Origin of the sequence: Microbacterium sp. M3 (assembly GCF_033548675.1) — a bacterium.
GTDB lineage: Bacteria > Actinomycetota > Actinomycetes > Actinomycetales > Microbacteriaceae > Microbacterium > Microbacterium arthrosphaerae.
This window is the reverse complement of the sequence record NZ_JAWTZT010000004.1, coordinates 399,604-511,874: the sequence shown is the minus strand read 5'-3', so window position 1 is coordinate 511,874 and position 112,271 is coordinate 399,604. Positions and strand designations below refer to the sequence as shown.

The window sequence follows — 112,271 nt, the reverse complement described above, 5'->3', positions numbered from 1 at the left end:
GCGGCATCCATTCCTCCGCGAGGAACGGATGCCGGAGTCAGTGGTTGTCGCCGGAAACGTCGATGAGCACCTTGCCCACCGCGCCCTGCTCGACCGCGTCGTGCGCCGCCGCCGCCGCGTCGAGCGCGAACCATGTCAGCGGCAGACCAGCCGCCTCACCCACCGGCAGGGCGCCATCGCGCAGCGCGGCCGTGATGTCTTCGACAGCCGCCGACAGCGCCGCCTCGCCCACCGTATAGAGAAGCAGTCCCTGGATCCGCACGTTCTTCGCGAACGTCGGCCGCACCGGGATCGTCGCCTCGTCGCCGCCGTTGTCGGCGTAGTAGGCGATCGAGCCGTGATTGGCGATCACCTGCCCGTCGAGGGCGGCGTTCTGCGCGATCGACACCTCGACGATGTGGTCGACGCCGCTGGGCGCCAGCGCCGCGATCTGCGCGGCGGCATCCTCGTCACGGTAGTTCACGATGTGATGCACACCCGCGGCACGCGCGAGCGCGGCCTTCTCGTCGCTCGAGATCGTGGCGATGACGGTCGCACCCGCCCACACACTCAACTGGATCGCCGCATGCCCGACGGCACCCGCTCCGCCGGCGACCAGCACGACACGTCCGTCGAGCGAACCCGGGGTCAGACGCGTCGGCCCGAACTCGTGCACGGTGAGCGCGCGATGCGCCGTCATCGCGGGCACCCCGAGGCTCGCAGCCACGTCGAAGCCGATACCGTCGGGCAGCTTCACCGCCCGCTCGGCGGGAACCACGGTGTACTCCTGCGCCGTGCCGGTCGGACGCTGGTGCTGCGAGAGATACGTCCACACGCGATCGCCCACCGAGAGATCCGTCACACCTTCGCCGACGGCATCCACCGTTCCGGCGCCGTCCTGATTCGGCACGACCTCGTCGAACGCGAGGCTCACACCGCTGCCGGCGCGCGACTTCCAGTCGGTCGGGTTCACGCCCGAAACGGCGACCTTCACGCGCACCTCCCCTGGTCCGGGATGCGCGGGCTCGCGCTCCGCGAGCGAGAGGACGGACGAACTGCCGGTCTGTGAGTACACGATCGATCGCATGCGAGGGGCAACGCGCGAGGCCGGTGCGGCATTTCCGCACGAGCTGGTGCGGGTGCCGGTGCGGAAGACTGAGGTGATGGTCACCGTCCGCGCCGTCCACGGCGACATCACGCAGCAGCGCGTCGACGCGATCGTCAACGCCGCCAACCGGGCCATGCGCGGTGGCGGCGGCGTCGACGGCGCGATCCACCGGGCCGGCGGACCCGCCATCCTCGACGACTGCATCGCCCGCTTCCCCCACGGCCTGCAGACAGGCGACGCCGGATGGACGACAGCCGGCAGCCTCACCGCGCAGTGGGTCGTCCACACGGTCGGCCCGAACCACGCGGCCGGCGAGCGAGACCGCGCACTGCTCGAATCCTGCTACCGCCGCGCACTGGAGGTCGCCGACGAACTCGGCGCCCGCAGCGTCGCCTTCCCCCTGATCAGCGCGGGCATCTACGCCTGGCCGCTCAACGACGCCATCGATGCCGCGGTCACCACCATCGCCCGCACTCCCACGCGCGTCGACGAGGTGAGGCTCGTCTCGTTCAGCCCCGACACCCACCGGCGCGTGCAGGCGCAGACGCTCCGGCTGTTCCCCCCTGCCACCGCCCCCGATTCCGTGGGTCGACTGTTCGAGGCGGACCCGACGCCATGGGGACTCCGCGGCGACACCTACCTGTGGCTCGTGCTCCGCGCCGAGTTCGCCACGACGCCGCGCCCCGGCGACGCGCGAGAGCTCGAGGCGATGATCCGCGCCGTGGCCGACGCCATCGTCGGCCACTCGCTCGCGCACGCCGACGATGCCCTCTACGTCGTCGAGTTCGACCCCGGCCATGGCATGTCCGCCGGCAGCGTGCTGCCGTCGTGGTGGAACGACCGCGGCATCCCCTTCCTCATCGACCGGTTCCACGAAGCGCGCGCGACCTGAGCCGAAGACGGGACGGATGCCGCGACCCCGTCGACCACGAAAACACACACCACCGACACCGCAGGAGAGGCAACCTGATGCCCGCACCCCTCGCCGTTCCCGGCATCCCCTTCGAGCTGACTCCCTCCGAGGGGTCGGAGTGGGCCGTCACCGACGACCGGGTCGAGGTCTTGGCCCCGCCCCACAGCGACATCTTCGTCGACCCGAGCGGCGAGAGCGGGACGGCCGCCGAGACGCTGCTCAACGCCGTCACGCTGCTGGGCGCACCCGGCGAAGGCGACTTCGTGTTCGCCGCGCGCGTCGGCGCCGACTTCCGCGCGACCTTCGACGCCGCGGTCCTGCTGCTCTGGGCGGACGAGCGGCACTGGGCCAAGCTGTGCTTCGAGCGCTCTCCGGCCGGCTCGCTCATGGTGGTGTCGGTCGTAACGCGCGGGGTCTCGGACGACGCCAACTCGTTCACCGTGGACGGCGACGAGGTGTGGCTGCGCATCTCGCGCGTCGGGCGCGTGTTCGCGCTGCACGCCTCGACCGACGGCGACTGGTGGCACTTCGTCCGCGCGTTCGCGCTGGGCGACGACCTCGGCGAGGTGCGCCTCGGCTTCGAGGGCCAGAGCCCTACCGGAGACGGCTGCGCTGTCCGGTTCGACCGCGCGAGCTTCGCCCGCACGACGCTCGGCGATCTGCGCAACGGCAGCTGAGCACGTCCCGCGGTTCGCGCGCCGGATGCGCCCCGACCGGATCAGGTCACGCCGCGCACCGCGGCACGGGACGGAGCGACGGCAGCTGAACACGTCCCGCGGTTCAACCGGCGAACTCGGCCCCCCACCGGATCGGGCTCATGCAACTCCCCCCGATCACCGGGCGTCATCAGCGGACACGGCAACGGCGGCCGCCCGGATCGGGCGACCGCCGTCGTTGCCGCTGCGGTCAGTCGTCGCTGTCGGTGCCGGTCGAGACCACCGCGAACTCCGCATCGAGGTCGAGCTCGATGAACTCGCCGGCCTGGGTCAGCACCTTCACGTCCCAGGGGGACGTGCTGTCGTCGTCGGCCTCGATCTCGACGATGCGGCCGTCGGCCTCGGCGAGCGCCGCGTCGACGATGGCCGCGATCGCGTCGGCGTCGAGGACGTACTGCGGCGCCGCGTCGTCGGCGTCGGCCTCCTCGGTGGAGATGACGGATGCCTCGCCCCCGGCATCGACACGCACCTCGGTCTCTGCGCCATCCTGCGCCTCGAGCGTCACCTGGGCGCTGCCGTCACGTTCGAAGTCGACCGAGACGGGCTCACCGTCGCCGGCGGCGGCAGCAGCTTCGACCATGGCGACGATGTCGTCGGCGGAGGCGGTGCCCAGGTTCGACAGGTCACCGGTCGCGCTGTCATCGCTCGAGCCGTCGTCGTCGGTGTCGGCGTCACGCGCGTCATCGTCGGTGTCGGCGCCGCCGGAGTCGTCGCCGGAGTCCGACACCGACGAGGACGAGCTGTCGTCATCGTCGACCGCGTCGGCGATCTCGGCGCCGACGGCGATGCCGCCACCGGCGAGAAGCGCGGCAGCCAGCACCGCACCGCCGCCGATCAGCAGGCCGCGGGTGCGGCGGCGCTTGCGGTCGGGCGTCGCGCTGGCGGGAGCCGGGGCCGCTGTGGCGGGTGCCGGGGCCGCGGCGGGAGCGGCGGCCGGGGTCGCGGCGAACGCCTCGGTCTGACCGGTCGTGCCGTGCGCGAGGGGGGTCGGCGTGCCCTCCGCGGAAGTCGGGGTGCTCGCGGCCGCGGCGCTCGGGCCGGACACGGGGGCTCCCTCGGTCCGGCTCACGTCGTGCGGCTCGCCGGCGGGGGAGGTCTCGGGGGTGCTGTTCTTGTCGTCCATGCTCCGATGGTGCCGAGCGACCGCTGAAGCAGACCTGAAGCGCCCTGAAGCGACGTTCAGGAAGCGGCCGGCAGCGCGACCGAGAACCGCGCCCCACTGAGCGGCGAATCCTCGATCCACACAGCGCCGCCCTCGGCTTCAGCGATCGCGCGGACGATCGCGAGCCCCAGTCCGCTCCCGCCGGCGTCCCGCGCACGGCCCTCGTCGAGCCGCACGAAGCGCTCGAAGACCCGCTCCCGCTCTCCCGGCGGAATGCCATCGCCGTCGTCGTCGACGGTCAGCAGCACCCGGCCCTCGCGTTCGACCACCCCGATGGCGACAGCCTCGCGCGCGTGGCGGACCGCGTTGTCAGCGAGGTTGCGCACGAGCTGGCCCAGCAGACGGGGGTCCCCCTGCACCCGCGCGGCGTGGATGCCCGACCCGTCGACGACGGCACCCCCGGCGCGCAGCCGCGCGACCTCCGCGAGCGCCACATCGTCCAGGTCGACGGACTCGCGGCGCAGCATCGGCTGCTCGTCGAGGCGCGTCAGCAGCAGCAGCGCATCCACGAGCTCCTGCATCCGCAGCCCCTCGTCGTGCACCACCTCGGCAAGGTCGCCGACCGACGTCGCCTCCGGGTGCAGCTGCGCGAGCTCGGCGTGCTGTCGGATGGTCGCGAGCGGCGATCGAAGCTCGTGCGAGGCATCCGACACGAACCGGCGCTGCGCGGTGGCCGCGGCATCCAACCGATCCAGCATGCGGTTCATCGTGCCGGCGAGCGCGGCGATCTCATCGCCCGACCGAGGCACGGCGACGCGCCGATCGAGACGGTCCGCGGTGATGTCGTCGACCTCGGCGCGGATGTGGGCCACCGGGCGCAGCGCCCGCCCCACGACCCACCACGTGATCGCGGCCACGAGCGCGACGACGCCGGCGACCGCGACCGCGAGCAGCCCCGCCACCGTGGCGAGCGTGCTCTGGTCGTCTTCGACCGAGACCCCGAGGAGGAGCGTGCCGTCGTCGAGGTCTTCTCGCACCACGAGCATCGGCTCGTCGTCATAGGTGATGAGCCCCTCGGTGTTCGGCAGGTCGCCGGACTCGGCCTCGTCGGAGCGCGCCACGACGGCGCCCGTGTCGTCGAGCACCTGCACGACGTCGTCGTCGAGCTCGGCCACCGCGGCGGGCCCCTCGGCGTCGACACGGGTGGCGAGCTGCTCCGCCCGCGTCTCGGCTGCGCGCACGGCGGCATCGCGGACGCTGACCGACAGGATGCCCCAGAACGCCAGCGCCCCGAACACCAGCGCGACGGCGACGACCAGCGTCGCGGCCGCGGTGATGCGCGTGCGCAGCGAACGGCGTCTCTTCTCAGCCACCGTCGGCCGCCAGACGATAGCCGGCGCCGCGGATCGTCTCGATCGCCGCACGCCCGAACGGCCGGTCGACCTTGCGCCGGAGGTGCCCCACGTACACCTCGACGATGTTCGGGTCGCCCTCGAAGTCGTCGTTCCACACACCGGCGATGAGATCGCGCTTCGACTGCACCTGCCCGCGATGGCGCATCAGGTGCTCCAGCACCGAGAACTCCCGCGACGTGAGGTCGATCTCGGCCTCGCCGCGCCACGCCCGGCGGGCGCCCGGATCGAGCCGCAGATCGCCCGCCTCGAGCACCGTCGGCCGCTCCACCCCGCCGCGGCGGATCAGCGCGCGCAGCCGCGCCACGAGCACCGCGAACGAGAAGGGCTTCGTGACATAGTCGTCGGCGCCGGTCTCGAGCGCCTCGACCTGGTCCCACTCGCCGTCCTTGGCGGTGAGCATGAGCACCGGCGTCCAATTCTCCTCCGCGCGCAGCGCTTCGCAGACCTTCCAGCCGCTCATGCCGGGCATCATGAGGTCGAGCACGATCGCGTCGTACGCCGTCTCACGCGCCCGCCACAGCCCGTCGACGCCGTTGTGCGCGACATCGACGCCGAAGCCCTCGGCCTCGAGACCGCGACGGATGCCGTCGGCAAGGCGCACCTCGTCATCCACCACCAGAATCCGCATCGGCACCAGTCTGGACCGCGCGGGCTGAATCCCGCCTGAAGCGCGGCCCGACGTCGCTGCCCGCTCCGACCTCACGCCGTGCTCGCCGCGCCCCGGACGCGTTTCGTCTCGGTCGCTGCGCTCCCTCGCTCAACGACCGCGGGGACTACTGCCTCTCTGCGGGCGGGCGGAAGATCCCGGCGATCACGGTCTCGAGGATCGGACGCGGATCGCTGAAATCGTGCCGTGCGATCCGGTGGAGCACCAGACCCTCCATGCAGGCCGCGAGAGTGCGGGCTGCGGCATCCGGATCTGACGCGCCCATGGCCGCCAGGGCCGAGACGACACCGCCCACCAGGGCGTCGCGCCCGCGCTGGAGAACCGCGCGAAGGCCGGCGTCGTGGCTCGCCTCCATGAACAGCACCAGACGCGCCGTCGTGAGCTTGCGGTTGGTGATCGTGATGACATCGAGGAGCGCGCACAGCCCGAAGACGAGCTCGTCGGGCGAGCGGGGCGCCATCGCGGGTCGGAGCGAGGCGAGTTCCTGCGCGACGATCCAGTCCGAGACACCCGCGACGAGCGCCGCGCGCGTGCGGAAGTAGTTCGACGTCGATCCCTTCGGCAGACCCGCGCGCTCGTCGACGCGCGTATGGGTGAGGGCACGCAGCCCGCCGGTGCCGAGGAGGTCGACCGCGGCCTCGAGCACGCGCTCCCGATGAGACGTCACGTCCCACTATAAACACAGTGGATCTAGCACTAGAAACGTAGTATTCTCGCGCCATGGGCGCAATGAAGCCCCCTGGGGGCAACGGTCGAAACAACACCGCAGACACCGACACCCGAGTCGAGTCCCTGCCGGACGCCGAGGGCGTGCGCCACCGGTTCGTCGATCTGCCGGGTCTGCGCATGCACGTGGCGGAGGCCGGCGACGGGCCGCCGCTGCTGATGCTGCACGGGTTTCCGCAGCACTGGTGGGCGTGGCGCAAGGTCATCCCCGAGCTGGCCGCGCACTACCGGGTGATCTGCCCCGACCTCCGCGGCGCCGGCTGGACGGATGCGCCGCCCGACGGCTACCACTCGGAGCAGCTCGTCGACGACATCGTGGCGCTTCTCGATGCGCTGCAGATCGACCGGGTCGACCTGATGGGATACGACTCGGGCGGCATCGTGGGCTATCGCCTGTGCCTGCGGCATCCGGAACGCGTCCGGCGGTACGTGAACTTCGCCACACCGCACCCGTACGCGGCATTTCACGCGCGGGTCCTGCTCAACATGTGGCGGCTCTGGCCGATGTTCGCGATCGCCGCACGCGGCGTCGGACCCCGGTTGCTCGGACGCGGTCGTCAGCGGCTGCCGCGCTGGCAGATGACGAGCGACACCAGCGACCCCTCGGTCTTCCCTCCCGACGCCGTCGAGCAGTACGTGGCGCGCTTCCGCGATCCCGCACGGGCGCGGGCCGGGTCGCGCCTGTACCGCGACCTGATGTTCGCCGAGGGCCGGCGGTCGATGTCGGGCGAGTACAACAGCATGCGCCTGCGGACGCCGACGCTGACCATGTACGGAGCCGTGCTCTACGACAACGACCTCCCCGACGGGCAGCACCCCGAGGTGCTCGACGGGTACCAGGACCACGCCGACGACCTCACGGTCGAGCGCGTGCGGGGCTTCGGCTACTACCTGGCCGAGGAGAAGCCCGAGTTCCTCGTCGGCAGAGCGCGCGAGTTCCTCCAGACCGCGAGCTGACGGATGCCGCGGGCCCCGGTGGTCGCCGGGTCGGGGGCGTTTCGTCTCGGTCGTTGCGCTCCCTCGCTCAACGACCGCGGGCCTTGACCTCCCCGGTCGTTGAGCGCCCTTCGATACGCTCCTTCGTCGCTACTCAGGAACCGCTCCGCGAGACGAAACGCGTCGCGCACGGGGCACCGCGGCGTGAGGTCGGCCGGTGGTACGGTCGCGACGTGGCCTCCGCGAACCAGTCCGACGACGATCCCCGCCTGGGACTCACTCTCAGCGGCGGGGGCGCGTTCGGCGCAGCGCACGTCGGCGTGCTGCAGGTGCTCGAGGAACGAGGCATCCGTCCCGGCATCGTGACGGGAACCAGCTCCGGAGCGCTCGTCGGATCCGCCTATGCCGCGGGGCTCACCGGCGAGCAGGTCGAGCAGATCGCGCTGCGGTTCCGCTGGAACCGGATCGCGCGCTGGAGCTTCCAGCCGCGCTGGGGCCTGCTCGACACACGCGTCGTCACCGACGCCATCCACCGCCTGCTCGGCGAGGACCCGCGCATCGAAGACCTGCCTCGGCGGTTCGGCGCGGTCGCGACCGATCTGCGCACACGTCAAGCGGTGACGCTCGCCATCGGGCCGCTGAGCGCGGCGCTGCGCGCGACGATCGCCGTGCCGGGGGTCCTGCCTCCGGTCCGGCTCGGCGGACGACTGCTGGCTGACGGCGGCATGGTCGACAACGTGCCGCACGCGGCGGCCCGCGAGCTGGGCGCCGAACGCGTCATCGTCGTGCACCTGCACGCCAAGTGGGAGAACGTGCGGATGATGCGCACGACCACGAAGATCGCCGAACTCGTCGCCGACCCGACGGTCGTCTTGATCCAGCCCGAGATGCAGCGCATGGCGCAGTGGACGATGCGTGACGTTCCGCGGCTCATCGCCGAGGGCCGCCGCGCCGCGACCGCAGCCCTCGACGAGGCGCACGGCGCGCCCGTGCTCGACCACCGCTGACCGCGCAGCCCGCGCTCGACCACCGCTGACCGCGCAGCCCGCGCGACCACCGCTGACCACGCGGGACTGTGCTCGGCCAGCGCGCCGGCCGCACCCCGAGCGCGCGCGATCGCCGCACCCCCGAGCGCGCGATCGCCGCCGGCTCAGGCTCCGGTGAAGCTCGGCCGCCTCTTCTCCTGGAAGGCCGCGAAGCCTTCCCGGTAGTCCTCGGTGTCGCAGAGCGCCGCCTGCGCCGCGTTCTCCTCCGACACCGAGGCCCAGAGCCCCAGCCGCTCGTCTCGCAGGCGGGCGATGAGCGCCTTGCTGGCCCGGAAGGCGGCCGTGGCTCCGGTGGCGGCGCGGGTGGCGGCATCCGTCACCGCGTTTTGGAGCTCGGCAGCCGGCATGGCCTGCGAGAACAGCCCCGACGCGACCGCCTCTGCGCCGGTCATGAGGCGTCCGGTGTAGATGAGGTCGAGGGTCTTGTGGGCGCCGAGGCGCTCGTAGAAGAGGGCGTGACCGCCCGAGTCGAGGGTCGCACCCAGGGCCGCGAACGGCGAGCCGATCTTGGCGTCGTCGGCGACGTAGACCACGTCGGTGGCGATCAGCAGCCCGAGCCCGACACCGAGGCACGCGCCGTGCGCGGCCGCGAACGTGGGTGCCGGAAAGGCCGACATGCGCCGCAGCACCGGCGTCACGAGCCCGTCGAGGTAGCCCATGACGTCGTCGTCGGCCGGGTCGACGCCGGAGATGTCGCGCCCGGCGCAGAACGCCCGGCCGTTGCCGCGCAGCACGAGCGCGCGCACCCCGGCGCCCTCGGCCTCGGCGTACGCGTCCCCGAGGTCACGCACCGCCTGCTCGTCGAGGGCGTTGAGCTTGCCGGGGTTGTCGAGGGTGATGTGCGCGACGGCGTCGTCGATGCGCAGGTCGATCATGGGCTCTCCTAGACGTCGTAGTCGACGGTGACGGACTCCGAGGTGGGATGGGACTGGCAGGTGAGCACGTAGCCGCGCTCGAGCTCGTCGGGTTCGAGCGCGTAGTTCTCGGTCATCGTGACCGAGCCGGCGACCAGGCGCGCGCGGCAGGTGCCGCACACTCCCCCGGCGCACGCGAACGGCACGTCGGGGCGCACGCGCAGCGCCGCGTTCAGGATCGACTCGTGCGCGGCGACAGGGCTCTCGACCGACTGCGACTGCCCGTCGAGCGTGAACTCGATACGGCGCACCGGCTCGTCGGCCGCGACCACGACGGGGCGCCCGGCGGCGGGCTCGGCGCGCTCGCCCTCGCCGGTGGTGAAGAGCTCGTACCGCACGTGCTCGGGCTCGACCCCGATGTCGGCGAGGGTGTCGCGACAGAGCTGCACGAGCTCGAACGGGCCGCACAGGAACCACTCGTCCACCGTGTCGGGCAGCACGAGCTCGTCGAGGATGCGGCGCAGCCGCGGCTCGTCGATGCGGCCCGACAGCAGGGGCGCGGTGCGCTGCTCGCGCGAGAGCACGTGGTGCAGCGCCAGGCGGGTCGGGTAGCGGTCCTTGAGGTCGGAGAGCTCGTCGAGGAACATCACGTCGAGGCTCGACCGGTTCGTGTAGACGAGCGTGAACCGCGACGTCGCCGACCGCGCCAGCACCGTGGCGGCGAGCGCCATGAGCGGCGTGATGCCCGACCCCGCCGCGATGCCCGCCACGTGCGCGCCGTCGAGATCGTCGAGCCGCGACGTGAAGGTGCCCTGCGGACTCATCACGTCGATGCGGTCGCCGACCTTCAGCTCGGTCTGCGCCCACGTCGAGAACCGTCCGCCCTCGTCGCGCTTGATCGCCACGCTGATCGTGCGGGGCCCGTCTCCGCCGCCGCCCGAGTCCTCGGCGCGGCAGAGCGAGTACGAGCGCCGCAGCTCGCGGCCGTCGAGCTCTTTGCGCAGCGCGACGTGCTGCCCGGCGAGGTAGCCGAACTCGTCGCGCACCTCCTCGGGGATCGCGAACGTCACCTCGACCGCGGCATCGGTCAGCGGGCGTACGGCCGCGACCCGCAGCGAGTGGAACCGCGCCCGGTGCTTGCGCTCGCGCGGTCCGCCGACGGCCGTCGTGAGAAGCGCCTCGGCGATCCGCTCCCGTTCGGCGTCGCCGGGTTCCTGGCTCCGTCGTGCGGCGTCGTTCGTCATCAGTGCACCTTGAAGTGATCGAAGGGCTCGAGGCACGCCCGGCACTCGTACAGCGCCTTGCACGACGTCGACCCGAACCGCGCGAGCTCGCGCGTGTCGAGCGACCCGCAGCGCGGGCACCGGACCGACAGCGCCAGCCGGATCGGACCGCCTGTCGCCGAGCCGGGATGGACCGCGCGGCCCGTGGGCGGGGCGATCCCGTAGTCGACGAGCTTCTGCTTGCCGGCATCCGTCATCCAGTCCGTCGTCCACGCGGGCGCCAGCACGAGCCGCACGACGACGTCGTCGAACCCGTCCGACCTGAGGGCCAGCACGACGTCATCGCGGATGGCGTCCATCGCCGGGCACCCCGAATACGTCGGCGTGATGGTCACCGTCACCCGGCCGCCCTCGACCACGATGTCGCGCAGCACGCCGAGATCCTCGATCGTGAGCACCGGCACCTCGGGATCGGGAACCGATGCCGCCACCGCCCACGCCCGCCGCCGCCGGCCCGCGGGGTCGGCGTCGGGGGCTTCGACGGGGGCCGGCCGGGGTGCGGGGCGTTCGCAACTCAGGATGGATCCCGTTCCCTCAGGCGTTTCGGCGGCCATCCGGTGCGTTGATCCTGAATTACGCGCCGCGCCGGTCGCGAGGGCGCCGCCGGATGCTGTCGCCGCCCCCGCGCGGCCGCTCGATTCCGCGGCGTCGGCAGCGGATGCCGTGATCGGCGCCGGACGTTCGCAACTCAGGATGAAACCCGTCCCGGCGGGCGTTTCGGGGGCGATTCTGTCCGTCCATCCTGAGTTATGAGCCGTACCGGTCACCATGTCGCCCCCGGATGCTGCCGCGCGAGCACCTGCATCTCGGCGAGCAGGTAGCCGAGCGTCGAGAAGTGCGCACCGCGCCGGCCGCCCCCCGACGAGACCGGACCCGCCGGCACCTCGAGCTCGGCCTCGGCGAAGACGGCCGCGATGACGGCGTCGAACGCCGGCCGCAGCGCCGACGGGCGCACGGCCACCCCGTCAAGGCGGTCGATGAGAGGCTCGTCGCGGAACAGCTCGCCCACGTACGGCCACACGTCGCCGATCGCCCGGACCAGGCGCGACCGCGATTCGTCGGTGCCGCCGGCGAGCCGCAGCGTCCACTGCACGGCATGATCGCGGTGGTACTCGACCTCCTTCACGGCCTTGGCGGCGATCGCCGCGAGCGTCTCGTCGGATGACCCCTGCAGCGCCGTGTAGAGCTCGAAAAGATGGACGGATGCCGCCAACTGGCGCGCGATCGTCTGCGCGAAGTCGCCGTTGGGCTGCTCGAAGAGCCAGGCGCACCGGAACTCCGGCTCGTCCCGCCAGTACGCCAGATCGTCCTCGGTGCGGCCGTCGAAGGTGCCGGCGTAGCGGAGGAACGACCGCGCGTGCCCGAGCAGATCGAGGGCGATGTTCGCCAGGGCGACGTCCTCCTCGAGCTCGGGGGCGCGCGCGATCCACATCCCCAGCTGCTGCGCGAGGATGAGCGCGTCGTCGCCGAGCCACAGCGCGTACTCGGCGACGTCGGCCGTCGCCGCGCGGCCTTCGGCGCCGGCGAGCTCGGCCGACAGCTCGACCTGCTCGACGGTGACATGCCCGTGCGGGTCACCGGGGCGTTTCGTCTCGGTCGCTGCGCTCCCTCGCTCAACGACCGGAGGCACCGCAACAGCCCCGGTCGCTGCCGGCCCAACGACCGGAGGCACCGCAACCGCAACGGCCCCGGTCGTTGAGCGAGCGGCGGTCGTTGAGCGAGCGGAGCGAGTCGAGACGCCCCGATGTTCCGGGTCCACGTGAGTCACAGGTGCGGCACCCCCTCGGACGCCGTGTAGTACGTCGCGTGGCGGTAGTTCTTGCCCGCGGGGCTCTCGAAGAACGCGCCCTTCGAGTCGGGATCGCTCGTCGTGATCGCATCCGCCGGCACCACCCAGATCGAGGTGCCCTCGCCACGGCGCGTGTAGAGGTCGCGCGCGTTGCGCAGCGCGAGCTCGGCGTCGGGGGCGTGCAGCGATCCGGCGTGCACGTGCGACAGGCCCCGCCCGGCCCGCACGAACACCTCCCACAGCGGCCACGACTCGCGTGAGGAAGCACCGGGCGTCGTCATGAGGGAACCTCCGTCGTCTCGGGGCGTTTCGTCTCGTCGCTGCGCTCCTCGCTCGACGAGCGTCGCTCGCCCGACGACCGGGTACGCGCCTGCTGCTTGCGGGCGTACTCGGCGGCGGCCTCGCGCACCCAGGCGCCCTCGTCGTGCGCGTTGCGGCGGTTGCGGATGCGCTCGGCGTTCATCGCCCCGCGACCCGCGATCACCTCCTGCAGCTCCGACCAGTCGATCTCGCTCGTGTGCCAGCGCTCCGCCGACGCGTCCCAGCGCAGTTCGGGGTCGGGCAGCGTCACGCCGAGCACCTCGGCCTGCGGCACCAGCATCCCGATGAACCGCTGGCGCAGCTCGTCGTTCGAGAACCGCTTGATCTTCCATGCCATCGACTGGGCCGAGTTGGGCGAGGCGTCATCGGGCGGCCCGAACATCATGAGCGAGGGCCAGTACCAGCGGTTCACGGCATCCTGCGCCATCTTCCGCTGCGCGGGCGTGCCCTGCATGAGCGACAGCAGGATCTCGAACCCCTGCCGCTGGTGGAACGACTCCTCTTTGCAGATGCGCACCATCGCGCGGCCGTACGGGCCGTACGACGCGCGGCACAGCGGCACCTGGTTGCAGATCGCGGCGCCGTCGACGAGCCAGCCGATCGCGCCCATGTCGGCCCACGTCGGGGTGGGGTAGTTGAAGATCGACGAGTACTTGGCGCGACCTTCGATGAGATGCTCGGTCATCTCGTCGCGCGTGATCCCGAGCGTCTGCGCGGCGGAGTAGAGATACAGGCCGTGCCCCGCTTCGTCCTGCACCTTCGCCATCAGGATGGCCTTGCGCTTGAGGCTCGGCGCCCGCGTGATCCAGTTGCCCTCGGGCTGCATGCCGATGATCTCGGAGTGCGCGTGCTGCGAGATCTGCCGGATGAGGGTCTTGCGATAGGCCTCCGGCATCCAATCGCGCGGCTCGATGCGCTGGTCGGCCTCGATGAGCGCGTCGAACTCGGCCTGACGCTCCCGCTGTGCGAGGTCGATCGTGGCCGCCTCGGGTGGTGTCGTCATGTCGACTCCTTATTACAGACCGATCGTTCAGTTATGATAATCGCCCCGTCTGCGACCGACAAGGCCCTCACGGCTCGATCCGGCGGTCGGTGACGAGCGAGCGGCCACGGAACTCTGCGACCACTTCGCCCGTCTCATCGGTGATCGTGACGTCGTAGAGACCGGCGCGCCCGCTGACGACGCGACGCGCCGCGCGGGCGGTCAGCGTCTGCCCGCCGTGGGTCGCCTTGAGGAACGAGATGTCGGCGCCCGCGGCGACGGTGATGCGGTCGTCCTCGTTGCACGCGATCGCGAAGGCGGTGTCGGCGAGCGCGAAGACGAAGCCGCCGTGGGTGATGTCGAACCCGTTCAGCATGTCGTCGCGCACGACCATGCTGACCACCGCCTCGCCCGGCTCGTCGCGCTCCACGCGCATGCCGAGCGCCGCCGACGCGCGGTCGCGCTGCATCATCGGGCGGAGGGTCACGCCGGCACCGCCGACGCGAGCGATCCCGACGGCGCCGGGGCCGCGGCATCCTTCGCCACCAGCGTCAGCACGTCGTACTGCGCCACGATCTCGTCGCGCTGGTTGTGGATGACGGCATCCCACCGCACCTCGCCGTACTCGTCGGTCTCGCGCGGCGTGATCTGCTTCGCCGTGAGCGTCACGCGGATGCGGTCGCCCGGCGACACCGGCGTGACGAAGCGCAGGTTCTCGAGCCCGTAGTTGGCGAGCACCGGCCCGGGAGCGGGGTCGACGAAGAGGCCCGCCGCCCACGAGACGAGCAGGTAGCCGTGCGCGACGCGACCCGGGAAGAAGGGATTGGCGGATGCCGCGTCCTCGTCCATGTGCGCGTAGAACGTGTCGCCGGTGAACCGCGCGAAGGTCTCGATGTCGTCGAGGCTCACCTCGCGGTCGGCGGAGCGCACCTGGTCGCCGATGCGGAGTTCGGCGAGCGACTTGCGGAACGGATGCGTGCCCTCGTCGACGGATGCCGCGCCCTGATGCCAGACGCCGGTGATGGCCGTGAGCATGTCGGGCGATCCCTGGATCGCGGTGCGCTGCATGTGGTGCAGCACGGCGCGGATTCCGCCGAGCTCCTCTCCCCCGCCGGCGCGACCCGGACCGCCGTGCACGAGGTGCGGCACGGGCGCGCCGTGCCCGGTCGACGTGCGCGCGTTCTCGCGGCTGAGGAACAGCACCCGGCCGTTGTAGGCGCCGATGCGGCTCAGCAGCTCGACGGCGACGTCGGTGTCATGGGTGGCGACCGACGTCACGAGCGACCCGCCGCCGCGGCCCACGAGGTCGGCCGCCTCTTCGAGCGTGTCGTACGTCAGCACGCTCGCGACCGGCCCGAAGGCCTCGACGTCGTGCACCGCGCCGACGCGCGCATCGTCGAAGCCGACGAGGAGCGGGGCCATGAACGCCCCCTCGGGGGCCGGGCCCGTCGAGCCGTCGGGGTGCACGACGTCCGGCGCGGTCGTCGACCCCAGCAGGATCCGTCCGCCGGCGTCCTCGAGCTCGGCCACCCGGGCCAGCACCTCGTCGCGCTGCTGCGTCGAGACGAGCGGGCCCATGGTGACGCCGTCCGCGTGCGGGTCGCCGATCACGATGCGACGTGCGATCTTCTCGCCGATCGCGTCGACGAGCGCCTGCGCGGTGCCCGACGGGACGATCGCGCGGCGGATCGCCGTGCACTTCTGCCCGGCCTTGGTGGTGAGCTCGACCATGAGCTGACCGACGTAGGCGTCGAACTCGGGAGTGCCGGGGGTGGCGTCGGGCCCGAGCACCGAGGCGTTGATCGAGTCGGTCTCGGTGGTGAAGCGCACACCCTCGGGCGTCTGCGCGCGCAGGCGCTCGGCGGTCGACGCGCTGCCGGTGAAGGCGACGAGGTCGCCGAGCCGCAGCAGCTCGAACACGCCCGGCAGGGCGCCCGACACCAGCTGCAGCGAGCCGTCGGGAAGCAGGCCCGACTCGACGAGGATCCGCACCCAGGCCTCGGCGATGTAGGCGCTCGGGGTCGCGGGCTTGACGACGGTGGGCACGCCGGCGAGGAACGCCGGCGCGAACTTCTCGAGCGCCCCCCACATCGGGAAGTTGAAGGCGTTGATCTGCAGCGCGACACCCGGCAGGCGCGTGTACACGTGCTGACCCAGGAACGAGCCGTCCTTCGACAGCGGCTCGGGGCTGCCGTCGACGTACACGCGGCTGTTCGGCAGCTCGCGCCGGCCCTTCGAGGAGTAGGTGAACAGCACGCCGATGCCGCCGTCGACGTCGCTGAGCGAGTCGCGCACGGTCGACCCCGCCCGCTTCGACAGCTCGTACAGCTCCTCCTTGCGCTCGGTCAGCGCCATCGCGAACTGCTTGAGCAGCACCGCCCGCTGGTGGAACGTCAGCTCGCCGAGGCTCCGCTGCCCCACCGTGCGCGCGTGCTCGAGCGCGCCGGCCAGGTCGATGCCGCGCGTGCTCACCCGCGTGACGACCTCGCCGGTCGAGGCGTCGCGCACGACCGCCGCGTCGGTGTCGTCGGCCGGGATCCACCACTGGTCCGCGACGTAGCTCGCGAGCATGCCGGTCATGTCTGGCTCCATTCGTAGAATCCGCGGCCGCTCTTGCGGCCCAGGTGTCCGTCGGCGACCATGCGCCGCAGCAGCTGCGGCGGCTCGAACCGCGCGCCGAGCGTGCGGTGCAGCTCTTCGGCGATCCCCAGCCGCACGTCGAGGCCCACGATGTCGGTGGTGCGCAGCGGACCGAGCGGATGCCGGTACCCCTGCTCCATCGCCGCGTCGATGTCGGCGGGGCTCGCTACCTGCTCCTCCACCATGCGGATCGCCTCCAGGGCGAGGGCGACGCCCAGCCGGCTGGACGCGAACCCGGGCGAGTCGCGCACGACGATCGGCGTCTTGCCGAGCGCGGCGACCCAGTCGCGGGCGCGGGCCTCGAGCTCGGGCTCGGTCGCCGCGCCGATCACGATCTCGACCAGCGACGACGCGGGCACCGGGTTGAAGAAGTGCAGGCCGAGGAAGCGGCCGGGGCGCCGCAGCCTCGCGGCGAGCGCGTCGATGGAGATCGACGACGTGTTGCTGGCGAGCACCGCCTCCGGCGCGAGCACGGCCTCCACGTCGAGGAGTGCCTGCGTCTTGACGGCACGGTCTTCGAAGACCGCCTCGACGACCAGCTCGCAGTCCGCGAAGAGGCCGAAGTCGACGCCCGTGCGCACAGCCGCGGCGAGGGCGTCGGCCGAGAGCGACGGGTGGAGCTCGACGGCCCGCGCGAGGCTGCGCCGCATCCGCTCGCGGGCGGCCTCGGCCGCCTCGGCGTCGCGCTCGACCACGACGACTCGCGCGCCCGCCACGGCGAAGGCGTGGGCGATGCCGGCGCCCATGCGGCCGCCGCCGAGCACGCCCACCGTGGCGGGGGCGCTCATGGCCGCTTCCTCTCGAGGAACGCGGTCATCCGCCGGTGCTTCTCGGGGCTCTCGAAGAGCTCGGCCTGCAGCTCGAGCTCGATGCCGGGGTGCGCCTCGGCGGGCGCGCGGAGCGCCGTCTTGGTGTGGCGCGTCGCCAGCGGGTCGTTGGCGGCGATGCGGTCGGCGATGAGGTGAGCCGCGGCCATCAGCTGGTCGGCGGGATGGATCGCCGAGATCAGCCCCCACCGCACCGCCTCGTCGGCGTCGACGATGCGCCCGGTCAGCAGCAGCTCGGCCGCACGCGCCTCGCCGACGATTTCGGGCAGCCGCCAGGTGGCGCCCGCCGCCGCGATGATGCCGAGCCCGGGCTCGGGGTTGCCCATGCGCAGCGTCGGCGTGCCGATGCGGATGTCGGCGGCATAGGCCAGCTCGGCCCCGCCCCCGAGCGCGTAGCCGTCGACGGCGGCGATGACCGGCATCGGCAGCGCCCGGATGCGGCGGAAGGCCATGGTGTTGATGCCCGCGCGCGCATCGGCCGCACGCCGGTCGCGCAGCTGCGCGATGTCGGCGCCGGATGCGAAGACGCCGCCGGACCCGGTGAGGATGAGGATGCGGGGCACCGACTCGAGCTCGGCGCACACCTCGTGCAGCGCATCGATCGTGCGCCGGTCGATGGCGTTGCGCGTCTCGGGCCGGCCGAGCGTCACGACGACCCGATCGGACTGCCGTTCGATCTCGATCGGCGGAGCCGCGCCGTGCTCGGACATCGTCATCCTTCGTTCCGCCGCGTTGCGGGAAGACATCGACCGGAAGTTTCCCAACCGATCGTTCAGTAATATGCCATGCAGCGGAGGACTTCGCAAACACGACTGGGGCAGACTGAGCGATGGTCGCCGATCGCCCGCGACCGTGGCGCACCGAGACGCAGGAGGCACCCGATGGACGTCGCCCCGCCGACCGATGAGCTCGTGCCGCGCGCCCGGCGCGGGCGCCCGGGCTATGACCGCGATCAGGTGCTCGGCATCGCCGTGAGCCTCTTCAACGAGAAGGGCTACGACGCGACCTCGGTGTCGGACCTCGCCGAGCGGCTGGGGCTGACGAAGTCGGCGCTGTACCACCACTTCGCCTCGAAGGAGCATGTGCTCGACCTGGCGCTCGACGACGCGCTGACGAGCCTCGAGCGGGTGCTCGAGCATCCCGAGGCGCAGCACGGGCCGGCCGATGCGCGACTGGCCCACGTCATCCGGGGCGCCGTGCGGGTGCTCATCGAGAAGCTGCCGTCGGTCACCCTGCTGCTGCGCGTGCGGGGCAACAGCCCCGTCGAGCTGTCGGCGCTCGAACGGCGGCGCGTGTTCGACCACCGCGTCACCGAGGTGGTCCGTCGCGCGCAGGACGAGGGGCACCTCCGGGCCGACGTCGACCCGGCCGTGGCCACCCGGCTCGTCTTCGGCATGGTGAACTCTCTCACCGAGTGGTACCGCCCCGGCGGCGCACTGGACGCGGAGCAGCTGAGCACCGTCGTGCTCTCGACGGCGCTCGACGGACTGCGCACGCCGCCCGACCCGCGCTGAGGGACGCCGACGGATCCTTCCACCCGGCTCCCGGGTTCAGGGCGCGTCGGCGGGATCCTCGATCGGCTGAACGGTGGGCGGCGCGTGTTCGACCACCGCGTCACCGAGGTGGTCCGTCGCGCGCAGGACGAGGGGCACCTCCGGGCCGACGTCGACCCGGCCGTGGCCACCCGGCTCGTCTTCGGCATGGTGAACTCTCTCACCGAGTGGTACCGCCCCGGCGGCGCACTGGACGCGGAGCAGCTGAGCACCGTCGTGCTCTCGACGGCGCTCGACGGACTGCGCACGCCGCCCGACCCGCGCTGAGGGACGCCGACGGATCCTTCCACCCGGCTCCCGGGTTCAGGGCGCGTCGGCGGGATCCTCGATCGGCTGAACGGTGGGTGGCGCGAGGATGAGCCGGGTGCGCTCCTGCATGTAGCCGATCGCCTCGTCGTTGTCGGGGCCTTCCGCCGACGTGTTCGCCGTCTGCATCACGAGCTCGGTGCTCGCGTTGAGGAGGAACGTGGACTCGACCTCGTTCCCGTCCATGCCGATCCCGCGCAGCGTCACGGAATCGGTCATGTGAGCCCCGCCCAGCGCCCGCGCGTACTCCATGAGCCAGTCGGCGGCCTCGTCGTCGATGAGAAGGGCCTTGTCCGCGTACGTCACGTGCTTCATGCCGACCACAGTGGGTGCCGGCCGCCGTCCAGCCCATGCCATTGACACCCGAGGTGAGGCGTGCATCCCTGCGGGGGACGGATGCCGCGTCCCTGTCGCGTGTCGGAGGCCCGTGGTTTGCTGGGCACATGCGCACCACGACCTCCGCCGACGGAACCCCGATCGCCTACGACGAGACCGGCGACGGTCCCGTCGTCGTCATCGTGAACGGCGCGATGTCGAGGGCCGCCGACGCCGCAGGACTCGCGTCGGCGCTCACCGATGCCGGCTTCCGGGCGGTGACGTGGGACCGACGCGCCCGGGGCGCGAGCGGTGACGCGACGGGGTCGACGCCCGAGCGCGAGGTCGAGGATCTCGCGGCCGTGATCGCCGCGACCGGTGGCGAGGCCGCGGTCCTGGGGCACTCGTCCGGGGCGGTGCTGGCCCTGCTGGCGGCGTCGCGCGGCGTGCCCGTGAGCGCCCTGTTCCTCTCCGAGCCGCCGATGCGGTTCGGAGAGGACGAGCCCGCCGACGACCTCGCCGACCGGCTGCAGGCCTTCGTCGATGAGGGCCTGCTCGACGAGGCGATCGTGACCTTCCAGCTCGAGGGCGTAGGACTGCCCCGCGAGATGGTCGAGGGCATCCGCGCGAGCGATCAGTTCGCCGCACTGCTGCCGCTGGCGCAGTCCACGGTGTACGACACCAACCTGGTGCGTGTCTCGTCCACGCCCAGCCCCGAGATGCTGGCCGTCGACGCACCCGTGACGATCCTCCGCGGCGAGCAGACGTTCCCGCTGCTGCTGACGGCTGCCGACCGTCTCGCCGAGGCCATGGACGGCGCAGAGCTGGTCGTGGTGCCCGAGTCGGTGATGCACCGCCCCGACCCCGTCGCGACCGCCCGCGTGATCCGCGCCCGGCTCGCCTGAACCGGCCACGCCGCGGTTCGGGCGGGCGCCCGGGCGTCAGGCGATGCGCGTGCCCGAGGGCAGGCGACCCGCGGGAGTCCGGGTACGGGCCCAGGCCCACCAGAGCAGCCCGGCCGCCAGCAGCGCCTGCAAGGCCATGCCGATGAACCAGCTCGGCATCGACTGGTCGATCCGCTCGCGCGCCGTCGGCTGGTCGACCGCCGGCCCCGGCGCGCACTCGTCCCAGCGGTACTCGAGTTCAGGCGGCTCCTGCGCGGAGCGCACGCCGAGCTTGATCTGGCCGAAGAGATCTCGCGGGTACCCGCCCGGATCGAACTGCGTGGGCGTCGCGTCGGCGAGGATCACGAACGGGTTGGCCGCGAGCAGCCACCAGACGTGGTCGAAGCGCGGCACGTCGTAGGTCGACGTCTGCCATTGGCCGCACCGCAGCTCCGCGTCCTCATCGCAGGGGTACTCCTCGCTGGACTCCTCGCCGGGGAAGCAGGGGAAGGTGTCGCCCGTGTACGCGTCGTACTCGAAGCTGCGGGTGGTGCTGGTCACCTCGGAGCGCAGGGTGAAGCCCACGAGCGCGAACGCGATCAGCGTCCCGATCACGAGCGCCGCGACGACGAGGTACGTGGTCGCCACCGAGAACAGCGGGCGCGACAGGATGCCGCTGAGCGCCACGCCGATGGCCGAGATGACTCCGACCTCGAACACCAGCACGACCAGCGACACGGCGATCGTCGCGGGAGCGCCGCCGCCGGCGAGAGTGGCGAGCACGAGGAACGGCACCGACACGGCCACGAACGCAAGCCCCGTCACCCAGGCGGCGAGCGCCTTGCCGAACAGGATCTCGGCGGTCGTCGCCAGCGTGACCTGCACGGGGGCCAGGGTCGCGGCATCCCGGTCTCCGTTGATCGCGTTGCCGCTCAGCGTCGGCGAGACCAGCACCACGAGCAGCAGGGTGATGTAGACGATCGTCGAGTAGATGGCGCCGCCCGGTTCGGGGCTGCCACCCCACGCGAGGAACGACAGCGCCGTCACGATCACGAGCAGCACCGCGAAGACGCCGAGCAGCACGTACCAGGCGACGCTCCGGGTGCGCTGCGTCAGCTCCAGGCCGATGATGGTGCCCAGCCGCTGGCCGTTCACGAGATCGCCTCGCCTTCGTCGGTCGCACCGGCAGTGGTTCCGGATGCCGCGTCCCCCGGTCGCGCCGAATGCCCAGAGTCCGTCGGCGGCGGCGCGGGGCTGCCCGGAGCGGCAGGCGCGGCGGGCACCGCCGAGGGAGCGACCGGTCCGGGAGCGGACGGCGCCTGCGGCGGCCGTCCGTCGCCGAGGTCGAGGAACGTGCGCTCGAGCGCGCCCTGCGCCGCCGCGAACTCCACCACGTCGAGTCCCGCCCCGACGAGGTCGCGCAGCGCGGCGGCTGCGGCATCCTCCGACTCGAACGACACCATGACGTCGCGCCGGTCGATGCCCACGCTCTCGGGCGGCACGCGCAGCGCGGCGGCGACCGCGGCGAGCGACTCCGCCGCCTCGCCCCGCGCCAGGCGAACCCGCCAGGGCCGGGCGCGCCGGGCAGCCGCCTCGACGCGGGCCGGGTCGACCGTCGTGCCGGCCATGAGGAAGACGGCATCGTCGACGACTTCTTCGAGCTCGGAGAGGATGTGGCTCGACACCAGCACGGTGCGTCCTTCGGCGGCGAATCGGCGCAGCAGCATCCGGAGGTCGATGCGCGCCTGCGGGTCGAGGCCCGACGCCGGCTCGTCGAGCAGCAGCACGCGCGGGTCGTGCACGAGGGCGCGCGCGAGCCCGAGTCGCTGCTTCTGACCGCGCGACAGCACGCGGGCAGGGGCGTCGGCGAGGTCGACCAGCCCGACCTCGGCGAGGAGCACGTCGGCGCGCGCGGCGGCCACCGGCTTCGGCATCCCGTACAGCCGCGCGGTCACGGCGAGGGTCTCGCGCGAGGTGAGCGCGTTCCACGCGCCGAGCGCGTCGGGCATCCAGCCGAGCACGGCGCGGGCCGCCTGCGGATCTGCGACGGGGTCGACGCCCTCGATGCGAATGGTGCCGGCGTCGGGGGCGAGCAGCGAGGCGAGCATCAGCAGCAGCGTCGTCTTGCCCGAGCCGTTGGGACCGACCAGACCGGTCACGCGGCCGGCACGGGCGTGCAGCGTCACGGTGCGCACGGCCTGCACCTCGCCGAACGCGCGACGCACGCCGCTCACGACGATGCCCGGCTCGGCGGGAATGGATGGCGTGGCGGCGGCGAGGGAGCTCACGGGCTTCACCCTAGCGACGCGGGCGCCGCGCGCCGGGAATTCGTCGCCCGAGCGTTATGGACGGAAGAACGCGACGCCGAGATCGGGGTGGTCGACGAACACGCCGTCAAGGCCGGTGTCGCGGATGAGGGCCCACTCGTCCTCCCAGTCGCCGAACGCCGCAGCACCGCCCCGCATGCGGAACTGGCCGATGAGGAACTGGTTCTCGGGCCGGCACGTCCACGTGAACACGCGCAGCCCGCGCTCGTGCGCGTCGGCCACGACCGACGACGGGCCTGCGCTGCGCCCGAACCTGTCGGGCGCGAGGATCATGCGCTTGTCGACGCTGATCCCGTCCACCAGCCCGGCGAGCGCGTCCAGGCCGGCCGGCGCCGCGGTCTGCGGATAGGTCGGCGCCGCCCTGCCGTGGGCGGCGAGCAGGTCGAAGGGCCGACCCGACGCCTCGAGCAGGTAGACGTAGGCCGCGGCGATGCCCCGCTCCTTCACGCCGAAGAGCACCGTCGACTCGAACGACTCGACGGTCAGCGGCAGCTCGCCGTGCGCCCAGCCGGCTTCTCGCAGCTCGGCGTCGACGAGGGCCGCCACATCCCATCCCTGTGCACCGAAGTAGGTCGCGTGCTTGATCTCGAGCACGACGCCGATCTCGCGTCCGTACTCGAGGGCGGCCTCGCGCACCATGTCGAGCACGTCGCGCAGCCGCAGCACCGGCTGCTCGTCGTCGAAGGTGGCGCTCGCGGGCCGCAGCTGCGGGATGCGCTCGCGGCAGCGCAGCGTCGAAAGCTCGTCCCAGGTGAAGTCCTCCGTGAACCAGCCGCTCAGCTCGGCGCCGTCGACCGTCTTCGTCGTGCGGCGATCGGCGAACTCGGGGTGGTCGGCGACGTCGGTCGTGCCCGAGATCTCGTTCTCGTGCCGGACGACGAGCACCCCGTCGCGCGAGACGACGACGTCGGGCTCGACGGCGTCCACGCCCATCGCGAAGGCCAGCGCGTACGAGGAGCGCGAGTGCTCCGGCCGGTACCCGGGCGCCCCGCGGTGCCCGATGACGAGCGGAGGACGGCGCGGCACCGTCCCACCTTAACCCGGCCCTCGTGCCGCGGACGGCGCGAGGACGCGGCATCCGTTCATAGCCCTCTCCCAGCACGCGGCAGTGCTCCGCGCGCCCCCGTCGGATAGTGTGGATTCACAGCACCGTGCTGGGATTTCCTTGACATTGGAGTGTGAGAGAGCAGTGGCCCTCAACAACCCCGCGTTCAACAACCCGGCCTTCCAGGACCCGAAGGCCGTTCAGACCTACCCCGGTGGTCCGCAGGCGGCGAACCTGGGCGGGCCGACGCAGTTCGCGACCGCGCAGCACGCCGGAACGGATGCCGCCACCCAGGCGCAGCTCGAGGGCATGTACGCCGCTCCGGCGGCGGGCGCCCGCGAGACCGACCGCATGACGGTCGAGGACACCGTCTGGAAGACGGTCGGCCTCTTCGCCATCCTCCTCGTCACGGCCGCCGTCGGCTGGGTGTGGACCCTCGGCGGACTCGACGCCCGCCAGGTCACGCAGCCCTCGATCCTCCCCTGGATGATCGGTGCGCTCGGCGGCTTCGTCATGGCGATGGTCGTCATCTTCGGCTCGCGCAAGAAGGTCCGCCCGCCGCTGATCTTCGCGTACGCGGCGTTCGAGGGTCTCTTCGTCGGCGGCATCTCGGCCTTCTTCGAGGTCATGTGGCCGGGCATCGTCGTCCAGGCGACGCTCGCGACCTTCACCGTGGTCGGCGTCACGCTGGCTCTCTTCGCGAGCGGAAAGGTCCGCGCGTCCAAGCGCGCCACGAAGATCTTCCTCATCGCCATGGTCGGCTACCTGATCTTCGGCCTCATCAACGTCGGCCTCATGCTGTTCGGCGTGACGGACGGCGCCTTCGGCCTGTACAGCGAGAAGATCATGGGCATCCCGCTCGGCCTCATCATCGGCCTGCTCGTGGTGATCATGGCCGCCTACTCGCTGGTGCTCGACTTCGACCAGGTGCAGCAGGGTGTGCGCAACGGCGCTCCCCGCCAGTTCGCCTGGCTCGGCGCCTTCGGCATCATGGTGACGGTCGTCTGGCTCTACGTCGAGATCCTCCGCATCATCGCGATCGTCCGCGGCAGCAACTGACGCACGACGCTCACGAACGGCCGCCCGGTTCTCCGGGCGGCCGTTCTGCTGTCTACGGCGGCATGCCGGGGCTCGAGGCGTTTCGTCTCGCTCCGCTCGCTCAGCGACCCGGGGGCAGCGGGTTCGCTGAAGGGACCCGGTCGTTGAGCGAGGGAGCGCAGCGACCGAGACGAAACGCCCCCGACCCGGCGCACAACCCACCGCCCCGGCGCGAACGTCACCGCCACGCAGAGCCGCGACCGGCCGCCTAGGCTGACACCCGTCCCACGAGCCGCACAACGAGACGCCGGGGCACCGACGCGACCATGCTGCGGCTCTGCCTCACCGCGTGTCGAGGAGACCCATGACCGAGCCCACGCCGCCCGATCCGACGACGGGCCAGATCGCTCCCAGCGGCGAACCCGCCGCGGTCCTGCCCGCACGCTGGGACGCGCTCGTCGCGGATCTCGTCGCGCGCGGCGTCGCCGGCAGGCCCCTGCTCGTCTCGGCCCGGGCCGTCACCTGGAACGACGGCGCCCTCGGCTGCCCCGAGCCGGGTGTCTCCTACCTGCAGGCGCTCATCGACGGCTTGCAGGTCGTCGTGACCGTCGACGGCACCACCTACGACTACCGCTTCGGCACGACCGACACCCCTCGACTCTGTATCCGTTGACGCAGAGCGGATGCCGCGGCCCCGGGCTGCGGCATCCGCTTCTCATCTGCGCACGACGAGACGGCCGTTCTGCTCAGAGCGGAACGCCCTGGGCGCGGAGGACGTCGCGGCCTATCGTGAGCGCATGGCCGAGATCATCCCGCTGCCGAGACCCGTGGCCCTCCCCGCTCGCGAGCCGGAGCCGCTCTGGCGCGACGCGCTCGGCGATCGCCTGCGTCGCCTGCGGCACGAGCGCGGCGAGCGTCTCACCGACACCGCCGACCGCGCCGGGGTCTCGCCGCAGTACCTCTCCGAGATCGAGCGCGGACTCAAGGAGCCGTCGAGCGAGATGATCGCGGCGGTCGCCGGCGCCCTCGACGTGACGCTGATCGAGCTCACCGCCGGAGTGGTCGACGACTTGCGCGCGCGGGCGGCGTCGCCCGCGGCCGTAGGCTGCCGGGCCTCCCTGGCCCTCGCGGCCTGACCGACCTGTCGCCGGCACCGTCCTCCGGCGACTCTCCCCACCGTTCGAATCGCGCACTTTGCAGTTTTCGGCGGTCTCGTACTGCAAAGTGCGCGATTCGAAAGCCGCGGAGGCGCAACCCCTGGCCGAGAGACCCGGGGCGCGGCTAGCGTGAGCCGGATGAGCCCCTCGAAAGCGGAAGCCGAGATCCTCGACGTCGACGGGCACGAGGTGCGCATCTCGAGCCCGACGAAGATGGTGTTCCCCGAGCCGGGCCTCACCAAGCTCGACGTCGTGAAGTACTACCTCGCCGTCGCCGAGGGCGCCCTGCGCGGCGCCGGCGGCCGGCCGATGGTGCTCAAGCGCTTCCCGAAGGGCATCGACGCCGAGCCGTTCTTCCAGAAGCGCGTGCCCGAGAACCACCCCGGCTTCGTCGACACCGCCACCCTGCACTACGCCCGGGGCACGTCCGCGGAGGAGGCGGTGATCCGGGATGCCGCGGGCCTCGCGTGGGTGGTCAACCTCGGGTGCCTCGACCTCAACCCGCACCCGGTGCGCGCGGAGGACCTCGATCATCCCGACGAGCTGCGCATCGACCTGGACCCGATGCCGGGCGTGGACTGGTCGCAGATCGTCGACGTCGCGTTCGTCGCCCGCGAGGTGCTCGACGACGTCGGGCTCGTGGGCTGGCCCAAGACCAGCGGTTCGCGCGGCATGCACATCCTGGTGCGCATCGCGCCGCAGTGGGACTACAAGCAGGTGCGGCTCGCCGCCGAGACGCTCGCCCGCGAGATCGAGAACCGTGCCCCGGGCCTCGCCACCGCCCGGTGGTGGAAGGAGGAGCGCGGCGAGAGCGTGTTCGTCGACTTCAACCAGAACGCCCAGGACCGCACGGTCGCCTCGGCGTACTCGATCCGCCCGCTGGCCGACGCGCGGGTCTCCACCCCGCTCGACTGGGACGAGGTGCGCGAGCGGCGGCCCGAGGAGTTCACGGTGCTGACCGTTCCGGCCCGTTTCGCCGAGCGCGGCGACCCGCACGCCGGCATCGATGACGCCGTGGGCACGCTCGACGGGCTGCTGCGCCTGGCCGACGAGCTCGGCCCTGCCGAGAAGCCGCCGCGGGGCGCCGGCCCCGACGGGCGCCGCCAGTCGCTCATGCCGCTCATCGAGGTGGCCCGCACCAAGACCAAGCCCGAAGCGCTCGAGGCGCTCGAGACGTGGCGGTCGCGGCATCCCTCCGTCGCCGAACAGCTGCACCCCGCCGACGTGCTGGTCGACGGCATGCGCGGGTCGAGCTCGCTCTGGTACCGCGTGCGGGTCAACCTGCAGCACGTGCCCGAGGGCGAGCGTCCGCCCCAGGAGGAGCTGATCGCCGACTACGACCCCTGGGCCGGCAAGGTCTGGCCCGGCGCCCCGGACTCCGCGCCCGGTCGCTGAGCCGCTGCGTTTCGTCTCGCTCCGCTCGCTCAACGACCGGAACCAAGGACCGGTCGTTGAGCGAGGAGCGGAGCGACGAGACGAAACGCCCGCACCCCGACGCGTTCCGACTCGGCTGCCCCTCACCGAGCGGCCACCGGTGCGCGGTCGAGCACGTGATCCGCGAGGCCGTAGGCCACGGCGTCGGCAGCGGTGAAGACGCGGTCACGGTCGGTGTCGGACCGGAGCTTGGCGGCATCCTGTCCGGTGTGCCGCGCGAGGATCTCCTCGACCTCGCCGCGCACGCGCACCAGCTCGTCGGCCTGCAGGATGAGATCCGGAATCGCACCCCTCCCCTGCCCCGCCGGCTGGTGCAGCACCACGCGGGCGTGCGGCAGCACCGAGCGCTTGCCCGCCGCGCCCGCCGCCAGCATCACGGCGCCGACGCCGATCGCCTGCCCGACCACCGTCGTGGCGACCTCGGGCCGCACGTGCTGCATCGTGTCGTACACCGCGAGCATGGCCGACGGATCGCCGCCCTCGCAGTTGATGTAGAGCTGGATGTCGCGCTCGGGGCTGTCGGCGTCCAGGTGCAGCAGCTGCGCGATGAGCGCGTTGGCGACGCCGGCGTCGATGCCGGTGCCCAGGTAGACGACGCGCTCGGCGAGCAGGTGCGAGTAGACGTCCATGACGCGGTCGCCGCGCGGATGCTGCGCCACGACGTTCGGGATCGTGTAGGAGCTCATGCCGCCACCTCCGCCGGTCCGAGACCGAGCCCGGCCGGGCGCCGCCGCCGCGGCACGACCTGGGCGAAGTCGTCGACGATGCCGTCGATGAAGCCGTAGGAGAGCGCTTCTGCGGCGGTGTACCAGCGGTCGTGCAGCGAGTCCTCGAAGACGCGCTCGATGCTTTGCCCCGTGTCGTCGGCGATGAGGCCGAGCACCGTGTCGCGCGTGTGCCGCAGGTCGTCGGCCTGCACCTCGACGTCGACGGCGGACCCGCCGATCCCCGACGACCCCTGGTGCATGAGGATGCGCGCGTGCGGCAGGGCGCGCCGCTTGCCGCGGGTGCCGGCTGACAGCAGGAACTGCCCCGCACTGCACGCCAGGCCGAGCGCGAGCGTCGCGACGTCATTGGGAATGAGGCGCATGACGTCGCGGATCGCCAGCATCGAGGGCACCGACCCACCGGGCGAGTGGATCCACAGGGCGATGTCGGATGCCTCGTCCTCCGCCGCGAGCGCCAGCAGCTGCGTCGCGATCAGGGTGCCGTTGTCGTCGTCGAGCGGCCCGTCGAGCACGAGCACGCGCTGGTGGAACAGCTCGCGGCGCGCCTCCGCGCCGAACAGGGGGATCTTGCCGTCGTCTGTCATGCGCCCAGCCTGCGCGCCGCGGCGGATCGCCGCATCCGTTTCCGCCCTCGGCGGTTCTGCTGCGGGCGGATGCGTGCGCTTGCCACAGGAGGCGTTTCGTCTCGTCGCTGCGCTCCTCGCTCAACGACCAGGGCCGGGGTACCGGTCGTTGAGCGAGCGGAGCGAGACGAAACGCCCCCGGTCAGCGAGGGGCGCGGCGCGAGGGATTCTCGACCGCCGCGCGCAGCGCGGCGACCAGAGCCGGCCGGATGGCGTCGGGGGCGAACGCCGCGGCGGCCGCCCGCGCGCGCGACGACAGGTCAGCGCGGCGGCGGTCGTCCTGCAACAAGCCGATGAGCGCGTCGGCGAAGGCCTCCACATCCCGGGGCGGCACGACGACGCCGGCGTCGGCGATCGCCTCACGCGGGCCGTAGCGCGCGTCGAACGAGACGACGGGCAGCCCGCGGGCGAGCGCCTCGGCGATCGACAGGCCCTGTCCCTCGAACGCGGTAGAAGTCGCGAACACCGCCGCGCGGTCGAAGATCGCGTCGCGGTCTCCGGTCGCGCCGTGCAGGGTGACGGATGCCGCGAGCCCGAGCTCGTCGACGAGCTCCTGCAGCTCGTCCCGCAACGGACCGTCGCCGTAGATGTCGAGGCGCGCCTCGGGCACCTCGGCCACCACGCGTGCCCAGGCCCGGAGCGCGAGGTCCACGCGCTTCTGTGGCGCGAGGCGGTTCAGCATCACGACTGATCGCGGATCGCGGGATGCCGCGGACGGCGGCTCGGAACCGAGGTCGATCGGATTCGGCACGACGTGGAACGTCCCGGGGTCGCCGAAGCGCGCGGCCACCTCGTCGCGCTGCGCCCGCGTGGGCCAGAGCACCGCGTCGTAGCGATCGACCGTCGCGAGCCAGCGTTGCCACATGCCCGTGACGGGGGCGTCGGGATCATCGTGGGGCGCGGGAAGGTGGGAGTTGTGCACGGTGTGCACCAGCCGTACGCGCGGGTCGTCCCAGTCGGCCATCGCCTCGCCGATCTGCCGCGACTCGAACATCACCACGAGTAGGCGATCGGGGTCGCCCACCGCGCGCCGGCGCGCGTCGGCGATATGCGTGAGCCAGGCGCCGTAGAGGCCACGGAAGCCCCGCAGCACCCGATCCCCGCCGGGCGCGTGCACGACGACCGGCGCGTCCGAGAGGTGCCACGTCGGGTCGTCGCGCAGCACCGGCAGCGACACGATCGGCCGGTCCGCGGCATCCGTCACCACGCGGTACTCGCCCGCCCAGGGCGCCGTGCCCGCGGCCGGCTCTCCCGCGGCGAAGAGCCACGACGGGTCGGCGACGACCTCGTCGAAGAGGTTGCGGATGCGCGACGCGTCGGCCACGTGACCGCCGTCGACGAACGCCCGGCGCTGTGCGGCGTGCGCCTCGGGCGTCTGCCCGTCGACGCTCAGCATCAGCGGCTCGGGAGCACCGGCCTCCTCGAGCAGGCGCAGGCGCGCCGGCACGGCGACGGCGAACCCGCCGTCGAGGCCGAGCGCGATGCGGCTGCCGACGAGCACGTAGTCCGCGTCGGGCAGGGCGTCGTCGGTCGCGTTCGTCACCCGTCCATCCTCCCGCACGGCCCGATGGCGGCGAGGCGGCATGGGCCGTGGAAACGACGGATGCCGCGGACAGAGGTCCGCGGCATCCGTCACGGGATGATCTTCTCTTCACCCCACCCCGATCCGGGGTCACTCCCACTCGATGGTCCCCGGGGGCTTGGACGTCACGTCGAGCACCACGCGGTTGACCTCGCGCACCTCGTTGGTGATGCGGTTCGAGATCTTCGAGAGCACGTCGTAGGGCAGGCGCGTCCAGTCCGCGGTCATCGCGTCTTCGCTCGAGACCGGGCGCAGCACGATGGGGTGGCCGTAGGTGCGGCCGTCGCCCTGCACGCCCACCGAGCGCACGTCGGCGAGCAGCACGACCGGGCACTGCCAGATCTCGCCGTCGAGGCCCGCCTTCGTCAGCTCCTCGCGCGCGATGGCGTCGGCGTCACGCAGAATCTCGAGGCGGTCAGCGGTGACCTCACCGACGATCCGGATGCCGAGGCCGGGGCCCGGAAAGGGCTGGCGCGCCACGATCGCCTCGGGGAGGCCGAGCTCGCGGCCGATGGCGCGGACCTCGTCCTTGAAGAGGGTGCGCAGCGGCTCGACGAGCTCGAACTGCAGGTCTTCCGGGAGGCCGCCGACGTTGTGGTGCGACTTGATGTTCGCGGTGCCCGTGCCGCCGCCCGACTCGACGACATCGGGGTAGAGGGTGCCCTGCACGAGGAACCGGATCGGCTCGCCGTCGGCGGCGGCCTCGGCGACGAGGTCGCGCTCGGCGGCCTCGAACGCACGGATGAACTCGCGGCCGATGATCTTGCGCTTCTGCTCGGGGTCGCTCACGCCCTCGAGGGCCGACAGGAACTGCTCACGAGCATCGATCGTGACCAGGCGCACGCCGGTGGAGGCGACGTAGTCGTTCTCGACCTGCTCGCGCTCGCCCTTTCGCAGCAGGCCGTGGTCGACGAAGATCGCGGTCAGCTGGTCGCCGACGGCCTCGTGGACGAGCGCTGTCGAGACGGCGGAGTCGACGCCGCCCGACAGCGCGGAGATCACCCGGCCCGAGCCGATCTGCGCGCGGATGCGCTCGACCTGCTCGGCGATGACGTTGCCGCTGTTCCAGTCGGCCGGGAGCCCCGCGGCCTTGTGGAGGAAGTTCTCGATGACCTGCTGGCCGTGGTCGGAGTGCTTGACCTCCGGGTGCCACTGCACGCCGTAGAACCGGCGCTCGTCGCTGCCGAACGCCGCGACGGGGGTGGCGGTGGTCGAGGCGAGCACATCGAAGCCCTCGGGCGCCCGCGAGACCTGGTCGCCGTGGCTCATCCACACGTTCTGCGCGACCGGCTGACCGCCCAGCAGCACGCCGCCGTCGCCTGTGACCGCGGCATCCGTCGCCCCGTACTCACGGAGTCCGGTGTTGGCGACCTCGCCGCCGAGAGCCTGCGCCATGACCTGGAATCCGTAGCAGATGCCGAGGGTCGGCACCCCGAGGTCGAAGACGCCGGTGTCGAGCGAGGGTGCGCCCGCCTCGTAGACCGACGAGGGTCCGCCCGAGAGGATGATGCCGACGGGGTTCTTGGCGGCGATGTCGTCGGCGGTCGCGGTGTGCGGCACGATCTCGCTGTAGACGCCCGCCTCGCGGACGCGCCGGGCGATCAGCTGCGCGTACTGCGCGCCGAAGTCGACGACGAGGACGGGACGCTGGGAGGTCTCGGTCTGCTGAGTCAACGCTGGTTCTCCGTGGGGATCGCGTGTGTGAGAGAGGAGTGCGCGGCGCGGGAGTGAAGCTCCGCGTCCTCGCGGGACTGGAGGTACGCACGCACTTCGCGAGCGACACGGGCCTCCATGAAGAACGACAGGAACGGCACGATGCCGCCGAGGGCGAGCAGGATGAAGCGCCCGAACGGCCACCGCATGAGGCTCCACACGCGGAAGCACGAGAAGAGGTACACGACGTAGAACCAGCCGTGGGCGACCAGGATGCCGAGCGAGAGGTTGAAGCCGTCGCCGGTCGAGATCATCTCGCACTCGTTGGTCATCGGCGCGAACAGCGACCACCACTGGCAGTCGGGGCCCGCGATGACGGGTGCGAACCAGAGGAAGCCGCCGGATCCGCCGAGGAACAGCTCGAGGTGGATGGGCGTGTACTTCAGGATCATCTCCGCCAGGAGCAGCAGCAGCATGGTGCCGGTGATGATCGAGCAGATCTGGTAGAACTTCAGGGCTCCGCGGATCGCCGGAAACGACGCGAGCTTGGGGGCGCGGGGCATGACCCCCAGTCTACCCGCGGGATTCCGCGGCGTTTCCCGCGGCATCCGCCCGTCGCCCCTGCCAGGTCGCTGCGTCCCGCCTGACGCCGACGACCGCCCTCCCCTGAGTGCGGGGAGGGCGGCCGTCGGGCTGGGTCACTCCGCGGTCGGCAGCTGGGAGGATCGCCCGCGCAGCGACGGGATTTCTGGCCTCGGTTCAGGATGCGGCCGCCCGCGCGCCGTCCTCGGCACCTCCGTCGCCGGGGCCGGGATGCTCGTCCTCGAAGTCCTCGAGCTCCTTCTCCCAGGCGTCCTTCGCCAGCCGGTACCAGAGGTAGAAAGCGAAGCCTGCGAAGACGGCCCACTCGGCGGCGTAGAAGATGTTGAGCCAGTTGACGCCCGACCCCTCCGCGGGTGCCGGCGACGAGATGTCGACGAGGCCGGCGGCGGCCGACTCGGAGGCGAGGTAGGGCCGGTAGACGTTGAGCTCTTCCGTGTCGTGCCACTGCCCGAGGAGGGCCGCCGGCGACATGCGGGTGAGGGTCTGCGGAGGCTCGTCGCTGCGCGGCGGGAACGGCCCCTCGTCGGAGATGAGGCGGCCGGTGACCGTGATCGGTTCGTCGGGGGCATCCGGTGCCGAGGCGTCGGCCTCGAGCTGCGAGATCGCCGCCTCGGCGTCTGCGCGGGTCGGCGCCCAGCCGATGGCGACGGCGATCGACGTCGGCTCGTCGGCACCCTCGAGTCGCAGCTGTCCGGTCACCCAGTAGCCCTCGGCACCGTCGTTGTAGCGCGACTCGACGATGAGGAAGTCACCGGGCACCCACGTGCCGCTGGTCTCCACGCGCTGGCCGACCAGCGGCTCGGGAAGGTACTCACCCGGCGCGGTGACGTCGGCGAGCGGCCGCACCTCTTCGGTGACGCCGGCAGGCAGCGGGTCGGTGTCGATGGCCCGCGCCAGCTGCCACTGGCCGAGCCAGGCGAAGACGCCCGCGACGACCAGGCACAGCAGCAGCACGCCGAGCCACTGCGGACGCACCATGACCTCGCGCAGCGTGGGCGGGAACGCGTCAGCGACCTCGGCGTCCGCCGGCCCGGGCTCGCCGGCAGTGCCGCCGGGTTCACCGGCGGCCCCAGGCTTGCCCGCGGCGTCGCCGGGTTCACCGGCCCCGCGCTCGTCCACCGCCCCGGGCTCGTCCCCCGGCCCGGCCGCGTGCGGCTCGACCGGCGGTCGCGCGTCGTCGGGGTCGGTCATCCCGCGGCGTAGGGCGCGACGACGACCTCGACGCGCTGGAACTCCTTGAGGTCGGAGTATCCGGTCGTGGCCATCGACTTGCGCAGCGCTCCGATGAGGTTCGCGGTGCCGTCGGCGACCGGAGCCGGACCGTAGAGCACCTCCTCGAGCGAGGCGACCTGGTCGACCTTGACGCGCTTGCCCCGCGGCAGCTTGGCGTGATGCGCCTCGGGGCCCCAGTGGAAGCCCTTGCCCGGGGCATCCGTCGCCCGCGCCAGCGCCACGCCGAGCATGACGGCGTCCGCGCCCATCGCGATGGCCTTGACGATGTCGCCCGAGGTGCCCACGCCGCCGTCCGCGATGACGTGGACGTAGCGCCCGCCCGACTCGTCGAGGTAGTCGCGGCGCGCGCCTGCGACGTCGGCGACGGCGGTGGCCATGGGGGCGTGGAGGCCCAGCGTGGCGCGCGTGGTCGACGCCGCTCCCCCACCGAAGCCGACGAGCACGCCGGCCGCGCCCGTGCGCATGAGATGCAGGGCCGCGGTGTAGGTCGAGGCGCCGCCCACGATGACGGGCACGTCGAGGTCGTAGATGAACTTCTTGAGGTTGAGCGGCTGGTCGACGCTCGAGACGTGCTCGGCCGAGACCGTGGTCCCGCGGATCACGAACAGGTCGACACCGGCGGCGACGACGGTCTCGTACAGCTCCTGGGTGCGCTGCGGAGTGAGCGCTCCGGCGACCGTGACACCGGCGGCGCGGATCTCGCCGAGCCGGTCGCGCACGAGCTCGGGCTTGATGGGCTCGGCGTAGAGCTCCTGCATGCGCCGGGTCGCGGCGGCCTTCTCGAGGCCCGAGATCTCGGCGAGGAGCGGTTCGGGGTCGTCGTAGCGCGTCCAGAGGCCCTCGAGGTCGAGCACGCCGAGGCCGCCGAGCTGACCCAGCATGATCGCGGTGCGCGGGCTCACGACCGAGTCCATGGGAGCGCCGAGCACCGGGATGTCGAAGCTGAACGCGTCGATCGTCCACGTGGTCGAGACGTCCTCCGGGTTGCGCGTGCGGCGCGACGGCACGACCGCGATGTCGTCGAACGTGTACGCGCGACGTGCGCGCTTGGCGCGGCCGAGTTCGATGTCCATGCTCACGCCCCCAGCCTACCCGCCGGGCCCCACGCGCCCGATCCGGCTCCTCACCTGTCGTTCCCCGGTTTCGAATCGCGCACTTTGCACGTCGAACGGGCGATCTTCCGCCAAGTGCGCGATTCGAAACCGGAGATGACGGATGCCTCGGGCCGCGGCATCCGTCATCTCCTCAGCGCGCCCGCGCGACGCGGGTCTCGTCCCAGACGGGCTCGTCGGACTCGAAGACCCGGCCGTCCGCGCCGAAGACGACGAAGCGGTCGAACGACCTCGCGAGCCACCGGTCGTGGGTCACGGCGAGGACGGTGCCCTCGAAGCGGGCGAGCGCATCCTGCAGGGCCTCGGCCGAGACGAGGTCGAGGTTGTCGGTCGGCTCGTCGAGCAGCAGCAGCGTCGCCCCCGACAGTTCGAGCAGCAGGATCTGGAACCGCGCCTGCTGACCACCCGACAGGCTGTCGAACGTCTGCTCGGCCTGGGCGACGAGCCCGTACCGGTCGAGAGCGCTGCTCGCGGCCTCGCGCGGGAGCCCGGCGCGGGCGTCCTCGCCGCGGTGCAGGATGTCGAGCAGCGTGCGGCCGTCGAACTCGGGGTGGCGGTGGGTCTGTGCGAACCAACCCGGCACGACGCGCGCGCCGAGGATACCGCGCCCGGTGTGCGCGACCGGATCGAGCCCCGAGCCGGTCGTGGTGACGTGACCGAGCCGCCCGTCGGGGTCGGTGCCGCCACGGGCGAGCAGCCGCAGGAAGTGCGACTTGCCCGAGCCGTTCGACCCCAGCACCGCGACGCGGTCGCCGAACCAGACCTCCAGGTCGAAGGGTTTCATCAGCCCCGTCAGTTCGAGCTGTTCGGCGACGACGGCGCGGCGGCCGGTGCGCGCGCCGCGGAGCCGCACGTCGAGGTCCTGCTCGCGCGGACGCTCCTGCGGCGGCCCGGCGTCTTCGAACTTGCGCAGCCGCGTCTGGGCCGCACGATAGCGCGACGCGAAGCCGTCGTTGGCGGCGGCCTTCACCTTGAGGTCGGCGACCAGCGCCTTCAGCTTCGCGTGCTGCTCGTCCCAGCGCCGTCGCAGCTCGTCGAGCCGTTCCATCCGGTCCTCCCGGGCCCGGTGGTACGTTCCAAAGCCGCCGCCGTGCACCCACGCCGTGCTGCCCGCGCCTCCCGCCTCGAGGGTCACGATGCGATCGGCGGCGCGCGCCAGCAGCTCGCGGTCGTGCGACACCAGCAGCACCGTCTTCGGCGTCTCGCGCAGCCGCTCCTCGAGCCAGCGCTTGCCGGGCACATCGAGATAGTTGTCGGGCTCGTCGAGCAGCAGCACCTGGTCGGGCCCGCGCAGCAGCGCCTCGAGCGCGAGCCGCTTCTGCTCGCCGCCCGAGAGCGTGGTGAGCTCGCGGAACCGCGCACGCGGGAACGGGATGCCGAGGGCCGCGGTCGTGCACGTGTCCCACACGGTCTCGTACTCGTAGCCGCCGGCCTCGGCGTAGTCGGCGAGCGCGCCGGCGTACCGCATCTGGGTGTCGAGGTCGTCGTGCTCGATGATCGCCGCCTCGGCGTCCTCGAGCTCGCGCGCCGCGCGGCGCACGCGGTCGGGCGCCACGCGGATGAGGAGATCGTGGACCGTCTGGCCCGGCTCGCCGTGCCCGACGAACTGGTCCATGACGCCGAGACCGCCGTCGATCTGGACGACGCCCGAGAGCGGCGCGATCTCGTCGCGGATGATGCGCAGCAGCGTCGTCTTGCCGGCGCCGTTCGGCCCGATGAGCGCGGTCGTCGAGCCCTCGCCGACACGGAACGACACCTCGTCGAGGAGTGGCCGGCCGTCCGGCAGCGCGTACGAGACGGCGGCGATGTCGATGTAGCCCACGGTGATTCCCCTCCGCTCCGCGGGACCGTCCGTCCGAGGGGAGCCGACCAGACTACCCCACGTCGGGTCGAGGCGCGGAGAGAGCCGTCGACAGCGGGTACGCCCGGTGGGAGGATCGGCGTGAGGGGACGCGATGTCGGTTCGAGGCTTCTTCCGTCGCGCGGGCGGCGCGATCGGCGTGTGGCTGTACCGCCGCACCGACGGCCGCGCCGTGCCGGGGCCGGGCGCCTCGCGCGTGCTGCTGCTGACGACGCGGGGGCGCCGGTCGGGAGAGCCCCGCTCGACCTGCGTCGGCGCGCTGCCCGTCGACGACGGCTTCATCGTCTGGGGCACCGGCAGCGGCGCGCCGCGCGATCCCCACTGGTTCCGCAATCTCCGGGCCGCCGGGCGCACGGACGTGCAGGCGGGCTCGAGGAGGTTCGCCGCTGACGTGCGCGAGCTGCACGGCGCCGAACGGGACGCCGCGTGGCAGGAGGTGATCGAGCGGGTGCCCGGTGTCGAGCGCTACGAGCGCAGGTCGGGCCGGACGATCCCCGTCGCGCGGCTCACGCCGGTCGCGGCCGAAGCGCCCGGCGTCAGGCCGCCGGCGCGGCGTATCGGCCCGACTTGATCGCGCGTTCGCGCGCCTTCGCGGCCTCGACCTCGCGGTTCTTCGGCGGCGCGCTGGCAACGAGGTCGTCGAGCAGATGCTGGGTGACGTGCGCGATGTCGTGGACGGCGCGGTCGAACGCCTCCTGATTCGCCTTCGAGGGCTTCGTCGTGCCCGCGATCTTGCGCACGTACTGGAGTGCCGCGGCGTGCACCTCGTCCGACGTCGCGGCGGGCTCGAAGTTGTGGAGCGTGTGGATGTTCCGGCACATGCCCCCGACCCTACGCCGCGCCCCCGACGGCGGCCAGGCCGCGGCATCCCTCACCGCCCTCCCGCCGCTCGGCGCGGCTACCAGCGGTCGGTGCCGCGCGGCAGGGCGTCGAGCACGTGGGGCAGCTCGGTCGGGAAGCACGACCGGAAGAGCTCGGTGATCTGCGGGTCGGAGCCGTAGTCGTCGACGATGCGCAGCCCGATCATCGTGCTGATGAGCATGCCCTCGGCCATGAAGGCGCGGGCCTCATCGACATCGAGGCCCATCTCGTCACGGAAGAAGCGCCAGACCTCCGCGAAGCCGCGCCGGGCAGCCGCGCCGATCACGGGGTGGCTGCCGAGCAGGTACGCGTGGGCGAGCGTCTGGTGCAGGCCCCGCACCGCGAGGAGGTCGACGTATGCCTGGCCGATCCGCTGGGCGGCCGCCTTCTCCGCGGTGATCCCGGGTTCGCGCTCCTCGTCCGCCTGGTGCGCGGCCAGCGCCGCGCGGAAGGCCACCAGCATGCGACCCAGTGCGTCCTCGATGGCCGCGAGGAACAGGTTCTCCTTCGAGCCGAACAGGCGCACCACGTACGGCTGGCTCACCCCGGCGGCGCGCGCCACCTCGTCCGTGGTCGCGCCCTCGTATCCGCGCGCCCCGAAGACGGCGATCGCCGCCTGCAGGATCTGCCGGCGGCGCTCGTCGGACGACAGCCGACGGCCGGTGTCGACAGCGTCGTCCAGGGTCGCGGCCGCACTGCCGTCAGATGCCGAAGAGCTCATGCCGAAAGGTTATCAGCGAATGACTTGACTTTGTAATCAGTGGATTACTACATTGCTCCTCGTAGGTAATCATCCAATTACAACCGGAGCTTCCCGTGACCGAAATCTCCATGGCAGCCGGCTCGCGCCGCGCCCGCCCCTTCGCCCTCGTGCTGGCCGCGGCATCCCTCCCGATGTTCATGGCCACGCTCGACAACCTCGTCATGACGAACGCCCTCCCGGTGCTGCATCGCGACATGGGCGCGAGCGTCGAAGAGCTGCAGTGGTTCGTCAACGCGTACACACTGGCCTTCGCCGGGGCGATCCTCGTCGCCTCGGCGCTCGGCGACCGGTTCGGCCGCCGCACCGTCTTCGCCATCGGCATCGCCGTGTTCGGCGCGGGGTCGGTCTTCGCCGCGCTGAGCGGCGACCCGGGCCAACTCATCGCCGCCCGCGCACTCCAGGGACTCGGAGCGGCCGGGGTCATGCCGCTGTCGCTCGCCCTGCTGAGCGGCGCGGTCCCACCCGCCCGGCGACCGCTTGCCATCGGCATCTGGGGCGGCGTGTCAGGTCTCGGCGTCGCGGTCGGCCCGCTCGTCGGCGGGGCGATCATGGAGGGCTGGAACTGGCAGGCGATCTTCTGGATCAACGTGCCGGTCGCGATCGTGGCCATCCCGCTCGCACTGGTGGTGCTCAACAACGACTTCGGCGCCCGCGCGCGCATCGACGTGCCGGGTGCCGTGCTGGCCGCGGCCGGCGTCCTGGCCCTCGTCCACGCGATCGTGCGCGGCAACGACGACGGCTGGGACTCGGTGAGCGTCATCGCCGAGATCGCGCTGGGCGCGGTGCTCATCGCCGCGTTCCTCTTCTGGCAGACCCGGGCCAAGGCGCCGCTCATGCCGCTGCGCCTCTTCCGCGACCGCTCCTTCTCGATCACGAACGTCGTCGGCTTCGCCTTCAGCTTCGGCACGTTCGGCGCGGTGTTCCTCCTCATCCAGTATTTGCAGGTCGTAGGCGGCTCGTCGCCCCTCGAGGCCGCCGTGCAGACCACGCCGTGGACGCTCGCCCCGATGTTCGTCGCACCGATCGCGGGCCTGCTCGCACCCCGTGTCGGCACGCGGCTGCTCCTCGTGCTGGGGCTCGCCCTGCAGGGTGTCGCCCTCACCTGGATCGCCGCCGTCATGTCGACCGACGTGGACTATCCCGCGCTCATCGCCCCGTTCGTCATGGCCGGCGTGGGCATGGCGCTCGTCTTCGCGCCGTCCGCCACCGCGCTGCTGGCGACCCTCGGCCTCGTCAACCACGCCAAGGCGTCGGGAGTGAACTCCACCGTCCGCGAGCTGGGCGTCGCGCTGGGCACGGCCGTGATGACCGCGATCTTCGTCGGCGCCGGCGGCGAGCTCATGCCCGACCTGTACGTCGACGCCGCGCGGCCCGCCGTGTTCACGGGCGCCGCCGTGCTCTTCGCCGCGACGATCGTGGCGCTGTGGCTCCCCGCCGGAAAGACCGTGACGGATGCCGCGGCCGAGGCATCCGTCACCGCCGGCGCCGCGTCCCCCGAGCCCGAGCCCGAGCTCGCCGCTCGCTGATCACGGAGCAGGGCGGCGGACCCGTCGCCCGGCAGCCTCGGAAAACCTGGTCGGTGACCGGACACGCCGCGGACGGATGCCTCATCCCGGCGCGTCGGGGTCACCGGCCAGGTTTCGCGCAGCCGCGTCCGCGTGCCACGTCCGCCGCCGTCAGCCTCCCTTGCCGCGCAGCGCGCGCGTGAGGAGCCCGTCGAAGAAGAACAGCAGGAACGCCGCCGAGCCGACCCACGGGGCCAGGAGCACGACCGCGGCCGAGATGAGCAGGGCGCTGAGCGACCCGCGGCCGTAGGCCACGGCATCCGCTCGGCTCATGTCGGGGAGCATGATGTCGCGGCGGCGCACCGCCCATGCCCACTGGAGCCAGCTGAAGAGGATCGCGAGGAAGAACGCCACCGGCATCGCGAGGCGGCCGGCGAGCCACTCGGAGTACTCGGTCGTGAGGTTGGTCGCGAACGGGACGAGCACGATGAACAGCAGCCGCGCGTTGTTGAGCCACACCATCGTGGCGTCGACCCGCGCGATGTGCTCGAACTGCTGCACGTGCACCATCCACATGAGGCACAGGAGCACGAAGCTGAGCACGAAGTTCACGAACAGCTCGCTCATGCCCCCGAGCGCCTGCCACATCGCAGCGTCCGACTCGGCCTCGCCGAGCGAGTGCTGCGTGAGATCGAGCACCAGCAGGGTGGCCGCGATCGCGAAGACGCCGTCGGTGAACGCCTCGAGCCGTGTGGTGCGCTGCGTCGCCGCGGGGTGCCGCCGCTGCCTGATCATGCCGCCAGGGTAGCCACACCCGCGACGCGGCGTCACACTCCGTCGCATCACCCGGCGCCGCGGCCGGGGCTGGGCGAGGATGGAAGGCGGAGACGGATGCCGCGACCCGCGCCCTGCGGCCCGCTCCCGTTCGCGCCGCCTCACTGCGGCGCACCGGCTCGCAGGAGGATCCGTGACCCCGCACACCCCGTACCTCGTCGTCGGAGCCGGCGCGATGGGTCTCGCCACGACGTGGCAGCTGGCCCGGCGGGGCCACCCCGTCATCGCGGTGGAGCGCTTCGAGCGCGGCCACGTGCGGGGCGCGTCGCACGGCGCGACGCGCAACTTCAACAACGCCTACGGCACGGAGCACTACCTCGACCTGCTCGCGCTCGCGCGGACCGAGTGGGACGCGCTCGCGCGGGCCACCGGCGAGCCCCTCCTGCGGCTGCACGGCCTCGTCAGCCACGGCGACCAGCGGCTGATCGTCGACGTCGAGGCCGCGCTGTCGGCCCGCGGCGAGCGCGCCGAGGTGCTGAGCGCCGGCCAGGCCGCCCGACGCTGGAGCGGCATGCGGTTCGACGGCGACGCGCTGTTCACACCGGACGCCGGCGTGGTGCGCGCCGCGGCCGCCCTGGAGGCGCTCGAGGCCGCCGCCCGCGCGCGTGGAGCCGACGTCCGGTTCGGTCACGCGGTCACCGTCCTGGACGAGCGGGCTGACGGGGTGCGCGTGGCGATCGAGGCGGGCGGTGAGCGCTACGAGCTCGTCGCCGAGACTCTGGTGGTGACGGCCGGGGCGTGGAGCCGCGGCATCCTTCCGCCCTCCTTCCCTCTCCCCCGGCTCACCGTCACCGAAGAGAGCCCTGCCCACTTCTCGCCACGGGCCGCAGAGACCGGCTGGCCGTCGTTCAACCACTTCGTCGACCCCGAGCGCGGCCCGATCGCCAACGTCTACGGCATGCCGACGCCGGGCGAGGCGTCAAGGTGGGCCTGCACCACGTGGGACCGGTGGTCGACCCCGATGCGCGCACCTTCCGCCCCGTGCCCGAGCTCGCCGCGCAGCTGCGCGACTACGTGCGCGAATGGATGCCGGGTCTCGACCCCGACACGGCCGTCCCGATCAGCTGCACCTACACGTCGACCGACTCGCAGGACTTCGTGCTCGACCGCCGCGGCCGCATCGTCGTCGGGGCCGGCTTCTCGGGCCACGGCTTCAAGTTCACCCCGGCGGTCGGAGCGGTGCTCGCCGACCTGGCGATCGACGACACCGCCCGGGCGGCCGAGGTCTTCCGGCTCCCCTGACGCCGGTCCGCACCCGGCGCATGTCGCACAACTCGCGCCCCGCAACCGCCGGTGCCCGCGCGGAGTGTGACACCCCCGATACAACGACGGATGCCCCGGCCCGGCGCAGTGCGCGGGGCCGAGGCATCCGTCTCACGAAGCGGTCAGCGCTTGTAGTTCGGCGCCTCGACGACGATCTGCACGTCGTGCGGGTGCGACTCCTTGAGACCGGCCGCCGTGATGCGGACGAACTTGCCCTTGGCCTTGAGCTCTTCGACGGTGCGCGCACCGACGTAGAACATCGACTGGCGGAGGCCGCCGACGAGCTGATACGCCACGGCCGAGACGGGCCCGCGGTACGCGACCTGGCCCTCGATGCCCTCGGGGATGAGCTTGTCGTCGCTCGGGACGTCGGCCTGGAAGTAGCGGTCCTTCGAGTACGAGGTCTTCTTGCCGCGCGTCTGCAGGGCGCCCAGCGACCCCATGCCGCGGTACTGCTTGAACTGCTTGCCGCCCTGGAAGACGATCTCACCCGGCGACTCGTCGGTGCCGGCGAGGAGCGAGCCGAGCATGACCGTGTCGGCGCCGGCGACGAGGGCCTTGGCGATGTCGCCGGAGTACTGCAGTCCGCCGTCGGCGATCACCGGGACACCCGCCTCGCGCGCGGCGAGGGACGCCTCGTAGATGGCCGTCACCTGCGGCACGCCCACACCCGCGACGACGCGCGTGGTGCAGATCGAGCCCGGGCCGACGCCCACCTTGACGGCGTCCACGCCCGCGTCGATGAGCGCCTGGGCGCCCTCGCGGGTGGCCACGTTGCCGCCGATGATGTCGATGTGGGCGAACGACTCGTCGCCCTTGATCCGGCGGACCATGTCGATGACGCCGGCGGACTGGCCGTTGGCGGTGTCGACGACGATGACGTCCACCCCCGCGTCGCGGAGAGCCTCGGCGCGCTCCCACGCATCGCCGAAGAAGCCGATCGCGGCGCCGACCCGCAGGCGGCCCTGCTCGTCCTTGGTGGCGAGCGGGTACTTCTCGCTCTTGTCGAAGTCCTTGATGGTGATGAGACCCGCCAGCGTGCCGTCCTCGTCGATGAGCGGCAGCTTCTCGACCCGGTGCTGGGCGAAGAGCGCGATGACCTCGCCGGCGCTGATCCCGACGCGGCCGGTGACGAGCCCCTCGGTCGTCATGACGTCGCGCACCTTTGTCGTCTGGCGCTCGAAGCCCGAGACGAAGCGCATGTCGCGATTGGTGACGATGCCGACCAGGTGGTTGCTCTCGTCGACGACGGGGAGGCCCGAGATGCGGTACTGGGCGCAGAGCGCGTCGACCTCTTCGATCGTGGCGTCGGGCGTGGTCGTGATGGGGTCGGTGATCATGCCCGACTCGCTGCGCTTCACGCGATCGACCATCGACGCCTGGTCCTCGATGGAGAGGTTGCGGTGGATGATGCCGATGCCGCCCTCGCGCGCGATGGCGATGGCCAGCCGGGCCTCGGTCACAGTGTCCATGGCGGCCGACAGCAGCGGCGTCGCGACGGTGATGCGCCGCGTCACTCGCGACGACGTGTCGGCCTCGCTCGGGATCACGTCGGTGTGGCCGGGCAGCAGCAGCACGTCGTCGTAGGTCAGTCCGACGAATCCGAAGGGGTCGTTGTGCTCCATGGGGTCTCCTCGCGCGCGGCGCGTTCTGTTCGGGTGTGGACGACGACGGCCGGTGCGCTCGTGACGCTCCGTACTCGATTCTAAGCGCCGGGCGGCATCGTTTTGTTCCCGCCAATACGGCACGCGCGAGCGCGCGCGAGGGTGGGCTGCGGGTGCGCCACCGCGTCGAAACACCAGGTGCGGGTTGCGATCGGATCACGTATCCACAGCGTGTCGTAGGCGAAACAAGCGCGACACATTACGCTCGTACCGTCGTTCATCACGGCCGATGCGACCCGGGCTTCGGTGTGCGCGTGGTGCCGAACTGGAGGTTCTGTGGGGACTGTGACCACGAGACGCATCGACCGAGCACGCATACTCGCTGTGCTGTTCGGCCTGGTGCTCGTCGCGATCGGATTGTTCGCGACATCCACACCCGCGCTGGCGGCGGAGGATGACCCCTACCGCATCAGTGGCAACGTGCAGCTCGACGGCGAGCCGCTCGAGGGTGTGGTGCTGACCATCGACGGCCCTGGCGGAGAGCAGGAGGTCGAGACCGACGCCGACGGCCAGTGGCATGTCAACGTCCCCGAGCGGGGTGAGACCTACGTCGTCACGCTCGACGAGGACACGCTGCCCGAAGGCATCGCGGTCGTCGACCCCGAGGACGACTCGCCCAACGTCAAGGAAGTCGAGATGGGCCAGGGCGGCCGCGTCTCGGTGAACTTCTTCATCGGCGAGGGCGAGCGCAACGTCACGAGCTTCTTCGACCAGCTCATGCAGCGGATCGTGCAGGGCGTCAGCTTCGGCCTCATGCTCGCGCTCGCGGCCATCGGCTTGACGCTCGTCTACGGCACCACCGGCATCTCCAACTTCGCCCACGGCGAGATGGTGACGTTCGGCGCGATCGCGGCGTACTTCCTCGTGGTGCCGGCGACGCTCGGGCTCCCGTGGTGGATCGCCTATCCCGCCGCCGTCATCCTCAGCGCCGGTCTCGGGCTCGTGCTCGACATGATCCTGTGGAGACCGCTGCGACGGCGACGCGTCGGCGTCGTGCAGCTGATGATCGTCAGCATCGGCCTCTCGCTCGCGCTGCGCTACACGTACCAGCTCTTCATCGGCGGCGGCACGCTTCAGCTGCCGGGCTCGGCCAACGCGCAGATCCCGCTCTTCGGCGCCGTGCAGATGAGCCTCCTCGACATGATCTCGCTGGGCATCTCGATCGTCGTGATCGTCGCGTTCGCGCTGTGGCTCACCCGGTCCCGCATCGGCAAGGCGACGCGTGCGATCTCCGACAACCCCTCGCTCGCGGCCGCGTCGGGCATCGACGTCGACGCCGTCGTGCGGGTGGTCTGGATCGTCGCCGGCGCTCTCGCCGGCCTCGCGGGCATCCTCTACGCCTACTACCGTCCGGGGATCAAGTGGGACATGGGTGCGCAGATCCTTCTGCTCATGTTCGCGGCGGTCATCCTCGGCGGCCTCGGCACCGCGTACGGCGCACTGGTCGGTGCGCTCATCGTCGGCGTCCTGGTGGAGGTGTCGAGCCTGTGGATCCCGGCCGACCTCAAGTACGCCAGCGCACTGTTCATCCTCATCGTGATCCTGCTCTTCCGACCACAGGGCATCCTCGGACGACGCGAGCGGATCGGTTAGGGGCACACTCATGGACTGGCTTCAGATTCTCTCCAACACCGCCTCGTCGATCCTGAGCCCCGCCACGATCGCCTACGCGCTCGCGGCCCTCGGCCTCGCGGTGCACTTCGGCTACGCCGGCCTCATCAACATGGGCATCGCGGGCTTCATGGCCATCGGCGCCTACGGCTACGCCATCTCGATCCTGACGTTCGGCTTCCCGTGGTGGGCGGGCGCACTGGTCGGCCTCGCCGGCGCAGCGGTCTTCGCCCTGATCCTCGGCATCCCGACCCTCCGGCTCCGCGGCGACTACCTCGCGATCGTGACCATCGCGGCCGCCGAGGTCGTGCGCCTGCTGTTCCTCACCACCGCGTTCGACGACGTCACCGGCTCGGCCGACGGCCTCAGCGGCTATCACGCGAGCTTCCGGGCGTCGAACCCGATCCCGCCCGGCGAGTACGGCTTCGGCCCGTGGGTGTACAACGAGACGCAGTGGTGGGTGCGCATCATGGGCCTCATCACACTCGGCATCGCCGTGCTGGTGGTGTGGATGCTGACCCGCAGCCCGTGGGGCCGCACCCTCAAGGGCATCCGCGAGGATGAGGATGCCGTGCGCTCGCTCGGAAAGAACGTCTTCTCCTACAAGATGCAGGCTCTCGTGCTGGGCGGCGTGCTCGCCGCCGCCGGCGGCGTCGTCTACGCGCTCCCCTCGGCGGTGAACCCGGGCGTCTACGTCACGTCGCTGACGTTCTTCGTGTGGACCGCGCTCCTCCTCGGCGGCGCCGCGACCGTGTTCGGCCCCATCCTCGGGTCGATCATCTTCTGGGTGCTGCAGACGTTCCTCTCGAACATCCTCCCGGCTATGGCTCAGGCGGGATGGCTGTTCGGCCTGAGCTCCACCCAGGCCGGAACGCTCCGCTTCATCCTCGTGGGCGTCGCACTCATGCTGCTCGTCATCTTCATGCCGCAGGGACTCCTGGGCAACAAGAAGGAGCTGACCTTTGTCAAGTAACGGCGCCGCACCCGACGGCAACATCAGCAACGACACCACGGCCGGGACCGCGCCGGCCACCGGCTCCGCGCCCGCCACCGGCTCGGCGCCGGTCACCGGCTCGGCGCCGGTCGCCCGCCCGAAGACCACCGGGCTCCACGTCGGAGATCCCGCGCCCGGCGTGGCCAAGGTCGACCCGATCATCGTGGCCGACGGCGTGCACCGCGCCTTCGGCGGTGTGACCGCCGTCGACGTCGCGCACCTCGAGATCCCACGCGGCGCGATCACGGCACTCATCGGACCGAACGGCGCAGGCAAGACGACGCTGTTCAACCTCCTGACCGGCTTCGACAAGCCCGATCACGGCACGTGGACGTTCGACGGCACGTCGCTGTCGGGGGTCCCCGCCTACAAGGTCTCGCGCATGGGCCTGGTCCGCACGTTCCAGCTCACCAAGGCGCTGGGGCTGCTCACCGTCATGGAGAACATGAAGCTCGGCGCGAAGAACCAGCGCGGCGAGAAGTTCTGGGCGAGCCTCATCCCGGCGCTGTGGCGCTCGCAGGATGCCGAGCTCGAAGACCGCGCGATGGTGCTGCTGCGCAAGTTCAAGCTCGACGCGAAGTCCGACGACTTCGCCGCGAGCCTCTCAGGCGGCCAGCGCAAGCTGCTCGAGATGGCCCGGTCGCTCATGACGGAGCCCACGCTGGTCATGCTCGACGAGCCCATGGCCGGCGTGAACCCGGCACTCACGCAGTCGCTCCTGGATCACATCCTCGACCTCAAGGAAGAGGGCATGACCGTGCTCTTCGTCGAGCACGACATGCACATGGTGCGCCACATCGCCGACTGGGTCGTGGTGATGGCCGAGGGCAAGATCGTCGCCGAGGGCGACCCCGACACGGTGATGAAGAACCCGGCCGTGATCGACGCCTACCTCGGCGCCCACCAGGAGCTCGACCTCGGTGTGGTCACCGGCCGCATCGACGTGATCGAAGCGGATCCGACGACGGATGCCGCGGCATCCACCACGGTCAGCGCCGACGCCCTCGTCGACCAGGGCCTGGCCGAGGAAGAGAAGGAGGACGGCAAGTGACCGCTCCCACCGCAACCGGAACCCCCGTCGTCGTCGTCGATGACGTGCACGCGGGCTACCTGCCGGGCGTGAACATCCTCAACGGCTGCAGCCTCACCGCGCACGAGGGTGAGCTCATCGGCATCATCGGGCCGAACGGCGCCGGCAAGTCGACCCTCCTGAAGGCGATCTTCGGTCAGGTCAACGTGCGCAGCGGCACCATCTCGCTCGAGGGCGACGACATCACCGGCCTCAAGGCCAACAAGCTGGTCGCGCGCGGCGTCGGGTTCATCCCGCAGACGAACAACGTCTTCCCGAGCCTGACGATCGCCGAGAACCTCCAGATGGGGCTCTACCAGCGCCCCGGTGTCTACAAGGAGCGCCTCGAGTTCGTCACCGGCATCTTCTCCGAGCTCGGCAAGCGACTCAAGCAGCGCGCCGGCTCTCTGTCGGGCGGTGAGCGCCAGATGGTCGCGATGAGCCGTGCGCTCATGATGGACCCGAAGGTGCTGCTGCTCGACGAGCCGTCGGCCGGCCTCTCCCCCGTCCGTCAGGACGAGGCGTTCATCCGCGTCTCCGAGATCAACAAGGCCGGCGTCACCTGCATCATGGTCGAGCAGAACGCGCGCCGCTGCCTGCAGATCTGCGACCGCGGGTACGTCCTCGACCAGGGCCGAGACGCCTACACCGGCACCGGCCGCGACCTGCTCAACGACCCGAAGGTCACCGAGCTGTACCTCGGAACGCTGGGCAAGTAGCAGCGCAGACGAGCTGAAGAGCGGGGACGGATGCCGGCGGCATCCGTCCCCGCTCTCATTCGCCCGTGCCGGCTCCCTGCCGGCCACTCGCGGCCGGGTGCTCTCTGCCAGGCGACCCCGCCCCACGCGCTGCCACCGCGGCTTGCTGCCGGGCGCCTCGGCACAGCCCTGCCGGCACTCGCAGCCGGGCAATCCTGCACACGCGCTGCCCCCACGGCTCCCTGCGGGGCGCCTCCCACAGCCCTGCCGGGCGCCTCCGGCCCACGCGAAGCGCCCCCGGGTCCGAAGACCCGGGGGCGCGATGCGGAGAGGGGATCAGCCCTCGTACGGCACGTACTTGTTGTCGGCGCCGTACTGGTAGATGTTGATGAAGCCCTCGGTCGGGTCGCCGACCTCGTTGAACGTCACCGGGCTGGAGACACCGTCGTAGTCCGCGACGCCACCCGCGAGGATGATGTCGGCGCACTCGGCGAAGCTCTCGCACTTCTCGCCGTCGCCCGAGCCGCCCGAGACCTCGATGAGCTTCTCAGCGATGGCGGCCGAGTCGGTCGATCCGGCGGCGAGCGCGGCCAGCGCGAGCAGGTTCACGGCGTCGAACGACTCGGGCGCGTAGGTGTAGTCCTTGAGCGCCTCGTCACCCGACTCCTCGACGAAGCCGTTGAGGCCGTCGATGAAGTCCTGCACCTGCGCCGGGGTCGGGCCCGGGTAGGTTCCCTTGGCGCCCTCGAGCAGGCCCGCCGGGAAGTCCTCGTCGTAGGCGGCCATGTTGCCGTCCACGAGGTAGAGGTTGTTCGGGTCGAAGCCGCGGTCGATGAGCGCCGGGAGGATCGTCTTGGCCTCGTCGAAGCTGATCACGGTGATCGCGTCGGGGTCGGCCGCGAGCACCTCGGAGATCTGCGCGTCGAACGACGTGTCGCCCTGGTTGAAGGTGGGGGCTGCGACGACCTCGCCGCCGGCACCCTCGAAGGCCTCGGTGATGTACTGCGCGAGACCGGTGCCGTACGCGTCGTTCAGGACGATCAGACCGAGCGTCTGGTGACCCTCTTCGGCGACGAAGTTGCCGTGGACCTCGCCCTGCAGCACGTCGGACGGCGCGGTGCGGAAGTACAGGCCGTTGTCGTCGTAGTTCGTGAACTGGTCGGACGTGTTGGCGGGCGAGAACTGGATGACGCCTTCGCCGATGACCTGGTCGATGAACTGCAGCGACACACCCGACGACGCGGCGCCGATGATGGCGGCCGGGTCTTCGGCCAGGATGCGCGGGATCTCGGTCTCGTACGCCTTGTTGTCGAGGTCGCCCGAGTCGCCCCAGGTCACGTCGACGTCGAGGCCGGTCGTCTCGGCGTACTCGTTGATCAGCGACTGCGCATACGCGACGCCGGCCTCCTCGGGCGGTCCGAGGAACGCCAGCGTTCCGGTCTGCGGCAGCGCCGTGCCGATCTTGAGGGTCATGTCCTCGACGGGCCCTGCGCTCTCGCTGGGTTCGTCGGTTCCGCCGGTGCCGCCGCCGGCACAGCCGGCGAGGACGAGGGCGCTGGCGCCGATGAGCGCGAGGCCGCCGAGCACGGTGGACTTGCGCGAGCGGGTGAAGACGCTCATGTTGCTCCTTGCTGTGTGATTACCACGGGAACGGCTCGGGCGCCGACCCAGTGCACTAAACCTAATCGCCGTCGAGGCTCGCCAATGTTGCCTTTCGTTAACGATCTGTAACAGCTTGAAAAGCGTGGTCGGCGGGCAATTCCATCGCCGCACGACGGCGTGCCGCTGTGGATAAGTCGCCGGCAGTGCCACCGCACGGGCCCGCGCCGTGCGTCAGGACGCTGCGACGCGCGAACGGCGCGCGTGCACCACCGAGTCCACGGTGAGGATGATCAGCGCGACCCACACCAGGCCGAACCCGATCCAGCGCTCGAGCGGCATGGGCTCTTGCAGCACCCACACCCCGATGATGAACTGCAGGATCGGCGCGACGAACTGCAGCAGCCCGATGGTCGTGAGCGAGACCCGGCGCGCGCCGGCCGCGAAGAGCAGCAGCGGGATCGCGGTCACGATGCCGGCGAGACTGAGCAGCACCGCGTGCTCCCAGCCGTCCGCCCCCATGGTCAGGCCCTGGGTGGCGCCGACGACGATGAGCACGACGACGGCGATCGGCGTCAGCCACATGGTCTCGAGCGTCAGGCCGCTCACCGCGTCGACCGACGGGCCGACCTTCTTCTTGACCAGGCCGTACAGACCGAACGACGCCGCGAGCGTGAGCGCGATCCACGGGAAGGCGCCGTACCCGATCATGATGACGAGCACGGCGCAGGCGGCGACGCCGATCGCCACCCACTGCGTGGCGCGCAGCCGCTCGCGCAGCACGAGCACGGCGAGGAGAACGGTGGCGATCGGGTTGATGAAGTAGCCGAGGCTCGTCTCGATGACGTGGCCGCTCAGCGCCCCGTAGATGAAGACCTGCCAGTTGACGTAGATCAGAAGACCCGCGATGACGGTCAGGCCCAGCACCTTCGGCTGCCGGAAGATCGCCGCCAGCCGCGGCCACGTGCGCGTCACGGTGAGCAGCAGGGCGCAGAACGCCAGCGACAGGAGGATGCGCCACGCCACCAGCTCCCACGGCCCCGTGGGGTCGAGCAGCAGGAAGTACAGCGGCAGGAAGCCCCACAGCAGGTACGCCGAGAAGGTGTAGATGCCGCCGAGCGTGCGTTCGCGCGCTTCGGCGGCGGCGAGACGGATGCCGCGGCTCCCGGTCGTGGTGACGCCCAGGTCGAGGGCGGTCGAGTCGTCGAGCCCGTCCACCGTGCCGCGTTCGGGGGAAGGGGACTGCTCGGGACTCACCGGGTCAGCCTACGCCCGGCGACGGCGGCGGCGGTCCGAGCGCCCGGACATGACGAGAGGGCCGGATGCCGAGGCATCCGACCCTCTCGGTCACGCGGTGCGCAGAACTCAGCGGACGACGACCGCCAGGACGTCGCGAGCCGACAGGACGAGGAACTCGTCGCCGCCGAACTTGACCTCGGTGCCGCCGTACTTGCTGTAGATCACGCGGTCGCCGACGGCGACGTCGAGCGGGATGCGGTTGCCGTTGTCGTCGATGCGGCCGGGGCCCACCGCCACGACCTCGCCCTCCTGGGGCTTCTCCTTGGCGGTGTCGGGGATGACCAGACCGCTGGACGTGGTCTGCTCGGCCTCGACCTGCTTGATGACGATGCGGTCCTCGAGCGGCTTGATGGAAACCGACACGGTCTACCTCTTCTTTCTTGAGACTGAAGACTCGTTAGCACTCTGACATTGAGAGTGCTTACGCCAGTCTAGGCAACGGGCTGGCACTCACGCAACGTGAGTGCCAGCCCGTTGCGCCGGGAGTCGAATCGAGGCCGCGGCGTCGCGCGCGCCTCGCTGGCCGGGGCGGGCGACGGCTTCGCAGGAGCCGCCTAGGCTGGCGGGATGGAGATCGCCGAGCTCACCGCGCTCCTGACGCCCGAAGGCCTCCGGCTGCTCGACGCGATGCCTCCGGTGGAGTCGTCCGACGACGTCGCGCGCGCGGTGACGCGGCTGCGCCGAGACGGCCACTCCCCCGACCTCGTCTCGGCGGTGGTCGGACAGGCGCGGCTGCGCACGCGGGCGCGCACCAAGTTCGGCGACCTCGCCGAGCGCATGCTGTTCACGCGCGCCGGGCTCGAACAGGCGACCCGGCTTCCGATCGCGGCACGGCACGCGGCGCGGTTCCGCGACGCGGGCCTCACACACGTCGCCGATCTCGGCTGCGGCATCGGCGGGGACGCCCTCGGACTCGCGGGCCTCGGCGTGCGCGTCACGGCCGTCGATGCCGACGAGGTGACCGCCGGCATCGCCGCCTTCAATCTCGCGCCCTTCGGCGCCGACGTCGAGGTGCGCCACGGCACCGCGGAAGACACCGACCTCCGGGGCGTCGACGCCGTCTGGCTCGACCCTGCACGCCGCACCGCGGGGCACGGCGAGACCACCCGCACGCGCCCCGGCGACTGGTCGCCGTCGCTGGACTGGGTGTTCGACCTCGCCCGCCGCATGCCGGTGGGCGTGAAGCTCGGGCCCGGCCTCGACCGCGACCTCATCCCCGACGACGTCGAGGCGCAGTGGGTGAGCGCCGACGGATCGACGGTCGAACTCGTGCTGTGGTCGGGCGCGCTGGCGCGTGCGGGCGTGCGCCGGGCCGCGCTGGTCATCCGCGGCGACGGGGCCGCGGCGCGCGCTCACGAGATCACCGCCGAGACGGATGCCGCGGACGAGCCGGTGCGCGACCTCGGCGCCTACCTGCACGAGCCCGACGGTGCGGTGATCCGCGCGCGGCTCATCGGCGACGTGGCGCGCTCGCTGGAGGCCGGCATGCTCGACGAGCACATCGCCTACCTCACGTCGGACGCCGCGCTCACCTCGCCGTTCGTCCAGACGTTCCGCGTGCGCGAGACGCTGCCCGCTGATGAGAAGGCTCTCGGCAAGGCGCTCCGCGAGCGCGACATCGGGCGGCTGGAGATCAAGAAGCGCGGTGTCGACGTCGACCCGGCGACGCTGCGCACGCGCCTGAAGCTGCGGGGACCGGAGACCGCGACCCTGATCCTCACGCGGATCGGAACGCGGCGGACGGCGATCCTCGCCGAGCGCGTCTGACGGTCAGCCGAAGAGGTTCGCGCGGTAGGCCGCGAACAGCAGCCAGCCCGCGCTGTACAGGATCGAGACGGTGCCCAGCACGATCGCCCACACGGCGACCGCGCGGCTCTCCTGCGGCCGGCGCAGGGCGATGATCGCCGTCACGATGGCCACGAGGCCGATCGGGAAGCCCCATCCGACGAACAGCGACACGAGCAGCCCGATGATCGCGAACGCGAGCGCCCATCCCCCGAGGCCGCGCGAGAAGTCCGAGTCCGAGTCGTCCCACGAGGTCGCGTCGGGCGTGAACTCGCCGCCGGGCTCGGACGGGGCCGACTCCACGGTGACAGCGACGGGCGCGGTGGGCAGCCGCTGGAACCCGCCGCGATGCGCGCCGGGCAGCGGCGAGGCGTCCTGCGCGAGGTCGACGTCCGGCGACGCCGCTTCGACCCGCGGACCTGCCGCCGGCGCGGGCGGGACCGGCTGTGCGAGGGCGGGCGGGACCGGCGGCGCGGCAGCCGCGGCCGGCCGTGGACCTGCTTCACCGCCGGGTGTGGTCGCGGCAGCAGCCCGGTCGTCGGCGTCGTCCGGCCGCACCGGCTCGGCGGTCGGCGAATCGGCGGGCTGCGGCATCCGCTCGTCCGTCATGCCGACCCCGCCACCTGGATCTCGGTGACCGGCAGCGTCGAGTCGGCGCCGAAGCCGAGCGTCGACGGCGGGCGGCCCGACATGATGAGCTCCGACGCGAGGGCGGCGATCATGGCGCCGTTGTCGGTGCACAGCGACAACGGCGGGATGCGCACCGTCACACCCTCGGCGGCGGCGCGCTCGAGGGCCACGTCGCGCAGGCGGCGGTTGGCGATGACGCCGCCGCCGAGCAGCAGGCGCGGCACCCCGTGGTCGCGGCAGGCGGCGAGCGCCTTCGTCACGAGCACGTCGACGACGGCCTCGCGGAAGCCGGCGGCGACGTCGGCGACGGGCACGTCCTCACCGGCGGCCTGGCGCTGCTCGACCCAGCGTGCGACGGCGGTCTTGAGGCCCGAGAACGAGAAGTCGTAGCGGTGCTTCGCCATGTCGCTGGCGCGCGACAGCCCGCGCGGGAAGGCGATCGCCTTCGGGTCGCCGGATGCCGCGGCCCGGTCGATCTCGGGCCCGCCGGGGTACGGCAGCCCGAGCAGGCGCGCGACCTTGTCGAAGGCCTCCCCCGCGGCGTCGTCCATGGTCTCGCCGAGGAGCTCGACGTCGGTCGTCAGGTCGCGGACGAGGAGCAGCGACGTGTGCCCCCCGCTCACCAGCAGCGCGACGGTGGGGTACTCCAGCGGCGGCGCGTCATCATCGAGGATGTCGGCCGCGATGTGCCCGACGAGGTGGTTCACGGCGTACAGCGGCTTCTCCAGCGACACCGCGAGCGCCTTCGCGGCGCCCACGCCCACCATGAGCGCGCCCGCGAGACCCGGTCCGCTCGTCACCGCGACGGCGTCGAGGTCGGCGAGCGCGACGCCGGACTCGGCCAGCGCCGCCTCGATCGACGGCTGCAGCGCCTCGAGGTGGGCGCGCGCGGCGACCTCGGGCACGACGCCGCCGTAGCGGGCGTGCTCGTCCATGGAGCTGGCGATGGTGTTGGAGAGCAGCGTGCGGCCACGGACGATCCCGATGCCGGTCTCGTCGCAGCTCGTCTCGATGCCGAGCACCAGCGGTTCGGCGCGGTTCACGTGCACACCCCTCCCGCAGAACTCCACGGATCCGAGCCGGATCGGGCCCCGGCATCCGTCTCGCCGGCGCTCGCGGCCGAATTCTGTGGAGTTTCGCCGACGCCGTTGCCGCGACCGGCCGTCCAGCCGCGCAGGTCGAGCTTCATCACCACGGCGTCGACGTCGTCGGGCTGGTAGTACCGCGGCTTGCGGCCGATCTCGGCGAACCCCTCCGACACGTAGAGCGCCTGCGCGACGGGGTTGTCGGCGCGCACCTCCAGGAAGACGTCCGACACGCGGCGGCGCGCGGCCTCGGCCAGCAGCGCCCGAAGGAGCGCTCGCCCGCGGCCCCGGCCGCGCGACAGCTCGCTGATCGTGATGGTCTGGACGTCGGCATCCCGCGCCCCGGCGACCGCGCGCAGGCCCGCATAGCCGACCAGGCGGCCCGACTCGTCGTCGACGACGTACCAGCCGTGCGGCGACGCGAGCTCTTCGCGCATCATCGCCTCGGACCAGGCATCGGTGGGGAACGAGGCCCGCTCAAGCTTCATGATGGCGGCGAGATCGGCGCCCACCGCCGCGCGGATGGTCACGAGTTCACCCGCTTCGGCGCGTGCGGCAGCGTCACGTCGGGCGAGCGCAGGTACAGGGCGTCGGCCCCGGCGATCGCGCGGCCGGCGGCGATGGCGCGCGCCGCGGCGAGCGCGAGCATGGCCGCGGGGATGCGCTCGGCGTCGCGACGCACGGCGCCGGCCTCGCCGAGGATCGCGTCGAGGTCGTCGCGCGGCGCGAGGGCCGGGTCGGCGAGCCGGACGGGCAGCCCGTCGTCGTCGAGGCCGCGGTACAGCGAGTACGCGAACTCGCGCCGGCGGGCGTCGGTCACGACGGCGAACGTCTCGTCGTCGCCGTCGGGCGCGCCCCAGTCCGACGTCAGCGCCGTGTGCAGCAGGAGCTCGAGCGCGACCGCGTCGTGGCTCGCGACAGGGACGACGGGGATCCCGCGTCCGAGCGCGAACGTCCGCGCGGCGGCGATGCCGACCCGCAGGCCGGTGAAGGGTCCGGGGCCCATCCCCGCGGCGACCTGCGTGATGGCGGCGGGGGTGACGGATGCCTCGGCCAGCGCCCGCTCGATCAGCGAGCCGATCACCTCGGCGTGGCCGCGCGGGTCGGCGCTGTCGACCTGCGAGCGGATGACACCGTCGGGCTCGACGACCGCCACTGCGGAGCCGAGCGACGTGTCGATGCCGAGGATCACCCCTCCAGGGTAGTCGGCGCCCCGCACCCGGTCGGCGCCCCGCACCCGGTCGGCGCCACGCCCGCCCCGGTCGCCCGGCGTCCCTGTTCGCCGGGCGCCGCCAAGCTCGGTCGTGCGCCGCCGCGACCGTTTCGACTCGGTCGCCGGCGCTCCCTCGCTCAACGACCGGAGACAGGCGCAAGGCTCGAGCCCCGGTCGTCGAGCGAGCGAAGCGAGACTAAACACCCGCACCCAGCCCCGGTCATTGAGCGAGGGAAGCGAACGAAACGCCCCCACCCAGCCCCGGTCGTCGAGCGAGCGAAGCGAGACGAAACGCCCGCACCGAGTCCGGTCGACCGGCACGAACGCGGGAGGGCTACGGGTGTCGGGTGATCTTCACCAGGCGCGGAGTGTCGGCGTCGAGCTCGGCCTCGTGGCCGATCGTGCCGCAGGCGTTGTCGACGCCGCGGCCGTGCCACTCGCGCTCGAGCTCGACCTCCCACCAGTGGTCGCGGAGGCCGTCGACGAGGCCACGGCCCCACTCGACGATGACCACCGAGGCATCGAAGTCGATGTCGAGGTCGTCGAGCTCCGCCGCCGAGCCCAGGCGGTACGCATCGACGTGCACGAGCGGAGCACCGCCGACGAGCGACGGGTGGGTGCGGGCGAGCACGAACGTCGGGCTCTGGATCGGTCCGCGCACGTCCAGCCCGCGGCCGATGCCGCGAGTGAGCGTGGTCTTGCCCGCGCCCAGCGGACCGGTGAGCACCACCATGTCGCCGGGGCGCAGCATCCGTCCCATCTCCTCGCCGAGCGCCTCCATGTCGTCGGGCGAGGTGATCTCGCGAGTGCCCACGAGCGCGTCGATGCCGGTCATCGCCCCTCCCCCCTGCCGGATTCAGTCTGCGCGTTTCGTCTGCTCCGGGCGGACCGCGGAATTCCGCGGCGCGCCTCCCCGACCGCGACGGCCGCGACTGAATCCGGAACGCGCGAGGCGGCGCACCGATTCCTCACTCCGCGACCTCCCGCCGCGGCACCCGCGCCCCGACGCGCGTCACGATCTCGTAGTTGATGGTGCCCGCGGCATCCGCCCATTCCGTCGCCCCCGGCACACCGAGGGTCGGGTCGCCGAACAGCACCGCCTCGTCGCCGACGGCGACCTGCGCGTCGCCGACATCGACGACGAACTGGTCCATGGCGATGCGCCCGGCGACCGTGAACCGGCGGTTGCCGATCACGACGGGCCCGAGTCCCGACGCCTGCCGGGGAACCCCGTCGGCGTATCCGAGGGGCACGAGCGCGAGCGTCGTCTCGCGGTCGGTGCGGTAGTCGTACCCGTACGACACGCCCTGCCCCGCCGGCACGCGGCGCACCGCGGCCACCGCCCCGTGCAGGGTCATCGCCGGGCGCAGCCCGAGATCCGCCGCCGAGCGGTCGTCGAAGGGCGAGAGACCGTAGATGCCGATGCCGATCCGCACGCACCCGAGTCGCGACTCGGGCAGGTCGATCGCGGCGTGCGTGGCCGCGATGTGCCGCAGCGGCGGGGCGAGCCCGAGCGAGGCCGCCTCGCCGACGGCATCCTCGAACGTGCGCAGTGCGGCGCGGTCGTCGTCGGCCGACGCGTTGGAGAGGTGGCTGAACAGCGCGATCACGCGCACCCGGCCGATGCGCTCGAGGCGCGCGGCCTCGGCGAACACGATCCGGTAGTCCGCCGGCGCGATGCCGTTGCGCGACAGCCCGGTCTCGAGCTTCAGGTGCACTCCGACGGGACGGTCGGCGGATGCCGCGGCCGCTGCCTTCTGCAGCTGCTCGAGGTTCGAGATGCCGAGCTCGATGCCGCGTGCGGCGGCCTCCGAGAAGTCGGCGCCCGGGGCGTGCAGCCATGCCACGATCGGCGCGTCGATGCCCCCGCGGCGGAGGGCCAGCGCCTCGGAGATGTCGGAGACGCCCAGGCGCGTGGCGCCGCCGGCGAGGGCCGCGCGCGCGGAGCGCACGGCGCCGTGGCCGTAGCCATCGGCCTTCACGACGGCGATGACCTCGGAGCCGGTGAGGCGGCGGAGATGCCGGACGTTGTCTTCGATGGCCCCGACGTCGATGATCGCCTCGCGCAGCACGCCGGCCGGCGGGCGGCTCATGCGCTGGCCTCCGAGCTCGCGCCGCCGGCGCCGGCGCCCGCGGCGTCGCCCGCCCCGCCGCTGCCCGTCGCGGCCCGGCCGTCCCGGCCGTGCTCGCGAGACAAGGGGTCTGCGTCGAGACCGGGGACGACGCCCCCGGTTTCGGCCGGAATGCCCTGTTTCGGCGTCCCGGGCGCGGCCGCGGGCGCCGCCGCGGGCGCGGCCCCGGGCGCCGCGGGCGCGGCCTCCGGGCGAGCGCCGTCGCGGGCCTCGGCGATGACGTATGCGGTCGCCAGGCCCGCGTCGTGCGACAACGACAGGTGAAGGCCGGTGATGCCGCGCGCGGCCACGACGGCGGCGGTGGATCCGGTCAGCGAGAACACCGGTCGCCCGGAGTCCTCGGACGTGATCTCGATCTCCGTCCAATGCACGCCGTCCGAGCCGCCGAGCGCCTTGATGAAGGCCTCCTTCGCGGCGTACCGCGCGGCCAGCGAGTGCGGCTTGAGGCTGCGCTCCCCGCCCGAGAACAGCCGCTCGAGCAGCCGCGGGGTGCGGGCGAGGGTCCGCTCGAAGCGCGGGATGTCGACGAGGTCGACGCCGATGCCGACGATCACGGAAACCTCCTGCCGAGCCGCGTCCGCGGCATCCGTCAGACTATCGCGCCGCCCCGCTCCCCCGGCCCGTCGCCGCATCCCCCGCCCGTCGCCCCGCATCCTTTCCCTCGTCGAGATAGCAGTACCTCGGCGAGACAGCACGTCACCGGCGCCGACGACGTGCTGTCTCGCCGAGATGGCACGATCTCGACGGGGAGGGGAAGAGGGAGAAGAAGGGGGCGGATGCCGTCACTCGACGGTGACGGACTTCGCGAGGTTGCGGGGCTGGTCGACGTCGAGGCCCTTGGCGGTGGCGAGGCCCATCGCGAAGATGTGCAGCGGCACCACGGCGAGGAGCGGCTCGAAGAGCGGGCCCGCCATCGGGATGCGCAGCACCTCGTCGGACTTGGGCAGCACGGCGGCGTCGCCCTCTTCGGCGATCGAGATGACGCGGGCGCCGCGCGCGCGGATCTCCTCGATGCTCGACACCACCTTCTTGTGCATCTCGGGCGACTGGCTCGGCGAGGGCACGACGACGAAGACCGGCTGGCCCGGCTCGATCAGCGCGATCGGGCCGTGCTTGAGCTCGCCCGCGGCGAAGCCCTCCGCGTGGATGTACGCCAGCTCCTTGAGCTTGAGCGCCCCCTCGAGGGCGATCGGGAAGCCGACGTGACGACCCAGGAACAGCACCGAGCGGGTGTCGGCCATCCAGCCGGCGAACTGCTCGATGCGCGGCTGCTCGCGCTCGAGGATCAGCGCGATCTTGCCGGGAACGGCCTCGAGCTCGGCGATGTGCGCGGCGGCGCTCTCGTGGTCGATCGCTCCGCGCACGCGGGCGATGTGGAGCCCCATCAGGTACAGCGCGGTGATCTGGGCGACGAAGGCCTTCGTCGAGGCGACGGCGACCTCGGGGCCTGCGTGCGTGTAGACGATCGCGTCGGACTCGCGAGGAATGGTGGCACCCTGCGTGTTGCAGATCGACAGCGTCCGCGCGCCGTGCTCGCGCGCGTACTTGACAGCCATGAGGGTGTCCATGGTCTCGCCCGACTGGCTGATCGACACGACCAGCGTGTCGGGGCCGATCACCGGGTCGCGGTAGCGGAACTCGTGGGCGAGCTCGACGTCGACGGGAATGCGCGTCCACTGCTCGATCGCGTACTTGCCGACCTGCCCGGCGTAGGCAGCGGTACCGCACGCGATCACGATGATGCGCGAGATGCCCTGGAACAGCTCGTCGAGGCCGTCGAGCTCCGGGATCACGACCTCGCCGCCGCGGATGCGGCCGCGCAGCGTGTTGGCGACGGCTTCGGGCTCTTCCGAGACCTCCTTCGCCATGAACGACGACCAGCCGCCCTTGTCGGCGGCCGAGGCATCCCACGTCACCTCGAACGGCTCGACCTCGACCGGGTTGCCCTCGAAGTCGGTGACCTCGACGCCCGACGGCGTGATCGCGACGATCTGGTCCTGACCGATCGCGAGGGCGTTGCGGGTGTGCTCGACGAACGCAGCGACGTCCGAGCCGAGGAAGTTCTCGCCCTCGCCGAGCCCGATCACGAGCGGCGAGTTGCGGCGGGCGCCGACGACGAGCCCGGGCTGGTCCTCGTGCATCGCAAGGAGCGTGAAGGCCCCCTCGAGGCGCGACACGACGTTGCGGAACGCGCTGACGAGGTCCCCCGTCGCACGGTACTCGCGGCCGATCATGACGGCGGCGACCTCGGTGTCGGTCTCGCTGCGGAAGGTGAAGCCCTCGGCCAGCAGCTCGTCCTTCAGCTCGGAGAAGTTCTCGATGATGCCGTTGTGGATGACGGCAAGCCGGTCGTCGTCGGCCAGGTGCGGGTGGGCGTTGTCGTCGGTCGGGCCGCCGTGGGTCGCCCAGCGGGTGTGGCCGATGCCGGTGGTGCCGTCGCTCATCGGGTGCGACGAGAGGTCGTCGCGCAGCACCTTGAGCTTGCCCGCGCGCTTGCGCATTCCCAGGTCGCCGTCACCGTCGATGACCGCGATGCCCGCGGAGTCGTAGCCGCGGTACTCCAGGCGCGAGAGCCCCGAGATCAGAATGGCCTGGCTCTGCCGCGGGCCCACGTATCCGACGATTCCACACATGCCGACAATGGTAGGCGGGGGGGTTTTGCAAGGAATCTGAACGAATCCCGCGGGGGACGGATGCCGCGGCCCGCCGCCTGCGCTGTGCCCGGCGCGTTTCGTCTCGCTCGTTCCTCGCTCGCTCAACGACCGGTGGCTCGCGCACGGCCGTTGAGCGAGTACGGCGAGACGAAACGCCCCCGGTCTCCGGTCGTTGAGCGAGCGGAGCGAGACGAAACGCCCGCCGGCGTCACAGTTTGCGCAGGAGCACCGTCTCGACGGTGTGGTCGGCGGCCTTCTGCAGCACCAGGTTCGCGCGATGGCGCGTGGGGAGCACGTTCTCCTCGAGGTTGGGGAGGTTGATCGTGTTCCAGAACTCCAGTGCGCGGCTCACCGCGTCCTCGTCGCTCAGCTCGGCGAACACCCGGAAGAACGAGTTCGGGTTGCTGAACGCGCCCCGGCGGAGGGCGAGGAAGCGGTCGACGTACCACTGCTCGATGTGCGCGGCATCCGCATCCACATAGATCGAGAAGTCGAACAGCTCGCTCACCGCGACGTCGTTGGGCGACGGCGGCGGCTGCAGCACGTTGAGACCTTCTACGATGACGATGTCGGGCCGGCGCACGGTGACCACGGCGTCGGGCACGATGTCGTAGCGCATGTGCGAGTAGAACGGAGCGCGCACCTCGGGAGCGCCGCTCTTCACCTCGGTGAGGAACGACACCAGCGCGCGCCGGTCGTACGACTCGGGGAAGCCCTTGCGCTGCATGAGACCCCGGCGCTCGAGTTCGGCGTTGGGGTACAGGAACCCGTCGGTCGTGACGAGCTCGACGCGGGGGGTGCCGGGCCAGCGACTGGTCAGCTCGCGCAGAAGCCGCGCGATCGTGGACTTGCCGACGGCCACCGAGCCCGCCACACCGACGATGAACGGGGTGGTCGAGTCGCTCTCCCCGAGAAAGGCCGACTCCTCCGCACCCAGTCGCTTGGTCGACTCCGCGTAGAGCGAGAGCAGGCGCGACAGCGGCACGTACACCTGCGCGACCTCGGCCATGTCGAGCCGGTCGCCGAGCCCCCGGATCTGCACGATCTCGGTCTCGGTGAGCGGCTGCGTCAGCCCCGCCGACAGGCGCGCCCAGTCGGCGCGGTCGATCTCGCGGTACAGCGAGAGTGCGGGGGTGACCGTGGTCGCTTCGTCGGCGGACATCGCGCCCATCGTAGTCGCTGGCAGCCCGGGCACGGTTCAGGCGCAGACCCCCTGCGGAACTCCACGGATCCGGGCGGGATCGGGCCGCGGCATCCGTTTCGCCGGCGCTCAATGCCGGATTCTGTGGAGTTTCGCCGACGTCGCCGCCCCACAGTCGGCGTGTATCTCCGCCGGGCTCCGCCGCTCCTTCCCCGTGTGCGGCGCGTGCCGCGCGCACGGGGGAGCCCGAACGAAGGAGAACATCATGACCCGGCACGGCTCGTATCCGGCGGACGTCGTCCCGCCGCGCTCCAAGTACTACGACGCGGGGCGCTTCGGCCGCATGTTCGGCGAGCTGCCACCGTTCGCGGCCGACACCCCGGAGGTGCGGGCGGCGCTCCTGGACATCGGCAAGGCGGGCGGCATCATGGACGCCGGCGACGACCTGTCGGCCGGACCCGTGCAGCTCATCGTCGACCCGGCGCTCTCGCACCAGAACCGCAACAGCACGACGCACGTCGCCGGCGACACGTTCCTCGGGCAGTTCATCGACCACGACATCACGTTCGATCCGACCTCGAGCCTCGAGCGGCAGGTCGACCCGGAGTTCATCTCGAACTTCCGCACGCCGGGACTCGGGCTCGACAACGTCTACGGATCCGGTCCGAACGCGTCGCCGTACCTCTACGACCAGAAGGCGGGGCACGGCATCACGATGCTCGTCGAGGAATGCGGGACGCCCGGCCGGTCGGATCTCCCCCGCAACGCCCAGGGCGTCGCGCTCATCGGGGATCCGCGCAACGACGAGAACCTCATCGTGTCGCAGCTGCAGACCGCGATGCTGCGGTTCCACAACGCGGCCGTCGAGCACGTGAAGACCAAGCTCGGGCTCACGAGCCCCGGCGAGGTCTTCGCCGAGGCGCAGCGGCTCGTGCGCTGGCACTACCAGTGGATCGTCGTGCACCACTTCACGCGCACGCTGTGCGGCTCGGCGGTCGTCGACGACATCCTGCAGAAGGGCCGCAAGCACTACCAGTGGCACAACGAGCCGTTCATCCCGGTGGAGTTCTCGGTGGCGGCCTACCGGTTCGGGCACAGCCAGATCCGGCCCTCGTACCGCGCCAACTTCACCGGCAACGCCGACGGCGGCCCGTTCTTCGGCATGATCTTCACCCCCGAGGGCACGCCGGCCGGCGACCCCGACGACCTCTCGGGCGGATGCCGCGCCCCGCGCCGCTTCGTGGATTGGCCGACCTTCTTCGACTTCGGCGACGGCAGCGTCCGCCCGAACAAGAAGATCGACACGACGCTGTCGACGGCGCTGTTCGCGCTGCCGGGATCGGTCGTCGCCCGTCCGGATGCCGCCGCCAACCCGGCGTCGCTGGCGCAGCGCAACCTGCTGCGCCACCTGACCTTCTCGCTGCCGTCGGGGCAGCGGGTCGCGCGGGCGATGAACCTCCCCGAGCTCGCGCGGCACGATCTCGACGACCTGCAGCAGTACGGCATGGACGACCGCACGCCGCTGTGGTTCTACATCCTGCGCGAGGCCGACGTGGTCGAGGACGGCGACCGCCTCGGACCTGTCGGAGCGCGGATCGTCGCCGAGGTGCTCATCGGACTCCTGCAGGGCGACCGGTCGTCGTACCTGGCGCAGGACCCCGACTGGCAGCCGTCGCTGCCGACCCTCGACCCCGCGCGTCAGGGAGACGACTTCCGCATGGTCGATCTGCTGCACTTCGCCGGCGTCGCATAAGAGCGAGCGGATGCCTCGGCCCGAGGCATCCGCTCACACGACGTGCCCGCCCTCCTGACGAGGGCGGGCACGCTCCGTGCTGTCGAGAGATCAGTCCGCGACGGGGTCGTGGTCGTGGCCGTGCAGACCGCCGCCACCGCCGGCCCACGTGCCCTCGGCACCGGCGGGCGCGGGCAGCGTGAGGCCGCCCGGCACGTCGACGCCGGGCACGCCGTTCACCGACTGGGTGGAGTAGGCGTAGGCGAGCACCGCGAGCGCGATGGCGTCGGAGTTGGTCTCGAGCGCGTCGAGGCTGAGGTTGTCGATGTCGTCGCAGGCCTGGTGGTAGCACGGGTCGAGCCACTCGCCCGCCGTGCCGCCCCAGATCTCCGCCTGCTCGGGCGTCTTCTCGTCCTCGGCGCCCGTGAAGAGACCACCGGCCGGGATGCCGTTGAGGATGAACGCCTCGTAGTCGCTGCGTCCGCTGAACTCGGCGTCGTCGTAGGGCACGCCCACGCTCGTGAAGTAGCTCTCGAAGAGATCCTCGATCTGCACCGAGCCCTCCGGCACCACGACCGGGGCCTCCCACGTGGACTCGTCCCCGTCGTACACCATGAAGATGTAGTTGGGCGACGCGACCATGTCGAAGTTGAGGTAGAGCGCGATGCGGTCCTTCTCGGCGTCGTTCAGTCCGTCGACGTAGGCCGCCGATCCGAGCAGACCCTCCTCCTCGGCAGCCCACCACGCCAGGCGCACGGTGTTCTGCGGCTTGACCTTCTGCATGCTCTGGGCGAGCTCGAGCAGCGCGGCCGAGCCGGAGCCGTTGTCGTTGATCCCCGGACCCGCGGGCACCGAGTCGAGGTGCGCTCCCGCCATGACGACGTTGCCGGGGTTGCGGCCGGGCAGCTCGGCGATGACGTTCTTCTGCGGGTGGTTCTCGATCGCGAGCGTCACCGTGGCCGTGGAGCCCGGCTGGGCCAGCGAGACGCCGCCCTGGAACGACGTCGACACCACGGGGATCTCGAGCGGCGTCGGGTTGGCCCCGATCAGCGTCACGTTGGTGAGCGCGTCCATGCGGTCGGGGGCGTTGCCCTGGTTCATGATGACGACGGCCTCGGCCCCCGCGTTGTAGGCGTTGCGCGCCTTGATGCCGAACTCGCACGCCCCGCGCTGGATGAGCGCGATGTCGGTGGTGCCGAGGAAGTTCAGTCCGGCGAAGTCGGCCGCCTCGCACCCGCTCGTGCTGGTGGCGGGGTTCGCGATCGCCAGATCGACCGGGATGACGGTGCCCGTCACCGAACCCGCCGCCGTGTCACCGGTGGAGAAGTAGCCCGCCGGCTGCGCGACGTTCACGGGAGTCAGCTGCTGCACGGAGGGGATCGACAGGAAGTAGTCGAACTCGTCGATCGACACCTTCCAGCCCGCCGCTTCGAGGGTCTCGACGACGTAGTCGACGCTCGCCTCGTACCCGGGGGTGGCGGCCGCCCGGTTCCCGCCGTTGGCGTTCGCGATGTCCTGGAACGCCTGCAGGTGTTCCAGCGCACCCTCGGCGCTGACGCATTCCAGCAGCTTCGCGACCGTGTTGTTGTTGCGCTTGTCGCACGATCCGCCGGGGGCGGCCGCGGCGGCGGTGACCGGCATGATCGCCAGGGCCAGGGCGGTGGCCCCGGCAGCAGAGAGCGCCACCGCGCGGCGCGCGGAGGTGCGGGATCGATTCATCGTGTTCTCCTCGTTCTGCGGCGGCAGTTGTCGGCCGCCGTGCGCGGGCCTCGCCTTCGAGGCTCGTCTGCGGGAACGAGTGCCAGGTCGGCACCCTGGCGCCGACGTTAGACCGCGCATCCGCTGACGCATAGATGCGGCATCCCGTTTCTCATCTCCGCCTCATCTCCGGCTCGCCGTCCGGCGCCCGCTACTCTGAGGGCGTGCGCCTGGGAGTCCTCGACATCGGCTCGAACACCGTCCATCTGCTCGTCGCCGACGTCCGCCCCGGCGGGCGCCCGCTCGCCCAGACGAGTCAGCGCACCGTGCTGCGCCTGATGCGGTATCTCGACCCGGACGGGGCGATCAGCCCGCAGGGCGTGACCGCCCTGGTCGATGCCGTCACAGAGGCGCGGCGCATCGCGGCGGCCGAGAAGGTGGACGAGCTGCTCGCGACGGCGACCTCCGCCGTGCGGGAGGCCACGAACGGCGCGGAGGTCATCGCCCTCATCGAGGAAGCGCTCGGCCAGCCGCTGCAGGTGCTGGGCGGCGAGACCGAGGCGCGGTTCACGTTCCTCGCCGTCCGCCGCTGGTTCGGGTGGGCCGCAGGCCAGATCCTGCTGTTCGACATCGGCGGCGGCTCGCTCGAGGTCGCGGCCGGTGCCGACGAGCTGCCGGAGCAGGCGGCATCTGTCCCCCTCGGCGCGGGGCGCATGACCGTGCAGTTCCTCCCCGACGATCCGCCCGGCGAGGCCGCCGTCGAGCAGCTGCGCGAGCACGCCCGCGCCACGCTCGCTCCCGTCGCCGAGTCGTTCGGGAGCCTCGCGCGTCCCGACCACGTGGTCGGCTCATCGAAGGCGATCCGCTCGCTCGCCAAGCTCGTGGGCTATCCGGTTCCCGGCTGGTCGGGGATCGAGCGGATGCTGCTCCCTCGCGCCTCGCTGAGCTCGTGGATCCCGCGCCTCGCCCGGATCCCGGCATCCGCCCGTCAAGAGCTGCCCGGCATCACCGCCGATCGCACCTTCCAGATCGTCGCGGGGGCGGTCGTGCTGCACGAGGCGATGCGGCTGCTGGACGTCGACGAGCTCGAGGTCTCGCCGTGGGCTCTGCGGGAGGGCGTGCTGCTGCGCTACATCGAGTCGCTCAGCTGGAGCGCGCCGAGCGCCTGAGCCCGCCGCGGTTTCCCCCGAATCGCGCGATGCCGTCCGCACGGGTCACGGTCTACCGTGACGTGGCGGCCTGCTCGGCCGCCGGCGAGGAGGAGCCCGATGCACCCGATGGATCTCACGTTCGGCACATGGTCATTGACGGGCGGAGGAACCGCCGTCGACCTGATCGCGGCGACGACAAACGCCCTGAACGGCGCACTGCTCGCTCGCCGTCCCGATCACTACCGCAACTACACGTTCGTGGGCATCATCCTCATGGCGATCATCGGCGGCATCGCCGGCGGCGTCACGCGCGACGTCATCCTCGGCAATCCGCCGTCGGCCTTCATGAACCCGGCCTACATCACGTTCTGCGTGGTCGCGGGTGTCATCGGCTACTTCATCGCGTACGCGAGCGGTCAGCTCTTCCGCGAGGGCCTGTTCCAATTCATGACCTCGTTCTCCCTCCCCTGGTACGCGATCATCGGCGCGCAGAAGGCGAACGAGGCGGGCTACCCCATCCTCGGTGCGCTGGCGATCGCGGTCATCGCACCGACGGCCGGGCGCTTCCTGATCGACGTCACGAGCGGCGTCACCCCCAAGCAGTTCGTGCGGGGCGAATGGTTCGTCGCGACCGCCATCGGCACCGGCCTGGTGTGGATCGTCCTCGACGAGATGGGCGTGCCGTACTGGATCAGCGTGGCGATCGCCTTCCTCATCGGCTTCACGTTCCGCGTGCTCGCGCTGTACCGCGGCTGGGAGGAACCGCTCGCGCGCGAGCCGAAGGGCCTCAAGATGCACGCCGACAAGCGCCCGCTGCTCGGCCGCAAGCTCGCCGGAAAGTCGCAGGAAGAGCTGCGGATGCTGGGACTCACGGTCGACGACGTCCACTGAGCGGGCGCAGCGCCTGATACACCCGGGTCGCCGCGGTCCTCGAGGAGCGGCGCCGTCGGGATCGACGCGCTCAGTCGCTGAGGACGACGTGGTCGACCATCAGATGGCCCCAGGCACCGGTGGCATCGTCGAGGATCTGGAATTGCGCGACCCGTCCAGCGAGGTCGCGCAGATCCCACTGGACGTGGCGCAACTCCGCCGACCCCGTCCCGGTCGCCGACCGGACGGGCTGCCCATCAATGAGCAGCTGCACAGAGGTGGCAGGCTCCACGCCGAGCGGGTGATCGCCGCCGCCGACGAGGAAGTGCAGGAAGCTCCTGTCGATCGCGAAGGGTGGCGAGGTGATCGTTCCCGTGGCGGGGTCACCCCCGCCCACGAACGTGTCGGCGAGCCGAGCTCCTACCTGTCCGCGGAGGTCGGCCGCGCTGGGTCCTGCGCCGACGAAGCTGCCCGTCGCCGTCCATCCTTGGTCCCACGTCTCGTCCTCGAAGTCGGCGATCAGCCGGGCCGGCCGCTGCACGACGCTGCCGAACTCGGTGATGGTCAGATCGTGGAAGACGGCCGCGCCGCCGGACGTGTACAGGGCGATTCCGTCGTCTCCGGGTGGCGCGAAGACCTGGCTCGAGTGGGCGTATCTGCCGTCATCGACGAAGACCTCGATCGTGGTGCGGTCCACGAGGATGCGCAGATGCACGCTGTCGGCGTCGCTGGGGAAAGGCGTGCGGCTCTCTGTCTTCCAGGTTCCGACCGGGTAGCCGGTCTGGCCGCGATTCAGGTAGGCGTAGGTGTCGGTCACGCCGACATCGGCGTGACGCGTGCCGTCGGCGGAGCGCCTCAGCTGCAAGCCGATGTTGGTGGCGGTCTCCCACGTCACGTCCGCCTCGATCTGGTACGCGTCGCCTTCGTACGCAAGAGGCAAGAACCCGTCCACCGTCACGTCGCCGAGCTCCGTTCGCGCCGTGGTGATGTCAGCGAGCGCCGCCACCGGCTGCGACACCAGGCTGAACGTCGAGCCGTACCTCTTGAGCCGGATCTCGCGGGTGATCGAGTCGGTGCCGTTGAACCCGTCGGCGGCCCACGTCGGGGTCGAGTGCGCGTAGTCCCAGTTGTTCATCCAGCCCACCGCGTAGCGACGGTCCATCGGCGCGGCGGGATCTTCCCACGTCACCGCGCCGTACCAGTCGAATCCATGGTCGAGCCATTGCGGGGAGCTCTGGTCGAACGTGAAGGACGTGCCGTCGAACGATCCCGTCCAATATGCGAAGGTCGCGGGCTCCCCTGTGGCGTAGCCGTTCGCGCTGACGCCGAACACCCACTTCACGCTGCCGTCGTCAGCGCGGATCGGGAACAGGTCCGGGCACTCGATCGTGCCGATGCCGGGGTTCACGTACTCCCACGTGCGGGACCACGTCTTCAGGTCCGGTGACGTGTAGAAGCTCACCCGGTCGCGCTCGGCGATCAGCGCCACCCAGCGGCCGCGCTCGGCATCCCACACGACCTTCGGGTCGCGGAAGTCCGCCCGTCCGCCGTTGGCGATGACCGGCTCATCGCCGTAGGGGCGGAAGTTGCGGCCGCCATCCGTCGAGTACCAGAGGAACTGCGCCTGGGGTCCGGACGCGTTCGTCTGCTGCGCCGGAGTGGGATGGTCCATCTGGGTGACGAGCATGACCACAGCACCGGCGCCGAATCCGGCCGTGTTCGCTTCGTCGAGGACGGTCGATCCCGACCAGAGGTCGTAGTTGGCGTTGGTCTTCTTGGGCGCAGCAACGCCCTGGTCGGCGAACACGACGCCGTCGTACGAGGTCGCGAGCCGCCATTCAGTGCCAAAGTTCGCGGTGGGATCCGCGTTGTATTCGCTGTTGTAGAGGTAGTAGTAGTGGAACTTGCCGTCCACGAAGACCGGCCGCTGCGGGTCGTTCTTCCAGTGGTCAGGCACGGTGAAGTGGTACTGCGCGCGGTAGTCGTCGGAGGGTTCGGCGGCTGCGGCTGCGGCTGGGGCATCGCCGGCGCCAGCCGCGACACCACCGCTGACCCCCACCGCGATCGCGACCAGCGCCCCCGCAGTCAGACGCACGGAGCGTCGCTTCGAAACTGACATCATCGTCATCCTTCTGTCGCACGGACGCGGCACCCCGAAGCGGGAGGGGGCCGAGGCTCGTCCGCGAAGCCCCGGCCCCGACGGATCAGACGGAGGCGCCCACCGCTTCTCGGCGGACGAGCCGGCCGCCGTCCCACTGCACCGGCATCGGGTCCGTGACACCGCCGACGAACCGCCCGTCATCGCCGATGTTGCGGAAGGCGAACAGCAGCCACTCACCGTCGGACCGGCGCTGCAGCAGGCGCCCGACGTAGAGCCGCTCGTCTGTCAGCGGGTAGGCAGCGTCGATGTCGAAGGACCCGAGCAGGCTCTCCGCCGGCACTGCCCACGTGCCGCCGGCCGCGGCGCGACGGGACGCGGTGCTCTGCTCCTTGAGGCAGGAGAAGAGCACTACCGGCCGCCCGTCGACGACCTCCGCCTGCAGCACCTCGAGCTGCCCGAATCCGTCGACGCTGGGCGCGCTGAGCGGCTCGCGCAGCTCCCACGTCCGCAGGTCGGCCGACCAGGCGTGCCCGATGACGCCCCGCCCGTCGACGGGGCCCTCGGCTGCCCGGGCGGTGATGAGCATGTGCCAGCCGTCCCCGTCCGGGTCGGCGAACACCCACGGGTCGCGGAAGGCCTCGTCATGCCACGCGCCGCTCGAGAGCGTCTCATACCAGGGCGCCGTCGCCTCGAGTACCGGTGCACCGGCCTTCGTCCAGGTGAACAGGTCCGGCGAGGTCGCGAAGCCGATTCGCTGCACGTTCTTCCCGTTCGGTGCGAGGGTCGCCCCCGTGTAGAACATGAACCACGTTCCGTCGGGGTGCCTCACCACCGATCCCGTCCACGTGGCGAGCTCGTCGAAGGCGGGCGCATCGCTGCGCACCAGCGCATCGGCGACCTGCGTCCACTCGACGAGGTCTACAGAGACCGCGTGCCCGATCGAAGCGCGATAGTGGCGCGCTTCGGGGTCGTGGAGCGCGCGCGAGGCGTAGAGGAAGAAGAGGTGGTAGCGCTCGCCGTCGTCGGCGAACCAGTAGTCCCATACCCAGGAGTCGGGGAGGTCGAACACGAGAGTTCCTTCGAGAGTCGTGCGCGGTGGATCGCGCGATGGTGTGCCCCTCCGCCCGGCGGGCGGGGAGTGCGAGTGCGAGCTGCCGCGGCTTACCGCGCTGCCGCCGGCGTCGCCGGCGCGGCGAGTTCGGCCCGGCGGGGCGGGTCGGCGCCCGGTCGCGACACGGTGATCGCCGCCGCGTCGGCTGATCGCCGAAGCAGGGATTCGACGACCGACGAACGGATGCTGCCACCCGCCGTCTGGAGCGACGCTCGCAGGTCGTCGCTGCCGACGATGCTGTCGATGAGCACACCCATGAACGTGTCGCCGGCGCCGACGGTGTCGACCACGTCGGTCACCACGGCGGGCGCGGCGATCTCGCCGTCGGCGGTCACGCCGATCGCACCGTCCGACCCGAGCGTGACCACGACGAGCCGCGGGCCGCGAGCGACCCACTCACGCGCGACCTCGACGAGGTCGCGTCCGGGGTGCAGCCACCGGAGGTCTTCGTCGCTCGCCTTCACGACGTCGGCGAGCTGCACCAGTCCGGCGACACGCTCCCGGACGCAGTCGGGATCGTCGACGAGCGACGGCCTGATGTTGGGGTCGTACGTCACGATCGCCCGCCCTCGCACCGATCGCACGAGTGCCGCGACCTGGCCGGCACCGGGTTCGAGCACCGCGGCCACAGAGCCGACGTGCACGAGGTCGGCGGTGCTCGCGATTTCCTCGAGGCGGTCGGCGTTCGCCCCGAGATCCCACTCGAGATCGAACTCGTAGGTGGCGGCACCGCTCGCGTCCAGGCGGGCGGCGGCCGTCGACGTGCGCGGCGACGCGACGGCCACCACCTGGACATCGGACCCCTCGAGCCAGGCCCTCACGCGGCGGCCGCGATCGTCGTCGCCGAGGCGGGTGAGCAGCGTCGGGCGTCGTCCCAGCCTTCCGAGCGCCAGCGCCGTGTTCGCGGGGCTGCCGCCGGGCGCCTCCTCGACGCTGCCGTCCGCGCGCTGGACGATGTCGACCAGGGCCTCGCCGACGACCAAGAGGCGCAGCATCCGTTCGCTCATCCCTTCACCCCGCTCGCGGCGATGCTGCTGACGAACGCGCGCTGGAACACCAGGAAGACGATGAGCACCGGGATCGTGATGAGGGAGGTGTAGGCCATCACCTCGCCCCACGCGGTGTTGAGCTGGAAGAAGTACTGCATGCCGACCATGACCGGCCGCAGCTCCTCTTTCTGCACCACCATGAGGGGCCAGAGGTACTGGTTCCAGGCGGGGAGGAACGTGAGGATCGCCACTGTCGCGAAGGCCGGGCCCGACAGGGGCACGAGGATGCGCCGGTAGATGGTGAACCAGCTGGCGCCGTCGATGCGCGCCGCCTCGTCCAGCGACTTCGGGATCGTGGAGAAGTACTGCGTGAACAGGAAGATCGAGAACGCGTTCGCGATGAACGGCACGATCTGCACCTCGTAGGTGTTGAGCCAGCCGAAATCGTACTTGAGCACGCCGCCCTCGATGACGAGGGTCGGCAGTTGCGCAACCCAGTAGACCATCGGCACCGCGATCGTTTCGAACGGCACGATCAGCGTCGCGATGATCAGCGCGAGGACGACGATCCGCCCCTTCCACGCCAGCCGGGAGAGCGCGAAGCCTGCCATCGAGTTAACGATGAGTCCGAGTCCCACCGTCAGCACCGTCACGAGTACGGAGTTGAACAGGAACTGCGCGACGGGCACGCGATCGAACACCCCGAAGTAGTTGTCGAGGCTGATGTCGCCGACCGGCAGGAAGGCGGCGGGTGAGTCGATGTCCTGCAGGATCTGACTGTCGGGCTTGAGGCTCGACACGAACATGAAGACCAGCGGGAACAGGAAGATGATCCCGAACAGCGACAGGGCGACGTACAGGAACACCTTGCCCCTGACGCGCTGAGACTTCTCGCTGCGCGCGGGCGCAGGGCGGGTGGAGCGGCGCGACGATCCCGCGGGAGCCGTCGTCAAAGTCTGGGTAGCGGTCACGTCAATCCTTCTCTCGCGTGATCCGGCGCTGGATGAGCGCGATGGCGAGGACCGCGACGAAGAAGATCAACGAGATCGCCGCGGCGTACCCGATCTCCTGCTGCTCGTAGCCCTTGCGCACGGCATGGAAGACGATGGTCGACGTCGAGTTCACGGGCCCACCCTGGGTCATGACGTCGATCTGCACGAACAGGCCGAGGGCGGCGATGGTGATCGTCACGAGGACGAAGACCATGGTGGGCCTGAGGCCCGGCCACGTGACGTTCGTGAACTGCCGCCACGGGCTCGCGCCATCCATCTTGGCGGCCTCGTAGAGCTCCTCGGGGATCGTCTGAAGTCCCGCGAGCCAGATGATCATGTGGAATCCGACAGCCTGCCAGATCGAGAGCACGATGATGGCTCCGAGGGCGGTGTTGGGGTCGTTCAGCCAGTCGACGTTCGACCACGCCCCGAAGGTGAGGGCATCGAACATCGCGTTGATGAGGCCGTCCTTCTGGTACATGAACTTCCACAGGATCGACACCACGACGATCGAGGTCACGACGGGGATGAAGAAGATCACGCGGAAGGCGGTGACGCCGCGCATGCGCCGATTCACCAGCACCGCGAGGAGCAGCCCGAGCGCGGCCTGCACCGGCACGACCACGAGAGCGAACACCGCGGTGTTGCCCACCGACTGCACGAACACGGGGTCGGCCGTGAACGCGCGGATGAAGTTGTCGAACCCGACGAACCGGGGCGGGTTCGGTGAGACGAGACGCGCGTTCGTGAACGACAGCGCGAACGCGAGGATGACCGGGACGACGAGGAACAGCACCAGGAGGATGCCCGCGGGGGCGATCATCCCCAGTCCTGCCCAGGTCTCGCGACCCTTGATGGACCGGAAGCGACGGTAGGCGCGCCGAGGCTCTTCGGCGGCGACCGTCGGAGGAGTGACAGTCATGACAGATCTCGCGGAGAGTGCGCCGGCGAGGGCCGCGTGGCCCTCGCCGGCACGGTGGATCACTGGAAGCCGTAGCCGTCGTTCGACTCGATGTTGGCGTCGATCTCAGCGACCGCCCGGTTGAGCGTCTCCTGGACGTCGGCGCCGTTCATGATGTCTTTGGCCGCCGTCTCGAACGTCGCCGAGATGACCGCGTACGCGGGCGTCTCCGGTCGCAGCACCGCATACTGCTCAGAGAACTCGACGAACGGGCGCAGGGCACCGTCGTCGCCGAAGTACTGCGACGCCTGAGCGGCAGCATCCGTCGCCGGGATCACGACCTGCTGGTCGGCGAACTCGGTGATGTACTTGTCCTGGAAGCTGAACTCCAGGTATGCACGTGCACCGTCGGCGTCATCGCACGCGGACGAGATCGCCCACTGCCATGAACCGCCGCCGATCTTGGGCCCGTTGCCGAGGTCCGGCGGGGGCAGGATCAGCAGGTCGTCACCGACCGCGTCGAGCGCGGCCACCGCGTTCCACACGCCGGTGTAGCTGAGTGCCACCTCATCGTCGATGAACTCCTGGTTGCCCACGGTGCCGCTGTTTCCCGCATACCCGTCGGCGAAGAGGCCGGCGAACCAGTCACCCCAGGCCAGCGCCTCGGATCCATTGAGGGCACCGTCGGCCGAGAGCATGGTGTTGCGGTCGATGAGGTCGCCGCCGAAGCTCTGCAGGAACGGCGAGTAGGCGTAGGGCCACCATTCGCCGGTGTCTTCTGCTCCGATGTCGATGGGGGTCTCGTAGCCGGCGTCCTTGAGGGTGGCGAGCGCCGCGTCGAACTCGTCGGTGGTCCACGGCTCCTCGACGGTCGGGATGCGGATGCCGTTGCCCTCGAGCACCGACTTGCGCGCGAAGATGCCGAGCGCGGCATCCCAGTAGCCGGCCGAGTAGATCTCGTCGTCCCACACGCCGACGGCGGTGGGCAGCAGTGAGTCGGTGATCTCGGTGGGGAGGCCGAGCGGCTGCAGGTACCCCGCCCACGCCCAGTTCGGCATGATCGGTCCGTCGAGGTCGAGCAGGCAGGGCAGATCGCCGGATGCCGCGGCCGCCACGATCGCGTCGTTGTAGGCGCCCTGCGGGAACGACTCGTGCACGACCTGGTACTCGTCCTGCGATTCGTTGAAGTCGGAGATGATCTGCTCGTAGACCTCGAGCTCGGCCGGGTTGCCGGCCGAGTGGGTCCACATCGTCAACTCGGTGCGGCCGTCCGCGGTGGTGGCATCACCTTGGCCGGCTTGCCCGCAGCCGGTCAGGGCGATCGCCGTGACCAGGCCCGCGGACACGAGGATCGGGGTCCTTGTGCGCATTGTTGTGGTTTCCTTTTCTTGGTGACTCACGCCCGCGTGGGTCACCGATCGGGGGCCGCCAGTGGCGGCCGCTCGGTGTGTGAAGCCCGTCGCCGGTTCGGTTTGGCGACTTGCGCCGGCGGCGGGCCTACGGAGTCTCGTCGGATGACGGGACACTCCATCAGGTGCGTGGCGTCCTCATCCCCTTCCGCGCGGACGCCGAGCGCGACCTCCATCGCCCAGCGGCCCATGGCGTAATGGGGCAGGGCGACGGTGGTGAGTGGGGGATCCTGTTCCGCGGCGATCAACTGCTGGTCGTCGTAGCCGACGACCGACAGATCGCGCGGGATGTCGAGGCCGCGGCGGTGTGCGGCGATGTAGACGCCGGCCGCCATGCGGTCGTTGAAGCAGAAGATGCCGGTAGGGCGCTCGTCGTCGGGGAGATCGAGCAGGACCTCTGCCGCCGCGCGACCACCGTGGGCCGAGGTGTCGCCGGTGATGTGAAGCGCCGGGTCGGCCGGGATGCCGGCCTCTGCGAGCGCCTCGAGATAGCCCTCGTGGCGCAGTCGCGAGGCGATGGGACCGTCATCGGTGTCGATATAGGCGATCCGCCGGTGACCCGCGGCGACGAGCTCGCGCACCGCGGCTGTTCCTCCGGCGCGGTCGTCGGGGACGACGCTGCGGTAGCCGCCCTTCACCGGTCGGCAGTCGAGCAGCACGGTCTTCGCGGAGACGCCCTGGGGCACGTCGACGATGCGGTGCCACATGCACGCGTAGATCATCGCGTCGACCTGCTGCGCGGTCAGCGCGTCGATCGCCTCGCGCTCGATCTCAGCGTCGCCGCCGGTGTCGATCAGATAGACGAGGTAGCCGTTGTCTCGGGCGGCGTCCTGTGCGCCGGCGAGCATGCGCCCTGCGAAGGGGGTAGTCGCGATCTGGTCGGAGATGAGTCCGACCGTGCGCGTCCGCTGCGTGCGGAGCCCCCGGGCGACGGAGTTCGGGGCGTACCCGACCGCACGCGCCGCCTCGCGCACGCGCTGGCGGGTCTCGTCCGAGATGCGGGACTCCACGTCGTTCATGACGAGCGAGACCGTGGTCACCGAAACGCCGGCTGCCGCCGCAACGTCTGAGATCCGGGCCCTCGCCATTAGAGACACTCCCTTGTGCTAAATCGATTTATCGGGCGGGTTTGATTATGGACCGATTGGCAATGCGACGTCAAGTGCCGGGTTGCGCGAACTTCATGCAGCTGGATCCACATGTGCGCGATCGCGTCGCACATGCGACTATGTGTACGCGATGCAAATCGATTTGCATTGCTGAGAATCCAAGGAGCGAACCAGAAATGCACACTCCCCCGAAGAAGGTCAGGCGCGCCCTGGCCGGTGGCCTCACGGCCGCCGCGGTCGCAGCAGCCGTGCTCGTCGGACTGCCGGCGGCAGCCACTGCGGCACCCGTTGCGACGACGGTCCCCGACCTGCAGGACGGTCCTCAGCCGACCGAGCACACGCAGCAGGCCTACGCCCCCGAGGACGACTTCACCGCGAAGTGGACCCGCGCCGACGCCCGGCAGCTCAAGCGGCTTTCGGATCCGACCGCGGGCTCGAAGCAGAACTCGATGCCCGCCGAGCTCACCATGCCCGCGGTTCCGCAGGACTTCCCCGACATGAGCAACGAGCAGGTGTGGGTGTGGGACTCGTGGCCGCTGACCGATGAGGACGCCAATCAGTACAGCGTCAACGGCCAGGAGATCATCTTCTCGCTCGTCGCCGACCGCAGTCTCGTGTTCGACGAGCGCCACGTGTTCGCGAAGATCGGCTACTTCTATCGGCCCGCCGGCGTCCCTGCCGACGAGCGTCCGGAGAACGGTGGCTGGACGTACGGCGGCCTGGTCTTCGGCGAAGGCGTGACCGGGCAGATCTTCCCCGACCAGTCGTACAGTCACCAGACCCAGTGGTCGGGTTCGGCGCGCATCTCGAAGGGCGGCGAGATCAAGCTGTTCTTCACCGATGTCGCGTTCTATCGCAACGAGGATGGCAGCAACCGCAAGCCCTACGACCCGCGGATCGCACTGAGCGTCGGCAAGGTGCACGCCAACAAGAACGGCGTGAAGCTGACCGGCTTCGACAAGGTCACCGACCTGCTGCAGGCCGACGGCACCTACTACCAGACCGGTGCCCAGAACGAGTTCTTCAACTTCCGCGACCCGTTCACGTTCGAGGACCCGGCTCACCCCGGTGAGACGTACATGGTCTTCGAGGGCAACTCCGCCATGCCCCGCGAGACGGCGACGTGCGACGAAGAGGACCTCGGCTACCGCGAGGGCGACCCCTTCGCCGAGACGGTCGAGCAGGTGAACGCCTCGGGCGCCACGTACCAGATCGGCAACGTCGGTCTCGCGAAGGCGAAGAACAAGGAGCTCACCGAGTGGGAGTTCCTGCCGCCCATCCTGTCGGCGAACTGCGTCACCGACCAGACCGAGCGCCCGCAGATCTACATGAAGGACGGCAAGTACTACCTCTTCACCATCAGCCACCGCGGCACCTTCGCGAACGGCATCGACGGCCCCGAAGGCGTCTACGGCTTCGTCGGCGACGGCATCCGCAGCGACTACCAGCCGATGAACTCCGGTTCGGGCCTGGCACTCGGCAACCCGACGAACCTCAACTTCGCGGGCGGACAGCCGTTCGCGCCGGACTTCAACCAGCCGATCGGGCACTTCCAGGCGTACTCGCACTACGTGATGCCCGGCGGACTGGTCCAGTCGTTCATCGACACGATCGGCACGGAGGGCGACTTCCGCCGCGGCGGCACGCTTGCGCCGACGGTCAAGATCGACATCGACGGCGCATCGTCGGCGGTCGACTACTCGTACGGCAACGGCGGACTCGGCGGCTACGCCGACATCCCGTCGAACATCAACGTCAACCCGGGCGGCAAGGTCACGCCGCTGCGCTGACGCGACCTGACCTGACAGTCGAGCGGATGCCTCGGCACGGCCCCGTGCCGAGGCATCCGTTCCGTCCATCCCCACCCCGCGGCGCGCTTTCACCCCATCGCCGAGGCAGGGGATTCTCGCCGATACCGCGGGCATCGTCCCCGGTATGAGCGCGGATGCCTTGGCTCGACGCACGGGCGCCGGCTGCCGACAGCACCGCCGCCGACACTCCCCGCACCAGACGGAAGGAATCCGCGATGCACGCTCACGACGCCCCGACAACGTTCCCCTGGCGGCGCAGCCTGCTCTGGGCGGCGGCTGCCATCGCCGTGGTGGCGCTCGGGCTCGGAACCGCGATCGCCGTGCTGCGACCCTGGGACGGCAGCCCCGACGTGCGGCCGACTCCGACGGCCACATCCCCGGACACGTCAGCGCGGCCCGCCGACTGGTCGGTGCACCGGCCCGGGATCCACCTCACGCCCGGCGAGAACTGGATGAATGACCCGCAGAAGCCGTTCCTCCTCGACGGCGTGTGGCACTACTACTACCTCTACAACGCCGACTATCCCGACGGGAACGGCACCGCGTGGTACCACGCGACCTCAACCGACCTCGTGCACTGGACCGACGAAGGCGTCGCGATCGACAAGTACGCGAACGGTCTCGGCGACATCTGGACCGGCACCGCGGTCGTCGACGAGAAGAACACCGCCGGATTCGGCGAGGGTGCCGTGATCGCGCTCGTGACGCAGCAGGTCGACGGCGTGCAGCGCCAGTCGCTGTTCGTCTCGCGCGACGGCGGCTACCGCTTCGAGTCGTTCGAGGGAAATCCGGTGATGGACAATCCCGGCGTCGCCGACTGGCGTGATCCACGCGTGTTCTGGGACGACGCGGCCGGGCGCTGGGCGATGGCCCTCGCCGAGCACGACCGCATCGGTTTCTACACGTCGCCGAACCTGCGCGACTGGACGTACGCGTCCGATTTCGTCACGACCGAGCTCGGCGTGCTCGAATGCCCCGACCTGTTCCCGATGGCGGTCGACGGCGACCCCGATGACGTTCGCTGGGTGCTCGTCGCAGGCGCGAACGGCGCCGCGGAGGGCAAGACGACGGGAACCGCCTACTGGGTGGGCGAGTGGGACGGCGAGCGCTTCACCGCCGACGGCACCGGCCACCAATGGATGGATCACGGCCCGGACTTCTACGCAGCGGTCACATGGGACGACCCGCGCCTCGATGAGCGCGATCGCCTCGCGTCGCGGTACAGCATCGGGTGGATGAACAACTGGGCCTACGCGGACCGGTTCCCCACCGAGGACTGGTATGGCGGATCGGACTCGCTCGTGCGCTCGATCACGCTCGATGCCGCGGGTGGGCGGGCCACGCTGCGCTCGACGCCGGCGCCCGGGCTGGACTCGGTCTCAGGCGTCCCGCAAGACCTCGAGGATGCGCAGCTGCCCGACGGCGGCACCGTCGACGTCACAGTGCCGGCATCGGGTGCGTATCGGCTGCGATTGGATGCTGCGAGCCCGGCCGGCGAGCTCAGGGTGAAGGTGCTGACGGGCGATGGCAGTTTCGCGACAGTGGGCTACGACTTCGAGTCGCGGTCGGTGTTCGTCACGCGGGACAGTGACGCCGTGGCCGGCGCGATGCCCGAGACGTATCGCGAGGTCCGCACAGCGGCGGTGGAGCCGGCGGATGGCCGCATGCAGCTGGACATCGTGGTGGACGCCGCCTCGATCGAGGTCTTCGCGGGGGGCGGGCGTGCCGCGCTCACGATGGCGACGTTCGGAACGACGGGTGAGCGCGGTCTGGAGCTCGAGGCGGTGAGAGAAGAGGTCTCCATCTCGGCTGCGAGCCTCACTCCGCTGCGGGTTGCGCCGGTCGAACGGGAGTAGCAGCGCGAACAGGGCTGGGTCAGCGAGCGGCTGGTGCGGCGACGGACTGGCGTTCCACGAGCCAACCGTGGAGCAGATGGACTCCGTCGCCGTGGGAGGGCGCGTTGCCGTCGATCCTGTCGAGCAGGCGAGTCATCCCCCACCTACCCATCGCTTCGTGGGGCAGCGCGACCGTCGTGAGCCCGGGATCGAGGGCGTCGGCGACGGGGCGCAGGTCGTCGATCCCCACGACGGAAAGACCCGCCGGGACCGAGATGCCACGACGACTGGCGGCCTGCATCACGCCCATCGCGATCTGGTCGTTGAAGCAGATCACCGCCGTGGGCGGGACAGGCTGATCGAGGAGTCGCCCGCCCGCTTCGCGGCCGCCCGCCGCTTCGGAGGCACAGAAATCGAGGCGACCGCCGCCCAGGGCGATGCCCGCGTCACCCAGCGCAGATCGCACACCGATGAGACGGCCGCGAGCCGCGCGGGACTCGTCGGTGGTGCCGACGTACGCGATGTCGCGGTGCCCGTCACGCGTGAGGCGCTCGCACGCGAGGGCGGCGATCTGCGCCTCGTCGGGCACGACGGCGTCGACCTCCCAGCCCGGCTGAGGCGCCGCGTCTACAAGCACGACGGGCACGTCGTCCGGCATGTCAGGCCGAGCTACCCGCTGGTGGTACATGCGGGCGATCAACAGGCCGTCGACCCGCTGCGCCAGGAACCGCGCGACGAGGTCGCTCTCCGCCGCGGCATCGCCGCCGCTCTCGGCGACCATCAGCAGCACGTCGCGCTCGAGCCCGGCCCGACGCGCACCTTCGATGATGCGGCCGGCGAACGGAGTCGCCGCGACGTCGTCGCCGATCAGGCCGACGATCCCGGTACGGCGGCGGCGCAGGCCGCTGGCCACGCGGTCCGGGACGTATCCGAGCTCACGTGCGACGGCGAGGATCCGGTCGCGCGTCTCGGCGTTCACCGCCCGCGCGCCACTCAGCGCGTGCGAGACCGTCGTCGCCGAGACGCCCGCCGCGGCGGCGACATCGCTCACGCGTGCGCGCCGCGTCGGACCAGTGGGCATGCGCCCAGCCTAGGGCCGACGCGCCGACAGCCGGTGACGTCGGCGATCGTCGCGCACGCGCGGGAGGGGCCTACTCGTCAGCGGGCTCGGTGAAGGCGGTGTAGATGCCGTACACCGCGATGCCCGCCAGATGCCAGTCGCGCGGGCCCTCGTCGCCGAGCGCGACGGCGCGGGGCCCGTCCACCAGCGTCGGCTGGATGCGGCGGTGGTCGCCCATCCCGTCGATCATCGCCATCACCGCGACCGCCAGATCGCGTTCGTCCACGCCCTCTCGCATGCGCAGCCCGAAGGCCTCGTTGAGCCCGCGGTAGATCTCGGCCATGCGCCCGAGATAGCGGTCCACGATCTCCGACAGCAGGGCGCGGATGTCCTCGCCGCCGGGAACCGCATCGCCGCTGGCCAGCGCCGCCGACATGGTGCGGTACGTCCGCCAGGCGACCGAGTGCTCGACGGCGGCCATGTTGTGCGCGACGGTCACCCGCAGCGCCTCCCGCAGCGCCGCGGGCGGCCCATCGGGTGTCGCATCCGTGGCGGGGGCCTCTCGGGCCATCGCCTGCTGGAGGACGTCCCGCGTGCTGTCGTCGAATCCGGTGTCGAACCCGGGATCGGCTTCGAACAGCGCGCGCACGAGGTCCGCGACGAACGCCACACGGTCGGGCCAGATGCGGAACACCGTCGAGCGCGGCACCCCCGCGGCCCGTATGAGGTCTTCCAGCTCGATGTTGGCGTAGTCGAGCTGGAGTCCTTCCGCGCGCACGCGCTCCACAGCCACCTCGAGCATGCGCGCTCGGGTCTGGCCTGCCGGCCGACGCGAACGAGCTTCAGGGTCCCCCATCCCTCGATTATCCGCCGCGGAATGGTCCCGTGGGGGCCGCCGCCTCAACGGTCGCGGCGCCGGGTCCCCAGAACCCGGCACCGACTAGACCACAGCACGGCATGGGGCCGCGACGGATCGGTGCGCCCGGCTCTCCCCGACCCGGGCACTCTCGACAGCCTAGAGACTGGAAGTCTCATATATCAAATGAAGACAAGGCCCCCGGCGCGGCGCCTCGGAAGACGTCCGGTCGTCGAGCGAGGGAGCGCCGGCGACCGAGACGAAACGCGCCCGACCAAGACCCCGTGGGGCGGCAGCCCGAGAGGCGGGTCGGCCGCGTGTGGGGCGACGACCCGCCTCTCGGGACGGATGCCGGGACTACAGAGCGAGGCGCTCGCGCACGACGTCGGCGAGGGTGTCGGCGTGACGACGGGCCTCATCCTCCGACGCGGCCTCCACCATCACGCGCACCAGCTGCTCGGTGCCCGACGGACGCAGCAGCACGCGCCCCGACAGCCCGAGCTGGGCGGATGCGCGGGCGACGGCATCCTGCACACCCTCGTCGGTGGCGGCACGCGAACGGTCCACGCCCTTCACGTTCACGAGCACCTGCGGGTACACGGTCATGATCGAGGCGAGCTCCTCGAGCGTCTTGCCGGTGCGCGCCATCTCGGCGACGAGGTGGAGCCCGGTGAGCAGCCCGTCGCCGGTGGTGGCGTACTCGCTCATGATGACGTGGCCGGACTGCTCGCCACCGAGCGAGAAGCCGCCCTCGTTCATGCGCTCGAGCACGTAGCGGTCGCCGACCGCCGTGGTCTCGACGTGGATGCCGTGCGCCGACATCGCGCGGTGCAGGCCCAGGTTGCTCATCACGGTGGCGACGAGCGTGTCGTCCTTGAGGTGCCCGCGGTTCTTCATCGAGACCGCGAGGATCGCCATGATCTGGTCGCCGTCGACGACGTTTCCGTTGGCGTCGACCGCGAGGCAGCGGTCGGCGTCGCCGTCGTGCGCGATGCCCACGTCGGCACGGTGCTCGACGACCGCCTGGGCGAGCACGTCGAGGTGCGTAGATCCGACACCGTCGTTGATGTTGAGGCCGTCGGGGTCGGCGCCGATCACCGTGACTCGTGCGCCGGCGTCGGTGAACGTCTGCGGCGAGACTCCCGACGCGGCGCCGTGGGCGCAGTCGAGCACGACGTGCAGGCCCTCGAGCCGGTGCGGCAGCGAGCCGAGCAGGTGCAGCGCGTAGCGGTCCTCGGCGTCGGAGAAGCGGCGGATCCGGCCCACGTCGGCTCCGGTCGGCAGCAGCTTGTCGCCGGCCATGGCCTGCTCGATGCGGGCTTCGACGATGTCGGGCAGCTTCACGCCGCCGCGGGCGAAGATCTTGATGCCGTTGTCGGGGGCGGGATTGTGGGATGCCGAGACCATGACGCCGAAGTCGGCATCCATGTCGGCGATCAGGAACGCCGCCGCCGGGGTGGGCAGCACTCCGGCGTCGTAGACGTCGACACCCGACGAGGCGAGTCCCGCCTCGACTGCGGCGGAGAGGAATTCGCCCGACACGCGCGGGTCGCGCGCGACGACGGCGGTGATGCGCTTGCCGGCGGCGCGACGCGCCTCGGCAGAACGGCCCTGGCCCAGGACGACGGCGGTCGCCTGGGCCAGGGACAGTGCGAGATCGGCGGTGAGGGGGCCGTTGGCCAGCCCCCTCACCCCGTCCGTGCCAAAGATCGGCATGCGGAGATGGAGCCGATCAGCGCTTCGAGTACTGCGGCGCCTTGCGGGCCTTCTTGAGACCGGCCTTCTTGCGCTCGATGACGCGGGCGTCACGCGAGAGGAAGCCGGCCTTCTTGAGGGTCGGGCGGTTGTTCTCGGCGTCGATCTCGTTCAGCGCACGGGCGATGCCGAGGCGCAGCGCGCCGGCCTGACCCGAGGGGCCACCGCCCGAGATGCGGACGATGACGTCGTAGGCGCCGGTGAGGTTGAGAACCGTGAACGGGTCGGTGATGAGCTGCTGGTGCAGCTTGTTCGGGAAGTAGTCCTCGAACGCACGGCCGTTGACGGTGATGGTGCCCGAGCCGGGGATCACGCGCACGCGGGCGATGGCCTGCTTGCGGCGACCGACGGCCGCGCCCGAGACCGAGAGCACGGGGCGCTCGGTCGCAACGGCGGTCTCGTCGACCTGGGACTCGGTGGAGTAGCTCGTGGGGGTTTCTTCGATGTTCGCCATCAGTGTGTCCTTGTCTGTACGGCGCTTACTGGGCGACCTGGTCGAAAACGTACGCGGTGGGCTTCTGCGCGGCGTGCGGGTGCTCGGCACCCCGGTACACCTTGAGCTTCGACAGCTGGTTGGCGCCGAGGGTGTTCTTCGGGAGCATGCCGCGGACGGCCTTCTCGACGGCGCGGACCGGGTTCTTCTCGAGGAGCTCGGAGTACGTGACCGCCTTGAGGCCGCCCGGGTAGCCCGAGTGGCGGTAGGCCTTCTTCTGCTCGAGCTTCTGGCCCGTCAGCGCGACCTTCTCGGCGTTGATGATGATGACGAAGTCGCCCATGTCGACGTGGGGGGCGAAGGTGGCCTTGTGCTTGCCACGCAGGAGCGCGGCGGCGTGCGAGGCGAGACGGCCGAGGACGACGTCGGTCGCGTCGATGACCAGCCACTCGCGCTGAGCTTCGCCAGCCTTGGGGGTGTAAGTGCGCGTCACAGTAGTGCTGCTTTCTTGATTCGAACGGAGAGGTTCGTGAATCCCACTCCGGGGTGGTTCTGCCTCTCGATGAGGGACGGAACACGCCAGTGGAGGGCTCACGTTCGCGGTGCCGGGTCAGCTGAGCCGGACACCAAAGATCAATACTACGACAGATGGATGCCGCGACCAAACCGCGGCGCCCCGCATCTCTGCGCGCGACAGTGCCGCACCGATGCGTCACGCATCGGTCATCAGCCAGCCATCCCGCCGCGGTACCTCTCGTGCGTGCGCGTTGTCCAGCGCGCGGATGGAGTACCGACCATGCGCCTGTCCGTCATCGGCTGCGGCTACCTGGGGGCGGTCCACGCCGCGGCGATGGCGTCGCTCGGACATGACGTGGTCGGCATCGATGTCGACGAGGCCAAGGTGCGGTCGCTCTCGCTCGGCAGAGCACCGTTCCATGAACCGCACCTGGAGCCGTTGCTCGCCGAGGGCATCGCCGCTGGACGCCTGACGTTCACGACCGACATGGCTGCGGCATCCGGGTCCGCCGTGCACTTCGTCGGCGTCGGCACCCCGCAGCAGAAGGACGGCGACGCCGCCGACCTCACCTACGTCGGTGCGGCGATCGACGGGCTGCTGCCGTACCTCGCACCGGGTGACGTCGTGGCCGGCAAGTCCACCGTCCCGGTCGGCACCGCCGCCGAGCTGGCCCCGCGCGTCGAGGCGACCGGGGCCACCCTGGTGTGGAACCCCGAATTCCTCCGCGAGGGCTGGGCGGTGAAAGACACCGTCGACCCCGACCGGCTCGTGGTCGGCGTTCCGACCAGTTCGACGACCGGCGAGCCGGATGAGGCCGGTGCGGCGGCCGCGGACGTGCTCCGCGAGGTGTACCACGCGGCCCTCGCCAACGGCGCGCCGTTCATCGTCACCGACCTCGCGACCGCCGAGCTGGTCAAGGTCGCGGCGAACGCCTTCCTCGCCACGAAGATCTCATTCATCAACGCGATGGCCGAGATCGCCGAGGTCACCGGGGCCGACGTCACGCAGCTCGCCGACGCGCTCGGGCACGACGTGCGCATCGGCCGGCGCTTCCTCGGAGCCGGCATCGGGTTCGGCGGCGGATGCCTCCCGAAAGACATCCGCGCCTTCTCCGCCCGCGCCGAAGAGCTGGGCCGCGGTGAGTCGGTCGCGTTCCTCCGCGAGGTCGATGCCATCAACCTCCGCCGCCGCCGGCGTGCGGTCGATCTCGTCGTCGAGGCACTCGGCGGATCCGTCTTCAAGAAGAACGTGACGGTGCTCGGAGCAGCGTTCAAGCCGCACAGCGACGACATCCGTGATTCCCCCGCCCTCGACGTCGCCGTGCGACTGCACGGTCTGGGAGCCTGGGTCACGATCACCGACCCCGCCGCGCTCGAGAACGCCCAGCGCCTGCACCCTCAGCTGAACTACGTCGCGGAGCGCGACGACGCGCTCCGCGAAGCCGACGCCATCATCATGGTGACCGAATGGGACGAGTACCGCCGCGAGCTCACCCCCGAGCACGCCGCGACCCTCACCCGAGGTCGCATCGTCGTCGACGGACGCAACGGCTGGGACGCGGCCGCCTGGCGCGCCGCCGGCTGGACCTACTACGGCATGGGACGCCCGTAGACGCTCCGCGGCAGCATCCCACGGAGGGAAACGACGAGCGAGCGCTTCCACCCTGTGATCTAAGAGGCCTGTTTTCCGTGGTCAGCCTGCGGTATCGTCTCTCTATTCTCAACGGGGACAGCTCCCGACAGGATCACCCGAGCCTGGCTGCCCGCGTCGCGAATCCGTGACTTGTGCCGAGGCCGAACGACCTCCGCGAGTCGCTGGGGGACGGAGTACGACGTGAAGCGTGCACTCATCACCGGGATCACCGGTCAGGATGGCTCGTACCTCGCCGAGCTTCTGCTCGGAAAGGGCTACGAGGTCCATGGCCTCATCCGCCGTGCGTCGACTTTCAATACTCATCGCATCGACCATCTCTATGTCGATCCGCACGAGCCGAGCGCGCGGCTGTTCCTCCACTACGGCGACCTCAGCGATGGTGCCGGTCTGGTGAGCCTTCTGGTCAAGATCCATCCCGACGAGGTCTACAACCTTGCGGCTCAGTCGCACGTGCGCGTGTCGTTCGACGAGCCTGTGCACACCGCCGATACGACGGGAATCGGCACGGTCCGCCTGCTCGAGGCCGTGCGGTCGTCGGGGATCGACACGAAGTTCTACCAGGCCTCCACGTCGGAGCTCTACGGAGCCACGCCGCCGCCCCAGAACGAGTTCTCACCCTTCTGTCCGCGTTCGCCGTATGCGGCCGCCAAGCTCTACAGCTTCTGGATCACCAAGAACTACCGCGAGGCGTACGACATGTTCGCGGTGAACGGCATCCTCTTCAATCACGAGTCTCCGCGGCGCGGCGAGACTTTCGTCACGCGCAAGATCTCGCGCGCGGTCGCCCGCATCCAGGCAGGCGATCAGAAGGAGCTCTATCTCGGCAACCTGGACTCGATCAGAGACTGGGGCTATGCGGCCGAGTACGTGGAAGGCATGTGGCGGATGCTGCAGATCGACGAACCCGAGGACTTCGTGCTCGCGACGGGCCAGGGCTACACGATTCGCGACTTCCTCGAGGCATCCTTCGGACACGTGGGCCTCGACTGGCACGAGTTCGTGAAGTTCGACGAGCGCTACCTGCGCCCGACCGAGGTCGACGCCCTGATCGGCGACCCGGCCCGGGCCGCCGAGAAGCTCGGCTGGAACGCCACGCTCGACGGCAAGGACCTCGCAAGGCTCATGGTCGACGCCGACATCGAGGCGCTCGACAAGCGCCCGGAGTGGATCGACTCGGTCAACCTCGCCTCGTGGACCCCCGAGCCGTCGCTGGTCGGCCGATGACCGCTGCAACCGACGGCGTCCAGTACACGCCCGGTGGCCTGGACCGCGACGCGCCGTTCTACGTAGCCGGTCACCGAGGTCTTGTCGGCTCGGCCATCGTCCGAAGACTCGAGGGCGCAGGATTCACGAACATCGTCGGAAGGACGTCCGCGGAACTCGACCTCAAGAACCGCGACGACGTCTTCGCCTACCTCGCCGAGATCAGGCCGCGATACCTGGTGCTCGCCGCGGCGAAGGTGGGAGGCATCCTCGCGAACAGCACGTATCCCGTCGACTTCTTGAGCGACAACCTCCGCATCCAATCGAACGTGCTCGACGCTGCGCTGGAGAACGAGGTCGAGCGGGTCGCGTTCCTCGGTTCGTCGTGCATCTATCCCAAGTTCGCTGAGCAGCCGATCCGCGAAGACGCGCTTCTCACCGGAGCGCTTGAACCGACGAACGACGCGTACGCGATCGCCAAGATCGCCGGCATCCTGAACATCCAGGCCGTCCGGCGCCAATACGGACTGCCGTGGATCTCGGCGATGCCCACCAACCTCTACGGGCCGAACGACAACTTCTCACCGCGCGGTTCGCATGTTCTCCCGGCGCTGATCCGTCGCTACGCCGAGGCCGTGACGTCGGGCGCACCATCGGTGACGAACTGGGGAACCGGCACGCCTCGACGCGAGTTCCTGCACGCCGACGACATGGCCGACGCCGTGCTGCATCTGCTCGAGCACTACGACGGACCAGAGCAGGTGAACGTCGGCTCCGGCTCGGACGTCACCATCCGGGAGGTCGCCGACACGATCGCCGACGCGGTCGGCTTCGACGGCGAGACCGAGTGGGACACCTCCAAGCCCGACGGCACGCCGCAGAAACTGCTCGACGTGTCGAAGCTCGCCGCGGCCGGCTGGACGTCGAAGATCACGCTGGAGGACGGACTCGAGCGAACCGTGGCCTGGTACCGGGATCACTCCGACGCGGTGCGCGTGTAGGAGACATCGCGCTCAAGGGGCGCCGTCGCAGGCGGCCGCTAGGGTGATCGGCATGTCCTCCCCCGCGCCGTCGACGTCGCTCGAGCGCACCTACCGCTACCTGCGCATCGGCATCGCCGGCACCGTCGTCGCGATCTTCGTCGCCATCGCGCAGGCGGCGACGACGTACGGCTGGCTGACCTCGGTCAGCGACTACTACTACACCCCCGCCCGCAACGTCTTCGTCGGGGCGCTCATCGCCGTGTCGCTGGCTCTCTTCGCACTGTCCGGCCGCGGCGCCGAACGAGCGCTCCTCGACGCCGCCGCGCTGTTCGCGCCGCTCATCGCACTGGTGCCCACCACCGTCGCGGCCGGCGCCGTGCCCGGCGTCGATGTCGCCTGCTCCGGTCGCTGCTTCCCGACGGAATATGAAGCGGATGCCGCGAACGGCGTCGCCGTCTACCTCGTGCTCGGCGTGCTCGTCCTGGTTCTCGCCCTCGTGCTCGCCGCGCTGCGACAGGTCTCGCTCGCGACCGTCTGGCCGTCGCTGCTCGTCGCGGCGCTCGTGCTGGCGGCGACCGGCCTCACGTGGGCCTTCGCCCGTGAGGCCTTCCTCGACCAGGCGCACTTCGTGGCCACCACCGCGTTCTTCGCACTCTTCGCGGCGGTCGCGGTCCGCAACGCCTTCCCGCGGCGCGGTCCGCAGCCGTCGCCCGTCTTCCGCGTGCTGTACACGGCGATCGCGGTGGGCCTGGTGCTGCTGCTGGTCCTCTACGTGGTGCTGCTGCCGCAGGCCGATGCCTCCGGCATCCCCATCGTCCTCATCGTCGAAGCGGCCGCCCTCGCGCTGTTCTTCGGGTTCTGGGTCGTGCAGGGCATCGAGAAGTGGTCCGACCCCGACCCGACCATCCTCGCCCGCTGAGGTCCGGGCTCCGCGGCGCCGGACTTCGGCGGGCAGACGAAACGTCCCCGGGGGTTCGGGAGGTTCCGGGGACGTTCCGCCTGGCTTCGCGCGTCGCTCGCTACCGATCCGGTGTCGGGAAGAGTTCGTCGCAGCTCGCGTCGACGGTGACGGGAGTGGACGACGCCGTCGGGGTGTAGCGCAGTCGCAGCGGGCCGAGGGCGCCGGCGGGGAGCACGGCGGTGAACGAGACCGTCTCGGTCTCGCCCTGGCCGACGAACACGGTCTTGCTCACCGCCGTGTTGCCCTTCTCGACGCCGCTGCGCTCCCACTTCACGACGTCGCCGCGCGCCGGCACGGTCTGGGTGATCTGCGCGCCCGGGGGTGCGAAGAAGAGCACGTCGAGGATCATCGTGGTGGACGGCACGCCGAACCCCCGGTTGCGGAACCCCAGCGTGAACGGACTGCGGATGTCGTCGCTGATGCCGTTGTGAAGGGTCATCGTCGTCGTGATGGTGCGCGCCGCGGCATCGCAGGTCGCGGTCACAGACGTGGCGAGGTGGTACTCGAGCTTGCCGACCGAAGAGTCGTTCAGGTAGATCCCCACCTGTGTCTGCGTCGCGGTGTCAGGTGCGAGCGCGCCGTCGAGGCCGAATTCGACGGCGAGCGCCTGCGCCGCAGGGTCGGTGAAGGCGAGGTTGATGCGCTGCTCCTCGGCGGACTGCTCGAGCGCGCCGAGCATCTGCAGCGGATCCCACGCGGACGCCGTGAGGTGGTCGAACACCTGCCGCGCGGCATCCGCGAAGAACGCGTCCGAGTCGGCGCCGACGGGGAAGCGCTCGTACGCGTCGCTGAGCAGGACCTTCACGGCATTGTCGGCGGTGAGCTGCTCGCCCGTGCCGAGCGTCACCGGACCCGCCACCGCGAGCAGGTGCGCGAGCACCACGGGGTCGATCGAGATGACGCCGTCGAACGTCGCGCCGGTCGTGTGCACCCACAACGCCTGGAACAGCTGCGCGGTCGTCGGGAAGTCGGGCGTGAACGTGAAGTCCTGCGAGTGCCGGGTGAGGGTGGGCAGGTAGAGGCCCGTGGTCTCACCGGGCAGCGGCACGTACTCCTCTCCCTGGGTGCCCGCGTCGTAGAACGTGCGGGAGCTGGCCTGGTCGACGAACCCCAGCTTGCCGTCGGTCAGCGTCACGATCATGCTCGCGGCGGGGTTGCCGCCTGTCGCACGGATCTCGGCGTTGTTCTGGAAGATCAGCAGGTACGTCCTGGTGCCGCCCGACCCGGCCATGTCGAGCAGCGTCGGGAGGTATTTCTCGGCCACCCCGAGGGCCGGGGTCGCGACGTCGATGACACCCAGGATGTCGGCGATGGACTCGCCGACCTCGGGGAGCAGCGCGGCGGTGTCGATCGGCGCGACGATCGCCTGCGCGTCGGTGAATGCGGCGGCGATCTCGGGGATCGAGCCCTGCGCCTGCCGGAAGGGCTCGAGGTCGATCCCACCGCCCGCCACGGTGAGCCGGTCGAGGTCGGTGACCGCCATGAGCTGCAGGCCCACCGGCAGCGCGCGCTCGACGAGCACGTCGACGGCGTGGGTCACGCGCCGTACGGCGTCGACGTTCTGCCCGACGAACGGCACGTTCGTCGCGATCTCCCACAGCGGCCCATCCACTGTCGCGATGGCGAGGGCGACGTTCGCCTGGACCTCGTCGGTGACCGCGCGCACGTGCGCGGTGTCGGCATCACCGAGATCGGCGCGCAGCGTCTCGATCCCGGCCGCTGCCCGTTGCAGCGCGGCGCGCGCCCGCTGCGCCTCCGACCAGAACTGCATCGCGAGGGCGCCGACGACCACACCGCCCACCAGCAGCAGGGTGAGCAGCGCGACCACGATCCACGGCCACGCGCGCCGGTGGCGCGCCGGAACAGGCGTCGCCTCGTCCTCGAGAACGGCCCCGGTCTGCGCACCGTCGGGTTCGGAGCGCGTGACGATCCCCCTCGTCACGAGGGCAATGGTACTCCCGCGGCGCCCCGTTGTCAGTGGTCAGGCGGGGCGGGGGCCGTTGCCAGGTTCTGCCGCCGCCGGGCACCCTCGTCGAGCCACAGGTCTGCGGTGGGTCCGAGGCGTTTCGTCTCGCTCGTTCCTCGCTCGCTCAACGACCGGGGAACGGCGGGGTGCGGGGCTCTACGACCGCGGGACCGCGGGACCGCGAGACCGCGGGACCGCGGGACCGCGGGACCGCGAGTCGGAACCTCCCCGGCGAGGTCAGGCCGCGCCGGTCTTTCCGCCGGCGGCCGCCGCCTCGGGGTCGGCGATCTCGATCACCCGTCGCACACCGGCGGCGGGGTGGGCCGTCACCAGGATCGGCAGGTGGTCGCTGAGCCCCTGCGGGAGCGTGCGCACGCGGTCGATCTCGAATCCGACGGAGGTCGCGAAGTCGTAGTGCCCGCGGAAGAAGCGGTACCGCGTGTAGGTGCGCGAGTCCGACAGGTTGAGCTCGTACCCCTGCTCGCGGATGTGCTGACCCAGCCGCTCTTTGAAGACGGGGTAGTTGTAGTCCCCCACCATGAGCGCCGGCAGCCCCTCGCCCAGCTGCTGCAGTTCGCCGAGCGCGGTGCGGATCTGGTGTCGGCGCAGCGAGTTCAGCGCGGTGAGCGGGGCTGCGTGGAACGAGGCCACGATGAGGTCGGTGTTCTCGTCGATGTCGTGCAGCCTCACGCCGAGCAGACGCTCCTCGGCGGGCTTGAGCACGCGGTCGTGCAGCGACTTCTTGAGAGCCAGCGCCCGCACGTCGACGGCGCGATAGGTGTTCTCGCGGTAGTAGACCGCGAGGCCCAGGCGGTTGCGCTGCGTCGAGTCCGCCAGCCGCAGACCCGAGATCTCGTCGGGGATGTCGCTCGTGTCGGCCTCTTGCAGGCACAGCACGTCGGCACCGTGACGCTCGACGAGGTGGACGAGCTCCCCCACCGCGCGATGCTTTCGCAGGTTGTACGAGATGACCTTCATGTCGAGGCCAGCCTAGGCCCGCCGGGTTTCTGCGGAATGACCTTGACACGTACACATCGGGAGCTCTCAGCAACTGCCGGGCGACGGATGTACGAAAACCGGATGCCGCGGCTCTGGAGTGGTGTGCCGGTCCACGGCATCGCCGACCGCACGTCACCCGACCGCACCGCACCCGACCCGCACGACACCCGACCCAGGAGGACCCCATGGCCGCCACCCGTTCCGCGAAGACCATCCGCGCCGAGCTCGCCGATGCCCGCGACGCGAGCCGCACCGCCCGCGAGCTCGCCGAGCGCGAGCTGCGCATCAGCGTGGTCGCCCGGTCCCGCGCCGCCGAGGCCCTCGAGCGCACCGCCGCGCGACCCGGCGTCGAGGAGACCCACCGCGAGCGACTCCGTGCGCAGTACGCCGCCGCCGACCGCGTGGTCGCGCAGCGTCGCGCCGCACTCGACAAGGCCCGTGAATTCGAATCTGCCGCCGTCGTGGTGGTGGACGCGTTCGAGTCCGAGGCGACATCGGCGAGCCCGCTGGCCGCCGCACTGCTGCAGGTCGTGGGGTCGAAGCGCGCCACGACACCTCGCACGGTCACCAGGACCGTGCCGTCTCCCCGCACCGGATCCACCGCCGGCGTGCGCAGCCCGCGTCCTCGCACCGCCTGATCTCCCGGGCTGGGCCGACGTTTCTCGTAGGCTCGCGTACGTGCCCACATCGCGACGCACCCTGGCGATCGTCGCCACCGTGGGTCTCGTCGCCCTCGGCGGCGCCGCGGCGATCACCGCGGTCGCGCTGGCCGGGCAGGGCGCCACGCCGCCGGGCCACGGCACGGTCATCGTCGCATCCGAGCTGTCTCAGGCGACGGATGCCGCGTCCCGCGCCGCGGCCGGCACGCCCGAGCAGGCGGCCGCGGAGTACCTGAGCGCGCAGCCGACGGCGTTCTGGCTCACGCCCGAGGCGGTGCCGCCGGGAGACGTGGCGAAGACGATCGGGCAGCTGGCAGCGGAGGCGCGTGCGCAATCCGCCCGCGTCGCGGTCGTCGTCTACGGCCTGCCGGGGCGCGACTGCGGAGGCCATTCGGCGGGAGGCCTGGACGAGGACGCGTACGCGGACTGGACGCGCGAGATCGGCGCCGCGCTCCGAGAGGCCGCAGACGTCTCGCCGATCGTCGTGCTCGAGCCCGACAGCCTCGCCCTCGCGCCCGAATGCGGCAACGTCGAGGAGCGGGTCCGGCAGCTCCGCGACGCGGCCGAGGCGCTGCGGTCGGACGACACGTCGATCTACGTCGATGCGGGACACTCGCAGTGGCTGCCCGTCGCCGAGATCGCCGACCTCGTGTCGCGGGTGGCCGCCGGTGGCGGCATCCGCGGATTCGCGACCAACGTGTCGAACTACAACGCGACGGCCGACGAGATCGCGTTCGCGCACGAGCTGGCCGGTCGCCTGGACGGCATGCACGCGCTCATCGACACATCGCGCAACGGCGCCGGGTCGGACGGCGAGTGGTGCAATCCGCCAGGCGCGCTCGTCGGTGAGCCCGGCGGCGCGATCGGCGACGACGTCGTCGACACCAACCTCTGGATCAAGCCGCCCGGCGAGAGCGACGGCGAATGCCACGGCGGTCCGCCGGCGGGCGCGTGGTGGCCCGCCGCCGCGGTGGAGCTCACCCGCGAGGTGCGCGCGGGCTGAGGCCCGGCGTGCGTCGTGACGCGCCGCGGCGGTCACCGGACTGACCCGGGATCAGGAGTTTCCCTTCGCCCTGTACCATCAGGGGAGCGGACGGGGCCGCTGCTGGGGATGTGCTCCGCGCCGCTCGTCGTTCGCACACGTCCGAGAGAGCCGCTTCATGAGCACCCCAGCGCCCGAGCTCCAGACCGCCGTCATCATCGAGGACGACCCCGAGATCCGCCACATCCTCGCGGAGGTGCTCGAATCCGCGGGCTTCTCGACCGTCTCGGTCGGCAACGGCATCGACGGCGTCCGCGCGGTGCTCACCTACAAGCCGCTCCTGACGACGATCGACGTCAACATGCCGGGCATCGACGGCATCGAGGCCGCCAAGCGCATCCGCGCGCAGTCCGACACGTTCATCATCATGCTGACCGGGCTCAACGACGAGGCCGACGTGATCGCGGGGCTGGGCGCGGGCGCCGACGACTACCTCCTGAAGCCCTTCCGCCCGCGCGAGCTGCGCGCCCGCGTCGAGGCGCTGCTGCGCCGCTCGCGCGCGTCCGCTCCCGCCGCGGCGACGCCGCCCTCGCAGGGCAGCGTCGGCCCCTCCTTCCCCGCCGCCCGCCCGGCGACGGCCGCGATCCCGACCCGGCCCGCCGAGCAGGTTCCGCTCGCGACGGAGACGGATGCCGCAGCCCCGGCGACTGACGCCGCTGCGCCGACGACGACGGCCGACCTGGACCCGGGCGACGGCGAGGCCGGCGAATGGCTCGTGCACCGCGACCTGCGGCTGCACCCCGACAACCGGATCGTGCTCCTCGGCGACGACGAGCTCGAGCTCACGCGCACCGAGTTCGATCTGCTGGCGACGCTCCTCGAGTCCAAGCGTCGCGTGCGCAGCAAGGCCGATCTCACGCTCGTGCTGCGGGGCGAGTCGTACGTGACGAGCTACTTCGTCGGCGACGCCGACAAGCGCGCGGTCGAGGCCCACATGACGAACCTCCGGCGCAAGCTCGGCGAGAGCGCCGCCCAGCCTCGCTACATCGAAACGGTGCGGGGAGTCGGCTATCGGCTGACCGCCGACGCCGTCTGATCGCCGGAGCCCCGGCGGAGGCATCCGCTCGCCCCAGACGAGCAGATGCCTCCGCGGGCTGTCGGGAGGGTGCCCGCCTCCCCAGACGGGCACCCTCTCCTTCCTCCCCCGCGCCGTGCTCCCCAGCCTCGGCGCTTCCCCAGTTCCGACCCGACTTCGGGTGACGGGTCAGACCTTGTATCCGTGCTGTCGACGGATGAGCTTGAAGAACATGGACAGTGTCTGCAACACCGTCACGACCCCGACGATCGGCCAGCCGATCCACAGGATGGTCGACTGCACCATCGGGCCGAGCATCGACCAGATGATCGCCATGGCGACGACCGAGGCGACGACCACGATGAGCGGGGTCCAGTGGCCGAGGCCCGCGCCGCGCTCGGCCTTGGCCTGCATCGCCCAGTTGTCGACCTTCTTGCGCGAGAGGAACCGGGTCCACGACCGCGCGAAGTAGCTGAGCCGCAGCCACATGTACACCTCGGCCGGCACCAGCGTGACGGCGAAGAGGATGTCGCGGGCATCGCGGTTCTGCATCGTGAGGGCCATGCGCGTGTTGAGGGCGATCGCCACCACCGGTGGCAGCAGCCACCACGGCGAGAAGACGAAGGCGCCGATCGACAGCGAGCCCGCGAGGAGGACGACGAACGCCACCCGCACGAACAGGTTCGTGAGCATGCCGAAGTTCTCGAGCCATCGCACCCGCAGGTTGGGGTGGAACGGCTGGCCCTTGGTGTCGCCGCGCTGGCCGGGCCACATCAGCTCGATCGCGCCGTAGGTCCACTTCACCTGCTGCGCGTCGAGGGCGCGCAGCGTCGTCATGCCGCCGACGTCGGCGCGGGCGAACGGGCTGATCTTGGTCAGATAGCCGGCGCTCCTGATCTGCAGCGAGAGCAGCGAGTCCTCGACCTCGGAGTCCTTGACCCACGGCGTGGACTGGTGATTCTGCGTCATGACGTCGCGCAGCGCCTGCGTCGAGAAGATGGAGAACTGTCCGCCGAGCACCGCCATGTTGCGTCCGCGCAGCAGGTTGTGCAGGTTGAAGGCCGCGAACTGGGCACGCTGGCCGGTGATCAGGAACTTCGCGATGCCGCCCTTGATCGGCTTGTCGTCGATCGAGTAGATCGCCGAGATGCCGCCGATGCGGGTGTCGGAGACCGCCTCGCCCTCGAGGTACTCGACCGCCTGGGCATCGGCCACGGTGTCACCGTCCACGCCGAGCAGGTAGTCGTACCCCTCGACGAGGGTGTAGCCGTAGTTGAGCGCTCCGACCTTCTTGTCGGGGTTCTTGCCGATGTCGTGGACGAACACCTCGGTGAACTGCTCGCCGAGCTCGGTGACCACCTCGTGCGGACCGGCATAGCGCGACGCGATCCTCACCGTCGCGTCGGAGGTGTTGTTGACGACGACGTGGATGACGTCCGGCACGCGGGTCTGCCCGAGGAGCGACTCGATCACCTGGGCGATCGACTCCTCCTCGTTGTATGCCGGGATGACGCAGCCGATCGTCGAGCGGTGCACCGAGGTGTCGTCGAGCACAGCCTCGAAGTCGTCGGCGAACCCGGGCACCGTGGCGCCGGCGACGTCCTCCGGCAAGGCGGTCGCCTCGCTGCGGTGAATCGTCCGCGGGCTGCGGGTGAACGGGAGCAGGTCGGTCACGGTCGTCGCTTTCGGTTTCTCGTGCCGGCGCTTCCGGCATGAGAACAGCCTCCCCCGGCCACCGCAACGGCCACCCGAGAGACGGCGAGTGCTTCCGCAAGGTTCGCGCAAGGCATCCGCAAGAAGCGTTCGCCGACTCTCGGGCGCGCACCGAAGGGGCCGGTGGCCGGGTCAATAGAATCAACCCCATGGCTACCGGGGCGGCGCGAGCGACGTTCGTCGTGGGAATCCCAGACGCTCGCACCCGGTCCATCTGGCTCACCCAGCTGGTGCTCGCCGCGACGGTGCTCAGCACGGCGCTCCTGGTGATGGTGCTCGAACCGGCGCTGTTCGGCCGGTGGAGCTTCCTCCTCGGCGTGATCCTCGTGGTGGTGCTCACGCTGGCGACGCTCGCACTGCCCTGGGCCCGGCTGTCCGCCGCCGCGGTACTGGCGATCCCGTTCGCCGACGCGCTCGCGATCGGGCTCATGTCCAGCGGCACCGAGTTGCGGCTGGGCTTCCTGTGGGGCATCCCCGTGATGTGGGTGGCGATGCACTTCCGCGCGACCGCGCTGGCGGCGCTCCTGGCGGTCATCGGCGTCATCCTGCTCGTGGACTCGGCGCTGTCGGCCGGCGCCGTGGCCGCACTCCGGGGGTTCGTCGTCCTGCTGACGCTCACCTTCATCGGCATCACCGCGCACATCGCCCTCCGACGCACGCGATCGCTGCGCCGGCTGCTGCGCCGGCAGGCCGGCCGGCTCACCGCCACCTTCACGCGCCGGGCCGACCAGGAGCGCCGCACGACCGAGATCCTCAACGGCATCGACACGGGTATCGCCCGGCTCTCCGCCGACGGCGCGGTGCTCGCGGTGAACGACGCGTACTCGCGGCTGTACGGGCTCGACCCGCTCGATCCGACGCTCCCCGCGCGCTCGATCGAGTACACCGGCCTGCGCGGCATGCCGGTGCCCCTCCCCGAGCGGCCCTTCACACGGGCCGCCCGCGGCGAGACGTTCACCGACGCATCGGTGTGGCTGTTCACCGCCGAAGGTGAATGGCGCGCGCTGTCGGTGACCGCGAAGCGACTCGCGGCCCGCGGCGACGAGGAGTCGAGCATCCTGCTCCTCGTGCACGACGTCACAGCGCTCACCTACGCGCAGCGCGAGCGGGAACGGTTCACCGCGATGGCGTCGCACGAGCTCAAGCACCCGCTCACGGTCATGATCGGCAACGCCGAGCTCGCGCTCGACCTCGACGACCTCACGCCGCGCACACGCGAGCGGTTCGAGACGATCATCGGCGCGAGCGAGCGCATGCTGAAGATGACCGAGAGCCTCGTGTCCACGTCGCGCCGCGGGTTCTCGGGGCGCGACGAGGTGGACGACATCGACCTGCGTCAGATCCTGATGGAGTCGGTGGCGTCGTTCCGGCCCACGGCAGCGGCGGCCGGGGTGCAGATCGACGTGCAGGCCGATCAGGCCCTCCCGATCACGGCCGACGGATTCCGGCTGCGGCAGGTCGTCGACAACGTCGTCAGCAACGCGATCAAGTACACCCCGCGCGACGGGCGCGTGCAGATCGTCGGCGCGGTCGACGACGGCGCCGTCGTGCTGTCGGTCGCCGACACCGGCATCGGCATCGCCGCGGAGGACCTGCCGAACATCCTGACTCCCTACTTCCGCACCGCGGAGGCGAAGAAGAAGAGCGGCGGCAGCGGTCTCGGGCTCGGCATCAGCAACGACATCGTGACGGCCCACGGCGGCACCCTCTCGATCGACAGCGACGTCGGCGTGGGAACGCGGGTCGACGTGCGGTTCCCGCTCGCCCGCACGGAGCATCCCCACCCCCACCCCGATCACGCCGCGGGAGGCAGCGCATGACCGATCTCCTCACCGGCACGGGCCTGAACCTCGGAGTGGCTCAAGCCCTGATCACGACGCTGGCCACGGTGCTGACCATCGGCATCGCGTTCCTCGTGAAGCCCGGGCTTTCCACGCTGTACTGGAGCTTCGCCTTCACGCTCGCGATGCTCGCGACCTACGGTGTCGTCGCCGCGGAGGTGAACGACATGGAGGCGCTCCGGCGAGCCTCGCTGGGCGCGCTGCTGGGGGCGCCGGCCTTCCTGTGGTCGGGCTTCCGCGCCGCCTGGGGGCTCCGCCCGCACGTCTGGGCGGGCGCGGCGCTGGCGGTCGTCGCGGCAGTCGGACTCGCGACCGTCGACGGCTTGAGCTGGTTCACTCTGGCGTACCGCACGGCGTTCTTCGCGGCATCCGTCTTCGCGGGGCTCTTCGTGCTCGACTGGGCGCGCGCCGCCGGCCGCCGCAACGACAAGCTGCTGCTCCCCCTCGCGATCGTGTCGGTCGCCTTCTTCGTCACCGGCACGGCGACGCTGATCGCCGGGATCGTCTACCCGCCGTCGGGCGGCGACGACTTCGCGCTGGTGCGGCTGATCTCGTCGGCCGGCATGCTCGTGTACGTCGCGTGCGCCCTGATCGCCGTGGTCGGCACCGCGGCCCGCGACAGCGGGCTCGGCCGTGCATCGGCCGGGTCATCGGCCTGGCAGCAGTTCGAACAGATCGCCGGCGACCGCCTGCTGCGCGCGGCGAAGACGTCGGAGGCCTGGTCGATCGTGTACCTGCAGCTCGACGACGCGCTCGACATCCGGCAGACCGCCGGTGCCGCGGCCTTCGCCGAGCTGTCGGAGGGCCTCGCCGAAGAGGTCCGAGCCGTGTTCCCGGCCGAGTCCGACGTCGGCACGCCGTCGGCGGGCGCGGTCGTCGTGCTCGTGCCGCGCTCGGACGCCGCCGTGCGCGACCTGCTGCGGACGATCCTCGAGCGGGTGACCCTGCTCGACGTGCACGGAGCGCTGCCCATCCGCCCGACCGCCAGCGCGGGCTGGGCGCCCGCGTCGGTGCTCGGCTACGACCTCGACGCGCTGGTGTACACCGGCCGCGAGGCGGCGCGGTTCGCCAGCGAGAAGGGCGGCGACCGGTGGGAGCGCGTGGGCTCGACGATCGTCGAACGGCTGATCAGTCGCTCAGAGCTATCGTGAGCGTGTCGGTCGCGGTCTGCTTGGCGTACTCGCTCGACGTCGGCGTCGTCTGCACCAGGAAGTCATAGCTGAACTGGAGCGTGACCGACGTCGCCTCCTCGGGCACGGGCCCGACGTTGAAGGTCTGCGAGTAGCTGTAGGGCGACAGCACCAGGTACCCCGGGCTGACGGTCGCGGCGTCGACCTGCGGATCGAGCGCGGGAAGGGCACCCGTCGGCGACGACGGCACCGCGATCATGGTGGCGCGCTGCAGGTACACCTTCTGCCCGTCGTCGGGCACGACCGTCGTCGTCATCGAGACGCTGACCGGCTTGATCGCCGCGGCAGTCCACTTGTCCATCGACAGCGTCGACCAGTAGTCGACGGTGGCGCTGACGGCTCCGGCCGTGAGCGCCCGCTGCGTCGAGCCGCTGGAGAGGTCGTTGGGCACGGGAGTGGGCACGACGGTCGGGGTGGGGGTGGTGGATGCCGAGGGCGCGGCATCCGTCTCCCACGGCGCCGGTCCGCAGCCGGCGAGCGCCGCGGTGCCGATGACCGCGAACGCGACGACTCCGGCGAACCGGCTGAACCTGCGCATGAAACCCCCGAATCGACCCCCGCCGGACGTCCGGTCAGTCTAGCCGGGGCGCCTCACTCGCGATCGCGGCGCGCGCGGGTCTGATCCGCGCGCTGCGCCAGCAGCTCGTCGGCGGGATACCCGACCTCGGTCAGCGTGAGGCCGCGCGCGGCCAGCACCTTCACCTCCGGCACGCGCTCCTGCGCGTCGCGGATATCGACGACGTCGTCCACGTCGAGCCGCCCCTCACCGACCGCGACGCACGCGCCCACGAGCGCCCGCACCATGCTGTGGCAGAACGCGTCGGCCTTGACGTTCGCCACCAGGACGCCGAGCGCGTCCCTGTGCCAGTCGAACTCGAGGAGCGTGCGGATCGTCGTGGCCTCTTCGCGCGGCTTGCAGTAGGCCGCGAAGTCGTGCAGCCCGATGAGGGCCCGGGCGGCGGCATCCATCGCCTCGGCCTCGAGGGATGCCCGCACCGACGTGGTCCGATGCCGCTCGAGCGGGTCGTACCCGGTGACGACGTCGGCGATGCGGTACTCGTAGCGCCGCCACACCGCCGAGAAGCGCGCGTCGAAGCCCTCGGGCGCGAGGCGCGAGCGGTGCACGGCGACGTCGGAGTAGGCGCCGACCACACCGGTGATGCGCGCCGCGAGCGCCGCCGCACGCTCGTCGGGCGTCGGCTCTGCGGCGGCAGGCCGCGCGTGGCGCGCGAGCATGCGGGCGCGCTGGCCCTCGTCGAGGTCGACATGGGCGACCTGCCCGCTGGCGTGCACCCCCGCGTCGGTGCGCCCGGCGACCACGAGCCGCGGATCGCCGCCCACCACGCGCCCCAGCGCCGACTCGATGGTCTCCTGCACCGTGCGCAGCCCGGGCTGGCGCGCCCAGCCGCGGAAATGCGTGCCGTCGTAGGCGATGTCGAGCCGGATCCGCACCGACCCAGCCTACCGAGGCGCACGGTGCCCACCCGCGCCGACCGCCGCCACGTCGGCACCCCGCTCCACCGCTGCCACGTCGGCACCCCGCTCCACCGCTGCCCCGGCGGCACCCCGCTCCACCGCCGCCACCCGGTTGGCACCCCGCTCCACCGCCGCCACCCGGTTGGCACCCCGGCCCACCCCCCGCCACCCGGTCGGAGATCTACAGCCGGTCGGATCCTCCCACGTGGATCTCTCCGACCCGGGGGGTATCCCCGACGCCGCGGCGACGCACCGCCGGCGACGCACCGCCGGCGACGCACCGCCCGCAGACGCAGCGAGACCCGCCACCCAGCGGGTGACGGGTCTCGCGGTGCAAGGGTGGTCGGGCGTGACGCCGCGACCGGCCGGGCGACGACGCCCGGCGATCCGCTTACGCGGACTTCTCCTCGGCGGGAGCCTCGACGGCCTCCTCGGCCGCAGCCTCGGCGGCCGCGCCCTCCTCCTGCGACTCGGCGCCGGCCTCGGCGGCCTCGTCGTTCGCGGGGGTCTCGTCGGCGGTCTCCTCGACCGGAGCCTCCTCGGCGACCGGGGCGGCCTCGGCCTTGGCGGCCGCGGCCTTCTTCGCCGACGGCTTCTTCGTCACGGGCTCGAGGACGAGCTCGATGACGGCCATCGGGGCGTTGTCGCCCTTGCGGTTGCCGACCTTCGTGATGCGGGTGTAGCCGCCCTCACGGTCGGCGACCAGCGGCGCGATCTCGGTGAACAGGACGTGCACGACTTCCTTGTCACCGATGACCGACAGCACACGACGACGCGCGTGCAGGTCGCCGCGCTTGGCGAACGTGATCAGGCGCTCGGCGAGCGGACGCAGGCGCTTGGCCTTGGTCTCGGTCGTCTTGATCGACTTGTGCGTGAACAGCGCGGCGGCGAGGTTCGCAAGCAGCAGGCGCTCGTGTGCGGGACCGCCTCCGAGGCGGGGACCCTTGGTGGGCTTGGGCATTCTCAGTTACTCCAGTGTGAAAAGTCGGTCTGCGGACGGATGCCGGGACCCCCGGCATCCGGAACCAAACGGCTCAGACGGTCTCGTCGTCGTAGCCGCCGTAGAAGTGCGCACCGTCGAACCCGGGGACCGAGTCCTTCAGCGACAGGCCGAGCGAGACGAGCTTGTCGCGCACCTCGTCGACCGACTTCTGACCGAAGTTGCGGATGTTCATGAGCTGCGTCTCCGAGAGGGCGACGAGCTCCGACACGGTGTTGATGCCTTCGCGCTTGAGGCAGTTGTACGAGCGGACCGACAGGTCGAGGTCCTCGATCGGCATCGACAGCTCGTTCGAGAGCACGGTCTCGACCGGCGCCGGGCCGATCTCGATTCCCTCGGCCTCGACGTTGAGCTCGCGGGCGAGGCCGAAGAGCTCCGTGAGGGTGCGGCCGGCCGAAGCGACGGCGTCGCGCGGGGCGATCGATGCCTTGGTCTCGACGTCCAGCACGAGCTTGTCGAAGTCGGTGCGCTCACCGGCACGCGTGGCGTCGACGCGGTACGAGACCTTGAGGACCGGCGAGTAGATCGAGTCGACCGGGATCTGGCCGGCCTCGGCGTACTCGTTGCGGTTCTGCGTCGCCGACACGTAGCCGCGACCGCGCTCGATGGTCAGCTCGAGCTCGAACTTCGCGGTGTCGTTGAGCGTCGCGATGACCAGCTCGGGGTTGTGCACCTCGACACCGGCGGGCGCCGAGATGTCGGCGGCGGTGACCTCACCGGCGCCGGTCTTGCGCAGGTACGCGGTGATGGGCTCGTCGCGCTCGCTGGAGACGACCAGCTGCTTGATGTTGAGGATGATCTCGGTGACATCCTCCTTCACACCCGGGATGGTGCTGAACTCGTGGAGGACGCCGTCGATGCGGATGGACGTCACGGCTGCGCCGGGGATCGACGACAGGAGGCTGCGACGCAGCGCGTTGCCGATCGTGTAACCGAAGCCGGGCTCGAGCGGCTCGATGACGAAACGGCTGCGGAACTCCCCGATCTTCTCCTCGGTCAGAGTGGGACGCTGTGCGATGAGCACTATGTGTTCCTTTCGATCACGTGCCCGCTATATGACACGTGCGGTGGGTGAGGTGTTGAGTTTTACTCGGGATGCCTCGGCCCGGCGATGTCGGCCGGGCCGCGGCATCCGTGAAGCGTGCGGTAGCCGGGACACCCACGAAGGGTGCCCCGGCTCCGGGATGTCAGACGCGGCGGCGCTTGGGCGGACGGCAGCCGTTGTGGGCCTGCGGCGTCACGTCCTGGATGGAGCCGACCTCGAGGCCGGCGGCCGTCAGCGAGCGGATCGCGGTCTCGCGGCCCGAGCCCGGGCCCTTGACGAAGACGTCGACCTTCTTGACGCCGTGCTCCTGCGCCTGGCGGGCAGCGGACTCCGCGGCCATGCCGGCGGCGTACGGCGTCGACTTGCGCGAGCCCTTGAAGCCCACGCCACCCGACGACGCCCAGCTGATGACGGCGCCCGACGGGTCGGTGATCGAGACGATCGTGTTGTTGAACGTCGACTTGATGTGGGCCTGGCCCAGCGCGATGTTCTTCTTCTCCTTGCGGCGCGGCTTGCGCGCGGCGGACTTGGCCTGTGCCATTGCTTTGCTCCTCTGAAACCCTGGGGGCCGCGCCTTAGCGCGCCTTCTTCTTGCCGGCGACGGTGCGCTTCGGGCCCTTGCGGGTACGGGCGTTCGTCTTCGTGCGCTGACCGCGCACCGGGAGGCCGCGGCGGTGACGCAGACCCTCGTAGGAGCCGATCTCGACCTTGCGGCGGATGTCGGCGGCGACCTCGCGGCGGAGATCACCCTCGACCTTGTAGTTGCCTTCGATGTAGTCGCGGAGCGCGACGAGCTGGTCGTCGCTGAGGTCCTTGACGCGGATGCTCTCGTCGATGTCCGTCGCCTTGAGGATCTCGATCGAGCGGGTACGGCCGACGCCGTAGATGTACGTGAGGGCGATCACCACGCGCTTGTCGCGCGGGATGTCAACGCCGGCAAGACGTGCCATGCGGTTCTCCTGGGAGTGAGTGGAGGTGTGGAGCAGCGTCGGTGCCCGGGCCTCCAGCCCGAGGTGTCCCCCGCCGAGCGGGTTCTGATGCTGCCTGTAGTCGTGTTCAGTTGTGGGATGACGGATGCCTCGGCCCGAGGCATCCGTTCATGTCAGCCCTGGCGCTGCTTGTGACGCGGGTTGCTCTTGCAGATCACCATGACGCGACCGTGGCGACGGATGACCTTGCAGTGGTCGCAGATGGGCTTGACGGAGGGGTTGACCTTCATGTTTCTTCTCTTCGCTGTCTTCGCCGGGCGCGCCGGAGCGCGGGGCGTTACTTCTCGACCGGCCTAGCGGTAGCGGTAGACGATGCGCCCGCGGGTGAGGTCGTAGGGCGAGAGCTCCACGACGACACGGTCCTCGGGGATGATGCGGATGTAGTTCTGCCGCATCTTGCCCGAGATCGTTGCGAGCACCTTGTGTCCGTTGCTGAGCTCGACGCGGAACATCGCGTTGGGCAGAGCCTCGGACACGACGCCCTCGATCTCGATGACACCGTCTTTCTTCGCCATACGCTCGCTTACAGTTGTGCAGACCGGTCGGTCTGCGGTGGATGGGGTTCGGTGCTGCGACACGCCAATGAAGGCGCAACGCACCAAAGATCAAGCATACGTGATAGTGGATGCCTCGGCAAATCACCGGAGGATGCCGCCGGCCGCGGCACCCTCCCCCGCATCAGCCGCGTCGACGCCTGGTCACGGTGACGGCCGAGACAGCCGCACCGGCGACGAGGAGCGCCCCGCCCACCGCGATCGCCCACCATGGCACCGTCGCACCCGTCGCCGGCAGCGCCGCGTCCGAGTCCGGCCGGGGTCCGGTGTCAGGGGTGGGGGTCGGCGTCGGCGCCGGCGTCGGCCGATCCGCAGAAAGGGTGTTGGTCACCGTGACGGCGACCACGGTCTCGTCGGACGAGATCGTGAACTCCGCGGGCGCGATGCTCGTCGCCCATTCCGCGTCGGCGGGGGCATCGGGCGCATCCTCCACGACCGCGCACTCCGAGCCCAGCGGCACCTCGAAGGAGGGGGTGGTCTCCCCTGCTCCGAGGGACCACGTACCCGACATCCCCGGGGCGTCGACGTGGGTGCAGCTCCAGGCGCCGGAGAAGGCGTCGACGTATTCGAGCGCGTCGAGGTTCTCGACGGTCTTGGTGATGGCGAAGGAGCCGAGTCGCAGCTCATTGGCGACGGTGAGAGCGACGTTCGTCGAGCTGCCGGGGGCGGGAACGATGAAGGTCACGGGACCCTGCACGGTCTCGCCGTTCACCGTCCACACCGGCTCGGCCCAGACGAGGTCGCGCAGCGGCACATCGGCGAGGCCGTCCCGATCCTGGGAGACCCGCGTGAGGTCCTCGGCGATGGTGCACTCGGCGCCGACGGGCAGACCTTCGATCGTGATCACGTTCGGCGGCCGGAGGGTCCACTCCTCCGCGAAGGTGCCACCCTCCGCCACTGCGCACTCGACGGTGCCGGCGAACTTCGGAAGGCCGCTGGGGCCGACCGGAAGGAAACCTGCACTTCCGTCGGCGAGCAGCTTCTGCAGGGTCACCGTCCCGGTGACCGCGTTCGTCGTCGGAACGCAGTCGAACGGCGCCGCGATCCACGGGTAGTTGTGCAGTTCGTTGCCGACCCCGTGCATGCGGATGTCGCCGCCCGCGTAGACGCGACCGTTCGTGCTCGCGGTGATGTCGAGATCGGCGCCCGGCGCCAGGATGCTCCCGAGGAGCTGGCTGGAGCCGGCCAGGTTCACCGTCGTGGCGTCGACGATGTTCCACAGCGTGCGCGCCGCGACCATGCCGAACAGCGATGAGGTGAGGTCGTCGGCGCGGTCGCCATCGTTTGCGATGTAGTTGTGCGCCAGGGTCACGGACGGGCCACCCGTCACGTTGATCACCACGGGCGCATCGTCGGCGATGTCGATGAAGTAGACCTCGGTGATGGCGCTGGCCTGCGCGGCCGTGAGCGTGAAGACCTGGAGAGCCGCGGCCTGTCCGTCGCCGGTGAAGGTCACCGTGTTGCCGGCGACCGAGGTCGCCCCCGTCACCGGCTCCGTCGCGAGGTCCGCCGAGGTGTCGGTGACGAGCGCCCCGAACCCGGAGTAGTCGGCGAGGGCGGCGGTACCGAGGCCGGAGGCGAGACTGCCGTTGTTGAGCTCATACTGGGGTGCGGGGAAGACCGGGCTCACCGAGCCACCCACCAGCACGTCCCCTCCGAGCAATGAGCCATCGGGCTCGGAGGCGCCCGAGCCGACGTCGAGCACGGTGCTCGCGGCGACGGTCAGATTCCCGCCGACGGCGAGCATGGTGGATCCCGGAGGTGCGGTGACCTGCGACCCGACGCCGACCCAGCCGACGTTGAAGCGCCCGGCGAACTCCTTGTCGAAGGTGGCGTCACCTTCGACGACGAGCAGCCCTTCCGACTCGGCAGCGCCGCCGTCGGCGAGGAAGTCGCCGCCCGCGTACACGGCCACGTTCGCGTCCGTCCAGAGCGCGTTCTCCGCGGGCGTCCCGGGCGCAGGGATCGTCCCCGTCGGGCACTCCCCGATGGCGGCCGCGGCGGGTCCCGCAGGAAGCGCGCCGAAGGGGACGAGGAGGGCGGCGGTGAATGCGGCTGTTGCGAGGGCGGCGGGCGCGCCGATCAGCCGTCTCTTCGGGTGAGACATGATCCGACCATAGCCCGCGGCCGCCGGGTGGGAATCACCCGGTCCTGGTGAAACGCGCTTTCCCCCGCGGTCCGAGCGGCCGGAGGTCGAGGGACCACGCGGAGGTGGAGTGGATGCCGGGGGCCCCGGCATCCGCTCTCCTCTGCTTACTGGAACAGCGTCGCCAGCTGGCCCTGCTCGGGCAGCTGCGAGTTGGCGATGACCTCGCCGTTGACCGTGATGGTCGGCGTTCCGATGCCCTGGGAGCCGGGCTGGATCGGCGTCTCGGCCGTCATCGCCGTGACGTAGCCCGCGTAGGTGCCGTCGTTCACGCACGAGTCGATGCCCGAGACGCCGACGCCCGACGCGATCTCGAGGATCTCGTTGTTGGTGAGGCCCTTGGTGCCCTCGGCCGGCTGGTTCTCGAACATCGCCTGCAGGAACGGCAGCGACGCGTCGGGGTCCTCGACGGCCACGCAGTACGCGGCGTTGGCGGAGCGGGTGGAGAACTGCGTGCCCTGCGACTGCCCGTCGAGGATCGAGATCGGGTGGATGGCCAGCGTGATGCTGCCGTCGTCGACCATGCCTTCGATCTCCGAACCGTAGACCTGCTCGAACTGGTTGCAGACGGGGCACATGAAGTCGACGTAGGTGCCGAGCTGGTCCTCCCCGTCGCCGACGAGGATGGCGCCGGTCTCGGCGTCGATGTTGGAAGCCGACGGCGTGTTGACCTCGGTCGGCAGCGGCTTGGGGGTGGCGGCGATGTTGAGCGTCACGACGAGCACCGCGACGAGCACGAGCGCCACCACGACGCCGGCCGTCACCCAGATCGCGAACCAGTTGACCTTGCGTGCTGCCTGTGCCATTCGAGCCCTCCTAGGCGATCTCGCGCGGGGTGACGCCGAATGCCTGCAGGCCGGCGGCACCGCCGTCGGGTGCCGTGAGCACCCAGATTCCGTCTTCGTGCACGGCCACGCTGTGCTCCCAGTGGGAGCCCGCCGTGCCGTCGACCGTGGAGACCGTCCAGCCGTCGTCCTCGACGAAGGTGGCCTGGTCGCCGATCACGACCATCGGCTCGATCGCGAGCACCAGCCCGGGACGCACCTCCGGCCCGGTGTCGGCGACGCGGTAGTTGAACACCGACGGCGACTCGTGCATCTTGCGCCCGATGCCGTGGCCCACGTACTCGCGAAGGATCCCGTACGTGCCGGAAGCCGGCGAGTTCGCCTCGATGTACTCCTGGATCGCCACGCCGATCTCGCCGATGTGCTTCGCGGACGCGAGCGCGGCGATGCCCGCCCACAGCGAGCCCTCGGTGACGTCCGACAGGCGCTGCCGCTCGGCGACGAGCTCGGGGCGCGTGTCATCGGGCAGCACGAACGTGAACGCGGAGTCGCCGTTCCAGCCCTTGTATTCGGCTCCGGCGTCGACCGACACGATGTCTCCGGCACCGAGCACGCGGTCGCCGGGGATGCCGTGCACGACCTCTTCGTTCACCGACGCGCAGATGGTGTGGCGGTAGCCCCGCACCATCTGGAAGTTGGACTTCGCGCCTCGAGCCGTGATGAGAGCGGATGCCGCGGCATCCAGTTCTGCGGTCGTCACGCCGGGGGCGATGAGTCCGCGCGCGGCGTCGAGCGCCGCCGCCGTGATCAGGCCGGGCTCGACCATCGCCCGCAGCTGGGCGGGCGACTTGTAGATGGAGCGGCGAAGCGACACGGGATCAGGCGACGGGGACGCGGGCGAGTCCGCGCGCCTCGAGCGCCGACACGATGCGCTCGGTGATCTCGTCGAACGTGCCGACCCCGTCGACCCGGTCGACGATGTCGCGCGACTCGTAGACGCCGATGATCGGCGAGGTCTCGCGCTCGTAGATCGCGAGGCGGTTGGCGATGACCTCTTCGGTGTCGTCGGTGCGGCCCTGCTCCCGTGCGCGCAGCGCGATGCGCGAGATGCTCTCGTCGCGCGGCACGTCGAGGAGGATCACGGCGTCGAGCTCTTCGTCGCGCCCCTGGAGGAACTCGTCGAGGTGCATGACCTGGGCGACGTTGCGAGGATACCCGTCGAGCAGGAACCCGTTCTCGGCGTCCGCCTGCGACAGGCGCTCGCGCACCACGGCGCTGGTCAGCTCGTCCGACACCAGGTCGCCGGCCTCGATGATCGCCTTCACCTGCGTGCCGAGCTCGGAGCCCTCCGCGACCGCGGCGCGGAAGACGTCGCCCGTCGAGATGGCCGGGACCCCGAACGCCTCGGCGATGCGGATTCCCTGGGTGCCCTTGCCGGAGCCCTGCGGGCCGACGATCAGAAGACGGGTCATCGGAGAAGCCCTTCGTAGTGCCGCTGCTGCAGCTGTGCGTCGATCTGCTTCACCGTCTCGAGGCCGACGCCGACGATGATGAGGATCGAAGCGCCGCCGAACGGGAAGTTCTGGTTGGCGCCGACCGTCGCCAGCGCGATGAGCGGCAGCAGCGCGATCAGACCGAGGTAGATGGAGCCCGGAAGCGTGATGCGCGTCAGGACGTAGTCGAGGTACTCGGCCGTCGGGCGACCCGCGCGGATGCCGGGGATGAAGCCGCCGTACTTCTTCATGTTGTCGGCGACCTCGACCGGGTTGAAGGTGATCGCGACGTAGAAGTAGGTGAACCCGACGATGAGCAGGAAGTACAGGAACATGTACAGCGGGTGGTCGCCGCGCACGAGGTACAGCTGGATCCACGCCACCCAGGCGGGCACTTCCTCGCCCGCCTGCGGCTGGTTGAACTGCGCGATGAGGGCCGGGATATAGAGCAGCGACGAGGCGAAGATGACGGGCACGACGCCGGCCATGTTCACCTTGATCGGGATGTAGGTGTTCGTGCCGCCGTAGGTGCGACGACCGACCATGCGCTTGGCGTACTGCACCGGGATGCGGCGCTGCGACTGCTCGACGAAGACCACGAGCGCGACGACGACGATGCCGACGGCGAGGACGAGCAGGAAGACCTCGAAGCCGCGCGACTGCCAGATCGCCCACATCGAGGCGGGGAACGCGGCGGCGATCGAGGTGAAGATGAGGAGCGACATGCCGTTGCCGATGCCGCGCTCGGTGACGAGCTCGGCGAACCACATGATGAGGCCGGTGCCGGCGGTCATCGTGATGATCATGAGCAGCTGCGCCCACCACACGTCGTTCGTGAGGAGGTTCTCGCACTCGGGGATGCCGGTCGTGCCGAAGAGCTGACCACTGCGGGCCACGGTGACGAGGGTCGTCGACTGGAGGAGTGCGAGCGCGATCGTCAGGTACCGGGTGTACTGCGTGAGCTTCGCCTGGCCCGCCTGACCCTCCTTGTAGAGGGTCTCGAAGTGCGGGATGACCACGCGCAGCAGCTGCACGATGATCGTCGCGGTGATGTACGGCATGACGCCGAGCGCGAAGATCGACAGCTGGAGCAGCGCACCGCCCGAGAACAGGTTCACCAGCGAGAGCAGGCCCTCGGTGCCGGCGGACTGATCGATGCACGACTGCACGTTCGGGAAGTCGACGAACGGCGCAGGCACGTGCGCGCCGAAGCGGTACAGGGCGATGATCGCCAGGGTGAATGCGATCTTCCGCCGCAGGTCGGGGGTGCGGAAGATCCGCGCGATGGCGCTGAACAAGAGGATTCCTCCAGAGGGGGTGCCGGCACGCACGACGTGCCGACGTCCAGGGTAACCCAGTGGGGGCCGGAGCAAGCTCCGACCCCCACTGTGCGCGTATTACTTGACGGTGCCGCCCGCGGCGACGATCTTCTGCTCGGCGGAACCCGAGACCTTGTCGACCGACACGTTGAGCTTCACCGAGATGTCGCCGGTGCCGAGCACCTTGACCTTCTCGTTCTTGCGCACCGCACCCTTGGCGACCAGGTCGCCGACGGTGACGTCGCCACCCGAGGGGTACAGCTCCGCGAGCTTGTCCAGGTTCACGACCTGGTACTCGACGCGGAAGGGGTTCTTGAAGCCGCGCAGCTTCGGGGTGCGCATGTGCAGCGGCATCTGCCCACCCTCGAAGCCGACCTTGACCTGGTAGCGAGCCTTCGTACCCTTGGTACCGCGGCCCGCGGTCTTGCCCTTCGAGCCCTCACCGCGACCGACACGGGTCTTCGCGGTGTTCGAGCCGGGGACCGGACGCAGGTGGTGCACCTTGAGCACGCCCGGGCGCGAAGCCGGGACGTCCTTCTTCGGGGCAGCCTTCTTCGCGGGCGCAGCCTTCTCGGCCTTGTCGGCCTTGGCGGCGGCGGGCGCCTTCTTCTCAGCGGCGGCCTTGGGGGCAGCAGCCTTCTTGGCGGCGGCCTTCGGAGCCTTCTCGGCCTCGACGGCCTCGTTCTTCTCGGCCTTCTCAGCCATCAGTCGATCTCCTCAACCTTGACGAGGTGCGCGACGGTCCGGACGTAACCGCGCGTCTGCGCGTCGTCGGGACGGACGACCGAGTCGCCGATCCGCTTGAGACCCAGCGAACGCAGCGTGTCGCGCTGGTTCTGCTTCTCGCTCACCTTGGACTTGACCTGCGTGACCTTCAGACGCGCAGCCATCAGACACCTGCCTTCGCAGCGGCCGCGGCCTCAGCCTCGGCACGGACGAGACGAGCGGGGGCGACCTGGTCGAAGTCGAGGCCACGACGCGCGGCGACCGCACGGGGCTCCTCGAGCTGCTTCAGGGCCTCCACCGTCGCGTGGACGATGTTGATCGTGTTCGACGAGCCGAGCGACTTCGACAGCACGTCGTGGATGCCGGCGCACTCGAGGACGGCACGCACGGGCCCACCGGCGATAACACCGGTACCGGCGGCGGCGGGGCGCAGCAGCACCACACCGGCAGCGGCCTCACCCTGCACCGGGTGCGGGATGGTCGAGCCGACGCGCGGCACGCGGAAGAAGTTGCGCTTGGCCTCTTCGACACCCTTCGAGATGGCCAGGGGCACCTCGCGGGCCTTGCCGTAGCCGACGCCCACCACACCGTTGCCGTCGCCGACGACGACAAGCGCGGTGAAGCTGAAGCGACGACCACCCTTGACGACCTTCGACACGCGGTTGATGGTGACGACGCGCTCGAGGAACTGGCTCTCGTTGCGGTCGCGACCACCGCGGTCACCGCGGGTCTGGTTGCGCTCGCGGCCACCGCGACGCGGCTCGCGCTCGCGCTCGGCGGGCGCGGTGGCGGCCTCGGCCGGAGCCTCGGCAGCTGCCTGCTCGGTCACGATGTTCTCCTTGTTGTCACTCACAGGTTCAGACCTCCCTCGCGGGCGCCGTCGGCGATCGCCGCGACACGGCCCGCGTAGCGGTTTCCGCCACGGTCGAACACGACGTCCGAGACACCGGCGGCCTTGGCGCGCTCCGCGAGGAGCTCGCCGACCTTGCGGGCCTTGGCGGTCTTGTCAGCGTCGGACGTGCGCAGGTCGGTCTCGAGGGTCGAGGCCGAGGCCAGCGTGTGGCCCTTGCTGTCGTCGACGATCTGGACGAAGACGTGGCGGGCCGAGCGCGTGACGACCAGGCGCGGACGCTCGGGGGTGCCGACGACCTTCTTGCGAAGGCGGGCGTGACGACGCGCGCGCGCGTCGGACTTCGACTTCACGGCCATGGTTACTTACCAGCCTTTCCGGCCTTGCGCCGGACGACCTCGCCGGCGTAGCGCACACCCTTGCCCTTGTACGGCTCGGGCTTGCGGATCTTGCGGATGTTGGCCGCGGCCTCGCCGACAGCCTGCTTGTCGATGCCCGAGACCGTGAGCTTGTTGTTGCCCTCGACGGTCAGGGTGATGCCGGCGGGCGCCTCGACGAGAACGGGGTGCGAGAAGCCGAGTGCGAACTCGACCGCCGTGCCCTTCTGCGCCACGCGGTAACCCGTGCCGACGACCTCGAGGCCCTTGGAGTAGCCCTGGGTCACACCGATGATGTTGTTGTTGATGAGCGTGCGGGTCAGGCCGTGCAGCGAGCGCGAGGCGCGCTCGTCGTCGGGACGGGTCACGACGACCTGGCCCTCTTCGACCTTGACTTC

The 112,271-nt window shown here is 70.9% G+C and carries 107 protein-coding genes and 3 pseudogenes (1 of these 110 running past the window's edge); 33 read left to right on the top strand and 77 right to left on the bottom strand.

The window, feature by feature from the left end:
- Window positions 1–37: 37 nt before the first annotated feature.
- Window positions 38–1,066, bottom strand: a complete 1,029-nt coding sequence (locus R8Z57_RS14560; protein ID WP_318354507.1) for an NADPH:quinone reductase — start codon at window positions 1,064–1,066, stop codon at window positions 38–40.
- A 76-nt stretch (window positions 1,067–1,142) separates the two neighbouring features.
- Here R8Z57_RS14560 and R8Z57_RS14555 point away from each other — a divergent pair, with 76 nt between their 5' ends.
- Together R8Z57_RS14555 and R8Z57_RS14550 are read left to right on the top strand one after the other, a co-directional pair.
- Complete coding sequence (locus R8Z57_RS14555) at window positions 1,143–1,979, top strand: O-acetyl-ADP-ribose deacetylase (RefSeq protein WP_318354486.1); 837 nt, start codon at window positions 1,143–1,145, stop codon at window positions 1,977–1,979.
- A 77-nt stretch (window positions 1,980–2,056) separates the two neighbouring features.
- Window positions 2,057–2,677: a DUF1349 domain-containing protein gene (locus R8Z57_RS14550; RefSeq protein ID WP_318354485.1), complete on the top strand. Its 621-nt coding sequence runs from the start codon at window positions 2,057–2,059 to the stop codon at window positions 2,675–2,677.
- 229 nt (window positions 2,678–2,906) lie between these two features.
- Here the strand turns inward: R8Z57_RS14550 and R8Z57_RS14545 are convergent, their stop codons facing one another.
- The 4 genes from R8Z57_RS14545 to R8Z57_RS14530 form a co-directional block, all read right to left on the bottom strand.
- Entirely contained in the window at window positions 2,907–3,839 is a 933-nt protein-coding gene (locus R8Z57_RS14545; RefSeq protein WP_318354484.1) for a hypothetical protein, read from the bottom strand.
- 56 nt (window positions 3,840–3,895) lie between these two features.
- Window positions 3,896–5,191 (bottom strand): HAMP domain-containing sensor histidine kinase, encoded by a 1,296-nt coding sequence (locus R8Z57_RS14540; protein WP_318354483.1) that lies wholly within the window; start codon window positions 5,189–5,191, stop codon window positions 3,896–3,898.
- Window positions 5,184–5,861: a response regulator transcription factor gene (locus R8Z57_RS14535; RefSeq protein ID WP_318354482.1), complete on the bottom strand. Its 678-nt coding sequence runs from the start codon at window positions 5,859–5,861 to the stop codon at window positions 5,184–5,186. Before R8Z57_RS14535 ends, R8Z57_RS14540 begins: the two co-directional genes overlap by 8 nt.
- Window positions 5,862–6,006: 145 nt before the next feature.
- Window positions 6,007–6,567 carry a TetR/AcrR family transcriptional regulator gene (locus R8Z57_RS14530; protein ID WP_318354481.1) on the bottom strand — a complete coding sequence of 187 codons (561 nt, stop codon included), beginning with the start codon at window positions 6,565–6,567 and terminating at the stop codon, window positions 6,007–6,009.
- Window positions 6,568–6,620: 53 nt separating this feature from the next.
- Between R8Z57_RS14530 and R8Z57_RS14525 the strand changes: the two genes are divergently transcribed.
- The gene (locus R8Z57_RS14525) at window positions 6,621–7,583 is read left to right on the top strand and encodes an alpha/beta hydrolase (RefSeq protein ID WP_318354480.1); all 963 of its coding nucleotides are present in this window, start codon (window positions 6,621–6,623) and stop codon (window positions 7,581–7,583) included.
- A gap of 212 nt (window positions 7,584–7,795) precedes the next feature.
- The gene (locus R8Z57_RS14520; RefSeq protein WP_318354479.1) at window positions 7,796–8,569 is read left to right on the top strand and encodes a patatin-like phospholipase family protein; all 774 of its coding nucleotides are present in this window, start codon (window positions 7,796–7,798) and stop codon (window positions 8,567–8,569) included.
- A 143-nt stretch (window positions 8,570–8,712) separates the two neighbouring features.
- Here R8Z57_RS14520 and R8Z57_RS14515 read toward each other — a convergent pair whose 3' ends face one another.
- From R8Z57_RS14515 to R8Z57_RS14470, 10 genes are all read right to left on the bottom strand, one after another.
- Window positions 8,713–9,483, bottom strand: coding sequence for an enoyl-CoA hydratase/isomerase family protein (locus R8Z57_RS14515; RefSeq protein WP_318354478.1), 771 nt, complete (start codon window positions 9,481–9,483; stop codon window positions 8,713–8,715).
- 8 nt (window positions 9,484–9,491) lie between these two features.
- A complete protein-coding gene (paaE, locus tag R8Z57_RS14510; RefSeq protein ID WP_318354477.1) occupies window positions 9,492–10,706 on the bottom strand; it encodes a 1,2-phenylacetyl-CoA epoxidase subunit PaaE in 1,215 nt (404 codons plus the stop codon).
- Entirely contained in the window at window positions 10,706–11,176 is a 471-nt protein-coding gene (gene paaD / locus R8Z57_RS14505; RefSeq protein WP_318354476.1) for a 1,2-phenylacetyl-CoA epoxidase subunit PaaD, read from the bottom strand. Before paaD ends, paaE begins: the two co-directional genes overlap by 1 nt.
- A 332-nt stretch (window positions 11,177–11,508) precedes the next feature.
- Window positions 11,509–12,375, bottom strand: a complete 867-nt coding sequence (paaC, locus tag R8Z57_RS14500) for a 1,2-phenylacetyl-CoA epoxidase subunit PaaC (RefSeq protein WP_318354475.1) — start codon at window positions 12,373–12,375, stop codon at window positions 11,509–11,511.
- Window positions 12,376–12,509: 134 nt separating this feature from the next.
- Entirely contained in the window at window positions 12,510–12,815 is a 306-nt protein-coding gene (gene paaB / locus R8Z57_RS14495) for a 1,2-phenylacetyl-CoA epoxidase subunit PaaB (protein ID WP_318354474.1), read from the bottom strand.
- Window positions 12,812–13,858 (bottom strand): 1,2-phenylacetyl-CoA epoxidase subunit PaaA, encoded by a 1,047-nt coding sequence (gene paaA, locus R8Z57_RS14490; RefSeq protein WP_318354473.1) that lies wholly within the window; start codon window positions 13,856–13,858, stop codon window positions 12,812–12,814. Before paaA ends, paaB begins: the two co-directional genes overlap by 4 nt.
- Before the next feature lie 67 nt (window positions 13,859–13,925).
- Complete coding sequence (gene paaI, locus R8Z57_RS14485) at window positions 13,926–14,309, bottom strand: hydroxyphenylacetyl-CoA thioesterase PaaI (RefSeq protein WP_318354472.1); 384 nt, start codon at window positions 14,307–14,309, stop codon at window positions 13,926–13,928.
- A gap of 11 nt (window positions 14,310–14,320) precedes the next feature.
- On the bottom strand, window positions 14,321–16,417 hold the full coding sequence (gene paaZ / locus R8Z57_RS14480) for a phenylacetic acid degradation bifunctional protein PaaZ (RefSeq protein WP_318354471.1): 2,097 nt from the start codon (window positions 16,415–16,417) through the stop codon (window positions 14,321–14,323).
- A complete protein-coding gene (locus R8Z57_RS14475) occupies window positions 16,414–17,265 on the bottom strand; it encodes a 3-hydroxyacyl-CoA dehydrogenase family protein (RefSeq protein ID WP_318354470.1) in 852 nt (283 codons plus the stop codon). The genes paaZ and R8Z57_RS14475 overlap by 4 nt, the downstream gene beginning before the upstream one ends.
- Complete coding sequence (locus R8Z57_RS14470; RefSeq protein ID WP_318354469.1) at window positions 17,262–18,014, bottom strand: enoyl-CoA hydratase/isomerase family protein; 753 nt, start codon at window positions 18,012–18,014, stop codon at window positions 17,262–17,264. Before R8Z57_RS14470 ends, R8Z57_RS14475 begins: the two co-directional genes overlap by 4 nt.
- A 171-nt stretch (window positions 18,015–18,185) precedes the next feature.
- Between R8Z57_RS14470 and R8Z57_RS14465 the strand changes: the two genes are divergently transcribed.
- Window positions 18,186–18,818, top strand: a complete 633-nt coding sequence (locus tag R8Z57_RS14465; protein WP_318354468.1) for a TetR/AcrR family transcriptional regulator — start codon at window positions 18,186–18,188, stop codon at window positions 18,816–18,818.
- Between the two features lie 54 nt (window positions 18,819–18,872).
- On the top strand, window positions 18,873–19,124 hold the full coding sequence (locus R8Z57_RS14460; protein ID WP_318354506.1) for a hypothetical protein: 252 nt from the start codon (window positions 18,873–18,875) through the stop codon (window positions 19,122–19,124).
- A gap of 36 nt (window positions 19,125–19,160) precedes the next feature.
- On the opposite strand, the gene R8Z57_RS14455 is transcribed toward R8Z57_RS14460, so the two are convergent.
- On the bottom strand, window positions 19,161–19,478 hold the full coding sequence (locus R8Z57_RS14455; protein ID WP_318354467.1) for a hypothetical protein: 318 nt from the start codon (window positions 19,476–19,478) through the stop codon (window positions 19,161–19,163).
- A gap of 128 nt (window positions 19,479–19,606) precedes the next feature.
- On the opposite strand from R8Z57_RS14455, the gene R8Z57_RS14450 reads away from it, so the two are divergent.
- Complete coding sequence (locus tag R8Z57_RS14450; protein ID WP_318354466.1) at window positions 19,607–20,383, top strand: alpha/beta hydrolase; 777 nt, start codon at window positions 19,607–19,609, stop codon at window positions 20,381–20,383.
- 36 nt (window positions 20,384–20,419) lie between these two features.
- On the opposite strand, the gene R8Z57_RS14445 is transcribed toward R8Z57_RS14450, so the two are convergent.
- The 3 genes and pseudogenes from R8Z57_RS14445 to R8Z57_RS14435 all read right to left on the bottom strand — a co-directional run bounded on the left by R8Z57_RS14445 (window position 20,420) and on the right by R8Z57_RS14435 (window position 23,715).
- Entirely contained in the window at window positions 20,420–21,517 is a 1,098-nt protein-coding gene (locus R8Z57_RS14445; RefSeq protein ID WP_318354465.1) for an ABC transporter permease, read from the bottom strand.
- 173 nt (window positions 21,518–21,690) lie between these two features.
- A pseudogene (locus R8Z57_RS14440) lies at window positions 21,691–22,620 on the bottom strand (ABC transporter ATP-binding protein); the annotation flags it as partial.
- A gap of 84 nt (window positions 22,621–22,704) precedes the next feature.
- Complete coding sequence (locus tag R8Z57_RS14435; RefSeq protein ID WP_318354464.1) at window positions 22,705–23,715, bottom strand: glycerophosphodiester phosphodiesterase family protein; 1,011 nt, start codon at window positions 23,713–23,715, stop codon at window positions 22,705–22,707.
- Window positions 23,716–23,878: 163 nt separating this feature from the next.
- Here R8Z57_RS14435 and R8Z57_RS14430 point away from each other — a divergent pair, with 163 nt between their 5' ends.
- The 4 genes from R8Z57_RS14430 (at window position 23,879) to ligD (ending at window position 27,324) form a co-directional block, all read left to right on the top strand.
- Entirely contained in the window at window positions 23,879–24,793 is a 915-nt protein-coding gene (locus R8Z57_RS14430) for a Bax inhibitor-1/YccA family protein (protein ID WP_318354463.1), read from the top strand.
- 343 nt (window positions 24,794–25,136) lie between these two features.
- A complete protein-coding gene (locus tag R8Z57_RS14425; protein ID WP_318354462.1) occupies window positions 25,137–25,445 on the top strand; it encodes a hypothetical protein in 309 nt (102 codons plus the stop codon).
- Between the two features lie 124 nt (window positions 25,446–25,569).
- On the top strand, window positions 25,570–25,908 hold the full coding sequence (locus tag R8Z57_RS14420) for a helix-turn-helix transcriptional regulator (RefSeq protein WP_318354461.1): 339 nt from the start codon (window positions 25,570–25,572) through the stop codon (window positions 25,906–25,908).
- A 159-nt stretch (window positions 25,909–26,067) separates the two neighbouring features.
- Window positions 26,068–27,324, top strand: coding sequence for a non-homologous end-joining DNA ligase (ligD, locus tag R8Z57_RS14415; protein ID WP_318354460.1), 1,257 nt, complete (start codon window positions 26,068–26,070; stop codon window positions 27,322–27,324).
- A gap of 122 nt (window positions 27,325–27,446) precedes the next feature.
- On the opposite strand, the gene R8Z57_RS14410 is transcribed toward ligD, so the two are convergent.
- The 8 genes from R8Z57_RS14410 to R8Z57_RS14375 all read right to left on the bottom strand — a co-directional run bounded on the left by R8Z57_RS14410 (window position 27,447) and on the right by R8Z57_RS14375 (window position 36,719).
- Complete coding sequence (locus R8Z57_RS14410) at window positions 27,447–28,049, bottom strand: ClpP family protease (protein WP_318354459.1); 603 nt, start codon at window positions 28,047–28,049, stop codon at window positions 27,447–27,449.
- Window positions 28,046–28,675 carry an ATP-dependent Clp protease proteolytic subunit gene (locus tag R8Z57_RS14405; RefSeq protein ID WP_318354458.1) on the bottom strand — a complete coding sequence of 210 codons (630 nt, stop codon included), beginning with the start codon at window positions 28,673–28,675 and terminating at the stop codon, window positions 28,046–28,048. The genes R8Z57_RS14410 and R8Z57_RS14405 overlap by 4 nt, the downstream gene beginning before the upstream one ends.
- Window positions 28,676–28,856: 181 nt before the next feature.
- Window positions 28,857–30,257 carry a glycosyltransferase gene (locus R8Z57_RS14400; RefSeq protein ID WP_318354457.1) on the bottom strand — a complete coding sequence of 467 codons (1,401 nt, stop codon included), beginning with the start codon at window positions 30,255–30,257 and terminating at the stop codon, window positions 28,857–28,859.
- 129 nt (window positions 30,258–30,386) lie between these two features.
- The gene (gene guaA, locus R8Z57_RS14395; protein ID WP_318354456.1) at window positions 30,387–31,970 is read right to left on the bottom strand and encodes a glutamine-hydrolyzing GMP synthase; all 1,584 of its coding nucleotides are present in this window, start codon (window positions 31,968–31,970) and stop codon (window positions 30,387–30,389) included.
- Window positions 31,967–32,512 (bottom strand): DUF3817 domain-containing protein, encoded by a 546-nt coding sequence (locus tag R8Z57_RS14390; RefSeq protein WP_318354455.1) that lies wholly within the window; start codon window positions 32,510–32,512, stop codon window positions 31,967–31,969. The genes guaA and R8Z57_RS14390 overlap by 4 nt, the downstream gene beginning before the upstream one ends.
- A gap of 196 nt (window positions 32,513–32,708) precedes the next feature.
- Window positions 32,709–33,530 (bottom strand): SURF1 family protein, encoded by an 822-nt coding sequence (locus R8Z57_RS14385; RefSeq protein WP_318354504.1) that lies wholly within the window; start codon window positions 33,528–33,530, stop codon window positions 32,709–32,711.
- Between the two features lie 209 nt (window positions 33,531–33,739).
- Window positions 33,740–34,858 (bottom strand): GuaB3 family IMP dehydrogenase-related protein, encoded by a 1,119-nt coding sequence (locus R8Z57_RS14380; protein WP_318354503.1) that lies wholly within the window; start codon window positions 34,856–34,858, stop codon window positions 33,740–33,742.
- Between the two features lie 172 nt (window positions 34,859–35,030).
- A complete protein-coding gene (locus R8Z57_RS14375; protein WP_318354454.1) occupies window positions 35,031–36,719 on the bottom strand; it encodes an ABC-F family ATP-binding cassette domain-containing protein in 1,689 nt (562 codons plus the stop codon).
- A 133-nt stretch (window positions 36,720–36,852) separates the two neighbouring features.
- On the opposite strand from R8Z57_RS14375, the gene R8Z57_RS14370 reads away from it, so the two are divergent.
- A complete protein-coding gene (locus R8Z57_RS14370; protein WP_318354453.1) occupies window positions 36,853–37,329 on the top strand; it encodes a nitroreductase family deazaflavin-dependent oxidoreductase in 477 nt (158 codons plus the stop codon).
- Here the strand turns inward: R8Z57_RS14370 and R8Z57_RS14365 are convergent.
- Complete coding sequence (locus R8Z57_RS14365; protein WP_318354452.1) at window positions 37,295–37,579, bottom strand: DUF2277 domain-containing protein; 285 nt, start codon at window positions 37,577–37,579, stop codon at window positions 37,295–37,297. The two genes, R8Z57_RS14370 and R8Z57_RS14365, sit on opposite strands and share 35 nt — an antisense overlap.
- Before the next feature lie 77 nt (window positions 37,580–37,656).
- The gene (locus tag R8Z57_RS14360; protein ID WP_318354451.1) at window positions 37,657–38,340 is read right to left on the bottom strand and encodes a TetR/AcrR family transcriptional regulator; all 684 of its coding nucleotides are present in this window, start codon (window positions 38,338–38,340) and stop codon (window positions 37,657–37,659) included.
- 95 nt (window positions 38,341–38,435) lie between these two features.
- Between R8Z57_RS14360 and R8Z57_RS14355 the strand changes: the two genes are divergently transcribed.
- Window positions 38,436–39,908 (top strand): MFS transporter, encoded by a 1,473-nt coding sequence (locus R8Z57_RS14355; protein ID WP_318354450.1) that lies wholly within the window; start codon window positions 38,436–38,438, stop codon window positions 39,906–39,908.
- A 150-nt stretch (window positions 39,909–40,058) separates the two neighbouring features.
- On the opposite strand, the gene R8Z57_RS14350 is transcribed toward R8Z57_RS14355, so the two are convergent.
- Window positions 40,059–40,682 (bottom strand): TMEM175 family protein, encoded by a 624-nt coding sequence (locus R8Z57_RS14350; RefSeq protein WP_318354449.1) that lies wholly within the window; start codon window positions 40,680–40,682, stop codon window positions 40,059–40,061.
- Between the two features lie 214 nt (window positions 40,683–40,896).
- Between R8Z57_RS14350 and R8Z57_RS14345 the strand changes: the two are divergent.
- Window positions 40,897–41,963: pseudogene (locus R8Z57_RS14345) on the top strand (FAD-dependent oxidoreductase).
- Window positions 41,964–42,106: 143 nt separating this feature from the next.
- On the opposite strand, the gene guaB reads toward R8Z57_RS14345, so the two are convergent.
- On the bottom strand, window positions 42,107–43,609 hold the full coding sequence (gene guaB / locus R8Z57_RS14340; RefSeq protein WP_318354448.1) for an IMP dehydrogenase: 1,503 nt from the start codon (window positions 43,607–43,609) through the stop codon (window positions 42,107–42,109).
- A 324-nt stretch (window positions 43,610–43,933) separates the two neighbouring features.
- On the opposite strand from guaB, the gene R8Z57_RS14335 reads away from it, so the two are divergent.
- The 4 genes from R8Z57_RS14335 (at window position 43,934) to R8Z57_RS14320 (ending at window position 48,041) form a co-directional block, all read left to right on the top strand.
- Entirely contained in the window at window positions 43,934–45,241 is a 1,308-nt protein-coding gene (locus tag R8Z57_RS14335; RefSeq protein ID WP_378722902.1) for a branched-chain amino acid ABC transporter permease, read from the top strand.
- A gap of 10 nt (window positions 45,242–45,251) precedes the next feature.
- Window positions 45,252–46,232, top strand: coding sequence for a branched-chain amino acid ABC transporter permease (locus R8Z57_RS14330; protein WP_318354447.1), 981 nt, complete (start codon window positions 45,252–45,254; stop codon window positions 46,230–46,232).
- A gap of 160 nt (window positions 46,233–46,392) precedes the next feature.
- Window positions 46,393–47,304: an ABC transporter ATP-binding protein gene (locus R8Z57_RS14325; RefSeq protein ID WP_318354501.1), complete on the top strand. Its 912-nt coding sequence runs from the start codon at window positions 46,393–46,395 to the stop codon at window positions 47,302–47,304.
- Window positions 47,301–48,041, top strand: a complete 741-nt coding sequence (locus R8Z57_RS14320) for an ABC transporter ATP-binding protein (protein WP_318354446.1) — start codon at window positions 47,301–47,303, stop codon at window positions 48,039–48,041. Before R8Z57_RS14325 ends, R8Z57_RS14320 begins: the two co-directional genes overlap by 4 nt.
- A 315-nt stretch (window positions 48,042–48,356) precedes the next feature.
- Here R8Z57_RS14320 and R8Z57_RS14315 read toward each other — a convergent pair whose 3' ends face one another.
- The 3 genes from R8Z57_RS14315 to groES all read right to left on the bottom strand — a co-directional run bounded on the left by R8Z57_RS14315 (window position 48,357) and on the right by groES (window position 51,281).
- A complete protein-coding gene (locus R8Z57_RS14315) occupies window positions 48,357–49,640 on the bottom strand; it encodes an ABC transporter substrate-binding protein (RefSeq protein ID WP_318354445.1) in 1,284 nt (427 codons plus the stop codon).
- A 213-nt stretch (window positions 49,641–49,853) separates the two neighbouring features.
- The gene (gene rarD / locus R8Z57_RS14310; protein ID WP_318354500.1) at window positions 49,854–50,774 is read right to left on the bottom strand and encodes an EamA family transporter RarD; all 921 of its coding nucleotides are present in this window, start codon (window positions 50,772–50,774) and stop codon (window positions 49,854–49,856) included.
- 210 nt (window positions 50,775–50,984) lie between these two features.
- On the bottom strand, window positions 50,985–51,281 hold the full coding sequence (groES, locus tag R8Z57_RS14305) for a co-chaperone GroES (RefSeq protein WP_045275440.1): 297 nt from the start codon (window positions 51,279–51,281) through the stop codon (window positions 50,985–50,987).
- A 204-nt stretch (window positions 51,282–51,485) separates the two neighbouring features.
- Here groES and R8Z57_RS14300 point away from each other — a divergent pair, with 204 nt between their 5' ends.
- Window positions 51,486–52,685 (top strand): THUMP-like domain-containing protein, encoded by a 1,200-nt coding sequence (locus R8Z57_RS14300; protein WP_318354444.1) that lies wholly within the window; start codon window positions 51,486–51,488, stop codon window positions 52,683–52,685.
- A 3-nt stretch (window positions 52,686–52,688) separates the two neighbouring features.
- Here R8Z57_RS14300 and R8Z57_RS14295 read toward each other — a convergent pair whose 3' ends face one another.
- The 9 genes and pseudogenes from R8Z57_RS14295 to coaA form a co-directional block, all read right to left on the bottom strand.
- Window positions 52,689–53,312 (bottom strand): hypothetical protein, encoded by a 624-nt coding sequence (locus R8Z57_RS14295; RefSeq protein WP_318354443.1) that lies wholly within the window; start codon window positions 53,310–53,312, stop codon window positions 52,689–52,691.
- On the bottom strand, window positions 53,309–54,376 hold the full coding sequence (tsaD, locus tag R8Z57_RS14290; RefSeq protein ID WP_318354442.1) for a tRNA (adenosine(37)-N6)-threonylcarbamoyltransferase complex transferase subunit TsaD: 1,068 nt from the start codon (window positions 54,374–54,376) through the stop codon (window positions 53,309–53,311). The genes R8Z57_RS14295 and tsaD overlap by 4 nt, the downstream gene beginning before the upstream one ends.
- Entirely contained in the window at window positions 54,373–54,948 is a 576-nt protein-coding gene (gene rimI, locus R8Z57_RS14285; protein WP_318354441.1) for a ribosomal protein S18-alanine N-acetyltransferase, read from the bottom strand. Before rimI ends, tsaD begins: the two co-directional genes overlap by 4 nt.
- Window positions 54,945–55,610: a tRNA (adenosine(37)-N6)-threonylcarbamoyltransferase complex dimerization subunit type 1 TsaB gene (gene tsaB / locus R8Z57_RS14280; protein ID WP_318354440.1), complete on the bottom strand. Its 666-nt coding sequence runs from the start codon at window positions 55,608–55,610 to the stop codon at window positions 54,945–54,947. The genes rimI and tsaB overlap by 4 nt, the downstream gene beginning before the upstream one ends.
- 355 nt (window positions 55,611–55,965) lie before the next feature.
- The gene (tsaE, locus tag R8Z57_RS14275; RefSeq protein ID WP_318354439.1) at window positions 55,966–56,466 is read right to left on the bottom strand and encodes a tRNA (adenosine(37)-N6)-threonylcarbamoyltransferase complex ATPase subunit type 1 TsaE; all 501 of its coding nucleotides are present in this window, start codon (window positions 56,464–56,466) and stop codon (window positions 55,966–55,968) included.
- A 133-nt stretch (window positions 56,467–56,599) separates the two neighbouring features.
- Window positions 56,600–57,724: an alanine racemase gene (alr, locus tag R8Z57_RS14270; RefSeq protein ID WP_318354438.1), complete on the bottom strand. Its 1,125-nt coding sequence runs from the start codon at window positions 57,722–57,724 to the stop codon at window positions 56,600–56,602.
- Window positions 57,725–57,969: 245 nt separating this feature from the next.
- A pseudogene (locus R8Z57_RS14265) lies at window positions 57,970–58,317 on the bottom strand (holo-ACP synthase); the annotation flags it as partial.
- A gap of 228 nt (window positions 58,318–58,545) precedes the next feature.
- Window positions 58,546–60,396: a glutamine--fructose-6-phosphate transaminase (isomerizing) gene (gene glmS, locus R8Z57_RS14260; RefSeq protein WP_318354437.1), complete on the bottom strand. Its 1,851-nt coding sequence runs from the start codon at window positions 60,394–60,396 to the stop codon at window positions 58,546–58,548.
- A 229-nt stretch (window positions 60,397–60,625) separates the two neighbouring features.
- The gene (coaA, locus tag R8Z57_RS14255; RefSeq protein ID WP_318354436.1) at window positions 60,626–61,579 is read right to left on the bottom strand and encodes a type I pantothenate kinase; all 954 of its coding nucleotides are present in this window, start codon (window positions 61,577–61,579) and stop codon (window positions 60,626–60,628) included.
- A 244-nt stretch (window positions 61,580–61,823) separates the two neighbouring features.
- Between coaA and R8Z57_RS14250 the strand changes: the two genes are divergently transcribed.
- The gene (locus R8Z57_RS14250; RefSeq protein ID WP_318354435.1) at window positions 61,824–63,311 is read left to right on the top strand and encodes a heme peroxidase family protein; all 1,488 of its coding nucleotides are present in this window, start codon (window positions 61,824–61,826) and stop codon (window positions 63,309–63,311) included.
- Between the two features lie 90 nt (window positions 63,312–63,401).
- On the opposite strand, the gene R8Z57_RS14245 is transcribed toward R8Z57_RS14250, so the two are convergent.
- Window positions 63,402–65,009, bottom strand: a complete 1,608-nt coding sequence (locus tag R8Z57_RS14245) for a M28 family metallopeptidase (protein ID WP_318354434.1) — start codon at window positions 65,007–65,009, stop codon at window positions 63,402–63,404.
- 203 nt (window positions 65,010–65,212) lie between these two features.
- On the opposite strand from R8Z57_RS14245, the gene R8Z57_RS14240 reads away from it, so the two are divergent.
- Window positions 65,213–66,157, top strand: coding sequence for a Ppx/GppA phosphatase family protein (locus R8Z57_RS14240; protein ID WP_318354433.1), 945 nt, complete (start codon window positions 65,213–65,215; stop codon window positions 66,155–66,157).
- A gap of 99 nt (window positions 66,158–66,256) precedes the next feature.
- Window positions 66,257–67,030: a TRIC cation channel family protein gene (locus R8Z57_RS14235; RefSeq protein ID WP_318354432.1), complete on the top strand. Its 774-nt coding sequence runs from the start codon at window positions 66,257–66,259 to the stop codon at window positions 67,028–67,030.
- A 70-nt stretch (window positions 67,031–67,100) separates the two neighbouring features.
- Here the strand turns inward: R8Z57_RS14235 and R8Z57_RS14230 are convergent, their stop codons facing one another.
- From R8Z57_RS14230 to R8Z57_RS14200, 7 genes are all read right to left on the bottom strand, one after another.
- The gene (locus R8Z57_RS14230) at window positions 67,101–69,128 is read right to left on the bottom strand and encodes a glycoside hydrolase family 32 protein (RefSeq protein WP_318354431.1); all 2,028 of its coding nucleotides are present in this window, start codon (window positions 69,126–69,128) and stop codon (window positions 67,101–67,103) included.
- Window positions 69,129–69,213: 85 nt separating this feature from the next.
- Window positions 69,214–70,179, bottom strand: coding sequence for a glycosyl hydrolase family 32 (locus tag R8Z57_RS14225; protein ID WP_318354430.1), 966 nt, complete (start codon window positions 70,177–70,179; stop codon window positions 69,214–69,216).
- Window positions 70,180–70,271: 92 nt separating this feature from the next.
- Entirely contained in the window at window positions 70,272–71,216 is a 945-nt protein-coding gene (locus tag R8Z57_RS14220; protein WP_318354429.1) for a carbohydrate kinase, read from the bottom strand.
- An 8-nt stretch (window positions 71,217–71,224) separates the two neighbouring features.
- On the bottom strand, window positions 71,225–72,181 hold the full coding sequence (locus R8Z57_RS14215) for a carbohydrate ABC transporter permease (RefSeq protein WP_318354428.1): 957 nt from the start codon (window positions 72,179–72,181) through the stop codon (window positions 71,225–71,227).
- Between the two features lies 1 nt (window position 72,182).
- Window positions 72,183–73,124, bottom strand: a complete 942-nt coding sequence (locus R8Z57_RS14210; RefSeq protein WP_318354427.1) for a sugar ABC transporter permease — start codon at window positions 73,122–73,124, stop codon at window positions 72,183–72,185.
- 59 nt (window positions 73,125–73,183) lie between these two features.
- Window positions 73,184–74,473, bottom strand: a complete 1,290-nt coding sequence (locus tag R8Z57_RS14205) for an extracellular solute-binding protein (RefSeq protein WP_318354426.1) — start codon at window positions 74,471–74,473, stop codon at window positions 73,184–73,186.
- Window positions 74,474–74,514: 41 nt separating this feature from the next.
- Window positions 74,515–75,600, bottom strand: a complete 1,086-nt coding sequence (locus R8Z57_RS14200) for a LacI family DNA-binding transcriptional regulator (RefSeq protein ID WP_318354425.1) — start codon at window positions 75,598–75,600, stop codon at window positions 74,515–74,517.
- A 197-nt stretch (window positions 75,601–75,797) separates the two neighbouring features.
- Here R8Z57_RS14200 and R8Z57_RS14195 point away from each other — a divergent pair, with 197 nt between their 5' ends.
- Together R8Z57_RS14195 and R8Z57_RS14190 are read left to right on the top strand one after the other, a co-directional pair.
- Window positions 75,798–77,411 (top strand): glycoside hydrolase family 68 protein, encoded by a 1,614-nt coding sequence (locus R8Z57_RS14195; RefSeq protein WP_318354424.1) that lies wholly within the window; start codon window positions 75,798–75,800, stop codon window positions 77,409–77,411.
- 236 nt (window positions 77,412–77,647) lie between these two features.
- Complete coding sequence (locus tag R8Z57_RS14190) at window positions 77,648–79,288, top strand: glycoside hydrolase family 32 protein (RefSeq protein ID WP_318354423.1); 1,641 nt, start codon at window positions 77,648–77,650, stop codon at window positions 79,286–79,288.
- A gap of 19 nt (window positions 79,289–79,307) precedes the next feature.
- Here the strand turns inward: R8Z57_RS14190 and R8Z57_RS14185 are convergent, their stop codons facing one another.
- The 5 genes from R8Z57_RS14185 to rplM form a co-directional block, all read right to left on the bottom strand.
- Window positions 79,308–80,348: a LacI family DNA-binding transcriptional regulator gene (locus R8Z57_RS14185; protein WP_318354422.1), complete on the bottom strand. Its 1,041-nt coding sequence runs from the start codon at window positions 80,346–80,348 to the stop codon at window positions 79,308–79,310.
- Window positions 80,349–80,418: 70 nt separating this feature from the next.
- Window positions 80,419–81,183: a hypothetical protein gene (locus R8Z57_RS14180; protein WP_318354421.1), complete on the bottom strand. Its 765-nt coding sequence runs from the start codon at window positions 81,181–81,183 to the stop codon at window positions 80,419–80,421.
- 357 nt (window positions 81,184–81,540) lie between these two features.
- Window positions 81,541–82,899, bottom strand: coding sequence for a phosphoglucosamine mutase (gene glmM, locus R8Z57_RS14175; protein WP_318354420.1), 1,359 nt, complete (start codon window positions 82,897–82,899; stop codon window positions 81,541–81,543).
- Window positions 82,900–82,915: 16 nt separating this feature from the next.
- Window positions 82,916–83,392: a 30S ribosomal protein S9 gene (rpsI, locus tag R8Z57_RS14170; protein ID WP_318354419.1), complete on the bottom strand. Its 477-nt coding sequence runs from the start codon at window positions 83,390–83,392 to the stop codon at window positions 82,916–82,918.
- 25 nt (window positions 83,393–83,417) lie between these two features.
- Window positions 83,418–83,864, bottom strand: a complete 447-nt coding sequence (rplM, locus tag R8Z57_RS14165) for a 50S ribosomal protein L13 (RefSeq protein WP_318354418.1) — start codon at window positions 83,862–83,864, stop codon at window positions 83,418–83,420.
- Between the two features lie 303 nt (window positions 83,865–84,167).
- On the opposite strand from rplM, the gene R8Z57_RS14160 reads away from it, so the two are divergent.
- The 4 genes from R8Z57_RS14160 (at window position 84,168) to R8Z57_RS14145 (ending at window position 88,646) form a co-directional block, all read left to right on the top strand.
- Window positions 84,168–85,499, top strand: a complete 1,332-nt coding sequence (locus tag R8Z57_RS14160; protein WP_318354417.1) for a UDP-glucose/GDP-mannose dehydrogenase family protein — start codon at window positions 84,168–84,170, stop codon at window positions 85,497–85,499.
- Between the two features lie 222 nt (window positions 85,500–85,721).
- On the top strand, window positions 85,722–86,765 hold the full coding sequence (gene gmd / locus R8Z57_RS14155; RefSeq protein WP_318354416.1) for a GDP-mannose 4,6-dehydratase: 1,044 nt from the start codon (window positions 85,722–85,724) through the stop codon (window positions 86,763–86,765).
- Entirely contained in the window at window positions 86,762–87,745 is a 984-nt protein-coding gene (locus R8Z57_RS14150) for a GDP-L-fucose synthase (RefSeq protein ID WP_318354415.1), read from the top strand. The genes gmd and R8Z57_RS14150 overlap by 4 nt, the downstream gene beginning before the upstream one ends.
- A gap of 52 nt (window positions 87,746–87,797) precedes the next feature.
- Entirely contained in the window at window positions 87,798–88,646 is an 849-nt protein-coding gene (locus R8Z57_RS14145; protein WP_318354414.1) for a hypothetical protein, read from the top strand.
- A 100-nt stretch (window positions 88,647–88,746) separates the two neighbouring features.
- On the opposite strand, the gene R8Z57_RS14140 is transcribed toward R8Z57_RS14145, so the two are convergent.
- Both R8Z57_RS14140 and R8Z57_RS14135 read right to left on the bottom strand, forming a co-directional pair.
- Window positions 88,747–90,630, bottom strand: a complete 1,884-nt coding sequence (locus R8Z57_RS14140) for a DUF4012 domain-containing protein (RefSeq protein WP_318354413.1) — start codon at window positions 90,628–90,630, stop codon at window positions 88,747–88,749.
- A gap of 261 nt (window positions 90,631–90,891) precedes the next feature.
- A complete protein-coding gene (locus R8Z57_RS14135; protein WP_318354412.1) occupies window positions 90,892–91,632 on the bottom strand; it encodes an endonuclease/exonuclease/phosphatase family protein in 741 nt (246 codons plus the stop codon).
- A gap of 206 nt (window positions 91,633–91,838) precedes the next feature.
- Between R8Z57_RS14135 and R8Z57_RS14130 the strand changes: the two genes are divergently transcribed.
- From R8Z57_RS14130 to R8Z57_RS14120, 3 genes are all read left to right on the top strand, one after another.
- Window positions 91,839–92,291, top strand: a complete 453-nt coding sequence (locus R8Z57_RS14130; RefSeq protein ID WP_318354411.1) for a hypothetical protein — start codon at window positions 91,839–91,841, stop codon at window positions 92,289–92,291.
- Window positions 92,292–92,331: 40 nt separating this feature from the next.
- On the top strand, window positions 92,332–93,315 hold the full coding sequence (locus R8Z57_RS14125) for a glycoside hydrolase family 6 protein (RefSeq protein WP_318354410.1): 984 nt from the start codon (window positions 92,332–92,334) through the stop codon (window positions 93,313–93,315).
- A gap of 157 nt (window positions 93,316–93,472) precedes the next feature.
- A complete protein-coding gene (locus tag R8Z57_RS14120; RefSeq protein ID WP_318354409.1) occupies window positions 93,473–94,390 on the top strand; it encodes a response regulator transcription factor in 918 nt (305 codons plus the stop codon).
- Window positions 94,391–94,558: 168 nt separating this feature from the next.
- Here R8Z57_RS14120 and R8Z57_RS14115 read toward each other — a convergent pair whose 3' ends face one another.
- Window positions 94,559–96,043: a glycosyltransferase family 2 protein gene (locus tag R8Z57_RS14115; protein WP_318354408.1), complete on the bottom strand. Its 1,485-nt coding sequence runs from the start codon at window positions 96,041–96,043 to the stop codon at window positions 94,559–94,561.
- Window positions 96,044–96,231: 188 nt separating this feature from the next.
- On the opposite strand from R8Z57_RS14115, the gene R8Z57_RS14110 reads away from it, so the two are divergent.
- Window positions 96,232–97,902 carry a PAS domain-containing sensor histidine kinase gene (locus tag R8Z57_RS14110; protein ID WP_318354407.1) on the top strand — a complete coding sequence of 557 codons (1,671 nt, stop codon included), beginning with the start codon at window positions 96,232–96,234 and terminating at the stop codon, window positions 97,900–97,902.
- Complete coding sequence (locus R8Z57_RS14105) at window positions 97,899–99,074, top strand: hypothetical protein (RefSeq protein WP_318354406.1); 1,176 nt, start codon at window positions 97,899–97,901, stop codon at window positions 99,072–99,074. Before R8Z57_RS14110 ends, R8Z57_RS14105 begins: the two co-directional genes overlap by 4 nt.
- Here the strand turns inward: R8Z57_RS14105 and R8Z57_RS14100 are convergent.
- The 18 genes from R8Z57_RS14100 to rplF all read right to left on the bottom strand — a co-directional run.
- The gene (locus R8Z57_RS14100) at window positions 99,052–99,651 is read right to left on the bottom strand and encodes a hypothetical protein (RefSeq protein WP_318354405.1); all 600 of its coding nucleotides are present in this window, start codon (window positions 99,649–99,651) and stop codon (window positions 99,052–99,054) included. The two genes, R8Z57_RS14105 and R8Z57_RS14100, sit on opposite strands and share 23 nt — an antisense overlap.
- 53 nt (window positions 99,652–99,704) lie before the next feature.
- Window positions 99,705–100,565: a tRNA pseudouridine(38-40) synthase TruA gene (gene truA / locus R8Z57_RS14095; RefSeq protein WP_318354404.1), complete on the bottom strand. Its 861-nt coding sequence runs from the start codon at window positions 100,563–100,565 to the stop codon at window positions 99,705–99,707.
- 415 nt (window positions 100,566–100,980) lie between these two features.
- Window positions 100,981–101,550 (bottom strand): 50S ribosomal protein L17, encoded by a 570-nt coding sequence (gene rplQ / locus R8Z57_RS14090; protein ID WP_318354403.1) that lies wholly within the window; start codon window positions 101,548–101,550, stop codon window positions 100,981–100,983.
- Window positions 101,551–101,623: 73 nt separating this feature from the next.
- Window positions 101,624–102,613 (bottom strand): DNA-directed RNA polymerase subunit alpha, encoded by a 990-nt coding sequence (locus R8Z57_RS14085; RefSeq protein WP_318354402.1) that lies wholly within the window; start codon window positions 102,611–102,613, stop codon window positions 101,624–101,626.
- Between the two features lie 163 nt (window positions 102,614–102,776).
- Window positions 102,777–103,175 (bottom strand): 30S ribosomal protein S11, encoded by a 399-nt coding sequence (gene rpsK / locus R8Z57_RS14080; protein WP_018171470.1) that lies wholly within the window; start codon window positions 103,173–103,175, stop codon window positions 102,777–102,779.
- A gap of 34 nt (window positions 103,176–103,209) precedes the next feature.
- Window positions 103,210–103,584, bottom strand: coding sequence for a 30S ribosomal protein S13 (gene rpsM, locus R8Z57_RS14075; protein ID WP_318354401.1), 375 nt, complete (start codon window positions 103,582–103,584; stop codon window positions 103,210–103,212).
- A gap of 152 nt (window positions 103,585–103,736) precedes the next feature.
- A complete protein-coding gene (rpmJ, locus tag R8Z57_RS14070) occupies window positions 103,737–103,853 on the bottom strand; it encodes a 50S ribosomal protein L36 (RefSeq protein WP_005050492.1) in 117 nt (38 codons plus the stop codon).
- 63 nt (window positions 103,854–103,916) lie between these two features.
- Window positions 103,917–104,138 (bottom strand): translation initiation factor IF-1, encoded by a 222-nt coding sequence (gene infA, locus R8Z57_RS14065; RefSeq protein ID WP_018171468.1) that lies wholly within the window; start codon window positions 104,136–104,138, stop codon window positions 103,917–103,919.
- A gap of 163 nt (window positions 104,139–104,301) precedes the next feature.
- A complete protein-coding gene (locus tag R8Z57_RS14060) occupies window positions 104,302–106,284 on the bottom strand; it encodes a choice-of-anchor A family protein (protein WP_318354400.1) in 1,983 nt (660 codons plus the stop codon).
- 146 nt (window positions 106,285–106,430) lie between these two features.
- Entirely contained in the window at window positions 106,431–107,129 is a 699-nt protein-coding gene (locus R8Z57_RS14055) for a DsbA family protein (RefSeq protein ID WP_318354399.1), read from the bottom strand.
- Between the two features lie 10 nt (window positions 107,130–107,139).
- A complete protein-coding gene (gene map, locus R8Z57_RS14050) occupies window positions 107,140–107,982 on the bottom strand; it encodes a type I methionyl aminopeptidase (RefSeq protein WP_318354398.1) in 843 nt (280 codons plus the stop codon).
- Between the two features lie 4 nt (window positions 107,983–107,986).
- A complete protein-coding gene (locus R8Z57_RS14045) occupies window positions 107,987–108,580 on the bottom strand; it encodes an adenylate kinase (protein ID WP_318354397.1) in 594 nt (197 codons plus the stop codon).
- Complete coding sequence (secY, locus tag R8Z57_RS14040; RefSeq protein ID WP_318354396.1) at window positions 108,577–109,899, bottom strand: preprotein translocase subunit SecY; 1,323 nt, start codon at window positions 109,897–109,899, stop codon at window positions 108,577–108,579. The genes R8Z57_RS14045 and secY overlap by 4 nt, the downstream gene beginning before the upstream one ends.
- A gap of 99 nt (window positions 109,900–109,998) precedes the next feature.
- Window positions 109,999–110,625, bottom strand: coding sequence for a 50S ribosomal protein L15 (gene rplO, locus R8Z57_RS14035; RefSeq protein ID WP_318354395.1), 627 nt, complete (start codon window positions 110,623–110,625; stop codon window positions 109,999–110,001).
- Window positions 110,625–110,810 carry a 50S ribosomal protein L30 gene (gene rpmD, locus R8Z57_RS14030; RefSeq protein WP_018171461.1) on the bottom strand — a complete coding sequence of 62 codons (186 nt, stop codon included), beginning with the start codon at window positions 110,808–110,810 and terminating at the stop codon, window positions 110,625–110,627. Before rpmD ends, rplO begins: the two co-directional genes overlap by 1 nt.
- Entirely contained in the window at window positions 110,810–111,499 is a 690-nt protein-coding gene (gene rpsE / locus R8Z57_RS14025; protein WP_141892567.1) for a 30S ribosomal protein S5, read from the bottom strand. Before rpsE ends, rpmD begins: the two co-directional genes overlap by 1 nt.
- Window positions 111,496–111,855: a 50S ribosomal protein L18 gene (gene rplR, locus R8Z57_RS14020; protein ID WP_018171459.1), complete on the bottom strand. Its 360-nt coding sequence runs from the start codon at window positions 111,853–111,855 to the stop codon at window positions 111,496–111,498. Before rplR ends, rpsE begins: the two co-directional genes overlap by 4 nt.
- A 2-nt stretch (window positions 111,856–111,857) precedes the next feature.
- Window positions 111,858–112,271: the 3' portion of a 50S ribosomal protein L6 gene (gene rplF, locus R8Z57_RS14015; RefSeq protein ID WP_318354394.1), read on the bottom strand. 123 nt of this gene lie beyond the right edge of the window; 414 of the gene's 537 nt are visible here — the last part of the coding sequence; its start codon lies beyond the right edge, outside the window — the gene reads right to left on this strand; its stop codon occupies window positions 111,858–111,860.

What these genes read in the sequence shown, in the direction of transcription:
- R8Z57_RS14055 (WP_318354399.1), bottom strand. Translation starts at nt 107,129, where the DNA reads ATGGCACAGGCAGCACGCAAGGTCAACTGGTTCGCGATCTGGGTGACG.
- paaZ (WP_318354471.1), bottom strand. Translation starts at nt 16,417, where the DNA reads ATGACCGGCATGCTCGCGAGCTACGTCGCGGACCAGTGGTGGATCCCG.
- paaI (WP_318354472.1), bottom strand. Translation starts at nt 14,309, where the DNA reads ATGATGCAGCGCGACCGCGCGTCGGCGGCGCTCGGCATGCGCGTGGAG.
- R8Z57_RS14295 (WP_318354443.1), bottom strand. Translation starts at nt 53,312, where the DNA reads ATGACGGACGAGCGGATGCCGCAGCCCGCCGATTCGCCGACCGCCGAG.
- R8Z57_RS14525 (WP_318354480.1), top strand. Translation starts at nt 6,621, where the DNA reads ATGGGCGCAATGAAGCCCCCTGGGGGCAACGGTCGAAACAACACCGCA.
- R8Z57_RS14120 (WP_318354409.1), top strand. Translation starts at nt 93,473, where the DNA reads ATGAGCACCCCAGCGCCCGAGCTCCAGACCGCCGTCATCATCGAGGAC.
- R8Z57_RS14060 (WP_318354400.1), bottom strand. Translation starts at nt 106,284, where the DNA reads ATGTCTCACCCGAAGAGACGGCTGATCGGCGCGCCCGCCGCCCTCGCA.
- R8Z57_RS14425 (WP_318354462.1), top strand. Translation starts at nt 25,137, where the DNA reads ATGACCGAGCCCACGCCGCCCGATCCGACGACGGGCCAGATCGCTCCC.
- R8Z57_RS14220 (WP_318354429.1), bottom strand. Translation starts at nt 71,216, where the DNA reads ATGCTGCGCCTCTTGGTCGTCGGCGAGGCCCTGGTCGACATCGTCCAG.
- R8Z57_RS14235 (WP_318354432.1), top strand. Translation starts at nt 66,257, where the DNA reads ATGCACCCGATGGATCTCACGTTCGGCACATGGTCATTGACGGGCGGA.
- guaB (WP_318354448.1), bottom strand. Translation starts at nt 43,609, where the DNA reads ATGGAGCACAACGACCCCTTCGGATTCGTCGGACTGACCTACGACGAC.
- R8Z57_RS14210 (WP_318354427.1), bottom strand. Translation starts at nt 73,124, where the DNA reads ATGACTGTCACTCCTCCGACGGTCGCCGCCGAAGAGCCTCGGCGCGCC.
- R8Z57_RS14465 (WP_318354468.1), top strand. Translation starts at nt 18,186, where the DNA reads ATGGACGTCGCCCCGCCGACCGATGAGCTCGTGCCGCGCGCCCGGCGC.
- paaB (WP_318354474.1), bottom strand. Translation starts at nt 12,815, where the DNA reads ATGACGACGCCCGGTGCTTCCTCACGCGAGTCGTGGCCGCTGTGGGAG.
- R8Z57_RS14245 (WP_318354434.1), bottom strand. Translation starts at nt 65,009, where the DNA reads ATGAATCGATCCCGCACCTCCGCGCGCCGCGCGGTGGCGCTCTCTGCT.
- R8Z57_RS14205 (WP_318354426.1), bottom strand. Translation starts at nt 74,473, where the DNA reads ATGCGCACAAGGACCCCGATCCTCGTGTCCGCGGGCCTGGTCACGGCG.
- R8Z57_RS14110 (WP_318354407.1), top strand. Translation starts at nt 96,232, where the DNA reads ATGGCTACCGGGGCGGCGCGAGCGACGTTCGTCGTGGGAATCCCAGAC.
- R8Z57_RS14130 (WP_318354411.1), top strand. Translation starts at nt 91,839, where the DNA reads ATGGCCGCCACCCGTTCCGCGAAGACCATCCGCGCCGAGCTCGCCGAT.
- R8Z57_RS14385 (WP_318354504.1), bottom strand. Translation starts at nt 33,530, where the DNA reads ATGGTGCGTCCGCAGTGGCTCGGCGTGCTGCTGCTGTGCCTGGTCGTC.
- rplO (WP_318354395.1), bottom strand. Translation starts at nt 110,625, where the DNA reads ATGGCTGAGAAGGCCGAGAAGAACGAGGCCGTCGAGGCCGAGAAGGCT.
- R8Z57_RS14450 (WP_318354466.1), top strand. Translation starts at nt 19,607, where the DNA reads ATGCGCACCACGACCTCCGCCGACGGAACCCCGATCGCCTACGACGAG.
- rpsM (WP_318354401.1), bottom strand. Translation starts at nt 103,584, where the DNA reads ATGGCACGTCTTGCCGGCGTTGACATCCCGCGCGACAAGCGCGTGGTG.
- R8Z57_RS14380 (WP_318354503.1), bottom strand. Translation starts at nt 34,858, where the DNA reads ATGGACATCGAACTCGGCCGCGCCAAGCGCGCACGTCGCGCGTACACG.
- R8Z57_RS14470 (WP_318354469.1), bottom strand. Translation starts at nt 18,014, where the DNA reads ATGTCCGAGCACGGCGCGGCTCCGCCGATCGAGATCGAACGGCAGTCC.
- rpmD (WP_018171461.1), bottom strand. Translation starts at nt 110,810, where the DNA reads ATGGCTGCGCGTCTGAAGGTCACGCAGGTCAAGTCCAAGGTGAGCGAG.
- paaA (WP_318354473.1), bottom strand. Translation starts at nt 13,858, where the DNA reads ATGACGACACCACCCGAGGCGGCCACGATCGACCTCGCACAGCGGGAG.
- glmS (WP_318354437.1), bottom strand. Translation starts at nt 60,396, where the DNA reads ATGTGTGGAATCGTCGGATACGTGGGCCCGCGGCAGAGCCAGGCCATT.
- R8Z57_RS14185 (WP_318354422.1), bottom strand. Translation starts at nt 80,348, where the DNA reads ATGCCCACTGGTCCGACGCGGCGCGCACGCGTGAGCGATGTCGCCGCC.
- R8Z57_RS14560 (WP_318354507.1), bottom strand. Translation starts at nt 1,066, where the DNA reads ATGCGATCGATCGTGTACTCACAGACCGGCAGTTCGTCCGTCCTCTCG.
- R8Z57_RS14195 (WP_318354424.1), top strand. Translation starts at nt 75,798, where the DNA reads ATGCACACTCCCCCGAAGAAGGTCAGGCGCGCCCTGGCCGGTGGCCTC.
- R8Z57_RS14350 (WP_318354449.1), bottom strand. Translation starts at nt 40,682, where the DNA reads ATGATCAGGCAGCGGCGGCACCCCGCGGCGACGCAGCGCACCACACGG.
- R8Z57_RS14200 (WP_318354425.1), bottom strand. Translation starts at nt 75,600, where the DNA reads ATGGCGAGGGCCCGGATCTCAGACGTTGCGGCGGCAGCCGGCGTTTCG.
- R8Z57_RS14150 (WP_318354415.1), top strand. Translation starts at nt 86,762, where the DNA reads ATGACCGCTGCAACCGACGGCGTCCAGTACACGCCCGGTGGCCTGGAC.
- R8Z57_RS14410 (WP_318354459.1), bottom strand. Translation starts at nt 28,049, where the DNA reads ATGAGCTCCTACACGATCCCGAACGTCGTGGCGCAGCATCCGCGCGGC.
- R8Z57_RS14100 (WP_318354405.1), bottom strand. Translation starts at nt 99,651, where the DNA reads ATGCGCAGGTTCAGCCGGTTCGCCGGAGTCGTCGCGTTCGCGGTCATC.
- R8Z57_RS14550 (WP_318354485.1), top strand. Translation starts at nt 2,057, where the DNA reads ATGCCCGCACCCCTCGCCGTTCCCGGCATCCCCTTCGAGCTGACTCCC.
- R8Z57_RS14315 (WP_318354445.1), bottom strand. Translation starts at nt 49,640, where the DNA reads ATGAGCGTCTTCACCCGCTCGCGCAAGTCCACCGTGCTCGGCGGCCTC.
- R8Z57_RS14105 (WP_318354406.1), top strand. Translation starts at nt 97,899, where the DNA reads ATGACCGATCTCCTCACCGGCACGGGCCTGAACCTCGGAGTGGCTCAA.
- R8Z57_RS14455 (WP_318354467.1), bottom strand. Translation starts at nt 19,478, where the DNA reads ATGAAGCACGTGACGTACGCGGACAAGGCCCTTCTCATCGACGACGAG.
- R8Z57_RS14330 (WP_318354447.1), top strand. Translation starts at nt 45,252, where the DNA reads ATGGACTGGCTTCAGATTCTCTCCAACACCGCCTCGTCGATCCTGAGC.
- R8Z57_RS14365 (WP_318354452.1), bottom strand. Translation starts at nt 37,579, where the DNA reads ATGTGCCGGAACATCCACACGCTCCACAACTTCGAGCCCGCCGCGACG.
- rpsK (WP_018171470.1), bottom strand. Translation starts at nt 103,175, where the DNA reads ATGGCACAGGCCAAGTCCGCCGCGCGCAAGCCGCGCCGCAAGGAGAAG.
- R8Z57_RS14370 (WP_318354453.1), top strand. Translation starts at nt 36,853, where the DNA reads ATGTCGGTTCGAGGCTTCTTCCGTCGCGCGGGCGGCGCGATCGGCGTG.
- ligD (WP_318354460.1), top strand. Translation starts at nt 26,068, where the DNA reads ATGAGCCCCTCGAAAGCGGAAGCCGAGATCCTCGACGTCGACGGGCAC.
- R8Z57_RS14045 (WP_318354397.1), bottom strand. Translation starts at nt 108,580, where the DNA reads ATGACCCGTCTTCTGATCGTCGGCCCGCAGGGCTCCGGCAAGGGCACC.
- R8Z57_RS14250 (WP_318354435.1), top strand. Translation starts at nt 61,824, where the DNA reads ATGACCCGGCACGGCTCGTATCCGGCGGACGTCGTCCCGCCGCGCTCC.
- alr (WP_318354438.1), bottom strand. Translation starts at nt 57,724, where the DNA reads ATGAGCCGCCCGCCGGCCGGCGTGCTGCGCGAGGCGATCATCGACGTC.
- coaA (WP_318354436.1), bottom strand. Translation starts at nt 61,579, where the DNA reads ATGTCCGCCGACGAAGCGACCACGGTCACCCCCGCACTCTCGCTGTAC.
- R8Z57_RS14555 (WP_318354486.1), top strand. Translation starts at nt 1,143, where the DNA reads ATGGTCACCGTCCGCGCCGTCCACGGCGACATCACGCAGCAGCGCGTC.
- R8Z57_RS14135 (WP_318354412.1), bottom strand. Translation starts at nt 91,632, where the DNA reads ATGAAGGTCATCTCGTACAACCTGCGAAAGCATCGCGCGGTGGGGGAG.
- rpsI (WP_318354419.1), bottom strand. Translation starts at nt 83,392, where the DNA reads ATGGCGAACATCGAAGAAACCCCCACGAGCTACTCCACCGAGTCCCAG.
- rplR (WP_018171459.1), bottom strand. Translation starts at nt 111,855, where the DNA reads ATGGCCGTGAAGTCGAAGTCCGACGCGCGCGCGCGTCGTCACGCCCGC.
- R8Z57_RS14390 (WP_318354455.1), bottom strand. Translation starts at nt 32,512, where the DNA reads ATGCCCCGCGCCCCCAAGCTCGCGTCGTTTCCGGCGATCCGCGGAGCC.
- R8Z57_RS14420 (WP_318354461.1), top strand. Translation starts at nt 25,570, where the DNA reads ATGGCCGAGATCATCCCGCTGCCGAGACCCGTGGCCCTCCCCGCTCGC.
- R8Z57_RS14190 (WP_318354423.1), top strand. Translation starts at nt 77,648, where the DNA reads ATGCACGCTCACGACGCCCCGACAACGTTCCCCTGGCGGCGCAGCCTG.
- R8Z57_RS14515 (WP_318354478.1), bottom strand. Translation starts at nt 9,483, where the DNA reads ATGATCGACCTGCGCATCGACGACGCCGTCGCGCACATCACCCTCGAC.
- paaE (WP_318354477.1), bottom strand. Translation starts at nt 10,706, where the DNA reads ATGACGAACGACGCCGCACGACGGAGCCAGGAACCCGGCGACGCCGAA.
- R8Z57_RS14300 (WP_318354444.1), top strand. Translation starts at nt 51,486, where the DNA reads ATGGAGATCGCCGAGCTCACCGCGCTCCTGACGCCCGAAGGCCTCCGG.
- rpmJ (WP_005050492.1), bottom strand. Translation starts at nt 103,853, where the DNA reads ATGAAGGTCAACCCCTCCGTCAAGCCCATCTGCGACCACTGCAAGGTC.
- R8Z57_RS14180 (WP_318354421.1), bottom strand. Translation starts at nt 81,183, where the DNA reads ATGGGGGACCCTGAAGCTCGTTCGCGTCGGCCGGCAGGCCAGACCCGA.
- R8Z57_RS14545 (WP_318354484.1), bottom strand. Translation starts at nt 3,839, where the DNA reads ATGGACGACAAGAACAGCACCCCCGAGACCTCCCCCGCCGGCGAGCCG.
- infA (WP_018171468.1), bottom strand. Translation starts at nt 104,138, where the DNA reads ATGGCGAAGAAAGACGGTGTCATCGAGATCGAGGGCGTCGTGTCCGAG.
- R8Z57_RS14475 (WP_318354470.1), bottom strand. Translation starts at nt 17,265, where the DNA reads ATGAGCGCCCCCGCCACGGTGGGCGTGCTCGGCGGCGGCCGCATGGGC.
- R8Z57_RS14160 (WP_318354417.1), top strand. Translation starts at nt 84,168, where the DNA reads ATGCGCCTGTCCGTCATCGGCTGCGGCTACCTGGGGGCGGTCCACGCC.
- rplQ (WP_318354403.1), bottom strand. Translation starts at nt 101,550, where the DNA reads ATGCCCAAGCCCACCAAGGGTCCCCGCCTCGGAGGCGGTCCCGCACAC.
- glmM (WP_318354420.1), bottom strand. Translation starts at nt 82,899, where the DNA reads ATGCCGATCTTTGGCACGGACGGGGTGAGGGGGCTGGCCAACGGCCCC.
- R8Z57_RS14360 (WP_318354451.1), bottom strand. Translation starts at nt 38,340, where the DNA reads ATGAGCTCTTCGGCATCTGACGGCAGTGCGGCCGCGACCCTGGACGAC.
- R8Z57_RS14230 (WP_318354431.1), bottom strand. Translation starts at nt 69,128, where the DNA reads ATGTCAGTTTCGAAGCGACGCTCCGTGCGTCTGACTGCGGGGGCGCTG.
- tsaE (WP_318354439.1), bottom strand. Translation starts at nt 56,466, where the DNA reads ATGACCGGCATCGACGCGCTCGTGGGCACTCGCGAGATCACCTCGCCC.
- R8Z57_RS14405 (WP_318354458.1), bottom strand. Translation starts at nt 28,675, where the DNA reads ATGACAGACGACGGCAAGATCCCCCTGTTCGGCGCGGAGGCGCGCCGC.
- R8Z57_RS14145 (WP_318354414.1), top strand. Translation starts at nt 87,798, where the DNA reads ATGTCCTCCCCCGCGCCGTCGACGTCGCTCGAGCGCACCTACCGCTAC.
- R8Z57_RS14535 (WP_318354482.1), bottom strand. Translation starts at nt 5,861, where the DNA reads ATGCGGATTCTGGTGGTGGATGACGAGGTGCGCCTTGCCGACGGCATC.